107 protein-coding genes and 4 pseudogenes (2 of these 111 running past the window's edge) are annotated in these 115,343 nt (G+C 68.1%); 57 read left to right on the top strand and 54 right to left on the bottom strand.

Going from position 1 to position 115,343, the window contains the following annotated elements:
- The 3 genes and pseudogenes from OG266_RS38925 to OG266_RS38915 form a co-directional block, all read left to right on the top strand.
- A protein-coding gene (locus OG266_RS38925) for a hypothetical protein (protein ID WP_371551547.1) crosses the window boundary here: on the top strand, positions 1-529 show its end. 809 nt of this gene lie to the left of the window's left edge; 529 of the gene's 1,338 nt are visible here — the last part of the coding sequence; its start codon lies off the left edge, out of view; the stop codon is at positions 527-529.
- A 10-nt stretch (positions 530-539) separates the two neighbouring features.
- Complete coding sequence (locus tag OG266_RS38920) at positions 540-1,100, top strand: GNAT family N-acetyltransferase (protein ID WP_371551546.1); 561 nt, start codon at positions 540-542, stop codon at positions 1,098-1,100.
- Positions 1,101-1,457: 357 nt separating this feature from the next.
- Positions 1,458-2,227 (top strand): annotated as a pseudogene (locus tag OG266_RS38915) (transposase family protein).
- A 58-nt stretch (positions 2,228-2,285) separates the two neighbouring features.
- Here the strand turns inward: OG266_RS38915 and OG266_RS38910 are convergent.
- On the bottom strand, positions 2,286-3,095 hold the full coding sequence (locus tag OG266_RS38910) for a helix-turn-helix domain-containing protein (protein ID WP_371551544.1): 810 nt from the start codon (positions 3,093-3,095) through the stop codon (positions 2,286-2,288).
- Positions 3,096-3,422: 327 nt separating this feature from the next.
- Here OG266_RS38910 and fabG point away from each other — a divergent pair, with 327 nt between their 5' ends.
- The 11 genes from fabG to OG266_RS38855 all read left to right on the top strand — a co-directional run bounded on the left by fabG (position 3,423) and on the right by OG266_RS38855 (position 13,392).
- Positions 3,423-4,145: a 3-oxoacyl-ACP reductase FabG gene (fabG, locus tag OG266_RS38905; protein WP_371551542.1), complete on the top strand. Its 723-nt coding sequence runs from the start codon at positions 3,423-3,425 to the stop codon at positions 4,143-4,145.
- Between the two features lie 1,004 nt (positions 4,146-5,149).
- A complete protein-coding gene (locus OG266_RS38900; RefSeq protein ID WP_371551540.1) occupies positions 5,150-6,055 on the top strand; it encodes a helix-turn-helix domain-containing protein in 906 nt (301 codons plus the stop codon).
- A 5-nt stretch (positions 6,056-6,060) separates the two neighbouring features.
- Positions 6,061-6,750: a hypothetical protein gene (locus OG266_RS38895; RefSeq protein ID WP_371551539.1), complete on the top strand. Its 690-nt coding sequence runs from the start codon at positions 6,061-6,063 to the stop codon at positions 6,748-6,750.
- A 140-nt stretch (positions 6,751-6,890) separates the two neighbouring features.
- Entirely contained in the window at positions 6,891-7,526 is a 636-nt protein-coding gene (locus tag OG266_RS38890; protein WP_371551537.1) for a WhiB family transcriptional regulator, read from the top strand.
- Positions 7,523-9,223 carry a hypothetical protein gene (locus OG266_RS38885; protein ID WP_371551535.1) on the top strand — a complete coding sequence of 567 codons (1,701 nt, stop codon included), beginning with the start codon at positions 7,523-7,525 and terminating at the stop codon, positions 9,221-9,223. The genes OG266_RS38890 and OG266_RS38885 overlap by 4 nt, the downstream gene beginning before the upstream one ends.
- Positions 9,220-9,411, top strand: coding sequence for a hypothetical protein (locus OG266_RS38880; RefSeq protein WP_371551533.1), 192 nt, complete (start codon positions 9,220-9,222; stop codon positions 9,409-9,411). The genes OG266_RS38885 and OG266_RS38880 overlap by 4 nt, the downstream gene beginning before the upstream one ends.
- Complete coding sequence (locus tag OG266_RS38875) at positions 9,402-9,743, top strand: hypothetical protein (protein WP_371551531.1); 342 nt, start codon at positions 9,402-9,404, stop codon at positions 9,741-9,743. The genes OG266_RS38880 and OG266_RS38875 overlap by 10 nt, the downstream gene beginning before the upstream one ends.
- Positions 9,744-10,069: 326 nt before the next feature.
- Positions 10,070-10,357 (top strand): mobilization protein, encoded by a 288-nt coding sequence (locus OG266_RS38870; protein ID WP_371551529.1) that lies wholly within the window; start codon positions 10,070-10,072, stop codon positions 10,355-10,357.
- Entirely contained in the window at positions 10,354-12,075 is a 1,722-nt protein-coding gene (locus tag OG266_RS38865; RefSeq protein ID WP_371551528.1) for a relaxase/mobilization nuclease domain-containing protein, read from the top strand. Before OG266_RS38870 ends, OG266_RS38865 begins: the two co-directional genes overlap by 4 nt.
- A gap of 82 nt (positions 12,076-12,157) precedes the next feature.
- A complete protein-coding gene (locus OG266_RS38860; RefSeq protein ID WP_371551526.1) occupies positions 12,158-12,601 on the top strand; it encodes a hypothetical protein in 444 nt (147 codons plus the stop codon).
- Positions 12,602-12,693: 92 nt separating this feature from the next.
- Positions 12,694-13,392, top strand: coding sequence for a hypothetical protein (locus tag OG266_RS38855; RefSeq protein WP_371551524.1), 699 nt, complete (start codon positions 12,694-12,696; stop codon positions 13,390-13,392).
- A gap of 80 nt (positions 13,393-13,472) precedes the next feature.
- Here the strand turns inward: OG266_RS38855 and OG266_RS38850 are convergent, their stop codons facing one another.
- The 4 genes from OG266_RS38850 to OG266_RS38835 form a co-directional block, all read right to left on the bottom strand.
- Positions 13,473-14,546, bottom strand: a complete 1,074-nt coding sequence (locus OG266_RS38850; RefSeq protein ID WP_371551522.1) for a hypothetical protein — start codon at positions 14,544-14,546, stop codon at positions 13,473-13,475.
- 180 nt (positions 14,547-14,726) lie between these two features.
- A complete protein-coding gene (locus OG266_RS38845; RefSeq protein WP_371551520.1) occupies positions 14,727-15,413 on the bottom strand; it encodes a DUF317 domain-containing protein in 687 nt (228 codons plus the stop codon).
- Between the two features lie 78 nt (positions 15,414-15,491).
- A complete protein-coding gene (locus OG266_RS38840; RefSeq protein ID WP_371553117.1) occupies positions 15,492-15,773 on the bottom strand; it encodes a hypothetical protein in 282 nt (93 codons plus the stop codon).
- Between the two features lie 104 nt (positions 15,774-15,877).
- Positions 15,878-16,249: a DUF317 domain-containing protein gene (locus tag OG266_RS38835; protein WP_371551519.1), complete on the bottom strand. Its 372-nt coding sequence runs from the start codon at positions 16,247-16,249 to the stop codon at positions 15,878-15,880.
- A gap of 373 nt (positions 16,250-16,622) precedes the next feature.
- On the opposite strand from OG266_RS38835, the gene OG266_RS38830 reads away from it, so the two are divergent.
- The 6 genes from OG266_RS38830 to OG266_RS38805 all read left to right on the top strand — a co-directional run bounded on the left by OG266_RS38830 (position 16,623) and on the right by OG266_RS38805 (position 22,814).
- Complete coding sequence (locus tag OG266_RS38830) at positions 16,623-18,416, top strand: helix-turn-helix domain-containing protein (protein ID WP_371551517.1); 1,794 nt, start codon at positions 16,623-16,625, stop codon at positions 18,414-18,416.
- 214 nt (positions 18,417-18,630) lie between these two features.
- Complete coding sequence (locus tag OG266_RS38825) at positions 18,631-19,062, top strand: hypothetical protein (protein ID WP_371551515.1); 432 nt, start codon at positions 18,631-18,633, stop codon at positions 19,060-19,062.
- 42 nt (positions 19,063-19,104) lie between these two features.
- The gene (locus tag OG266_RS38820; protein ID WP_371551513.1) at positions 19,105-19,872 is read left to right on the top strand and encodes a transposase; all 768 of its coding nucleotides are present in this window, start codon (positions 19,105-19,107) and stop codon (positions 19,870-19,872) included.
- Between the two features lie 292 nt (positions 19,873-20,164).
- Entirely contained in the window at positions 20,165-20,923 is a 759-nt protein-coding gene (locus OG266_RS38815) for a hypothetical protein (protein WP_371551512.1), read from the top strand.
- A 120-nt stretch (positions 20,924-21,043) separates the two neighbouring features.
- Positions 21,044-22,378, top strand: coding sequence for a hypothetical protein (locus OG266_RS38810; protein ID WP_371551510.1), 1,335 nt, complete (start codon positions 21,044-21,046; stop codon positions 22,376-22,378).
- A gap of 187 nt (positions 22,379-22,565) precedes the next feature.
- Positions 22,566-22,814 (top strand): hypothetical protein, encoded by a 249-nt coding sequence (locus tag OG266_RS38805; protein WP_371551509.1) that lies wholly within the window; start codon positions 22,566-22,568, stop codon positions 22,812-22,814.
- A 185-nt stretch (positions 22,815-22,999) separates the two neighbouring features.
- Here OG266_RS38805 and OG266_RS38800 read toward each other — a convergent pair whose 3' ends face one another.
- Positions 23,000-23,623: a hypothetical protein gene (locus OG266_RS38800; RefSeq protein ID WP_371551508.1), complete on the bottom strand. Its 624-nt coding sequence runs from the start codon at positions 23,621-23,623 to the stop codon at positions 23,000-23,002.
- Positions 23,624-23,874: 251 nt separating this feature from the next.
- Between OG266_RS38800 and OG266_RS38795 the strand changes: the two genes are divergently transcribed.
- Entirely contained in the window at positions 23,875-24,534 is a 660-nt protein-coding gene (locus tag OG266_RS38795; RefSeq protein ID WP_371551506.1) for a hypothetical protein, read from the top strand.
- Positions 24,535-25,009: 475 nt separating this feature from the next.
- Here OG266_RS38795 and OG266_RS38790 read toward each other — a convergent pair whose 3' ends face one another.
- Positions 25,010-28,642, bottom strand: a complete 3,633-nt coding sequence (locus OG266_RS38790; RefSeq protein WP_371551505.1) for a CHAT domain-containing protein — start codon at positions 28,640-28,642, stop codon at positions 25,010-25,012.
- A 194-nt stretch (positions 28,643-28,836) separates the two neighbouring features.
- Positions 28,837-29,043, bottom strand: coding sequence for a hypothetical protein (locus tag OG266_RS38785; protein ID WP_371551503.1), 207 nt, complete (start codon positions 29,041-29,043; stop codon positions 28,837-28,839).
- Positions 29,044-29,202: 159 nt separating this feature from the next.
- Here OG266_RS38785 and OG266_RS38780 point away from each other — a divergent pair, with 159 nt between their 5' ends.
- The 3 genes from OG266_RS38780 to OG266_RS38770 all read left to right on the top strand — a co-directional run bounded on the left by OG266_RS38780 (position 29,203) and on the right by OG266_RS38770 (position 37,027).
- Positions 29,203-30,153, top strand: coding sequence for a hypothetical protein (locus OG266_RS38780; RefSeq protein ID WP_371551501.1), 951 nt, complete (start codon positions 29,203-29,205; stop codon positions 30,151-30,153).
- A gap of 1,433 nt (positions 30,154-31,586) precedes the next feature.
- Positions 31,587-32,477, top strand: a complete 891-nt coding sequence (locus tag OG266_RS38775; protein WP_371551499.1) for an antibiotic ABC transporter ATP-binding protein — start codon at positions 31,587-31,589, stop codon at positions 32,475-32,477.
- Between the two features lie 2 nt (positions 32,478-32,479).
- Positions 32,480-37,027 (top strand): caspase family protein, encoded by a 4,548-nt coding sequence (locus tag OG266_RS38770; RefSeq protein WP_371551498.1) that lies wholly within the window; start codon positions 32,480-32,482, stop codon positions 37,025-37,027.
- 46 nt (positions 37,028-37,073) lie between these two features.
- Here OG266_RS38770 and OG266_RS38765 read toward each other — a convergent pair.
- The 4 genes and pseudogenes from OG266_RS38765 to OG266_RS38750 form a co-directional block, all read right to left on the bottom strand.
- Positions 37,074-37,528, bottom strand: a pseudogene (locus OG266_RS38765) (DUF5990 family protein).
- A complete protein-coding gene (locus OG266_RS38760) occupies positions 37,522-39,447 on the bottom strand; it encodes a hypothetical protein (protein WP_371551496.1) in 1,926 nt (641 codons plus the stop codon). The pseudogene OG266_RS38765 and the gene OG266_RS38760 overlap by 7 nt, the downstream one beginning before the upstream one ends.
- A 146-nt stretch (positions 39,448-39,593) precedes the next feature.
- A complete protein-coding gene (locus tag OG266_RS38755) occupies positions 39,594-39,944 on the bottom strand; it encodes a helix-turn-helix domain-containing protein (RefSeq protein WP_371551494.1) in 351 nt (116 codons plus the stop codon).
- On the bottom strand, positions 39,941-41,038 hold the full coding sequence (locus OG266_RS38750; protein ID WP_371553115.1) for a tyrosine-type recombinase/integrase: 1,098 nt from the start codon (positions 41,036-41,038) through the stop codon (positions 39,941-39,943). Before OG266_RS38750 ends, OG266_RS38755 begins: the two co-directional genes overlap by 4 nt.
- Before the next feature lie 172 nt (positions 41,039-41,210).
- Between OG266_RS38750 and OG266_RS38745 the strand changes: the two genes are divergently transcribed.
- A complete protein-coding gene (locus OG266_RS38745; RefSeq protein WP_371551493.1) occupies positions 41,211-42,731 on the top strand; it encodes a DNA polymerase Y family protein in 1,521 nt (506 codons plus the stop codon).
- Entirely contained in the window at positions 42,724-45,873 is a 3,150-nt protein-coding gene (locus OG266_RS38740; RefSeq protein WP_371551491.1) for an error-prone DNA polymerase, read from the top strand. The genes OG266_RS38745 and OG266_RS38740 overlap by 8 nt, the downstream gene beginning before the upstream one ends.
- 102 nt (positions 45,874-45,975) lie before the next feature.
- Here the strand turns inward: OG266_RS38740 and OG266_RS38735 are convergent, their stop codons facing one another.
- The 25 genes from OG266_RS38735 to OG266_RS38615 all read right to left on the bottom strand — a co-directional run bounded on the left by OG266_RS38735 (position 45,976) and on the right by OG266_RS38615 (position 66,039).
- The gene (locus OG266_RS38735) at positions 45,976-47,523 is read right to left on the bottom strand and encodes a restriction endonuclease (RefSeq protein ID WP_371551489.1); all 1,548 of its coding nucleotides are present in this window, start codon (positions 47,521-47,523) and stop codon (positions 45,976-45,978) included.
- 428 nt (positions 47,524-47,951) lie between these two features.
- Positions 47,952-48,347: a DUF6011 domain-containing protein gene (locus OG266_RS38730; protein WP_371551487.1), complete on the bottom strand. Its 396-nt coding sequence runs from the start codon at positions 48,345-48,347 to the stop codon at positions 47,952-47,954.
- 426 nt (positions 48,348-48,773) lie between these two features.
- The gene (locus tag OG266_RS38725) at positions 48,774-49,772 is read right to left on the bottom strand and encodes a collagen binding domain-containing protein (RefSeq protein WP_371551486.1); all 999 of its coding nucleotides are present in this window, start codon (positions 49,770-49,772) and stop codon (positions 48,774-48,776) included.
- 64 nt (positions 49,773-49,836) lie between these two features.
- Positions 49,837-50,715: a hypothetical protein gene (locus OG266_RS38720; RefSeq protein WP_371551484.1), complete on the bottom strand. Its 879-nt coding sequence runs from the start codon at positions 50,713-50,715 to the stop codon at positions 49,837-49,839.
- Positions 50,716-50,757: 42 nt separating this feature from the next.
- Positions 50,758-51,630, bottom strand: a complete 873-nt coding sequence (locus OG266_RS38715) for a DUF317 domain-containing protein (protein WP_371551483.1) — start codon at positions 51,628-51,630, stop codon at positions 50,758-50,760.
- A 55-nt stretch (positions 51,631-51,685) separates the two neighbouring features.
- Positions 51,686-52,570: a DUF317 domain-containing protein gene (locus tag OG266_RS38710; RefSeq protein WP_371551482.1), complete on the bottom strand. Its 885-nt coding sequence runs from the start codon at positions 52,568-52,570 to the stop codon at positions 51,686-51,688.
- Positions 52,571-52,605: 35 nt separating this feature from the next.
- Entirely contained in the window at positions 52,606-53,259 is a 654-nt protein-coding gene (locus tag OG266_RS38705; protein WP_371551481.1) for an HAD-IA family hydrolase, read from the bottom strand.
- Complete coding sequence (locus tag OG266_RS38700; protein ID WP_371551480.1) at positions 53,256-54,419, bottom strand: MFS transporter; 1,164 nt, start codon at positions 54,417-54,419, stop codon at positions 53,256-53,258. Before OG266_RS38700 ends, OG266_RS38705 begins: the two co-directional genes overlap by 4 nt.
- The gene (locus tag OG266_RS38695; protein WP_371553113.1) at positions 54,416-55,636 is read right to left on the bottom strand and encodes an ATP-grasp domain-containing protein; all 1,221 of its coding nucleotides are present in this window, start codon (positions 55,634-55,636) and stop codon (positions 54,416-54,418) included. Before OG266_RS38695 ends, OG266_RS38700 begins: the two co-directional genes overlap by 4 nt.
- A 93-nt stretch (positions 55,637-55,729) precedes the next feature.
- Positions 55,730-56,068 (bottom strand): hypothetical protein, encoded by a 339-nt coding sequence (locus OG266_RS38690; protein ID WP_371551479.1) that lies wholly within the window; start codon positions 56,066-56,068, stop codon positions 55,730-55,732.
- 41 nt (positions 56,069-56,109) lie between these two features.
- Positions 56,110-57,351: an MFS transporter gene (locus tag OG266_RS38685; RefSeq protein WP_371551477.1), complete on the bottom strand. Its 1,242-nt coding sequence runs from the start codon at positions 57,349-57,351 to the stop codon at positions 56,110-56,112.
- Complete coding sequence (locus tag OG266_RS38680; protein ID WP_371551475.1) at positions 57,348-57,863, bottom strand: hypothetical protein; 516 nt, start codon at positions 57,861-57,863, stop codon at positions 57,348-57,350. Before OG266_RS38680 ends, OG266_RS38685 begins: the two co-directional genes overlap by 4 nt.
- Positions 57,860-58,747 carry a winged helix-turn-helix transcriptional regulator gene (locus OG266_RS38675; RefSeq protein WP_371551473.1) on the bottom strand — a complete coding sequence of 296 codons (888 nt, stop codon included), beginning with the start codon at positions 58,745-58,747 and terminating at the stop codon, positions 57,860-57,862. Before OG266_RS38675 ends, OG266_RS38680 begins: the two co-directional genes overlap by 4 nt.
- Positions 58,748-58,777: 30 nt before the next feature.
- A complete protein-coding gene (locus OG266_RS38670; RefSeq protein ID WP_371551471.1) occupies positions 58,778-59,200 on the bottom strand; it encodes a hypothetical protein in 423 nt (140 codons plus the stop codon).
- 12 nt (positions 59,201-59,212) lie between these two features.
- Positions 59,213-59,656 (bottom strand): hypothetical protein, encoded by a 444-nt coding sequence (locus OG266_RS38665; protein WP_371551469.1) that lies wholly within the window; start codon positions 59,654-59,656, stop codon positions 59,213-59,215.
- Entirely contained in the window at positions 59,653-60,108 is a 456-nt protein-coding gene (locus OG266_RS38660) for a hypothetical protein (protein WP_371551467.1), read from the bottom strand. Before OG266_RS38660 ends, OG266_RS38665 begins: the two co-directional genes overlap by 4 nt.
- 116 nt (positions 60,109-60,224) lie before the next feature.
- The gene (locus OG266_RS38655; protein WP_371551465.1) at positions 60,225-60,551 is read right to left on the bottom strand and encodes an SH3 domain-containing protein; all 327 of its coding nucleotides are present in this window, start codon (positions 60,549-60,551) and stop codon (positions 60,225-60,227) included.
- A 198-nt stretch (positions 60,552-60,749) separates the two neighbouring features.
- Positions 60,750-61,472 carry a hypothetical protein gene (locus tag OG266_RS38650; RefSeq protein WP_371551463.1) on the bottom strand — a complete coding sequence of 241 codons (723 nt, stop codon included), beginning with the start codon at positions 61,470-61,472 and terminating at the stop codon, positions 60,750-60,752.
- Between the two features lie 56 nt (positions 61,473-61,528).
- Entirely contained in the window at positions 61,529-62,218 is a 690-nt protein-coding gene (locus tag OG266_RS38645; RefSeq protein ID WP_371551461.1) for a hypothetical protein, read from the bottom strand.
- Positions 62,215-62,688 carry an N-acetyltransferase family protein gene (locus tag OG266_RS38640; protein ID WP_371551459.1) on the bottom strand — a complete coding sequence of 158 codons (474 nt, stop codon included), beginning with the start codon at positions 62,686-62,688 and terminating at the stop codon, positions 62,215-62,217. The genes OG266_RS38645 and OG266_RS38640 overlap by 4 nt, the downstream gene beginning before the upstream one ends.
- Before the next feature lie 29 nt (positions 62,689-62,717).
- Positions 62,718-63,431 (bottom strand): DUF3631 domain-containing protein, encoded by a 714-nt coding sequence (locus OG266_RS38635; protein WP_371551458.1) that lies wholly within the window; start codon positions 63,429-63,431, stop codon positions 62,718-62,720.
- A complete protein-coding gene (locus OG266_RS38630; protein ID WP_371551456.1) occupies positions 63,428-63,913 on the bottom strand; it encodes a hypothetical protein in 486 nt (161 codons plus the stop codon). The genes OG266_RS38635 and OG266_RS38630 overlap by 4 nt, the downstream gene beginning before the upstream one ends.
- Positions 63,910-64,560: a DUF4913 domain-containing protein gene (locus OG266_RS38625; RefSeq protein WP_371551455.1), complete on the bottom strand. Its 651-nt coding sequence runs from the start codon at positions 64,558-64,560 to the stop codon at positions 63,910-63,912. Before OG266_RS38625 ends, OG266_RS38630 begins: the two co-directional genes overlap by 4 nt.
- A 398-nt stretch (positions 64,561-64,958) precedes the next feature.
- Complete coding sequence (locus OG266_RS38620) at positions 64,959-65,108, bottom strand: hypothetical protein (RefSeq protein WP_371551453.1); 150 nt, start codon at positions 65,106-65,108, stop codon at positions 64,959-64,961.
- Positions 65,109-65,355: 247 nt separating this feature from the next.
- Positions 65,356-66,039, bottom strand: a complete 684-nt coding sequence (locus OG266_RS38615) for an HAD family hydrolase (protein ID WP_371551451.1) — start codon at positions 66,037-66,039, stop codon at positions 65,356-65,358.
- A 260-nt stretch (positions 66,040-66,299) separates the two neighbouring features.
- On the opposite strand from OG266_RS38615, the gene OG266_RS38610 reads away from it, so the two are divergent.
- Positions 66,300-67,049: a hypothetical protein gene (locus OG266_RS38610; protein ID WP_371551449.1), complete on the top strand. Its 750-nt coding sequence runs from the start codon at positions 66,300-66,302 to the stop codon at positions 67,047-67,049.
- 37 nt (positions 67,050-67,086) lie between these two features.
- Positions 67,087-67,815 (top strand): d(CMP) kinase, encoded by a 729-nt coding sequence (locus OG266_RS38605; protein ID WP_371553111.1) that lies wholly within the window; start codon positions 67,087-67,089, stop codon positions 67,813-67,815.
- On the opposite strand, the gene OG266_RS38600 is transcribed toward OG266_RS38605, so the two are convergent.
- The 3 genes from OG266_RS38600 to OG266_RS38590 are packed head-to-tail and all read right to left on the bottom strand — an operon-like array spanning position 67,737 to position 71,430.
- Positions 67,737-68,504, bottom strand: coding sequence for an NTP transferase domain-containing protein (locus tag OG266_RS38600; protein WP_371551447.1), 768 nt, complete (start codon positions 68,502-68,504; stop codon positions 67,737-67,739). The genes OG266_RS38605 and OG266_RS38600 overlap by 79 nt on opposite strands.
- Positions 68,501-69,103 carry a gamma-glutamyl-gamma-aminobutyrate hydrolase family protein gene (locus OG266_RS38595; protein ID WP_371551445.1) on the bottom strand — a complete coding sequence of 201 codons (603 nt, stop codon included), beginning with the start codon at positions 69,101-69,103 and terminating at the stop codon, positions 68,501-68,503. The genes OG266_RS38600 and OG266_RS38595 overlap by 4 nt, the downstream gene beginning before the upstream one ends.
- A complete protein-coding gene (locus OG266_RS38590) occupies positions 69,100-71,430 on the bottom strand; it encodes a PEP-utilizing enzyme (protein ID WP_371551443.1) in 2,331 nt (776 codons plus the stop codon). The genes OG266_RS38595 and OG266_RS38590 overlap by 4 nt, the downstream gene beginning before the upstream one ends.
- A 201-nt stretch (positions 71,431-71,631) precedes the next feature.
- On the opposite strand from OG266_RS38590, the gene OG266_RS38585 reads away from it, so the two are divergent.
- Positions 71,632-72,015, top strand: a complete 384-nt coding sequence (locus OG266_RS38585; protein WP_371551441.1) for a hypothetical protein — start codon at positions 71,632-71,634, stop codon at positions 72,013-72,015.
- A gap of 218 nt (positions 72,016-72,233) precedes the next feature.
- Here OG266_RS38585 and OG266_RS38580 read toward each other — a convergent pair whose 3' ends face one another.
- From OG266_RS38580 to OG266_RS38570, 3 genes are all read right to left on the bottom strand, one after another.
- Positions 72,234-72,413: a hypothetical protein gene (locus tag OG266_RS38580; RefSeq protein ID WP_371551439.1), complete on the bottom strand. Its 180-nt coding sequence runs from the start codon at positions 72,411-72,413 to the stop codon at positions 72,234-72,236.
- 11 nt (positions 72,414-72,424) lie between these two features.
- Positions 72,425-72,550: a hypothetical protein gene (locus OG266_RS38575; RefSeq protein ID WP_371551437.1), complete on the bottom strand. Its 126-nt coding sequence runs from the start codon at positions 72,548-72,550 to the stop codon at positions 72,425-72,427.
- Positions 72,551-72,633: 83 nt separating this feature from the next.
- Complete coding sequence (locus OG266_RS38570; protein ID WP_371551435.1) at positions 72,634-73,398, bottom strand: site-specific DNA-methyltransferase; 765 nt, start codon at positions 73,396-73,398, stop codon at positions 72,634-72,636.
- Positions 73,399-73,919: 521 nt separating this feature from the next.
- Here OG266_RS38570 and OG266_RS38565 point away from each other — a divergent pair.
- From OG266_RS38565 to OG266_RS38495, 15 genes are all read left to right on the top strand, one after another.
- Positions 73,920-75,035: a C40 family peptidase gene (locus OG266_RS38565; RefSeq protein WP_371551433.1), complete on the top strand. Its 1,116-nt coding sequence runs from the start codon at positions 73,920-73,922 to the stop codon at positions 75,033-75,035.
- 211 nt (positions 75,036-75,246) lie between these two features.
- Positions 75,247-75,540, top strand: a complete 294-nt coding sequence (locus OG266_RS38560; RefSeq protein WP_371551431.1) for a hypothetical protein — start codon at positions 75,247-75,249, stop codon at positions 75,538-75,540.
- 256 nt (positions 75,541-75,796) lie between these two features.
- Complete coding sequence (locus OG266_RS38555; protein ID WP_033530972.1) at positions 75,797-76,105, top strand: DUF6112 family protein; 309 nt, start codon at positions 75,797-75,799, stop codon at positions 76,103-76,105.
- Positions 76,105-76,791 carry a hypothetical protein gene (locus tag OG266_RS38550; RefSeq protein ID WP_371551428.1) on the top strand — a complete coding sequence of 229 codons (687 nt, stop codon included), beginning with the start codon at positions 76,105-76,107 and terminating at the stop codon, positions 76,789-76,791. Before OG266_RS38555 ends, OG266_RS38550 begins: the two co-directional genes overlap by 1 nt.
- A 41-nt stretch (positions 76,792-76,832) precedes the next feature.
- The gene (locus OG266_RS38545) at positions 76,833-78,197 is read left to right on the top strand and encodes an ATP-binding protein (RefSeq protein ID WP_371551426.1); all 1,365 of its coding nucleotides are present in this window, start codon (positions 76,833-76,835) and stop codon (positions 78,195-78,197) included.
- A gap of 87 nt (positions 78,198-78,284) precedes the next feature.
- Positions 78,285-79,757 carry an SCO6880 family protein gene (locus OG266_RS38540; protein ID WP_371551424.1) on the top strand — a complete coding sequence of 491 codons (1,473 nt, stop codon included), beginning with the start codon at positions 78,285-78,287 and terminating at the stop codon, positions 79,755-79,757.
- A gap of 56 nt (positions 79,758-79,813) precedes the next feature.
- Positions 79,814-80,284 (top strand): DUF6238 family protein, encoded by a 471-nt coding sequence (locus OG266_RS38535; protein WP_371551422.1) that lies wholly within the window; start codon positions 79,814-79,816, stop codon positions 80,282-80,284.
- A gap of 23 nt (positions 80,285-80,307) precedes the next feature.
- The gene (locus OG266_RS38530) at positions 80,308-80,844 is read left to right on the top strand and encodes a hypothetical protein (protein ID WP_371551420.1); all 537 of its coding nucleotides are present in this window, start codon (positions 80,308-80,310) and stop codon (positions 80,842-80,844) included.
- Positions 80,845-80,889: 45 nt separating this feature from the next.
- Positions 80,890-82,404: an ATP-binding protein gene (locus OG266_RS38525; protein WP_371551418.1), complete on the top strand. Its 1,515-nt coding sequence runs from the start codon at positions 80,890-80,892 to the stop codon at positions 82,402-82,404.
- Positions 82,405-82,449: 45 nt separating this feature from the next.
- Positions 82,450-82,887, top strand: coding sequence for an HAD family hydrolase (locus tag OG266_RS38520; protein WP_371551415.1), 438 nt, complete (start codon positions 82,450-82,452; stop codon positions 82,885-82,887).
- Positions 82,808-83,593, top strand: a complete 786-nt coding sequence (locus OG266_RS38515; RefSeq protein ID WP_371551413.1) for a hypothetical protein — start codon at positions 82,808-82,810, stop codon at positions 83,591-83,593. Before OG266_RS38520 ends, OG266_RS38515 begins: the two co-directional genes overlap by 80 nt.
- Positions 83,594-83,616: 23 nt before the next feature.
- The gene (locus OG266_RS38510) at positions 83,617-84,162 is read left to right on the top strand and encodes a hypothetical protein (RefSeq protein ID WP_371551411.1); all 546 of its coding nucleotides are present in this window, start codon (positions 83,617-83,619) and stop codon (positions 84,160-84,162) included.
- A gap of 163 nt (positions 84,163-84,325) precedes the next feature.
- Positions 84,326-84,523, top strand: a complete 198-nt coding sequence (locus OG266_RS38505) for a hypothetical protein (protein WP_371551410.1) — start codon at positions 84,326-84,328, stop codon at positions 84,521-84,523.
- 123 nt (positions 84,524-84,646) lie between these two features.
- A complete protein-coding gene (locus OG266_RS38500) occupies positions 84,647-84,841 on the top strand; it encodes a hypothetical protein (protein WP_371551408.1) in 195 nt (64 codons plus the stop codon).
- Positions 84,842-84,886: 45 nt separating this feature from the next.
- A complete protein-coding gene (locus OG266_RS38495; protein WP_371551406.1) occupies positions 84,887-85,639 on the top strand; it encodes a TnsA-like heteromeric transposase endonuclease subunit in 753 nt (250 codons plus the stop codon).
- Here the strand turns inward: OG266_RS38495 and OG266_RS38490 are convergent.
- The 5 genes and pseudogenes from OG266_RS38490 to OG266_RS38470 all read right to left on the bottom strand — a co-directional run bounded on the left by OG266_RS38490 (position 85,620) and on the right by OG266_RS38470 (position 92,817).
- Complete coding sequence (locus OG266_RS38490; protein ID WP_371551405.1) at positions 85,620-89,663, bottom strand: CHAT domain-containing protein; 4,044 nt, start codon at positions 89,661-89,663, stop codon at positions 85,620-85,622. The two genes, OG266_RS38495 and OG266_RS38490, sit on opposite strands and share 20 nt — an antisense overlap.
- 52 nt (positions 89,664-89,715) lie before the next feature.
- Positions 89,716-90,516, bottom strand: coding sequence for a hypothetical protein (locus OG266_RS38485; RefSeq protein WP_371551403.1), 801 nt, complete (start codon positions 90,514-90,516; stop codon positions 89,716-89,718).
- Between the two features lie 324 nt (positions 90,517-90,840).
- Positions 90,841-91,062: pseudogene (locus tag OG266_RS38480) on the bottom strand (transposase family protein); the annotation flags it as partial.
- A gap of 459 nt (positions 91,063-91,521) precedes the next feature.
- Positions 91,522-92,463 carry a hypothetical protein gene (locus OG266_RS38475; protein ID WP_371551401.1) on the bottom strand — a complete coding sequence of 314 codons (942 nt, stop codon included), beginning with the start codon at positions 92,461-92,463 and terminating at the stop codon, positions 91,522-91,524.
- A gap of 3 nt (positions 92,464-92,466) precedes the next feature.
- Positions 92,467-92,817, bottom strand: a complete 351-nt coding sequence (locus OG266_RS38470; RefSeq protein ID WP_371551399.1) for a hypothetical protein — start codon at positions 92,815-92,817, stop codon at positions 92,467-92,469.
- 291 nt (positions 92,818-93,108) lie between these two features.
- On the opposite strand from OG266_RS38470, the gene OG266_RS38465 reads away from it, so the two are divergent.
- From OG266_RS38465 to OG266_RS38440, 6 genes are all read left to right on the top strand, one after another.
- On the top strand, positions 93,109-96,789 hold the full coding sequence (locus OG266_RS38465; RefSeq protein ID WP_371551398.1) for a CHAT domain-containing protein: 3,681 nt from the start codon (positions 93,109-93,111) through the stop codon (positions 96,787-96,789).
- A gap of 380 nt (positions 96,790-97,169) precedes the next feature.
- Entirely contained in the window at positions 97,170-97,841 is a 672-nt protein-coding gene (locus tag OG266_RS38460) for a hypothetical protein (protein WP_371551396.1), read from the top strand.
- Positions 97,842-97,875: 34 nt separating this feature from the next.
- Positions 97,876-98,394 carry a hypothetical protein gene (locus OG266_RS38455; RefSeq protein ID WP_371551394.1) on the top strand — a complete coding sequence of 173 codons (519 nt, stop codon included), beginning with the start codon at positions 97,876-97,878 and terminating at the stop codon, positions 98,392-98,394.
- Positions 98,395-99,040: 646 nt separating this feature from the next.
- Positions 99,041-99,433, top strand: coding sequence for a hypothetical protein (locus OG266_RS38450; RefSeq protein ID WP_371551391.1), 393 nt, complete (start codon positions 99,041-99,043; stop codon positions 99,431-99,433).
- 103 nt (positions 99,434-99,536) lie between these two features.
- Positions 99,537-101,381 carry a hypothetical protein gene (locus tag OG266_RS38445; protein WP_371551389.1) on the top strand — a complete coding sequence of 615 codons (1,845 nt, stop codon included), beginning with the start codon at positions 99,537-99,539 and terminating at the stop codon, positions 101,379-101,381.
- On the top strand, positions 101,365-101,868 hold the full coding sequence (locus OG266_RS38440; protein WP_371551387.1) for a hypothetical protein: 504 nt from the start codon (positions 101,365-101,367) through the stop codon (positions 101,866-101,868). Before OG266_RS38445 ends, OG266_RS38440 begins: the two co-directional genes overlap by 17 nt.
- A 205-nt stretch (positions 101,869-102,073) precedes the next feature.
- Here the strand turns inward: OG266_RS38440 and OG266_RS38435 are convergent, their stop codons facing one another.
- Entirely contained in the window at positions 102,074-103,288 is a 1,215-nt protein-coding gene (locus OG266_RS38435; protein WP_371551385.1) for a pentapeptide repeat-containing protein, read from the bottom strand.
- 1,722 nt (positions 103,289-105,010) lie between these two features.
- Here OG266_RS38435 and OG266_RS38430 point away from each other — a divergent pair.
- On the top strand, positions 105,011-105,487 hold the full coding sequence (locus OG266_RS38430) for a helix-turn-helix domain-containing protein (RefSeq protein ID WP_371553109.1): 477 nt from the start codon (positions 105,011-105,013) through the stop codon (positions 105,485-105,487).
- An 82-nt stretch (positions 105,488-105,569) separates the two neighbouring features.
- On the opposite strand, the gene OG266_RS38425 is transcribed toward OG266_RS38430, so the two are convergent.
- A complete protein-coding gene (locus OG266_RS38425; protein WP_371551383.1) occupies positions 105,570-105,998 on the bottom strand; it encodes a hypothetical protein in 429 nt (142 codons plus the stop codon).
- Positions 105,999-106,482: 484 nt separating this feature from the next.
- Here OG266_RS38425 and OG266_RS38420 point away from each other — a divergent pair, with 484 nt between their 5' ends.
- From OG266_RS38420 to OG266_RS38395, 6 genes and pseudogenes are all read left to right on the top strand, one after another.
- On the top strand, positions 106,483-106,659 hold the full coding sequence (locus OG266_RS38420) for a hypothetical protein (protein WP_371551381.1): 177 nt from the start codon (positions 106,483-106,485) through the stop codon (positions 106,657-106,659).
- A gap of 433 nt (positions 106,660-107,092) precedes the next feature.
- Positions 107,093-107,449, top strand: a pseudogene (locus OG266_RS38415) (glycosyltransferase family 2 protein); the annotation flags it as partial.
- 25 nt (positions 107,450-107,474) lie between these two features.
- A complete protein-coding gene (locus OG266_RS38410; RefSeq protein ID WP_371551379.1) occupies positions 107,475-107,870 on the top strand; it encodes a hypothetical protein in 396 nt (131 codons plus the stop codon).
- A complete protein-coding gene (locus tag OG266_RS38405) occupies positions 107,828-108,226 on the top strand; it encodes a glycosyltransferase (RefSeq protein WP_371551377.1) in 399 nt (132 codons plus the stop codon). Before OG266_RS38410 ends, OG266_RS38405 begins: the two co-directional genes overlap by 43 nt.
- 240 nt (positions 108,227-108,466) lie before the next feature.
- Positions 108,467-109,465 carry a hypothetical protein gene (locus OG266_RS38400; protein ID WP_371551376.1) on the top strand — a complete coding sequence of 333 codons (999 nt, stop codon included), beginning with the start codon at positions 108,467-108,469 and terminating at the stop codon, positions 109,463-109,465.
- A gap of 100 nt (positions 109,466-109,565) precedes the next feature.
- A complete protein-coding gene (locus tag OG266_RS38395; protein WP_371551374.1) occupies positions 109,566-111,578 on the top strand; it encodes an FAD-binding protein in 2,013 nt (670 codons plus the stop codon).
- Between the two features lie 238 nt (positions 111,579-111,816).
- Here the strand turns inward: OG266_RS38395 and OG266_RS38390 are convergent, their stop codons facing one another.
- The 4 genes in view from OG266_RS38390 to OG266_RS38375 are tightly spaced (at most 9 nt apart) and all read right to left on the bottom strand, a layout consistent with a single transcriptional unit that may run on beyond the window.
- Positions 111,817-112,140, bottom strand: coding sequence for a hypothetical protein (locus OG266_RS38390; protein WP_371551373.1), 324 nt, complete (start codon positions 112,138-112,140; stop codon positions 111,817-111,819).
- 9 nt (positions 112,141-112,149) lie between these two features.
- Positions 112,150-112,401, bottom strand: a complete 252-nt coding sequence (locus OG266_RS38385; RefSeq protein WP_371551371.1) for a hypothetical protein — start codon at positions 112,399-112,401, stop codon at positions 112,150-112,152.
- On the bottom strand, positions 112,398-114,995 hold the full coding sequence (locus OG266_RS38380; RefSeq protein WP_371551369.1) for a tyrosine-type recombinase/integrase: 2,598 nt from the start codon (positions 114,993-114,995) through the stop codon (positions 112,398-112,400). Before OG266_RS38380 ends, OG266_RS38385 begins: the two co-directional genes overlap by 4 nt.
- Positions 114,992-115,343: the end of a tyrosine-type recombinase/integrase gene (locus OG266_RS38375; protein WP_371551368.1), read on the bottom strand. It continues 764 nt past the right edge of the window; only the last 352 of its 1,116 coding nucleotides appear in the window; its start codon lies off the right edge, out of view; the stop codon is at positions 114,992-114,994. Before OG266_RS38375 ends, OG266_RS38380 begins: the two co-directional genes overlap by 4 nt.

Genomic DNA, 115,343 nt, shown 5'->3' with positions numbered 1-115,343 from the left:
CGGACTTGAGGCACGCGCCGCGGCCGTCCTAGGGGATCAGGAGACCGCTCAACAGGCGAACCGGGCGGCGATCGACCGACGGGAGCACGTCGTATTGGACGACCTCGACCAACTCGGGGGTCTGCTCACCTACTCGCTGGGGAAACAGCTCTACTACACCGTCGAGGCAGAAGCTCTCCTCGGCAACGGCAACGCGGACCTCAACGTGCAGGCGGAACTGGCCGTACAGGGTTTCAGCGACCGCGACAACCCAAACTGGGCATTCGGTGACCTAGCAGGCGCCCGGTGCAATCAGGCCCTCATCCTCCTCCACAGCGGAGACGTGGACGGAGCGGCACAGACCATCCGCCCCGTCCTGGACCTCCCGCCCACATTCCGGAACAACGGCATCATCGTCTCCGCCCAGCGCGTCCGCCAGGAGCTCATGAGGGGCCAGGCGCGGACCGCCGTTGCCGCCCGCGACTTGCGGGAGGAGATCGCGGCATACGGGCCCCGACGGCCGGCCCTTCCCTCCGGAACGCAGCGATAAGGTCCCTGGCATGCACCCGGTCCAGCTTTCCAGCCAGCGACTCAAACTCCGCGAACTCACCGTTGAGGACGTGGACTCAGTGTTCGCGATCTACGGCAGCCGCGAGGCGACAGAGCACCTGTCGTTCGAACCGCGGACCCGCGATGAGGTGGGCCAAATCGTGGCCCGATCGATTGCCTCCGCCACGGCGAACCCCCGCAGCGAGTACGCGCTCGCCCTCACCGAGCGGGATACGAACGAGCTGATCGGGTTCGGCCGGATCGCCATGGATCCGCACCAGCAGCGCGCGGCCACCTTTGGCTTCGCGCTGCGCCCCGACGCCTGGGGTATCGGCTACGGCCTCGAAACTGTGCGCCTTCTGCTCGGACTCGGGTTCGATGACCTTGAGCTGCATCGCATCTGGGGCGCGCGTTCCCCCCTCAATGAGGCCTCTGCGAAGACCATGGGGGCTGGGGGGATGATCGAGGAAGGGAGGATCCGCGAGCACGTCTACAAGGCCGGGCAGTGGCGCGACTCGATCGTGCACGCAATGCTCGATCACGAATGGCGTGCTCTCCAGACCACGGTCTAGCCAAGGTGGTCTGGTCGCGGTCCCAATGCGCGAAGACATCGCAGATGGGAGATCGGCCACTCGGCGGCTTCTTCAACCGTGCGCACGGTGTGGTTCGCCTTGTCGGGGTCACCGTGATTGGTCCAACGGCAGTCGGAGCCGTCAAAGACCTCGACGAAGCTGACGTCGACCTCACGGCTTCTGTTCAGTGTGCCCGTGTTGTACGCCTCCGCGCTCTTGGCGGGCGTTGCCGCCTCTGCCCACGCCCGGACGGGGACGCGCGCCCCGTTGCGGTAGGTGACGTGCGTGAGCGACTGGGCAGGCAGCCCGTCGACTAAAGCGTGTTGCACAAGGCTCTGAGCTGGTCATCTCCCTGGTATGGCTGGGGTGTTAAGGGCTGACCGGGTGTGGGTGGAGACGTTCACTGGGCTGCAAGTGACGCAGTTCGGACACCTCCTAAAGGTGGTGCGGGAGCGGGGCGGCAACGGCACTCTGCGGGGCCGGCCGTGGTCTCTGGCGCTGCCCGAACGGGTGCTGGTGGTCGCGGTATGCTGCCGCACGAACCTGACGATGCGGCAGCTGGCCCGCTGGTTGGCGTCTCCCCATCCACGGTGTGCCGGGTGATCCAACGGCTGGGCCCGCTACTCGCGCTCGAGCCGGTGTCCCGCCCGGCCGATGCCGCAGACCGTTTGTGGATTGTGGACGGCACGCTGATCCCGGTCCGTGACCGGAGTATGGCTGCCTCCAGCCGAAACTACCGGTTCTCGGCGAACATGCAGGTCATCGTGGATGCGGACACGCGGCTGGTGATCGCGGCAGCCCGCCCGGTGCCGGGCACCACCGCGGACGCGCACGCCTGGCGCGCGTCCGGGCTGAGCCGGCACTGCCAGGGCGTGACGGTGCTCGGCGACAGCGCCTATCTCAACTGCGGCATGGCTGTACCCCACCGCAAACGCCCGGGACGGGCTCTCCTCCCGGGCGAGGAGGACGACAACGCGAAGCACCGCAAGGTCCACGCCCGCGTGGAACACGTCATCGGCCGCATGAAGAACTACAAGATCCTCCGCGACTACCGGCAACGCGGCAACGGCCTCCATCACGCAGTCCAGGCCGTCGCCCACATGCACAACCTCGCCCTCGCGTCATGAGCACACAACCCCGCCCGCGAGCTCCGACACGCCCGAACGCAGGCTTGTGCAACACGCTTTAGTCGCTCGATACAGGCGTTGCGGGCGTGACAACCATGAGGCGGTACGAGGGAAGTTCCAGGGGAGCCCCCGCGATGAACCGGACGGAGTATTCCTGGCCTCCTTGCCCTGCCAGGTAGAGACGGCGCGGCCGTTCCGATGCGGGGTGGGTGATGGTGGGCAGGTCAGGTGAATCCCAGAGCTTGCGCGCGACCGGGTCGGCCCGGACTGTTGCGATCACGGCCCTCAGACGCTCGTCGGTGCGCCACTGTTCGGCGTTCACACGCAGCTGAGCCATCATGGGCATGGCCCACTCCTCCTCCCAGTTCACGAGCTGGGTGCGCGCCTCAGGCCAGGTGAGGGCCCATTCCATGACGTTGAGGCCGTACTGCATCCACGGGAAGTACTCCAGGGTCTTGGCGTTGTAGGCCAGAACGTCCCAGCGGTGGTCGCTGAGGTAAACGGCCCAGGTGCGACTCTCCTCGATGAAGGCACGGAACGCGTCGGGGAGCAGAGCGCCGAGGTGGCTGACGGGGGCTGCCGCAGGGGCATGACCGCGGGTGACGCGGTAAACGATGTCCCATTCGTCGTCGTTCAGGTCGAGGATGCGCCGCACAGCGTGGAGAAACGCGTCGCTGTAGTTGGCTGGACGCCCGGCCTCCAGGCTGCCGTACCAGCGGCGACTGACGCCGGCCAGCTGGGCCGTCTGATCCTGCGTGACCCCTGGGGCCCGACGCGTCCCGAAAGCCGCCTCAAAGCCTGGGATGTCCGACGCGTTACGGCGCGCCCGCGCCTGCTGCAGAATGCGGGTGACGATCGGGCTCTGCATCTCACTCTCATTCATAACGTTCACATAACGACAGCCATTGAGACCCAGGTCACATTCCCTGTGTATTCACGACATCCATTTCCCGCCGACCATTCAGCACATCGCTGCCTGCGCGCAAGGGAGTTGACGTCGTGCATCGTGTCCAGCATTCGGAGCACAAAGTACCTTCACCGGGCAGTGGGAACTGTCAGTTCCCACCCCCAGGATAAGCACGACCTTTGCGTTCCTTTGAATCCCACAGCGACGCCCTACTGTCACTGGCACCGCCACGGCGAGGCGATCTCCGCGACGGCGAACTAACTCAGTTGACTCGTGTAAGGGATCTTCATGTCGCGCTCCATTTTGATCATCGGCGGGAACCGCGGAATCGGGCAGGCCACGGTCCGCGCATTCGCCCAGCGCGGCGACTCGGTCGCCTTCACCTACCGCACCGGTGACCCCGATCCCGACCTCCTCTTCCTCGGTGCCATGCCCGTGCGCTGTGACATCACCGACCCCGAACAGGTCGAGAGCGCCTTCAAAGAGGTCGAGGCCGACCAGGGCCCGGTCGAGGTTCTGGTGGCCAACGCCGGTATCACCCGGGACAACCTGCTGCTGCGCATGCCGGAGGAGGACTTCGCCGCCGTTCTGGAGACCAACCTCACCGCCTCCTACCGGCTCACCAAGCGAGCCACCCGCAGCATGCTCAAGGCCAAGCGCGGCGGCCGGATCATCCTCGTGTCCTCGGCCGTTGCCCTCAAGGGCGAAGCCGGGCAGACCAACTACGCGGCATCAAAGGCGGGCCTGATCGGCTTCGGCCGCTCGCTGGCCCGCGAGATCGGCTCACGTGGGATCACCGTGAACATCGTGACCCCTGGCCTGACCGACACCGCCATGGCTGCAGCACTCTCCGACGACCGCGTCAGCGAGATCCTCCGTGACGTCCCGCTGGGCCGGATCGCGAAACCGGAGGAGATCGCCGCCACCGTCGCCTTCCTGGCCAGCGAGGAAGCCGCCTACATCACCGGTGCCGTGGTGCCAGTCGACGGCGGCATCTCCATGGGGCATTAGTCCTCCTCCCCCGACGACCGCGTGCGTCACCTTGCGGTCTCCCTCCGGCGCGAGCAGATCAGGACGCACGATGTGGCGCTCAAAGCTCTTCAGCGGGCGGAGTCCCGCCGCACCCGCCTCCCTGCAAGGCCGGGACTGGGCGGTCATCAGCCGGCGTTCGGTGCGCCGACAGTGCCACGAGGTGATGGCGCAGATGCCCATCCCCCGGCCGTTCAGCTCGCCCGACAGCCGCTCCTTCTCGTCACCGCGCGGCCATGGCGGCAATCTGACTCTTCAGCAGCAGGTTTCCCGCAAGGATCCGCTGGACGCCGGCGTCCCGGAACCAGATGAGCGGCGTGGTGTCTGCGCTTTGGCAAGCGCGCTCAGACCCTCGTCCGGCACGCTCGCCGCCATGCCCGTCCACAGTCGGCACAACAGATCCTCGGTCAGAACACTCCTTGCGGGGCACAGCGAAAGTAATCTCCGAATACATCCAGACGATCAGCCTGCTGCCGGTGTCGCGACCCGCTGCCTCCACCCGTAGGCACAGGTGCCGCCGCTCTCCGCTGCGAATTGTAGAGAGTCCTTTAGCAAGGTCTGGATCTTCCCGCAGGGCCTGCATATGTTCGTCGTCCCCGCAGGGCACCCCGCCCGGCGACAGACGACGCTAGGAGCCATATGCGGAACGCGCGATCCAGCCGCGTGAGATAGCCCGGAAAACAGCGACGGCGCCCCAGGAGCGGTAGCTCCCGGACGCCGAACGCCAAATGGCACTCCTGCCCCGGCAAGGGCGGAGATTTACCCACCTTCACCGCACCGGTCCTTTCCTACAAGGCGCACCGGCGCGGGTTTCACTACGGAGGAGAGTCTTACATGCCGCCTGCCCTGCGCCAAAGGCCGATGTCCCCGGCTCGCGCGGCAGCCGTCCTCGCTTCGCCGCCTGGCTCCCTGACCGCGCACCGGTTGCTCGGCCCCCTCGCGTCGGAGCCGGCCCCCGGCGTCCGCCCCGTTTGGGCGGTGACCCAATGAGCCGGGACACTCGCGAATGGGCGTGGGAGTCCAGCGCCAGCCGCGGAAACGCGCGCCTGGTCCTGCTGTCGATCGCCGACCGGGTCCCCGACGAGCAGTGCGTCGCCTGGGCATCCCTCACCTCGCTGATGAAGCGTACGAACGCCAGCCGCAACGCCGTACGCGGCGCCTTGGCCGCGCTGGCCGACAGCGGCGAGCTGGAGGTGCTCGACGACCTCGACGGCCCGCAGCACAGCACGGTCTACCGGCTGCCGCGCGCCGCCGCGTGGCTGGCCAAGGTCGCGGCGGCCCGGGGGGACGGTCCGGAGGCGTACGTCGAGCCCCTGGCCGAGTCCGATCCGGTGCCCGACCTGGACATCGAGCGGCTGCGCAAGCACGGCATCTGGCCCAGGACCGGGTCGGAATCCGACCCCCGTCGCCAGAACCTGACCGGGTCAGATGCCGACCCCCCTCGTCAGAATGCGACCCCTCCCCGGGTCAGATCCCGACCCCTGCCCGGGTCCGATCCTGACCCCCAGAACCGTAGTGAACCGAAGGTGAACCGTAGGTACAGCAGCAGAAATGCTGCCGACCTCACGTCCGTCGCGGGCTGGCAGATCGACGACGCCAGCCTGTCCTGGGCCCAGCAGCAGGGGCACCTCGCCCGCCTCGGCGAGCACGGCCTCCAGGCCGCCGACGCGAAGTGGCGCCATCACCGCGCTACGTGGGGTCCTCGTCCCGCCTCGACCTGGGCTGCCGACTGGCGGAGCTGGATCGCCCGCGAGCACAGCCCCACACCCCAGCGGCCGAACCTCTACGCCCTGCCCGGCGGCACCCCCGCGCCACAGGCCGGCATGACCCGCGCCGAAGCGCACATGGCCGCTCTGCTCGCCGCCGTCGACAAGCGAACTGGAACGGAGTAACTACCTTGGACCACCGCGAAGTTGCTGCCGTACTCACCTACGCCGGCCGCTTGGATCCCCGTCTCATCCGCACCGACCCGGGCGAGGCCGACAACCAGCTCGACACCTGGCACGAGCTGCTCGGCGACGTCCCCATGACGACCGGCCAGGGCTGGGACGTGCGCGAGATCGTCCGCAAGCGCATCGTGATGTCGCCGTACCCGATCCTGCCGGCCGACGTGGCCCGCGAATGGCACGCGCACCGCCGCGATCGTCTGGCTCGGCACACCGACCCGACCCCGATGGCCGATCCGGACCATCCGCAAGCCTGGAGGGCGGAGCTGCTGGCGGCGCGCGATGCCGTGGCCGCCGGGCAGGCCGCCCCCTCGGCGCACCGCGGGATAACGGCGGGGCGGCACCGGCCGGGTCTCAAGGACCAGCTGGCCGCCGTCGGCTCCTACATCCCGCCCGCCGTACGCGCCGAGTTGGCCCCCTACCGCCCGGCCCGCGCCGCCCGCGAAGCCGCCATCGCCGCCGGAGGTCCCGACGCCCTCGGCGTGCCGTGCGACTGGTGTCACGCCGAGACGGGCGAGCCCTGCCGCCGCCGTCGCATCACCCTCGACGGAAGTGCCCGGGGCAACGCACCACGCGCCACGGCCCACCCCGGCCGCATCGACCGCGCCCTGGCTGCGCAGGCCCAGGCGTCCGCCGCCTGACCGCAGCCCGCTTCTCCACAGAAACGTTCCGCCTGCGGTACGGCCCGGCGCCGTACCCCGAGCCCACCTCGAAGCGCCCCGCCGCACCGCCACCGGTGCCGCGCGGCCCGCACCGACCGAGGCGACTTCCGGAGACTGCCTTGCGCCACATCACCACCAACGACTCCCCCGCCCCGACGATCCGGGGGATCGCCGACCACAGCTGGCAGGAGCGGGGCCGGTGCCACGGCATGCCGGCCAAGGAGATCGACGAGCTGTTCTTCCACGCGGCCCGCGACCGCGCGGCCATCGACGCGGCCAAGGCGATCTGCGGCAGCTGCCCGGTGAAGAAGGCGTGCTTCGACTACGCCCTCGACAACGAAATCAGGCACGGCATGTGGGGCGGGCTCACCGAGGACGAGCGCCGCCCCTGGCACGCCCGGGTCAACAAACGGTTGGACTACAGCCGCGTCAAGGCCGCCTTCGAGGGCCGCGACGTCCACCTCAGCGACACCGAGCGCGAAGCCGTCACCCGCCACGCCTACGTCCGCGGCTGGAGCCCCGAGCGCCTCGCCTACGCGCTGCGGCTCGATCTCGACTGGGCGCGCGACCTGATGCGCAACGCCGCACACGCCGTGGCCGACCGCGACCGCTACTGGGGGCAAGCCGACCCGGGCGAGCCAGCCGACGACGAGTACGTCGGGCCCGACGACGCCGAGGAGGCTGCCTCGCCGGTGCAGGTGCCCCGCCAGGTGCAGACCCACGCCCTGATCGCCGCACTTCGAAAGGCCGCATGACTCACCCCATCGCCATGTCCCTCCCCTCCGGCATCGAGCGCGTCCACCTCGTCGCAGCCGTCGCCGGCGTCGCTGTGCTCGCCATGTTGCTGGCCGGATGGTCGGTCCGGCGTAACCGGGCCTGGGCGGGCGGCCCGCGCGCTGGCACCCCCGCAGTCTGGGTCGCGGCCGTCGCCGCCCTCAACTGCACCGCCTACAGCGCCGATACCAGCTGGCGGTTCGCCGCCGACTACCTCGACATGGCCGGCACGGTGGAGCGGGGCATGATGTTCAGCGCGGCCGAGCTGGCGCTGTTCGCGACCGCGCTGATGGCCCGGCAGAACCTGAAGACCCAGGGAGCCCCCGGCCTGCCGGGCGGCCTGGTCTGGGTGATCACCGGGGTGCAGGTCATCCCGGCGTACGCCGAGTCCGGCACGGTGGGCGGGACCGTGCGGGCCTTCGTCGGCCCAGTCATGGCGGCCGTGCTCTGGCACCTAGCCATGGGCATCGAGCTGCGGCTGCACAAGCCGGACGCCGCCTCCCAGGGGCTCCTGGCCACGCTCGGACGTGAAGTGCGTGAGCGTCTCCTCTCGCGCCTGGGCGTCGCCACCCGCAACCGCGATGCCGCGCAAATCACCAAAGACCGCGCGACTCGACGGGCCGTGGCACTTGCCTCCCTGCTGGCCGGGATACCCGAGAAGGAGCGTGAGAACGGCCGCGGTAGCAAAATCACGCGTCGGCTCCAGTCGTCTCTCGCGCGATCCGGTGTCGGCACCGACCCGCAGCAGCGCCGTGCGCTCCTGGAGCAACTGGCCGCCCGCCGGCACGCCACGGCGCTCGCCACCGTGGCCCTGCCGTCGCCCTGGATTCAGCCCGCGCGCGACCAGGACGCCGATCGCGGGGACCGGTTCCCGCTCGCTGCGTCCGTCGTGACGCGGCCGGCGAACGAGAGGCAGGCGAGTCCGTGGCTGAGCGCGGTCTCCGACGACGGTCCCCGAAGCACCGCACCGATCGGGGACCGGCCGGACGGGGAGCGTACGGAACCGGGGACGGGACACGAGCCCGAGGGGGACCGTCCCCACCCGGACGCCGTCGGCAACGGGGACCGAGCCAATGAGCCCGGCTCGAGCCCGCTGAGCGCGGGCGAAGCAGCAGCGATCGGGGACCAGGACACCGCGCCTCCCGGGACCGAAGACGCTGACGACGGTCCGAGCGGCAAAGCCGCGAGTGTGCACGAAGCCGCAGCTCAGGGGGGCATAGGCCCGTCCCCGGCTGCCATCCCCGGCGGCGACGAGGGTCGGGAGCACCCGGATACCGAACCGGGCGGGGACCGTCCCCACACCGCCCCCAACAACGACGGGGACCGCGAACACCCCGACACCGAAACGGGGACCGAGCCCGACGGGGACCGTCCCCACACCGTCCCCGTACGGCGGAAGCCGAAGGCTAAGTCGCCCCGGAACCAGCCGCGGGGTGGTCAGTCCAAGCGGTCCCGGAAGCAGCCGCAGCTGACCGTCGAGGAGATGGTCGAGCGGGTCCGTCCCCACGTGCCCGCGGTGCTGGAGCGCGACGGAAACGAGTCCCTCACCCGGGTTCAGCTCCGGGGAATTCTCCGCGCCCAGAAGCTCCAGGGCGGCCGTAACGAGCGCCTGACACCGGTTCTGCAGCGGCTCCGCGTCGAGGCGGGCACCACCACGACGAGGAGTACCGCCCGGTGAAGACCTGCCAGCGCTTCGCGCACATCAAGACCGGCTTCGAGCGGGACATCCGCTTCCTGCGCGGTCACGCCGAGCGTCACCAGGGATCCGCGCCGGCGAAGACCAGCGCGAAGAACGCCGTCTCGGTGAAACGGAACATGGCGCGGGCCTTGAACCGGCACCTCGATCGCTGCCCCGAGTGCGGCTGACGCCCGCAAACAAGCAGGTCAAGCGCCTGCTTCCGCCTGCCCTCCAGGTGGCCCGGCCCCGGCCGGGCCACCGCCCCCGCACTGGAGGGATCGCCATTCCTGGCCGTCACCCGCGTACGCACACACCGTCCACCGCCGAGGCCGCCTCCTGGGCGGAGGTGCTCGTACGCCACCAGCTCCTGCACGCAGCCGTGCTGGCCCCCACCGGCCAGTGGCTCTTCCAGCACCGCGCCGAATCCCCCGTCCAACTCCTGGACGACCCGACCGCCGTGGTCGACCTGGCCGCCGAAATCCAGCACGACATCCGCACCAGGAGGAACCACGCCCGATGACGAACCCGACGACAGACCCCACTCCCGCGCACGGTGAGCCGGAAGCCAACTCGGCCTCGGCGCGAGCAAGATGGAGGTTCGGACACTCCCCCGCGGGGGGAGTGTCCGAACCAGACCCCGCCCCAGGGGTGGCGGGGCCCGACCAGCGCCAGGGGGCGCCGGACGGGAAGGCTGCGACCGAGGGCGGATCGCAGCCAAGGCCCACCCGTACGGGGCGGTCCAAGGGGAAGTCGCGCCCGCGTGACAAGACCCAGCGTCGCGCCCACAGTGTCCGCCTCAACGAACCTGAGCACGCTCTCATCCAGGCGGGCGCAGACGCCGTCGGCATGAGCACGGCGGGCTTCCTCGCTTACGCCGGCCTGGCTATGGCCCGCGATCAGTCGCGCACCGCCGTGGCCATTGCCACCGAACGCGATGTGCTCACTGAGCTGTTCGCCATGCGCCGCCAGCTCGGCTGGGCTGGCAGCAACCTCAACCAGGTCGCCAAGGCCCTCAACTCCGGTGGCGAGGTACCTCACCTGACGGCCGTCATCGCCGACATTCAGCGCGTGGCCAAGTCGGTGAAGGATGCGGCTGACCGGGTCGCCAACCGGCAAGAGGGCGGGGCGGCTTGATCCCCCAGGTCCACAAGCAGGGCAGCAAGACCCTCGGCCTGCTCAACTATCTCTACGGCAAGGGCACCCGCGAGGAGCACATCGACCCCCACCTGGTCGCCTCCTTCGACGGCATGGCCCCCGACCCCGGCCGTGACCCGGGCGCGACAAAGAGGGACCTCCAGCAACTCCTCGACCAGCCCTTGCAACTCCTCGAACCAGACCAGCGCCCCGAGAAGCACGTGTGGCATCTGTCGGTACGAAACGCCGCCGAGGACCGCATCCTGACCGACGAGGAATGGAGGCAGATCGCCCACCGCATGGTGGCCGCGACCGGTATCGATCCCGACGACGGAGCTGGCTGCCGCTGGGCGGCCGTCCGCCATGCCGATGACCACATCCACATCATCGCTACCCTCGTGCGCGAGGACGGCCGCCGTCCCAACCACCACCGCTCCGGCAAACGCGCCCAGGCCGAGGCCCGTCTCATCGAGGCCGAATACGACTTGCAGCGGGTCAATCCGGGGGATGGCACCGCCGCCAGGAGGCCCACCAGCGCCGAACGCCACAAGGCCGAACGCCAAGGCCGAGAGCGGCCCGCTCGCGAGGAACTGCGCGAGACCGTGCGCCGCGCCGTCGCCGGCGTCGAAAGCGAAGGGGAGTTCTTCGACCGCCTGGCCGCCACCGGCGTTCTGGTCCACAAGCGCGTCGCGCCCTCCGGCGACCTCCTCGGCTACAAGGTCGCCCTCCCCGAGGACCTCAACAAGGACGGCGAGCCCGTGTTCTTTCCCGGCTCGAAACTCGCCCCTGACCTCTCCTTGCCCCGCATCCGCGAACGGTGGTCAGGTAACGCCGTCGGCCACGGCCCCGACACCGCCACCGACCGCTCCTCCGGCTCGGCGCGTGTCAGCCCGTCGACCGCGCGACGCCAGGCGACGTCGGCGTCCTGGCAGGCCGTACTCATCATCGACCAGGGCGACGATGGGCAGATCGCCGCCCTGATCGCCGCGGGCGGCGAGATGCTCGACGCGCTCGCCAAGACCTCGGCCGCACACACCCGCCGCGAACTACGTGATGCCGCTTGGGCGTTCGAACGGGCCTCCCGCTCTCACATCCAGGCCGAACGAGGCCACGACCGTGGCCTACGACAAGCCGCCCGCGACCTCGTCTACGGAGGGCCGGCACTCGGCCGCGGAGAGGAGGGCGCCACCACCGCCATGTTGATCGACATGGCGATCTTCCTCGTCACCTCCGCCGCCCACTGGCACGGGAAGAAGGAGCACGCCCAGCAGGCCGCTGCTGCCCGCGAGGCCGCCGAGCACCTGCGCGCCGCCTACCAAGCCGCCGCGCCGATGTCCCTGGGCGTCATGCACCAGCGCGGTCGGCGCCTGTCCCAGCCCCTGCAGCGCAAGCAGACCGCCTACCTGCGCCAGGCAGTGCCGGAGCTGGCCGGGCAGATCCTCACCGAGCCGGGCTGGTACGCACTGGCCGCCACCCTCGCCGACGTCGAGAGCGCCGGGCACGACCCAGCGTCGCTCCTGGCCGTGGCCGCCGAGGGACGGGAGTTGGACACCGCCGACTCCACAAGCGACGTGCTCGTGTGGAGGCTGCGACGCATTGCCGATCTGCCCGCCGACGCCTCCGCCATGCCCGAGCACACTGCCACCGCGCCCACCGCCGCCCGCGGTGCTACACAGCGCCCGACCCAGCACACCAGCCTTCCCGCCAAGTCCCGCTGAATTCAATATTCTTAGAGTTGCAGCAGGTCAGGGACTTGCGGCACTCTCCTCATGCAGGCGAGACGACAGAGATGGAGACGGCATGTTCCGACGCAACCGTGCGGACCGAGAGTTCCGTGAAGCCCAGCGTGCCGGCCAGGCGGTGCTGGCGATGCACGCCGAGTGGCCGCTTCCGGACTCGCCCGGCCCGGTCGCTGCGCCGGCTCCGGCCGCGCCGACCGCCACGGTGGTGCCCGACTTCCTGCCGCCGGAGTTCCGGGCGCCATGCCGCCAGGACGTCTCGGGGTTCATGATGCGCTGGGACCTGCCGCTCGTCATCGACGGCGAGGTCCACGAGTGCCACTGCGGTGCGTACCGGAACTGGATCGTCTTCAACATGCGCGACGACTCGGTGTGGCTCCGCTGCCCGGCCGACCACGAAACGGAGGAGACCCGACTGGACACCGCCTGGTACAACCGCAACTCCGGTCCGGTCGACCACTTCCACCCCACTCTCGAAGACGGCCTGCGCCACCTCGGCCACTGAAAGCGCGAGACCCCTTCCCCCACCCCTGCGTTCGTCGGCGCCCGGAGGACCGACCCGGTCAGACCATTCGTCTCGCATCACCAAGGGGTTCAATGTGCCGCTCCACCACGACCGCCCTCTGCCTCAGCGCCGCCTTCACCGTCCTCGCCTTGACCGGCTGCGCCAACCGCACCGAGGCCGCCGACACCTCGGCCGCCGCCTCCTCACCCGCGCACCGGGGCGGCAGCACCCCCTCGGCATCCGCGCCGCCGTCCTCGGCCGAGCTGAATAGGCGCCTGCTGAACGAGAGCGACCTGGGCGAGGGCTACACCCGCAAGGCCGAGACCGCTCGCCGGAACGACGACGTAACCGTCATCGGCTGCCCGGCGCTGGAGAAGCTCGGCACCGACGCGGCCACCGGCTCCGGCCTCGACTTCACCCGCAAGGCGAAGGCGTCCTTCAGCTACACCGGCAGCAGCACCTCCGAGGTGAGCGAGGAGCTCTACAGCGACAGCGCCGCGAAGCTGTCCAAGGGCATCGGGAAGGTCTTCGACGCGATGCTCTCCTGCCCCTCCTACCAGGTGACGTCGGGCAGCACCGTCGTCGACATGGGCACCGAGAAGACGGCCGCGCCGGACCTCGGCGACGAGCAGTGGAGCCAGCTGCTCACCTACTCCGCCGGCGGAGCGCGCAGCGTCGTCAAGCAGACAGCGATCCGCGCCGGCAACATCCTGGTGATCGTCTCCGGCTCGCCGGGCCTCGTGGACACCCACCTGGACAAGGCGCTCGCCAAGGCGCGTACCGCACGCTGACCCGCTCCCTCAGCCTGCCCCGGTGTCCGGGCCTGTCCGTCCGACAGGCCCGGACACCGGGGTTTCGTCGTATGCGGAGATCAGCCGTCGAGACGGAGTTCGCCCGGCTCGTAGCGGAGTTGGAAGGTCTGCGCGTGCTCCCCGTGCATCCAGTACAGGGTCATGGTCGACAGCATGCTGCGCTTGATGTACCGGGTTCGCGAGGGCATTCCTTCGTCCTGTTCGACGATCCAGGCTTCCACCCGCTCCGGCAGCCCGAACCGCAACGCGTATGCCTCTGGGTGCTCCGCGGAGCGCAGTTCCCAAACGGGATGTGACGCTGTCTGATTGATGCGACGCAGGCGCACTGCATGCGTGGGGTGCGCTCTCGCATACTCCACGAAGGCGTACAGATCATCCGAGGCCAGTCCCAAGACGAACGGCGCCGCAGGAAAGGCCAGAACCAGACCCAGCTGAGATCGGCTGTACAGCGCCTGCGCCAGGTAATCGAGCGGCGCGCGAAACGTATCGGGCAGTTCCACATCGTAGTTGGGCATATCCAGCAGCGGGCCGCGAAGGTACGCCCGTATCTCGCGCACCTTCGGCCGCTCGGCCGCCGGAGTCGCTTCGAGCGCTGCGTGAATCGTGTCGGCCGCGGTCCTGACGAGACTCCGCAGTACAGCGAAGTCCGGTGCGGAGAGGTCGATCAGGGATATCTGGTGGGCCAGCGCGTAATCCTGCGCCTCCGGGCTGAAGCCGGACGTAGAGAAGATCGCGTAGCTATAGCGGTATCGCGTCCGCGGCCGGCCGGTCCCTGGGGCGGTGAGGGTGGTGGTCTCGCCCTCGTTCACGTCGTGGATCACACCGTGGCCGTTGCGCACGGTGGGCAGACCAACTGACGTGGTGGTCAGGTACTTTGCCTCGACGAACAAGCGGACCGGCAGGGAGAACGGCGGGACGTACCGGAACTGTCCGAGCGCGTCGACCTGGTGCCATGCTCCACGCCCACGGACCAGCAGACCGTTCTTGTCCTCCTTCAGCACCTTCCACGGCTCTTCGTCCTTGTCGTCTTCGGCCGCGAGGACTTCGAAGCCGCTGGAGCGCAACAGCCAGGCCAGCACCTCCTCCAGGAGATAGCCGCGCAAGGGTCCTTTGCCGATTACTTTGCCTGCCACGACGGCGATCCTATGCACGGCCTGGATCTTGGTTCCAGGGTGCCGTCAGGTTCGCTGATGCCGAAGGCACGGCGAAGGCCCGGTGGTTCCGCTCCCGTGAAGAGAGTGGAACCACCGGGCCTGGAAGAGGGGCATCACCCCGTCGATCCCCCGCCTCGGCCGCGGGCTCTGAGCAGCCCGTCAGCCGCGGCGTACGACGGTGAGACGGTCCTCCGCTCCCTCGGGGAGTATGCGGCGCGGTACCGGGCCGGGCGCGGCGAGCGAGGAGGCGAAGGCCGCGACCAGCTCGTGCGGGGCGCTCGCGCTGAAGCTCGCACACCACAGATACGGCGCCCCGAGCACGGGCTCCGCCCACGCCTGCCACCCCAGAAGGTCATCGCGGGGGTCGGCGTCGTGGATGAGCGGCGGCAGCACCTCCAGCGAGACGTTCGTGGAGAAGCCCGGGTCGGTGGCGGCCGTACGCGGGCGGTCCATGTCGCGCAGCCAGCCCCGGGCGCTGAGCGCGGTGAGCACCGACTCGGCGTTCTCGAGCCCGGCATCGGGGGTCTCGCTGGCATCGAGCGCGAGCAGGAGGTCGGTGAGCGCCTCGTGCGGTACGCCGACGGTGAAGTACGCGTTCCACTCGGTCAGGGCCGAGGCAGGGTGTGGACGGGCCGACAGCTGCCAGGCCACCGGGAAGCCGCCCAGCTCGAACGGGTAGGCGGCGAGGATCCACTCGGCGCCACGCAGGCCATCGGGGCTCACATAGAGCAGGGTGCTGCGGGAGGTCGGCCACATGCGCCAGCCGAGGTCGGTCAGAGTGTCACCGATTCGCTCGGCAAGGACGCCGTCATCACCGGCCAGGTGGCGCGGGGTGACCCAGTACATCGGGTCCGGGGAGCGGGGGTGGGAGGGATCGATGGGGTGGTGCGGGTGCAGGGGCGCCTCCGTCAGTTCGAGGTTGGATCACTGGCCGGCGTTCGGCCCGGTCGCGCCGCGTCGACGGCGCGCGGGTCCCTCGGCCGGCGGCTGCCAGGTCAGAGCGACGGCCACGGCGGGCGGCAGAGCGCCGAACTGCTCGGCTTCCGGGGACTCGGCGATGTAGACCATCGGCCGGCCCTGCTCGTCCCGCGCCTTCTCCACACCGCCGAGGCGGTGGGCCATGGGGAAGAAGGGGTTGATGGCGAGACGGACGGGCGTGTCGCGGTCGCAGGTGGACAGCAGGTCGAGGATGTCGCCGACGGTCATCTCTGGCGAGTGCGGGTCCAAGGCGTTCTCCTAGCGGTAGCGGACGAGGCCGCGAGAGCAGGGGCAGGGTACGCGGCGCGTATGCAGACAAGGGGACGCGCTCGTCACAGGGGCCGGGAGGTTGACAGGATCCGTGCCACGACATCGGCGACGATCTCCGCAGGCGTGTCCGTGCCGAAGGCCATCCGGTAGCCGGGGACCTTCGCGGTGCCGGTGACCGCGATCACCCAGCCCTCACCCGTCACCCAGTCCTCGTCCGCGCCGCCGGGCCGGCCGTTCGGGAAGTAGCCGAGGTAGAACCGGCCGTCGCGCGAGCTGACGTGCACGTCGGCGCGGTCGTCGACGATGTGGGTGAAATCGGCCTCCGAGAACTGGTCAATCACCTCCATCGCATGGCCGGCACCGAGCTTCCAGGAGCGAAGCCGCAGGGCCGCGACCGTGGTGGCGAATCCGGGTTGCGTCGCATCCAATGCCACAGTCTCACCTCTCTGACCTGGGGTTTTTCGGAAGGTCGTTCAGGTTGACATGCCGTTGCAGCGTCTGCCAGTCCTTTGGGCGATCTTCCTTGTCTGCCACCGGCGAACTGCTGTCGCCTGTCATCCAATCGAGGCGTTCTTGACATTGAACTCAGTCGTTCCGTAAGCCTCATTGCATACGGCGAACGCGCTGGGGCGCTGGACCGCTCTTTCAGTTGGGTGGATCTTGCGGTCGCCGCGCACGTCACCCCACAGGACGGACCCTGCCCTGTGACCACTACTCTCGGTGCCCGCCAAGAGTCGGAACGACCGCATGTCCGCGTCTTTCGCTGGTGCTGAGGCTGCGGCCGAATAACAGGAAGAAGATCAGCCATTGAGCTCCAAGGACATGACGGAGGCGCTGGCTGCGCTGCGAGCAGGGAACCCTGGAGCTCTCCTAGGGCAGAGAGAGTGTTCCTGGCTCGACGCGAAGGAAGGCATCTACCAGCTCAATGATCCGATCAAGGCGGAGGAACTGGCCAAGGACGTCGCCTGCATGGCAAACAGGGCCGGAGGGCTGCTCGTTGTCGGTATCCAGACCCGCAAAGAGCACGAGGGCGAAGTTCTCGATCGAGTCAGCCCCGTCCCAAGGGATCTGGTTCACCTGGCACGCCACCACGAAGTCGTCGAGTCCCGCGTCCTGCCACCACCACTCGGTGTGGAAATCGAGTGGCTGGAGCACGACAGCACTACCGGCCTCCTCTACATCCACGTTCCCGAGCAGCCTCCGGGAAGGCTGCTCCATGCGGTCGTCATTCCGCAGAAATACCGCAAAGGCCCTCCCACGATCGCAGTGCCGATCAGAGTCGGGGATCGAACCAGGTGGATGGAACCACACGAGATTCAACAGCTCTTGGTCCAGGGGTTCGCCGCTGCGACCGGATCGGAATCGACCCAAGGTACCCAGACCACCGTACCCAGCCGTTTCCCGATCCCACCCGAGGACAGTGCGAAGTTCGCAGTCGGACACGGTGTTCCGGGCCTCGCAACCCGCTGGAACCTCGCCTATCAAGCCCTGGGCGGAGCACACGTTCTCGGGGAGCCCATCGGCGAGGTCTATCGCGAGGGCCCTGGCCTCGCCCAGCATCTAAGCGGTGCCTCTGACTCCACCTGGGTGCTGTGCGAACCGGAACACGCCGGCCTTGTGGCGGTGCCCGGAGATGTTTGGGAGGCCCTCCGAACCGCCGGCAGCTACGCCACTGGTATGGACGCCTTCACAGCCCTCGGCCTCCCATGGCTCGACGTCACCGTTCCGGCGGAGGAACGCATCATCGACCCCGCCAGCGCTCGGGTCCCGCTGGACGAAGGGGCCTGGGGCCGCGGCACCTTGGTCCGTACACGACCTGACAGTGAATGGACCTGGGAGCCCCGACTCGCCTGCAGTTTCAACATCACTCCGTACTCGCGCTACTGGGAACCGCACCTGCCTGACGAACTTCCAGCGCTCAGGCTGCGCACACTGGTCTCCCTGCCGCTGACTGGGGCCGACGCGTGGGAAATCGGCGAGGAGAACCGACGTTTCGTGACCATGGACGTGATGGGATCCCCGCTCAACGGCTTCATCACCAGTCTCGGAGCAGAGTTCGACGCGGAAAACAACAACCTGTTCTGGTCCCCGGGCCCTCACCGCAATGACCCCTGGCAGCTGAGCATTCATCAGACTCACATGCACAATGATGAGCAGGTCTTCACCACCGAGCTGACCGTGGCACTACCGCGCGGATCTCAGTCCGCCATCGTGGCGTGCGTCGATCTGAAACTGGCCGAGCGTGGGACACACCTGTCGGTGGGTGACCTGGTTCGTTTCTTCACCGTGTCATGGGCAACCGTGGCCGAGCTAGTTCCGGCTACGGTGGATGAGGATGTCGCCGAAACACCGTGGACCGCACCACCCCACGTGGAGTTTCGGGGCTATGCGGAGCAGAACCAGGGGGACACCGTCGACGCGTATGTTGATTTCTCGGCATTCGGCACCCGCCGCAACGACCGGCAGCTGCGTGAGATCGGAGTGACTCTCACCGCACCGCTGCTCATGCCCGAAGACGCTCGCCAGCGTGAAGTCGCCGAGGCGGCGGCGTGGATGGCTCGGGGCTTCGAGTACCCGGAAGCGTCAGCAGACATGCTCTGACCCCCTAGGGTGACTGGCCTCGGTCCCCGTTCGTCAGCTCAAGAAGGCCAACTTCGAGAGCGCCGCTGGATTCCCTGGGATGTGCCGGAAATCGCCTCGTCCAAGGCTTGTCCCGTTACTCGGGTGCCGGATGGGGCACCTGGCATGATTTGGTACGGTTGTCTGCATTTGGATGGCCTGGCTATAGGGCCTCAGATCTCCTGGAGGCCGGTCAGTGCGGTTCGCTTGCCGAAACTTCGGGTTGTCGGATCTGTCGCGGCGTGGTCTCGCGCCGCAGGAGGCTCCCCTGGAGGTCCTTCTCCTCGACATCGAGGCAGAGCTGTCCATCCGGGAAGACGGACGGGTGGTGTGGTCCGAAGAGGCGTTTCCCGTGGCCGAGCTGGCGTACCACCTTTCGCTCTGGCTCCAGTGTCCGGATGCCGGCCGAGCGGACTTCGAGCTCGACTCGATGCAGGCGGATCCGGGACTGATCCGCATCGTGCACTCTGGTGAGGGCTGGCGGATCGGCTCGATCTTCACGCCGAACTTCTGGACCTCACCCATCCCCTGGGACGGTCTCGTGGCAGAGATCGAGCAGTTGGACCGTTCCGTGCGCGAAGGCATTGCCGCGATGGGCATCGATCCCGCCTTCATTCCAAAGCCCTGACGGCTGTTCCGGCGCGGTTGGCCGGAGTGGGATGATCATGCGGTGGCTGGTGTGATCACGGCGTCGGAACCGTCTTGGATAGTCCCGTTCACCGGGCTGAGCCCGCGCCAGTTCACGAAGGTGGTCACGGCGCTGCGTCGTGCGGGGGTCGATGCCACCCGCCGCGGCAGGCCGTGGAGTCTGCCGCTGGAAGACAGGACACTACTGGTCACGGCGTACTGGCGCACCAACTTGACGATGCGTCAACTCGCCCCGCTGTTCGGCATCTCCAAATCCGCTGCCGACCGCATCATCGACCACCTTGGTCCGCTCCTCGCGCTGCAGCCTCGGCGCCGTTTCGCCAGAGATGCCGTGCTCATCGTGGACGGCACCTTGGTACCTACCCGCGACCACACGATCGCCGAGCAGTCCAAGAACTACAGGTACTCCACCAACCACCAGGTCGTCATCGACGCCGATACTCGCCGGGTCGTCGTGGTCGGCCAGCCTCTGCCGAGCAACCGCAACGACTGCAGGGCGTGGGAGCAATCCGGCGCCAAAGCCGCCGTCGGGAGGGCGATGACAATCGCCGACGGCGGCTATCCGGGCACCGGTCTCGTCATGCCCCACCGCCGCCGTGCAGGCGAGGAACTCCCCGACTGGAAACAGGAGCACAACCGCGTCCACAAACAGGTCCGCGCCCGCGTCGAGCACACCTTCGCCCGCATGAAGACCTGGAAGATCCTCCGCGACTGCCGCCTCAAGGGCGACGGCGTCCACCACGCCATGCTCGGCATCGCCCGCCTGCACAACCTCAACCTCGCCGGATGAACGAGCGAGCCCTCAGAGGCCGACCCATCCACCTCGACTCGAAGATCTTTTGCGGGACAAGCCTCAGGAACCGTCACAACGGCGAGTGTCCTTGAACAGTGAATGTGGGATCTCTATCTCCGTGGCCGAATCTCACGACCGATGGCCAAGCGGTGGCCGATCGGCCACGGATCTGAGATTGGTTGGTCAGCCCCTGTCCCGTCTCGCTGCTGGGACATGCCGTCTGTGCCAGGCGAGAGCGGATGGCCCAGGACCTGTGGAAGAGCCACCGCGGTAGCGAGATACTGAGGTCGTGAAGAGCGGACAGGTTCGCACGCTGCACTTCGCGGTCGAGTGGGTCGATCAACACCCGGTGACCTGGCTCGAAGGTGCCTTCCCCGCCTTGTACGAGGTCGAAGGTTGGAAGCTGACACTCACCGAAACGAGGCTCGCCGCCGCGCCAGCCGCGCCGATGACCGAGGACGAGGCCCGCTCGGCTGTCATACCGTTACTGGATACTTGGTCGGCCGAGCTTGAAGTCGATCAGCGCCTCGTCGTGATGCTCTACTACCTCGGCGCGGACGTGGAGCCGGATACAACTGGCACGAAGGGAACAGTTGCCAGCGCGGACTGCGCGACTGCATCGGCCACGGCCTTCGACGCAACCATCGTCATTCAGCGCGACACCCCTCCGCCGCCGGACTGGTCCTGGAGGGAAACAGACGTGACCCAGGCGGCGCGGACGATGTGCCTGCGTCCTCTTCGGAGCGGGACCCGACCAATTGCTGACGCCGCCTACTGGCTCTCGACCCACCTGAAGAAGTGGGCGGCCGACGGGGATCAGACTGCAGCCGAGCGACTCAATGTGTCCTCGGGCTACTTCAACAAGGTCAGTCAGTTGGGTGCAAGAAGCGACGAGCGGAAGGTCTCCCCAGCCTCTCTGACGCTGTCCGCGGAGGACAAGGAATCACTCAGGAGCGCAGTAGAAGAGCTCATCCGGCGGCTGCACTTGGCAGAGAGCGACATCTCCCCGGGCCAGCACCTGGACCTGTCCGACTGGCCAGCTTCGTAGCGGTCCGGACGCACCCGGTGATCGACTCGGAGACGGCCCACGGGGAGCACCTTGGTTCGGGTGGGCAGAGGCGGTCAAAACCGCTGGTGGGTTTGGGGATGTAACCGGGACAATGGCCCGGTGCCTGTGAAGTTGACCGATATGCTGCCTGACCGGCTGGATGCGCTGATCAAGCATCCCTTCCACCGGGAGAACGCCGAGCGGCTGATCGGCTTCATCCGCGATCTGCGGGAGTGTCACGGTCCCGATCACTTCGTGGCCTTTCAGCACGAGCTCCTGAAGGCCACGCTCGAAGCGAGCCATGCCCGTGCCGCGCGGAATCGGGTGATCAAGCGGCTCAAGCGGGGAGAAAAACTCCCCACGGACGCGCCCGAGCTGGTAGCGGGCGACCGGCACGACGTGGACGACTGGCGGCTGGAGTCGGATGTCCTTGAGCGCATAGGCCGACAACTGCGTTCCGTGGGGGATGCCATGGCATGGCGGGCATTTGGCTACGACCGCCGCTACATCCTCACCCTGCGACGGAACGAAGCGCCCGGTCCGATGACCCTTGCTAAGGAAGGCACCGTCCACGAGGTCCAGTTCATGCAGGAGCAGTGGAGCGAGCACCGGCGCTTCGCGATGTTGCATGACCTGACGAACTGCCTGCGCATCGGTGACGCGACTGTCTTCGACACCCCCGACGAGAACAACCTGCAGACCGTCTACCTGCATGAGCTCAAGACAAACCCGAAACGGCGTGAGGGCGCCCAGCTCACGCGGACCCGCATGGCGGCCGAGGCACTGGACGTGAACGGGCCGCTGCCCGGACCCGACAAAGCCCGTCTCATCGAAACCGGCGTGCCTTACGCCAGCCACCTGTCGGCCCTCCGTGACGCCTTCGCCTACGCCCACCGAGAGGGACTGAAGACGATGCGCGTGCCTGGGCAACGCGCACTGCTCGCGCTCGACATCCCGGCGGCCGGCAACCGCTGGGGTCTACAGGAAGCCACGCGGCAGTTCCACGCCGCGTACGCGGCATTGCTGCGCCGCACCCGGCTGACCGGACAGCAAATCTGCTTCGGCAGCGGTGACAACACCGCCCGCAACACGTTGGCCCCGCCATGGGGCATCTATCCCTTGCAGCCTGCGGAGTGCGCCGGCCTGATCGCCGACGTTCTGGTGTTCACCGTGACGATGTCTTCCGACAACTTCATCGAGGAGCTGCATAAAGCCGGCCTGAATGCCGAGTGGGTCCTGGCCGAAGGCGCCGACATGACGCCCCTCCAGCCCATCGTGGCGATCTACGGACATGGCCGCCGCGTCGTGATGGCCCGTGCGGAAGTCGAGCGGCTACTGCTAGAACTCACCGACCTTGGCACGTGGGCACGAGGAGTAGAACGTCTCCTTCAGATGGGCGTTGCAGGCTGGCAGCCGTGGCCTTACTTCACCGACGAACACAACGTCTGGGCATGACTCGGACCGGCCATGCCGTGTGTAACCGAGACTGATCCGTCGCCGGATCGGGTGGGGTGCCGGACCAAGAGCAAATGTCACCCGTCTTGAGACGAGAGCGCCCGGCCGCCCTGAGTTATCCACAGGCATCAGCAGCATTCCGGAACGTCCTCTACCGTGCCGCACCTGTGGATCACAAGGGGGCGTTATGCACAGGTGCGGGACCGTGTTCGAGGAACTTGCGGTCGAGGTCATGGCGGAGCTGCCGACGGACGAGGCACGACGCGAGGTGCTCGGCCTCGTCGGGTTGGTGCGCGCGGACCCGCGTGCATGGCCGGACGTACGAGACCCCGGCAGCATCGAGGAAATCCGAGAGCCGTTCGGGACGCGCTGCTGGATCCAGTACATGCCACACGCCGGGGCCATCGAGGTACGCGAGATCGGGTGGGCCAGCTGACGGCGCTCGACCCTGATGCGGCCATCGGTGGCGCCACAAAGTTTCGAGGCGGCGTGAGGCGGCCCCGCCACGGCCGGACGTGACGTGACGTGAGACAGCAGACGGAAACGGCAGGTCACAGGGCAGCCACACGGCACCGGCCCTGAATGCCTACAGGCTTTCAGGGCCGGCGCGGTCACCCTCGCTCACTCCTGTGACGGTGCGGACGTCGCGCTTTTCCAGGAGGCGCCGAGTTCCGCAAGCCGCCCTCGAAGTACGCCGCGCTGCTCCTCCAGGTCCTGCGAGCTGGGCGAGAGGAGATAGATGTTGTCGCGGTACAGGCGGAATCCGATGCGCTCCCACTCTTGGGCGATCTTGGCGTTCACGCGGTCCCACTCTGATCGGTCCGTCAGACGCTGACTGCTGAGGTCGGTGATACCGGGTGAGCAGGCGATGGCCCGGCAGCCGGGCATGAGCCGGTGGATCGCCTCGATGCCGAGTACGGCCGCTAGGCCGTGCCCGCGCCACTGCGGATCCAGTGTCACCCGATCCATGACGAGGAGTGCGGAACCGACGTTGAGATGCACCCGGTAGGAGGTCATCTCCCCGACGGCGACATCCTCCGTCGTGCACGACGGGGATCCTGCGGTGGCGCAGCCCCTGCCCTGCTCCGGGCTCTGCCCGCCGTCATGCGTACGCCGGCGGTGCAGGACGGCGACGTTCCAACGCTCCAGCGTGTCGGCCTGCGGGGTGTCCCGGAGTTCGTCGTCGTACGAGATGCACAGGTGCAGCTCGGTGGGGTCGCCGGGCAGCGACGGGGACTCGATCACTGCGGCAGCGTAGCGAGGCACGCACGGTTCGCCTGCCCTTACGTCCGCTCCGCGGGAGGTGCCGCCCGCCGGCGAGATGTGCCGGGCGACTTCGGACACGGCGAGGCGGACCGGCCGACGCCCGTCGTGGTCGTCCGAAACCGCTACTGCTCTGGCCGGAGCAGCCGACCGCAGTCGGTCGCGAAGGCTCGTGCGAGTGGCATGGCCCTCACCCGCTTGCATTTCTCGCACAATAAATCGAACATGTGTTCATGCACGTCGTTTCGCCTGGTGAGCGAGGGACTCCGGAGGCGACCGGAGCCAAGTCCGGCACGCTCTCCAGCCTGCTCCCAGGCGGGAAGCTGCCCCACGGCGCGGTGGTGAGCGCCGGGGACGACCTGCCCCTGCTGATCGCGTTGGCCGCGGAGGCCGCCGCCGGAGGCGGGGCCTGGGCAGCGGTCGGTCTGCCGCAGCTCGGTGGGCTGGCTGCGGCGGATGCCGGTCTGGACCTGGCGTGTGGGCTCGCCGTACCCGAGCCGGGAGGGCGGTGGCCCGAGGTGCTGGCGACGGTGTGCGAGGCGGCGCCGGTGGTCTTGCTCGGCCCCGTGGGGCAGGTGGCCTTGCGTACGAGCCGTCGCATTGCGGCCCGCCTGCGGCGCTCCGGCACGACGCTGCTGACCTGGCAGGACTGGCCGGAGGCGCAGCTGCGGCTGCGGGTGACCGAGGCCCGCTGGGACGGGCTCGGGGACGGCTTTGGTCTGCTCGCCGGCCGGCGAGCCCGTCTGGTGGTGGCTGGTCGGGGTGCTGCGACGCAGCCGCGGCATGCCGAGGTGTGGCTGCCGGGGCCGGACGGCTCGGTGCAGCTCATCGCCGAGCCCGCGGCCATCGCCGGCGCGGATGTGGTGCCGCTGCGGCCCGTCACCGCGGGGTGAGGCAGCAACTGGCGGAGTCGATTATTCGAACCGCCGACAGTTCCCGCCCGTGGCTTCGCCAGCAACACAACACTCCGGTCGGCCCGTACGCAGGCCGCGTCGCTTGGCGCGGAGGATTTCGATGGCGGTCTGGTGTGACTCGCGCTACCTGGCCAGCCTGGCCAACTGTCGAGCTAACTGGTCGCCTTGGAGGTGGGCGGCCATGTGGCCGAAGGAACGCACGTGCCAGGAACGTGCTGTCAGTTCGGGGCAGTTGGCAAGGACGGCTTTGAGCTGGAGGCAGTCGACTTCGGGCAGGGTGTCGGGGTGGGTGAGGATCCAGCGTGTGACGGCGCGGGCCGACCGGTTGGGGTTTGCCGCGAAGCGTCCTGCTGGCGTAGTCGCGGACGCTGGCGTAGCCGTGGGGATAGCCCTGTTCCTTGATCTCCTCCCATAGTATCCAGGCGTTGGTGCCCCCGGCTCGAGGTCCTGGTGCTCACGCGCCGGCATGCAGGTAGGCGGCCCACAGTAGGGGGGCTCGTCTCCGGTCGAAGGGGGCTCGCAGGCCGTGACCGTCGCGTACCTTGCGTACGGCGCTATGGAGAGCGTGCGCCGCCTGGGCAGGATCCAGACGGGAGTCGGTCTGCAGGTTGGCGTAGAACAGGTCAGCGATGGTGACGGCGATCTGGTCGTCGATCTCCCACAGGGTGCCGATCACATGGGGGAACCCGGCGAGTTGGAAGGCGGAGGTGAGGTGGATGGCCTCGTCGAGTAGGTCGGACGTGTCAATGGCCGCAGTGCGGCAGGCGGACAGGTAAGCCAGTCTGGCCCGGCCGAGTGCGACGGGTGCGAGGCTGGCAACGGTCAGCGGATCGTCCATGTGGTCGTGGAGCAGCAGATGGCTCTTCGAAGGATCGGTGGGGTCGCTGGCACCGTGGCAGGCAAAGTGCACGATCGCACATTCCGGCATGTGCTCCAGCACATTGGCTTTCGTCGGCATGGACCTAGTTGGATCCAGAAACCCGTCGGTGGGGGCCGGTTCCCGGAGTAGCACTGGGGCGAGCAGGCGGGTCTGCAGCATCGTGGCTTCGGCCTCAACGAAGCGCAACCGGCCGTGGTTGGGTAGCCCGGGTGTGGTCGGCATTGCGACGATCAGACTTCGCACCGCTGCGGGGGACAGGGTGCGCTCGCGGGCGTAGCGCAGCGCGCGCACGGTGGGGGTGTACGAGGAGATGACCCGGTCCATCACGGTACGCCGGTGCGGATCGTCAGCCGAGTCAGTGTGGTAGCCCGCCGCATGTAGTGGCAGCAGGCTCAGCAGTCCGCCTGGTGCCCACCACACCCGCGGCCATTTCTCCTCGCAGTCCCCACCGTCTACCGCGGGCACACTCTCATGTCCCAACTCTTCCAGCACGGGGCCGGCGGCCGCGTCCCACAGCCACTGCAGGACTTCGACGAGCGTGGCCTGCGCTCCCTCCCGCTCGGGCAAGTCAGCCCCGGACACAGCCAGCTGCAACGCCCGCCGGAAAGCGTTCACCTGGCCGATCACCCTATCCGGGATGAGGTGGGGCAGTTCCAGACTGGTGATGCCCTCTGTGGTGAGCAACAGGGCGTCGCTGCGGAGATCGCTGATGTTGAACACCACCACAGGGCCCTTTGATGCCTGAGATAGGAGTTGGTCCGTGGTGGGCGGAAGAGCGAAGGAGGAAAAGCCGTCCAGGTTGCGGATCTCGGTCAGGAGGGCAGTGAACTCATCCGCCGTCTGGTGCCGGTCCCTCACCAGGCGCTCCTGCTGCGGCCTCATGCCGCGGACTTCGATATCGGCTTCCGGGGCCGTGGTGCTCGTGGGCGCATCGAGCCGTTCACGTAGCTCGGCGAATCGGCGCGCGAGCCCAGGATAGTGCTCACGCAGATCGGTTAGATCGCTGCGGATCTCCAGGGCCTGACTGAGCAGCACCGCCCGGCCCGAATCCAGCAACTGCAAAGCCCGCTCCGCCCGGCCTGCAGCGGTTCCACCTGGGTCAGCGAGCGCCAAAGCAGCAGCCGTGGCGGCCAGCCCAGCAAAACTGCCGACCGCATACTCCTGGTCCCCGCGCTCCAGACGGCGTGGGGCCACTTGGGCCAGCAGCCGCACCGCCGCCTCCGCTGTCTCTGCTGCCTGCCCCACATCGCCGGACTGCGTCAGGAGGCCAGCCGCCGCCAGCCCCGCCCGGACACGGACTGAGGGAGCCGCCGCACTCACCTCCGACGCCTCCAGCCAACAAGACGCCGCTTGATCCATATCCTCTGTCGTGCCAGTCCGCCCGAACCGGGCCCGCAGCGAACCGGCGAGGTTGGACAGGGTCACAGCGCGGTCGGGGTGATCGACGGGAGTAGTGGCCACAGCCTCCTGCCCCACGGTGATGGCGGTGTCCAGGTCCCCTTGCGTACCGGTCCGTTCGAACCGCACCCGCAGAACATTCCCGAGGTTGGACAGCCTCCTGGCGCGGTAGGGGTGATCAACCGGTGTAGCGGCCAGCGCCTTCCGGAGGTGGTCGATGGCGGTGTCCAGGTCCCCCGGTGTACCGGTCCGTTCGAACCGCACCCGCAGGACATTCCCAAGGTTGAACAGCCTCCTGGCGCGGTAGGGGTGATCAACCGGTGTAGCGGCCAGCGCCTTCCGGAGGTGGTCGATGGCGGTGTCCAGGTCCCCCGGTGTACCGGTCCGTTCGAACCGGGCCTGCAAGGCACCCCCGAGGTTGGACAGCATCCTGGCGCGGTCAGGGTGATCGACGCGAGCAGCGGCCACCGCGTCCCGTCCCACGGCGATGGCGGTGTCCAAGTCACCCTGCATACCGGTCCGTTCGAACCGCACCCGCAGGACATTCCCAAGGTTGGACAGCCTCCCGGCGCGCTCGGGGTGATCGACGGGGGTAGCGGTCACCGCCTCCTGCCCCACGGCGACGGCGGTGTCCAAGTCACCCTGCGTACCAGTCCGTTCGAACCGGGCCTGCAACGCGCCCCCGAGGTTGGACAGCATCCTGGCGCGCTCGGGGTGATCAACCGGGGTAGCGGCCACTGCCTCCCGCCCCGCGGCGATGGCAGTGTCCAAGTCACCCTGCATTCCGCTCCGTTCGAACCGCACCTGCAACGCACCCCCGAGGTTGGACAGCATCGTGGCGCGCTCGGGGTGATCGACGCGAGCAGCGGCCACCGCGTTCCGGAGGTGGTCGATGGCGGTGTCCAGGTCTTCCTGCGCACCGGTCCGTTCGAACCGCACCCGCAGGACATTCCCAAGGTTGGACAGCATCCTGGCGCGGTAGGGGTGATCAACCGGTGTAGCGGCCACCGCGTTCCGGAGGTGGTCGATGGCGGTGTCCAGGTCCCCCGGTGTACCGGTCCGTTCGAACCGGGCCTGCAACGCGCCCCCGAGGTTGGACAGCATCCTGGCGCGGTCAGGGTGATCGACGGGGATAGCGGTCACCGCCTCCTGCCCCACGGCGATGGCAGTGTCCAAGTCACCCTGCATACCAGTCCGTTCGAACCGGGCCTGCAACGCGCCCCCGAGGTTGGACAGCATCCTGGCGCGGTCAGGGTGATCGACGGGGATAGCGGTCACCGCCTCCCGCCCCACGGCGATGGCAGTGTCCAAGTCACCCTGCACACCAGTCCGTTCGAACCGCACCTGCAACGCGCCCCCGAGGTTAGACAGCCTCCCCGCGCGCTCGGGGTGATCGACGGGCGTGGCCTGCACGATGCGCTGCCACAGGTCTGCCACGGCGGAGAGCCGGTCCATGCTCGGTGAGACCAACGCGTTTTGGAACATGCGCACAGCCAGCGGGGCTGCGGCATCGGCGAGGAGCGGCAGCAGCGGTTCCGGCAAACCAGCGATGCCGGCAGCGAAACACACGGTGAATGCTTCAACGGCAGCCGTCAGGTCTGCTTGGTCTTCGCCTTCTGGTAGCGCGTGGTAGCGATACCAATGGAACCGGCCGAGCGTGAACTGGGCTTCCAGATCGCCCGCGCTGTGATTTTCGGCGAGTTCCTGGGCTTCGCGGTGGGCTTCGGGTTCCAGTACGGGTGACAAATCATGGCTCTGGTCGATCAGCTGCAGTCGTGCCTCTACCGCAGCCAGTCGTTGGTCGCGCACTGCCTCCCCCGATCACCGTCGCGTTGCGATGGTAGTAGCACAATCCGCAGAATAGTGGGGAGTTGCTCTAGAATGCTCATTGTTGTCCGGACGGTCTGCGCAGTGAGCAGTGGTGGCAGGAGCTGGAGCAGGTCAAGTTGGGGGAGCACGTGGCTCATTCTGATGAGACGGCGCAGAGGCTGGCGGCTGTCTGTTCAGGAGTGGAGGACATCCGCAGGCGTCTGCGCGGTCACCCGGCAGGGGACGACACCGTTCTCGAGGAAGTGCTGACCGCGGCGCGCAGCGGCGGGGAGATGGCCGGCCCGGTGGATGCGCTGCATCTCGTACTGCAGGCCCTCGGCGATGTCCAGGGCCTCTACGCCTACAGCAACAGCGGGCGTACGGCGGATCGCGGTGTTCATCCCGCGGGCGTCGACCACGAATGCCCGGCTGAGCCGGTGTACTTGTGCCCGGCCGGGCGGTGCGCACGCTTTTGGTGGCCACAGGGACCCGTCCCCGTGCCCCGCTGCGCGATCAGCGGGGACGCGCTGCGCCGGGACCGGTTGTAGCCGATGGGCGGGATGCTGGCGGAACTCGGCAAGAAGCTCGCCGAACGATGGCTGTCCCTGCTGGTCCTGCCCGGCGCCCTCTACCTGGCCGTCGCCGCCACCGCCCGCGCTCTCGGCCACAGCCACCCCTTCGACCTGCACCGGCTCACCGACCAGATCACCGAGTGGGCCAACGCCCCCGCCGCCGGAAGCGCCGGCGGCCAGGTGGTGCTGCTGGCCTCCGTGCTGGGCGGCGCCGCCGCAGTGGGACTGGTCGCACAAGGTCTCGGTTCCGTGGCCGAACAGCTTCACCTCGCCGCCGACTGGCGCACCTGGCCCGCCGGGGCCCGCAGCCTGGCACGCCAGGCCACCGCACGGCGGCAAACCCGCTGGGGGGCAGCCGCCGAAGCCTGGCGCCGCCACCGGGACGGAGCCGCCCGAGCCCGCACCCGCGGCCCGCGGGTCGACCCCGCTGCACGGCACGCCGCCCGTGCGACTATGATCCACATCTCCCCCGAACGCCCAGACCGCCCCACCTGGAGCGGCGACCGCATCCACGCTGTAGCCGTACGCCTGGAGCGCGACTACCACCTCGATCTGGCCGCCCTGTGGCCGCACCTGTGGCTGGTCATGCCCGACACCGTCCGCACTGAGATCACCGCTGCCCGCCAGGCCCTCACGCGGGCCACGACCCTGACCGCCTGGGCCCTGCTCTACCTCCCTCTAGCCGCATGGTGGTGGCCCGCCATCACCATCACGGCAGTCCTCGCCGTCACCAGCTGGCGCCGCACCCGCTGTGCCGCCGACACCTACGCCACCTTGCTGGAGGCCGCCGCCCGCCTCCACGCCCGCGACCTCGCCGACCACCTCGGCCTGGATCCCGCCGGCCCCTTTACCCACGAGTCCGGCGGCGCCCTTACACGCCACCTGACCCCCAGCCCGCCTCCCCTGCCACCGGATGACACCCCTGTCATCGGCGCCTGAAAACCGGCCGGTTCGTCCTGTGCCGCCGGGAAGGCGGCAGCACTGCGGCCAGGACCGGGATCGTCGGTGACGATGGTGTTGTCACACGCTCCCCTTCCTACGGCTTGGGTCACGGACAGGAGTCGTACGAGGGCCCTGTACCTGTGGGCCACACTGCACACCGGCCGGGCGATTTTCGGGCTATCTCAGCCACCACCACGAGAAGATCGACGGTCACGCCGCGTACGCGACCACACGAAGTGGACCAGAGCCAATTCGCATCGACATCGATCACCCGAATGCGCGTCAGATGACTCCCGAACTCGCGTCGATACGACGTCCGCGAAAAGCGGCACAGCCAGGAGATGCACCTGCCCCGCGTCGTCCTGGGTCACGAAGCCAAAGTTCTTTCTCGGTGCTGTACCAGTCCACCGTGCCAGTTGCCATGCGGTTCCAGGGTGAAGGCGCCACCAGGTCGCAAGCGAAGCCGCCCGCTGATCAGCACACATAACGCAAGGTACGGGTGTGCACACCCAGTGAGATATGTGGAACTCGGCCACCCGGAGCCGGCTGCAGCCGGAAAGCGACGCCCGGCACTCGTCCGTTCGATTTGCGCCGTGCGCCACGCCCTCGACGTGCCCCCTCGCCAACAGCACGCATCAGAAGGTCAGTTGGATCGACCCGTGGCGCTGGCCTGTCGCCGATCAGGTGAATACCGGCTGGTCACCTTGCTCACATCGAACAAATATCCGATTCTTGTGCTGTGAGAACGCGATCGCTGAGACAGGCTGTCCTGCGGCGGCAGGCGGGCGCCCTACGAGTCCGTGCTGTCGCGCCGGTCTGGTCGGTGTGCGTATCAGATGAATAGTCCGGAGAGAACTGGTGGAGCGGATTATTCGAACCGTCGACAGTTCCCGCCCGTGGCTTCGCCAGGAACGCAGCACTCCGGCGGTCAGCCCGTACGCAGACCTCGTGGCTCGGCACGGAGGATTTCGATGACGAGTCGGGCCGCGGACTTGCCCTGCTCGACCAACTGGCCTTGACCTGGGGCACCTTGCTCGCCGAGGAAGGCAAAGCCGTGTGGTTCTCCGTTCCCTTGCCCGACTCCGCTCACCATCAAGAAGCGAACACGTCGGGCAATGCCGACGGGCTCGCCGAAGTAGCCCCTGCGGCATGCCATGGCCTTTCACCGACGTGCGCCGCCGGGTGGCCCGATGAGCGAGCGCCGCACGGGGACAGCCGAGCCGGCAGCTGCCAGTCCCGCGAGCACCGAACCCGCTCCGGGTGCTCCGCTGAGTGCTGCCGCTTGGGGCCACGTCGCATGTCGGCAGGGCACGCGGTCCGTGCTGGAACGCAAAGCTCGTCGAAGGGTGGTGGGCGGTCGATTCGCCTCCAATGGGTTGAACGCACGGTTAGCCTGTGTGGCTCGGGGTTCGCGTTCGGGGGTGGGTGCGATGGCGCGGGTTGTGCTTGTGCATGGGATCGGCCAGCAGTACGAGGGGCCGGAGTTGCTGTCATTGCGGTTGGGGACAGCGCTGCGTGACGGTGTGCGCTTGGCCGCTGGGATTCGGTTGGCGCCCGACGATGTCGTGTGTGCGTTTTACGGGAACGTGTTTGTCGAGTCGGGTACGCGGTCCGATGAGCTGCCGCCCTGGGATGAGCACGATGTCGAGGATGGGCTGGAAGCGGACCTGCTCGACGCGTGGTGGCAGCAGGCTGCGGCGATCGACGACGAGGTTCCTCCCGCCGAGGAGGAGGACACCCGCGGGGCCGTGGCGTTCGGTGCGTCGCGGCTGCTGTTGTCGCAGCGGGTGCGGGCGGCCCTGGACGCGTTGTCGGGGGCACGGTTTTTCAAGCCGGTGACGGAGCGGATGCTGATCGGTGAGCTGAAGCAGGTGCGCCGCTACCTGGACGAGCCACCCGTCTGGCAGGCGGCGCGCGCCGCGGTAGCGGCGGAGATCAGCGCGGATACCAGGGTGGTGGTGGCGCATTCGCTGGGGTCCGTGGTTGCGTACGAGGCGTTGTGCGAGCATCCGCAGTGGCCGGTGACGGACCTGGTGACGGTGGGCTCGCCGCTGGGCCTGCCGGTGATCTTCCGCCGTCTCAGCCCGCTGCCCGCTCAGGGCTGCGGGGTGTGGCCGGGGAGTGTGGTGCGGTGGACGAACATCGCTGATCCTGGCGACGTCGTCGCCCTCGTGAACACTCTGGAACCTCGCTTCGTGCCCGGGCCTGCCGGAGCAGTGGCCGACCGGACGATCACCAACGGGGTGCAGATGCATGATCTCCAGCGGTATCTGACGGCACCGAAGACCGGGTCCGCGATCGCCGCCGGGCTGCAGGAGTAGCGATGGTTTCTGCACTGCAGCCGACCGGCCCGCCGGGCCGGGGGGACGGGCGCCGTTTCCTGATCACTGCCGGGGTGGAGACCTACCAGGACTCTGGGATCACTGATCTGCCCGGTGCGGTGCGGGACGCGAAACGAGTGCGGGAACTGCTGGAGCCCATGGGCTACACCCACGTGCTTCCCAGCCTCGTCCGCAACCCGACACGGGCCATGCTCGCCGAGGACATCGAGAACTGGGCGGAGCAGACGCTGCTCGGCCCGCAAGACATCGTGGTCGTGTACTTCGCCGGCCACGGCATCCGTGGCCAGGACCGTCACTATCTCCAGTGCACCGACAGCCAGGCCGGCCGCCGAGCACGGGCCTTGCCGGCTGAGGACCTGGCACGCCCGCTGGTGATGAGCGGGGTCGGGCATCTGCTGGTCATGCTGGACACCTGCTACGCCGGGGCCGGCACGCAGGACATCAACCGGATGGCCGGGGACCTCGCCCACCTTCACCGGGAGAGGGCGAACCGGTGGCACTTGGCGGCTGCCCGGGCGAAGGACCGCGCCAAGGACCATGCGTTCGTGGATGCGCTCACCGATGCGTTCACCAACCTCCGCCACGGTGCGACCCAGCAGTTCATGAGCGTGCGGGAAGTCACCGACCGCGTCAACGCGTATTTCGCCGAGCACCGCCCGCTCCAGCAGGCCCGTCTGACCACGTCCGAGACCGACGGCAAGGACCCTTTTTTCCCCAGCCGCATCTTCATCCCCGGCTTGCCCGAAGACGGCATCGACCTCGCCGCCCTGGCCCGACTGCGCCGCCGGCACGCGGGGTTCTTCGGTCCGCGCAGCAGGGGCGTGGAGCATGCCGGCGAGCACGGCGACTACTTCACCGGCCGGACCCGCGCGCTGGACGAACTTGAGGCGTTCCTCACCACGCCCGCAGCTGAGCACGACCGCAAGGCCCGCGTCGTCAGCGGGAAGCCCGGCTCCGGCAAGTCGGCCCTGCTGGGCCGCCTGCTGACGCGCTGCGGCCCCGCACACCCGCAACCGGCCGCAGCGCCCCCGCCCGCGGCGCCGCACCGTGCATCATCGGCGAACGGGGGCAGTCAGCTACGCCCTATCTCCCTGCCGGTGATCGTGCTGCACGCGCGTCGTGCGCCGTTGGAGGATCTGACAGCCGACCTCGCCGCGGCCCTGGGCCTGCCCGCCGATGCTGGCCGTGACGACATCCTCACCGTCCTGGGAGCCCGCACCGACCCGGTGGCTGTCGTGGTCGACTCTCTGGACGAGGCCGGAACAGCCGGCGATGCCCGCGAGAGCCTGCGCGTGGCCCGTGAACTCCTCCAGCCCCTGTCCGTGCTGCCGTCCGTGCGGCTCGTGATCGGCACCCGTCACCCGCAAATCCGTGCTCTTGGCCACGCCGTCCATCTCATCGACCTCGACGAGCCGGCCTACCTCACCACAGGCGACATCTCCGCCTACGCCCAGGCCCTCCTCGAAGACGCCCAGGACCCCCACTCCCGCTCGCCCTACCGTGACCGGCACGATCTGGCGGCTACCGTCGCTGAGGGCATCGCCCGGCGCGCCGGTTCGTCCTTCCTGGTGGCACGGATGACCGCGCGTGCTCTCGTCCACGGCCAGATCCACATCGACACCGGCCAGCCCGGCTGGCGCGAACACCTGCCCAGTGACGCCGGGGAGGCATTCGACGCCTACCTCGACCGCTTCGACACCCACCGTCCCAAGGTAGAACGGCTCCTGCGCCCACTCGCCTACGCCCAGGGAGCGGGGCTGCCCTGGTCCACCCTCTGGGCACCGCTCGCCGAAGCCCTTTCCGGCGTGCCGTGCTCCAACGACGACCTCGACTGGCTCCACACCCACGCCGGCGCCTACATCACCGAAACCGCCTCACCGGACGGATCCGCCTACCGCCTCTTCCACGAGACCATGGCCGAACACCTGCGCCGCCCCGGTCGCGAAGCCGACGACCATGCCCTCATAGCCCGCACACTCGCCCGCATGGTCCCCACCGACCCAGCAACCAACCTCACCGACTGGCCCGCGGCCCACCCTTACATCCCCCGCCACCTCGCCACCCATGCCGCCGCCGGAGACATCCTCAACGACTTCGTACGGGACGCCGAGTACCTGATCCACGCTCACCCCGCCCACCTCCTGAACGCGTTCGCCCTGCACACTCCGGCCATGCAAACGGCCGACGCCCGCCTCGCCGCCGCCATCTACCGCGCCTCCGCCAACATCCACAGCACCCTCACCCCCAACCAGCGCCGTGACATCCTCGCCATCGACGCCGCCCGCTACCAGCAACCCCACCTCGCCGCCCGCCTGTCGCGAAGCCGCCCCTGGACACCCCGCTGGGCCACCGGCACCCTCGTCAACCCCGCCCACCACGCCACCCTCACCGGCCACACCGCCCCGGTGCGCGCGGTGGTGGTGGCGCAGGTCGATGGCCGCCCGCACGCTGTCACCGCCAGCAGCGACTCCACGGTGCGGGTGTGGGACCTGGAGGCGGGAACCGAAGGCCCCATCCTCACCGGCCGCACCGCCTCGGTGCGCGCGGTGGTGGCGGTGCAGATCGACGGCCGCCCGCACGCCGTCACCGCCAGCGCCGATCGCACGGTGCGGGTGTGGGACCTGGTCGATGGCCGCCGGCAGGCTGTCACCGCCAGCGCAGACTGCACGGTGTGGGTGTGGGACCTGGAGGCGGGAACCGAACGCGCCACCCTCACCGGCCACACCGACTTGGTGACCGCGGTGGCGGTGGCGCAGATCGACGGCCGCCCGCACGCCGTCACCGCCAGCGAGGACCGCACGGTGCGGGTATGGGACCTGGAGGCGGGAACCGAACACGCCACCCTCACCGGCCACACCGACTCGGTGACCGCGGTGGCGGTGGCGCAGATCGACGGCCGCCCGCACGCCGTCACCACCAGCGAGGACCGCACGGTGCGGGTATGGGACCTGAAGGCGGGAACCGAACACGCCACCCTCACCGGCCACACCGACTCGGTGACCGCGGTGGCGGTGGCGCAGATCGACGGCCGCCCGCACGCCGTCACCACCAGCGACGACTCCACGGCGCGGGTATGGGACTTAGGGGTGGAAGCCGAAGGCGCAATCCTCACCGGCCACACCGACTCGGTGACCGCGGTGGCGGTGGCGCAGATCGACGGCCGCCCGCACGCCGTCACCACCAGCGAGGACCGCACGGTGCGGGTATGGGACCTGGAGGCGGGAACCGAACACGCCACCCTCACCGGCCACACCGACTCGGTGACCGCGGTGGCGGTGGCGCAAATCGACGGCCGCCCGCACGCCGTCACCACCAGCGAGGACCGCACGGTGCGGGTATGGGACCTGAAGGCGGGAACCGAACACGCCACCCTCACCGGCCACACCGACTCGGTGACCGCGGTGGTGGCGGCGCAGATCGACGGCCGCCCGCACGCCGTCACCACCAGCGACGACTCCACGGCGCGGGTATGGGACTTAGGGGTGGAAGCCGAAGGCGCAATCCTCACCGGCCACACCGACTCGGTGACCGCGGTGGCGGTGGCGCAGATCGACGGCCGCCCGCACGCCGTCACCACCGGCGAGGACCGCACGGTGCGGGTGTGGGACCTGGAGGCGGGAACCGAACACGCCACCCTCACCGGCCACACCGACTCGGTGACCGCGGTGGCGGTGGCGCAAATCGACGGCCGCCCCCATGCCGTCACCGCCAGCGAGGACCGCACGGTGCGGGTGTGGGACCTGGAGGCGGGAACCGAACACGCCACCCTCACCGGCCACACCGACTCGGTGACCGCGGTGGTGGCGGCGCAAATCGACGGCCGCCCCCATGCCGTCACTGCCGGCGACGACTGCACGGTGCGGGTATGGGACCTGGAGGCGGGAACCGAACGCGCCACCCTCACCGGCCACACCGGCTGGGTGACCGCGGTGGCGGTGGCGCAGATCGACGGCCGCCCGCACGCCGTCACCGCCAGCGAGGACGACACGGTGCGGGTATGGGACCTGGAGGCGGGAACCGAACACGCAATCCTCACCGGCCACACCGGCTGGGTGACCGCGGTGGCGGTGGCGCAGATCGACGGCCGCCCGCACGCCGTCACCGCCAGCCTCGACTGCACGGTGCGGGTGTGGGACCTGGAGGCGGGAACCGAACGCGCCACCCTCACCGGCCACACCTACTCGGTGAACGCGGTGGCGGTGGCGCAGATCGACGGCCGCCCGCACGCCGTCACCACCAGCGACGACTCCACGGCGCGGGTATGGGACCTGGAGGCGGGAACCGAACACGCCACCCTCACCGGCCACACCGACTCGGTGACCGCGGTGGTGGCGGCGCAGATCGACGGCCGCCCCCATGCCGTCACCGCCAGCGACGACCGCACGGTACGGGTGTGGGATCTGGTTTCAGCCCGTCCCATAGCAGTGACCTACACACCGCTGCTGCTCTACGCGCTTGTTGTGCATGGCAGCGCCACCATTTTAGGGATGACAAGCGAGATTGTGGTCCTTGAGCGAATGCAGGAATAGTGAGAATTTCGGCGCCTGAGCCTGTCCCACACCGGCCTGGCAGGCGTCAGGGGGTGGGCGCCGACCAGTCGATGAGGGGAGGTCGGACGGCCGCGCACAGCGGGTGGCCACGCTGATCGGTCAGGCCGAGTCGGCCGACGAGCAGCCTTGCTCTACTGCGGTGTACAAGACCGCCGGCGTGATGCCGTTGAACCACAGCTTGCCGCGTCGGAACGTCGTGAACACACCGTCGTCCACCGTCCCCCAGGACAGGCAGATGAAACGGCCGCCTGGCCGCCCTTGCACGTACGGGCCACGCAGGTCCCAGCCCGATGCCGTGGCCCTGGCGGTGGCCTCCAGGGCCCGCGTGGCCGCTGCGGCGTCGCCCGGTTGCAGGTCGAGGAATTCCTCGCACCGCTCCCGCCGCTGCACGCCCACATGGATGTTGCGACAACCGGGAAAGCCGGGTGCTTGCCCCCACTCCCGGCCGGGCAGTTGCGATGCCTCGATCCGGATCAGCACACCCCCATCATCCCGCGCGGCTCGCGACTCGCTGCCCGGATCGCTTGGCGGCGAGGCGTCTCACGCACGAGGGCTGATGATGCGGCAGATATCCGCGCCGGTGCACGAGGCCGGCTCGGTGTCGGCGGCTCGTTGCGCCAGCTCGTGCAGGGCTGCGCGGGGTCTGGCGCAGTTCTGCCATACGGCGGTTGATGGAGGCCGCCCGCCGGCCAACAACAACGCTCAGTCCGCGTTCGTTCGATTTGCGCCGTGCACCACTCCCGCGACGCGCCCCCTCGCCAACAGCACGCACCGGAAGGCCAGTTGGATCGACCTCCGGTGCCGGCTTGCTGCCGATCAGGTGAATACCGGCTGGTCACCTTGCCTGGATCGAACAAATATCCGATTCTCGTGCTGTGAGAACACGACCGCCGAGACAGGCTGGCCAGGATCGGCGACGGCAGTTGGGCCGCCAGATGCATCAGGGCGCTGTTGCGTGCGCTGCGGATGCGGGGCATTCCGAGATCGCGAAGGCGCCGGCCCAGGGCGAGATCGGTGAGTGGCCGGCCGGGGGCGCCGCCGGGGAAGAGCCAGGTGCGCTGCTGATCGGGGTAGCTGGAGTGGCCGCGGCGGCCGACCAGGTCGCGGACCAGGTCGGCCAGCGGATCCGGCAGGACGATCATGTCCGTACTGAAGCGGACTTCGACGCGGCGGTCTCCCAGGTGTACGTCCCCGACCGTGAGAGTGCTGATCCGGGACAGCGGCTGGGCGAAGAGCAGGACGAACAGGCCAGCGACGCGCAGCTCGATGGCCGCATACTGGGTGTGCAGCAGCTCGTTCACCAGCGCCCAGCGGTCGTCGTGATCCATCCCCGCGGTCGGCTCGCTCTCCGGCGGCCGGTGCACGGTCACGTCGCCGGTCAGCCGGCGGGAGCGCGCCCAGGTCAGGAACGGCGCTATGTAGTTGCGCCCACCGGGGACCTCGCACAGCCACTGGTCCAGATCTGCCTGCCGCAAGGTGGGCAGATCCTGCCCGCGCTGCTCCAGCCAGGCCAGCAGAGCGGCGGCGCGGCTGATGCAGGAGCGGGCCCGGTGCGCCCGGGCGTAGCTGACGGGCGCGGTAGCGGAGCTGGCGTGCAGCCTTCGCAGAACCTGCCAAGTGGCGTAGGTGCGCACGATGCGAGCCTGCTCAGCCGGCCGGTCGGCGAGCAGACCGTCCAGCCACGGCGCCAGGCGGGCCAGGTGGAGCTGGCGCTCGGGGAGGACACCCACGACGACGAGGAAATCGCGCAGGAAGTCCACCCAGCCAGTGCGCGGCAGGGCGTCCAAGCACTCGTGGCTGATCGCCACGCGTCCGGCGGCCATGTCCCCAAGCAGGACAGCGGCCTTGCTGATCTGCATCCAGTAGATCGTCGACTTGGGCCGCTCCGTGGCCAGGAGCGCATCGAGCGCCGGCCGCAGCCGTGGGTGCACCTCCCCATCCGGGGCGGTGAGCAGCATGGTGGCGCGCTCGGCCAGCACGCACGCCGCGCAGTGGCGCCCGTAGTGGTGCTCCTCGCTGCCGCATCGCCGGCAGGCGAACGGTGAACGGCGCCCGGCGCACCTCGCGCACACCCGCCGCCCCGGTGCCCGCGGGTCGGGGAAGATCACCACGGTGGGCTGCTCGCAGCTCGGGCAGGGGTGCACCGAGCGGCACAGCGCCCCGTAGCAGTGCTTACAGATCGGGCTGTCGGGCAGGTCGACGCGGAAGACCGGGCGCACGTTCCGGCAGCGTGCGCAGCGCACCAGCCGGCGTGGGCTGCAGCTGCCGCACAACGGGCCCTGCGGCGTGCGCGAGTCGGCCCAGCTGCGCCGGCCGCAGCGGATACAGGTCACCTGCACGTCCAGCTCGTGCCGGTAGCAGCGCAGGCACAGCGGCCCCTCGGCCAGGCGCCGGTTCACCGGCCGAAGCCGTCCGCAGCGAATGCACGGCTCCTGGCGCCGCCGCGCGTAGCACGCCTTGCACAACCCGCCGGTCTCGCCGACCAGGCGCAGCTCCAGCCCGTCACGCCGGCACTCTGTGCAGCGCCCGCGGGGCCGCTGGTAGTTCAGCTCGACTCCTCGGGCGGCTTGACGATCCGGGCGCGTACCGGCCGCAGCTCACCGACGCCGGTGCTCCCGGCATGCTGGTCGCCGGCCGCGGCGTCCTGGCGCTGGGACTGCGGGAGTTCGAGCGGCTCGATGAGGTCGTTGGGTGTGCAGGTCAGGATGTCGCACAGGGCAACGAAGACCTCCATGTTCAGCCGCTGGGGCGGCTGGGTGACCAGCCGGTAGACCTGCTCACGGGACAGGTGCACGCCCCGCTCGGCGAGCCGTGGCACCAGATCGGAGGTCTGGAACATGCCCCGGGCGGCCATCAGCTGCCGCAGGTGCCAGTGAAAGGTCATCTTCCGCGTCATCGCGGGCCGCCTCCTTGTGGTGCGTAGACCCGGGCCAGTGCCCGCGCCAGTACCTGGTTTTTGAAGTCGTTGCTCACCGAGGTGTAGATCGCCGTCGCCGACGCACTGCGGTGGCCGACCTGCTCGCGCACGAACTGTTCCGGATAACCGAACTCGATCAAGTGAGTGATGTAGCTGTGGCGCAGGCAATGTGGCACCAGGGCCTTGTCCAGGCCGAGTTCGTCGCGCAGCTCGGCGAACCGCGTGTCCACGTAGTCCACCGACACCCGGCTGGCCCGTTCGGTCAGCCACAACGCCGGATGCCCCGCCCCGCGCATCCGCGGCCGGGCCTCCTCCACCCACTGGGTCAGGCCCTCGATCGCCCAGTCGAACTCCGGCACGCTCAGCACGGTGCGCCGGCGCGGCGGACTGCCGCGCACCGCCTTGCCGTAGCGCACGTGCAGCGACCCGTACCGGCCCCACTCCTGCACGTGTGGATTCGGCCGCAGATCCGGAAGGTCCAGGCGGACCAGCTCCCGACGGCGCAGCCCCCAGGCGTACTTGACCTTGAACAGCATCGCGTCCCGCAACGCCGCCATCGCGCCCTTACGGCCCCTATCCACGATCCGCTGCACCCGGGCATCCGCATGATCGAAGAACGCCTGCAGCTCCTCGTGCGTCATCGGCCGCCGCTCAGGACGGCCCTCGTACTCATTCAGGTGGGCGACGGTGTTGTACTCGTGGCAGATCTGCACCGGGGCCTGGCCGAAGCGTTCCAGGCAAGTCGCCTGCCAGCCGTAGCGGGCATCGACGAGGTAGTCGCAGAACAAGCCCACGTCCATCTGGTAGCCCCGGATCGTCGAGTGAGCTCGCTGCTTGGCGCACAGCGCCACGGTGAAGTCCTCGACATCGCCGGGCCCCCAACTCCACGGGTAGTCGCCACTGAAGTCCCGGAAGCGCCGCAGCAGCGACAACCGCGGATTGATCGTTGCGGGCTGCAGGAACCGGCTCTGCTGCTGCCTCGCCCAGCCCTCCAGCATCGCCTCGAACACCGCTGCGGCCTCGTCGAGGTGGATCACCCCCTCAGCGAGCACCAGGTGCGCCGCGCCCGGCATGTCCACTCGGCGCATACCACCTCCCGCTGTTGCATCAGCCGCAACATTGTTGTGCTAGAGCCAGCGTTGGGGCAACCCCGCAGGTCGTGGCGACAGCACACCGCTCCGCGCCCGACGTCGCGAACCGGACGTTGCAGGAGGGGTGTTGCATCAGATGAATAATCCGGAGAAAGTGCGTGCACTAGCGATCTGGACGATGGACTGGCCCGTGATGGCCGCGGGCGCGGATCACGACGAGCCCGTGGCGATCATCGCGCGGGAGCGGGTGTTGGCCTGTTCGAGGGAGGCCCGCCGGCAGGGCGTAAGGCGCGGGATGCGGGTACGCCAGGCATCCGGACGCTGTCCGCAGCTCAGGCTGCTCGACCGGGACCCCGAGGCGGAGGTGCGGGCGTTCGAGCCGGTGCTGCGTCTACTGGAGAAGCGCGTCGCTCCGCACATGGAAGTCCTGCGGCCCGGCCTGATCGCCGTGCCCGCTCGCGGACCCGCCCGCTATTTCGGCGGCGAGCAGGCCCTGGTGGAGCACATCACATGCGTACTCACCGGCGCCGGGGTCGAATCACGTACCGGCGCGGCGGACACCGTGTTCGCTGCCGCCCTGGCGGTGCGGGCCGGGCAGGTCGGGGACCTGGTGCCAGCCGGGCAGACCGCGGACTTCCTGGCCCCGTATCCGGTGGGGGTGCTGGGCCGCCCACGGCTGTCTCACCTGCTGCCCCGCCTGGGCATCACCACCTTGGGAGCGTTCGCGGCGCTGCCGGGTGACCGGGTGCTGGCCCGGTTCGGACACGACGGCGCCGCGGCACAACGCACCGCCCGCGGCCAGGAGGCCCAGCCGCTCAACACATCCGGGGCGGATAGTGACTACAGCGTGGCCGAGGCGTTCGAACCGCCCGAGGACAATCTCGAGCCGGTCACGTTCATTGCCAAAGCCCTCGCCGAACAGCTTCACGCCCGCCTCGCGCGGGCCGGCGCGGTGTGTGCCAGGCTGCAGGTCGAAGTGGGCCTCACGAGCGGGCTGCGCCTGTCGCGGCTGTGGCGACACGAGGGTCGGCTGTCGGCGCTGGCGGTCGCCGAACGGGTGCGCTGGCAGATCGCCGCCTGGGCCGAGACCGGGCAACTCAACGCCTCCGCGGCGGGGATCACCACACTGCGGCTGGTCCCGGAGGGACTGTCGGCGGCGACCGGGCGGCAGTCGTTGTTGTTCGGGCCGCGGATCGCGCCGGAGGAGCTGGAGCATGCCGCGGGGCAACTGCAGGCGATGCTCGGACACCGCGCGGTGGTACGTCAGGAACTCGCCGGAGGCCGCGGTCCGGGCGAGCGGATCGTGGACATCCCGTACGGCGATGCGCGCTCGCGTCCGTTGGTGGAGGGGACGTGGCCGGGCCGGCTGCCGGCCCCGCACCCGGCCGTCGTCTACCGCACGCCGCGCCCGGCCCAGGTGATCGGGGCAGATGGCGGCCCGGTCGGGGTGAGCGGACGCACCCTGCTCACCCAGGCCCCGGCCGCGCTGTCCATCGACGGCGCCGCGCCGGTGGCTGTGACCGGGTGGACCGGACCGTGGCCGGTGCTGGAGGACTGGTGGATCCCCGCCCAGGCCCGCCGCCTTGCGCGCCTGCAGGTCGCCTGCGCGGACGGCCGCGCCTGGCTGCTGCACATCCGAGACGGCCGATGGGCGGTGGAGGCGCTCTATGGCTGACCCTCGCGGGAAGGTGCTGCACTTCCCCGGCAGGCGCGCCGCGCCGACGCCCGTGGGCGGCGGCTGGGCAGAGTTGCACGTGCACTCCGCCGGCTCGTTCCTCTTCGGCGCCAACCACGTGGAGGCGTTGGTCGCCGAGGCCGTCCGCCTCGGTATCGAGTCCCTGGCGATCACCGACACCAACGGGCTCTACGGCGCGAGACGTCTGGCGGAGGCCGCGGGCGAGTACGGCATCGGCACCATCTACGGCGCCGAACTCACCCTGGACCAGTGCCTCGGGTCGATCGTGGTGATCGCCCGCAGCCTGCTGGGCTTCACTCGGCTGTCCGCGGCGATCAGCGCCGGGCAGCTGGCCGGTGCCAAGGGCGCCCCGGTCTACGACCTCGACGCGCTGTCGGCTGCCGCGCACGAGGGCCAGTGGGCGATCCTCACCGGCTGCCCCGCCGTCGGCGAGGCGGCGTACGACACCGACGCCATCCATGCCCGGATGGACCGGCTGGTGGACCTCTTCGGCCGCACCCACCTGCACGCCGAACTCGTCGATCACCGGCTGCCCGAAGACGGCCCGCGCAACGCCGCCGTGCACGCGGTGGCGCAGCGATGGCGACTGCCCGTGGTGGCCACGAACGCGGTCCGCTACGCGGCCCCGCGTTCTGCGCGGCTGGCGGCGGCGCTGACCGCGCTGCACCGCCGCGAGAACCTCGACACCGCGATCGGGGAGTTGCCGCCGGCCCCGACGGCGCATCTGCGCACCGCCGAGGAGATGCGCATCCTCATGGCCCGCTACCCGCAGGCCATCGCATCCGCCGTCGATCTCGCCCGCAGCAGCGTCATCGACCTGAGCAAACTGCGCCCGCAGCTGCCGGACTTCGAGGTGCCCGCCGGGCACACCCCCGGCAGCTATCTGCGCCACCTCGCGGAGGAAGGCTGCGCCCGCCGGTACGGGCCGCGTACCGCCCCGGCAGCCGGGGCGGCGTGGAAACAGCTCGACTACGAACTGTCCGTGATCACCGACATGGGCATGCAGGGCTACTTCTTGATCTGCTGGGACATCACGCGGTACGCGGCCGAGCAGGGGATCTGGTGCCAGGGGCGCGGCAGCGCCGCCTCCTCGGTGGTCTGCTACGCGCTGGGCATCACCTCGGTCGACGCACTCAAGCACGGCCTGCTCTTTGAGAGATTTCTGCACGCCGAAAAGACCGACCCGGACATCGACATCGATTTCGAGAACGACCGCCGGGAGGAGGTGATCCAGTACCTGTATGCCAAATACGGCCGGTCGCACTGCGCACAGGTGGCGAACCTCATCACCTACCAACCCCGCCTGAGTGTGCGGGATTCAGCACGCGCCCTCGGTTATCCCATGGCACGGATCAATGAGATGACCCGCCATATTCACCACGAACCGCCCGGACCCGAGGTCGACATCCCCGCCGATGTACGCTCCCTCGCAGGACAACTACACACCCTGCCACGGCATTTGGGTATCCATGTCGGAGGGATGGTGCTGACCCGCCAGCCCATCGGGGAAATCATTCCGGTCGAATGGGCCACCCGAGAAGGCCGCTCGGTACTGCAAGGCGATAAAGACGATGTTGCCGCCGCCCATCTTCTGAAAATTGACATCCTAGGATTGGGCATGTTGGCCGCATTGCACACCGCATGCGACCTCATAGCCGAACACCACGGAATCAGACTGGACATGGCCTCGATTCCGCAGGACGACCCGGACGTGTACGCCATGATTGCCGCAGGTCAAACCATAGGCGTGTTCCAGGCCGAGTCAAGGGCGCAGGTCTCGACCCTGCCGCAGCTTCAGCCCCGATGTTTCGAGGACCTCGCAGTGGCCGCCTCAATCATCAGGCCGGGCCCAATTCAGGCCGGCTCAAAACATCCGTATTTGCGGCGACGGGCCGGCCTGGAGCCCGTAACCTATCCGCACCCGCTCGCCGAACCAGCACTTTCCAAAACTCTCGGGGTCGCTTTGTGGCAAGAGCAGGCCATGGCCCTGGCCATCGACTGTGCAGGTTTTACCCCGGGCGAGGCGGACCGTCTCCGTAAGGCGATGGCCGCCAAGCACTCTCCCGAAAAGGTGGCACAGCTGCGCGGACGACTACTTGCCGGGATGACTGCCAAGGGAATCGACCAAGCCGCCTCCGAGCGCATTGTGGGCATGATAGAAGCGTTTTCGGATTATGGATTCCCGCAGTCTCACGCCCAGTCGATGGCGGGCATCATTTATGCCAGCGCCTGGGTGAAGTACCACTTTCCGCACGCCATGCTTGCGGGGATTATGGCGCATCTCCCGATGGGTTTCTACGACTCGCAGACGCTCATCCAGGATGCCAAGCAGCACGGCATCGAGGTCCGGGGTGGCGACATTCAGTGCTCCGGTGTGCACGCCACGCTCGAGCCTCACGCCGATCAGCCGGAGCGACGGCCGGCGATCCGCCGCGGACTGACCTCCGTGACCGGGATCAGCGAGGAGATCGCCGAGCGGATCCTGACCGCGCGCGGCACCGTGGCGTTCCGCTCGGTGGCCGACGTCGCCCGCCGCACGCGGCTGTCGGCGAAGCTGATGGAGCAGCTGGCCACCGCCGGGGCGTTCGATGGCCTCGGCGTGGACCGGCGCACCGCCCTGTGGTCGGCCGGCGCCTATACGGGCGAGATCCAGGACGTCCTTCCGGGGTTGGACGACCTGGCGCCCGCGCCGGAGTTGCCGGTCATGACCACGGCCGAGGCCACTGCCGCCGACCTCGATGCCTCTGGCGCCAGCGCCACCGCCCACCCGGCGCAGCACCTCCGTGCTCTGCTGGCCTCACAGGGGGCGCTGCCCGCACGCGAGGCGCGTGACCTGGCCGACCAGACCCGGGTGCGGGTCGGCGGACTGGCCAAGTACATCCAACGGCCCCCGACGGCCAAGGGGGTGGCGTTCGGTGCCCTGGAGGATGAGACCGGCATGATCAACCTGGTCTTCTCTCCCCCGGTCTGGGAACGCACGCGCGAGGCAGTCCTCGGCGCCCCTGCGGTGCTGCTGGAGGGACACATCGAGCGAGACCGCGGCTCGGTCAACATGATCGTGCACCGCGCGCACGCACTCGCGGGCCTGACCCGGGCTCATCAGCCGGGGCGATTCAGGTGACGATCCGAGGGAATCAAAGCCTCACCCGCGCCCGCGACAGGGCCATCGTGACGCCCGCCGGGCGTCACGCGCGGCGAAGCGGTTCGGCCGCAAGGTCCGGAGCTATCGGAGCCCGACTGCTCGAAGCGCCCGCTCGTCCCCCTCGTACGGGTAGAAGTGGCCGTGGTCGAGGCTCGTCTGGAGCAGCACCCCCTCTTCCTTGTCGGCATGAAACAGCGACAGAGCAGCGCAGTCCTTGCACTTCTCGCAGGTGAGGAACGGGCTCAGCCGATGGAGTCCTTGGTCGCGGTCAGCCAGGTACAGGACGTGGCCGATGCGTTCCGGTCCGGCGTAACACAGGCTCTCTGTGGGAACGACCGGGTGGTCGCCCATCAACCGCCGAAAGGTGACGGTGTCCGACTGCTCGTGGGGATCCCACACCACGTTGGTCACATCGAGCAGCTGCAGGTCAGCGAGGAACCGTGCTCGGTCGAGGAGGAAGCGCAGGCCGTCTTGAGCCTCCTTCAACTTGGCGGCCGAGACAGCGGGAAGGTCTTCACGCCCGTGGGCCCTGCTGTTGCGCTTGGTGCCCAGGCTTCGGCACGCTGCCTCGGCCTCGTCGTCCGCAAGGAAGACTGCGAGCTCATGGAGGGGGTGCTCGGGGGGAAGGCGGGACATTCCCTCCGCTGTTGGAATCTGCTGGAGGATGCGCTGCCAGTCTCCGAAGCCGGGGCCGCCGGGCCCGGTTGCGATCTTCTTGTTGAACGCTCTGATGGCCTTGCAGGTGATGCCGGCCTCATGCGCCAGAGCGGTCGTGAGAAGCGCGCTGTATCCAAGCAGGGTTTCCGCGGCCTTGAGTACGGCCGCGTACTCCTTCGCCTGGGCATCGTCCTGGCCGTCCGCGCTCTTCTGTGCTTCGACGTTCCGCCAGCGCAGGGCGATCGGATAGGGGTATCGCGTGCGGACGATGAAGTCCGGATCGTCGAGTTGGGCAGCAGCTACAGACCGGAGCCGGGTCAGCTGGCCGGTAGTGATAATGCGCCGCCTGGCCTCCTCCGGGCTCCCGTTCCTGTCGAAGACCGACTGCGCAAGCGCGCCGGCTTCGGCCGCCATTTCACCCAGCCGCTGCCCGGCGGCAGCAAGATCTGCCAGAGCTGCGGACAGCGCCTGGTCTTCATTCGGCAGGTCCAGCGCCTTGACCGAGGAGAGCCTGAGGTGCTGTTGCCCGGATGTCCCGGCTTTGAGATCTCCGACGGTATCGGAGCGCAGGAACGCGAGGATTAGACGGGCGTGCTCCGGCGACAAGGATTTGGTCGGGCGGAGCACGAAGAGGCTGCGCACAGCAACGGCCGGTAGATCGGCTTCCTGTACTAGAGCAGCCTTCGGCCGACCGGAAATCACCGATGACAGCAAGATGTCGCCGGCGCGGAGACGAAGCCGCTCCGGCGCATCGTTGCGCCAGTCATCGACTTCCGGATCCGGTTCCGCGATCACACCATCTCGCCCAATGTTTTTCAGCCAGATGAGGCGGACAGCGTCCGAGTCGGCCGGCCCGCAGGCGCCGTCTGCGGCCCGACGGTCAAAAGCCCATCCGTTGAAGACCGTACTGAACACCGATTCGAACGGCAGGCGGTCCGGCGACGACTCTTCGTGCTGCTCTGTGCTGGACAAGGCCCCCCAGGATCGTGATGCCGAGATCTTACGATGTTGGATGAATGCGCCGTCAGGCGTATTGGCCTGGTGCTTGGTTGGCGCATGACCAGCACTCCGCTCCGACACCTTGAGGGTTCTCGATCACCCGGCACCGCCAGCCCCGGTAGTCAACGAAAACTCGCCGGTTCGCTCTGCCCCGGGGCACCCCTCCGCGCCGAGAGGAACGTCAGGAGCGGCCGGATGCCCGCTCCAGAATTGCGCTACGTCTCACGTTCCAGACTTCGGTTCAGCAGCCTCGGTAAGACGGCCCACAGTGGCCGTCCAGGCACCGGCGTCCTTGACTGGTCCACGACGCCCGCTGCCTGCCCGCACCCCTCCACGATCGCGCTCCGAGCGCGAATGAAGCCCCTGCTCGTCGAGCAGGGACTCCCTATGCCGCAACGTACTCAGATGAGCAGATAACGGGCGCAGGTCGGCCCGTACCCGGCCAGACGGGATAGCTCGTCAGTGAGGGGGCGCCCACACTCCCGGCACGACGAGGACAGGCCCCCGCTGGTCGGCTGGCACTGCGGGGACGGCGACGGGCCCCGGCCGGTTGGCCGGCCGTCGTCGCGGACGGAGGAGAACAAGGAGGTGACGGCGACTGCCGCGACGGTGGTGACGATAGGCACAACGTGCGGGCGGGCGACCATGGCGGCCTTCACAGCCTGCTCGCGGACACGGGCGGCGGCGGTCGCCGCGGTAGCCCGGATGCGGACTGCGCGGCCCCGCTTGCCGCCGTCGGCCACATCAGTCGGGGTGGTGCGCGGCGTCCACCGCCGATATCGGGAGGCGTCATCCATGGTGCGGCCCTTCGTGATCTGACGGTTAGTCAAAGCTATTGTGCAGGCACCCCGCACGCGATGTGCGAGGTCCGGAAATCGGACGGGTCTAGCCCTCGCTACCCCCACTTTCGTCCAGACCCTGGACCCGATGATGGATGCCTTCACCACCGGCAAGACCGCGGCGGTCGCCGAGGCATCCACCCGCCTCCTGCTGGACCTGGCTGGCTGGCGTGGCCAGGTCTGCCGGCGGTCATGCAATTCCCCATCAGCAGCGCCGCCTACCCTGGTCACCCGGTCGAGGATTTTGGCCTTTCCGCCCGGAACGTCAGACCAGAGCGTCCAATTGGCGCCTCCATCAGCAGGCCCCACCTAAGCGCCCACGACAAAGCCCCCGGAATCGAACGATCCGATTTCCGGAGGCTTTGCGGAGTGAAGCGGGTGAGGTCAGCTCATGGTGGAGCCGTCGTCGGTGGAGTTGTCCGCGCGCCGGCGACGGGCCGCGAAGAGGGCGCCTCCGCCGGCAGCGATCAGGACTCCGGCCCCGGCGATCAGCCACGGGGTGGCGTCGGCGCCGGTATGCGCGAGAGAGCCCGCAGAGGCGGGGACCGCGGTGCTCGACGCGGTCTCGTCGGAGGCAGGGGTACCCGAGGCGGACGGCGCCGGGTTGTCCTCATCCTTGTCGGTCTTGTCCGGGGTCGGCTGGTTGCTTGGCTTATCGGTCGGCTTCTCCGTGGGCGGCGGGGTGGTGACGGTCTTGGCGTTGGTGACGGTCACGGTCACGGGATCGCCCGGCTTGGCCTTGAATTCCTTCACGGACGTGTAGATCTCGTAGCCAGCGGGCGCCTTCACCTGTTCGACCCAGAAGTCGCTGCCGGTGCGGGAGTTGATAGGTACTTTGCCGCTGGCCGTTCCGTCGGAGCCGGTCGTCAGCGTCCGGATGGTCTTGTCGCCGCTGCCGATGTTGACCGTGGATCCAGCAAGCAGCTTGCCGGTCTTGTCGTCCCTGGCCTTCAGCCGAACTGAGGCGGGCTTGAACGGGTCGATGATGGTCAGCGGGGTGTCGGCACCCGGGGTGACGATGACGTCCTGGTCGTCGACGACCTCGTGCAACGGGCTGCCGCTGGCGACTTCCTTGAGCCGGTAGACACCAGGCGCGAGGTCCTGGAAGGCCAGCTGGCCCTCCGCGTTGGTGGTGCCGCCGGCGGCCTGCTTACCGGTGGAGTCGAGCAGGGTGAACGTGGCGCCGGCGACAACATCGCCGCCCGGGTCCTTCTTCAGGATGGTGACGCCGCCGTTCCCGGCCGCGCTCAGCGGAGTGACGGACGTGGACGGGGTCGGCTCGGGGGTGTTCGCGGAGGCGGCTGGGGCCAAGGCCACCGCGCCGGTCACTGTGGCAACGGTGACGGCCACGGCGGACAGGCGGCGGGCGGAACGGGTAGGCAAGAAGAAACTCTCCTGGAGGGGACGCGGGCAGGGCTGCCCGTCGATGCAAGCGGGATAGTGCCGGTCAGCGGGTACGGGCCAGCGACGGCTGGGGCGGCGGGGTCGGACGGGTTTGCCCTGGATGGTGCGCGGGGGCGTCGATCGTGCTTCCGCGGGCGGCGGCCCGGACGAGGTGGTGTTGGTCCTCGATGGGCAGCGTCGCGATGTGCGATAGGCCCTGCGCGACGGAGGCACCGCGCAGTGTGCCCGCCGGTAGGCCAGCGGCATGCACGATCCGGGCCGCGGCCTCGGCTTCGATCAGGAGGCCGAACGCCGGTGGAATTTCGAGCAGTTGGGCAGCGTGCTCGCGGCTGCCGGTCAGTGCTTGACTGAGGGGAAGTCCGTCGTCGAGGACGCTGTCGACGATGTCCAGCCAGAGGGGGGTGGCCTGGTGGAGGCGGGTGAGGAAGTCGGCGTCTGTGAGCCAGCATCCCCGGGACGGCTCAGGATCCGTATCGAGCTGAGCCGGTCGCCGCCGTGCGCTGTCGGCGCTGCTGGGCGGGGACGGTTTGGGCGTCCAGACCTTCAGGTAGTCCTGGATGGCATGGCTCAGGGGTATGACGGCGGCGCCGATCCAGGGTGAGGTGTCGTCGTCGTGCCAGTCCCGTACGACGCCGTAACCGTCATGTCCGGGCTGTTTGCCGAGGCGGGCATCCCGGACGGCGAACGTGCCCTGGTCGGCGAAGGACAGGTACGCGTGGTCGAGGGCGCCGCGGTCCGGGTGGAGGATGCTCAGGCGCAGTCCGCCGTACTCACGTTCTCGGATGGTCTGGGCGAACTCAATGCGCAGCCGCAGCGGCGAGTCGGGCGCGATGACCGCGTAGCAGGCATCGCCGATCACCCGTCGTTCGTGGACGGGCAGGTCGAGCAAGTCGGTGAAGAAGTGCTGGGCGTGCAGGGACAACGGTGGTGGTACTCCTCGGCAGCGGACGGTTCGGCGGGGCGGCTACCTGGGTCGGCCAGCTGGCGTGGCGGGACGAGCGGACGGCGCGGGCCCGGTGGCCGGGGAGCTGGCCCCGGCGTGTGCGGACGGCAGGGTCGGCGACGAGGGTGCCGACGCTCGGCTCTGTGTCGGGACGCCCTGGTGCGCGGCGGCAACGGTCAGAGCGGAGGGGAGGGCGAGATGGAGGCGGGTGTCGGCCGGAATATTCCACACGGCGCGGGCGAGCGGCACGGGTAAGGCCAGGGAGGAGGCGAACGCCGCGACCAGGGAGGCAGGCACGGCGGAGGAGAACCTGGCCTTCCAGAGCGGGTGGTCCGGTAGCCCGCCCCACGCGGACCAGAGGGGTGCAGCCACGTTCTTGTGCACGTAGGCGTGTTGCAGCACGCCGTAGCCGTCCGGGCTGCAGAAGTACTGGACCCCGTCCGTCTTTACCGTGTGGTGCCAGCTGGCGGTGAGGAGCGGCAGGTATACGTCTTGGGGGCGGACGTCGTCTGGGCGCAGCAGATCTCGTTCGCCCCGCCTATCTGCCTCGCACAGCGCGAGCACTTCGGCGTACAGGTCGCGGACGAGTTCGACAGGGGTGCTGGCGTCGAGCGTTGCCGTCCAGGTCGCCGGCCGGAAGGGGTCCTGGTGCGCGGCGACCAGCCACTCGCCACCGCGCACGTGATCCTCGGACGGTACGTGCCCGGCGAGCAGACGCATGCCGGGACTGATGACGATGGCCGGACCGTCTTCGGAGTGGTGGAGGGTCCAGCCCTGATCGAAGGGGAAGGGCCACACGTCGACGAGGTCGTGGATGCCAGGACCGGCCAGGTGACGGGGCAGGACCTCGACCACGTCATGATCGTCGAGATCGTCCAGCGGGCTGAGCGACACAAGAACCGTTCAACAGGCGGGAATCGCTGGTCGCAGGGCAGCATGTGCTGGTGTGTCAGCGGCGCGCAGCTGTCCGCGGAGCGACGGTTGCGGCGGGCGGCGTGGTGGTGGTGCTCCAGCGCGGCACGCTGCGGGCAGTGAGCGCCGGAGGGCGGTGGCCGACGGCTCGACGCATGTCGAGCGGCGTCGGCACGGGCGGCCCGGGAGGAGCGACCGGCGTCAACCGGGCGGCCTCGCGCAGCCGAGGGAGCATCGAATCCTTCCAGCGCGGCAGGGGCGCCGGGTCGGACACACTCCGGCTGATGGCCTTCACCAAGGCGATGGGGGTGTCGGTCGTGGCGGTGGCATACCAGCGGGCGTAGCCGCTCTTCGGCCCGCCCCACAGGTGCCATCGGGCCTCCAGGGTGGTCAGTTCCTTTCCCGGGTCGAGCCGGCCTGTGGTGTATTCGCAGGTGGCCATCCCGTCGGGGGACTGCAGTTCCATCACGCCCCCACGCGGGTGCTGGAACTGCCAGCCGTTCTTGATCAGCGGGACGACGGCGTCGAAGGCGCCGAGTTCGGGATCCCTGAGGTCGGGCGGGGCAAGATAGGTGTCAGGGCCCGCGGCGCATGCCCGGGCGAGGGCGGTGGTGAAGGCGGTCACGAACTCGGTGGGCGCGGAGTCGCTGAAACTCACGCCCCACGCAGGCGGGCCGAAACGGTCGCGGTAGGCGTTGATCCTCCACAATCCGTCGTCGTCTCCCTCCGGCAGGTACCCGAGTCGGACGCGGTGGTCGGGCGCGGTGACGTAGACGTTGCCAAGGTCGTCGTGACGGAGATCAAAACCGAGCGCAAGCAGCGGCTTCAGCGCGGGGTCGCCGGTGAAAGTGCTGCCGGCGAGAGGGCGGGGCGAGACGTAGACGTCACCGTCGATCTCTTCGGTGTCGGGCACGAAAGTCATGGGGTCGGGGTGATGGAGGCGGCGCGGCCTGTGGATCAAGAACGGGTGCTGTTGGCCGGGACGGGCAGCAACTGCTGTTCCAGATCTACGGGTTGGCCGGTGTAGTGCAGGGTGCGCAGGCCCAGCTCGGCGGCGGCCCGGCAGTTGTCGTCACGGTCGTCGACGAACAGCACGCGTGACGGGTCGGCGATGCCGGTGGCTGCTAGGGCTTGTGCGTACGCGGCCGAATCGGGCTTGCACAGGCCCAGGCGGGCCGAGTAGAGGGCGTCGGTCATCAGCTCGCGCCGCCAGTCGGTGGCGTCCAGGACATTGCTGAGGTGGGCCGGGGCGTTGGAGAGCAGCACCATCGTCAGCCCCGCGGCCCGGGCGCGGTACAGGATGTCGAGGACGCGCGGGTCGGTACGGGTCCACATGGCGGTATCGGCGTCGCGCAGGGTGCGCAGCCAGCGCGGGCCGGGGTGGTGACCGAGCACCTTCGCCCAGTAGGCGAGATCACTCAACTCCCCCGCGTCGTACGCGTTCCGGGGAGCCCAGAAGGCTTCTTGGAAAGAGGGGAGATGCAGGTCGGGCCACTCGGCGAGGTCGGCGAGCCGGGTCCACATGCCGGTGGTGGGCTGTAGGCCCGGAACCCCGTTGTAGTCGAGGATCAAGGCGTCCACGCCGGTCGGGGAGACGGAGGTGTGGGTCAAGGGGTGGGTTTCTCCAGGGCTTTGGGGGCAAGGGCGGCGACGGCAGCGGCGAGGAGGGCGGGCAGCAGCAGCGCGTGTGACAGGGCGGTGACGGTGGTGAGGGCACCGATGAGGGCGGGTCCGACAAGCAGGCCGACGTAGCCGGTGACCGCGACGGTGGCGACCGCACGGGGCCCGCCGATACCGGCGGCGGTAATCAGGCTGGGAACGGTGACGGACAGGCCCAGGCCGAAGGCCGTCCAGCCGAGCAGTGCGAAGGCGATGGTGGAGCCTGTCAGGCCGGCGGCGAGGCCGAGCGCAGCCAGGGCTGCGCCGGCGCGGACGACGGCGGGAGCGCCGAAGCGGGTGGTGAGCCGGTCTCCGGCGAGGCGGCCAGCGGCCATGGCGGCGCTGTAGAAGCCGTACGCCGCAGCGCTGGTCGTGGCCGTCGCGCCGAGGTCGTGCAGGTGGATGGCCGCCCAGTCGGCGGCGGCGCCCTCGCCCAGCAGGGTTGCTGCCGCGAGCGCGCCCAGCAGCCACAGTCGGGGCCGCGACAGACCCTCGCGCTGGTCCATGCCCGGTGCCACGCGGTGGTGGACGGGCTCGAGTTCGGGGCTGGCGAGAGTGCGGGTGAGCCGCGCCGTTGCCCCTGCCGCCACGGTGGCGGTGGCTGCGACGCCGGCGAACAGGACGGTGTGTGAGGTGTGGGCGGTGGCCGCGGCCAGCGCGGCGCCGGTGAGGGCGCCGAGGCTGAAACTCGCGTGCAGTCGGCCCATGATGGGGCGGCCGTGGCCGGCCTGGCAGCGGACCGCTGCGGCATTGGCGGCCACGTCGAGGACGCCGTGCGCGGCGCCGAAGACGAACGCCGCCCCGAGGAGGGTGTGCAGGCTGCGGCAGGCCCCGAGGGCCGCGAGGCAGGCGGCGAGGCCGATGGCGCCGCCGGTGAGCAGCGAGGGCAGGCGGGCCGGGTGGGCGAGGCGTCCGCCGGTCTGGAGTCCGGCGACCATGCCGAGGGCGGCGGCCAGCAGGACCAGGGCGAGCCCAGCGGTGCTCACCTCGGCGGTGTTCTGGACGGCGGGTATGCGCGCGCCCCATACGGCCATCAGCACGCCCAGGCCGGCGAAGTAGCCGGTCAGCAGTCGGCGGCTGCGCGCCAGCTCGGGCGCCGCGCTCTGGTTCACGCGGCGTACTCCCCTGTGGCCGGGGCCGTCTGCGTAGCGGCGGCCACCTGGATGTCGAGGTTGCGGTACGCCTCCTGGGCACGGGTTTGAGCAAGGGTGGCGGTCGGCCCGGTGGTGATCAGGTAGCCGATGCGGGCGGTGAACAGATCGCCGCCGTCCTGTGGCAGCACGAGCTGGTCGCCAGCCTGTCGCTGGAAGCGCACGCACTCCACTCCCCCGACGGGTTCGGTGACATGGCGGACGGTGAGGGTGCCGGAGTAGGCGGGGTAGATGAAGCGGATCGCCGCGGCCTGGTGGCGGGTGGGCGTCAGGTCAGGGGTACGGCCGCAGGCGATGTCGGCGGCGGAGCGAGCCAGGTCGACGCCGGTGGCCAGGTGGACGAGGTGGCTGATCATGTCACCGGCGATCCGGGCATTGACCTCGATGAGGCGGGGGCGGCCGTCGACCACACGGATCTCGACGTGGCTGACCCCGTCGGTGACACCGAGGGCATCGATGGCCGCCACGGCGGCCGGGGCCACGGTGGCAACAAGTGGGTCGTTCGCGTCGACCAGATGCGCCAGTTCCTCGAAGTGGGGCGGCATGCCGACGGTCTTGCGGGTGACGGCGACGACGGTGGTCTGCCCCTGATACGTGGCGCACTCGACGCTCATCTCCGGGCCGTCGAGGTATTCCTCGACCAGGACCTGGGTGCTCTCCACTCCGTGGCTGGCGGTCTTGGCGGCGAAGGCGTACGCGACCGGCAGCTCGTCGGCGGTGTCGACGCGGATGACGCCCATGCTTGCGGCGTGCGCGGCGGGTTTGAGGACGACGGGGAAGCCGATGCGCCGGGCGGCAGCTGCCGCCTCGTGCTCGGTGCGCACGCTGACGAACGTGGTGGAGGGCACCCCGTGGCGGGCGAACAGGCTGCGGCTCGTGTGCTTGTTGCGGCAGCCCTGAAGGGCTTCCGGCGCAGTGGTGGGCAAGCCGAGTTGGCGGGCCAGGCGGGCGACAGGGACGAGGTACCACTCGGTCCACGTCATCACGCCGGCGAGCGTGTGCCGCTCGGCGAGTGCGCGCCCGGCCGCCATCAGCGCCGCCTGATCGGCGGGGTCGGCGACCTCGTAGTCGAGGAGGCGCTCTTTCTCCCAGGTCGGTGCGGCACCGGAGATCAGGACGACGTCGTAGTGAGCGGCGACGTTCTCCAGGCAGGTGCCGCGATATGCCTGGGCCTCCATGTCGGCGGCGGCAACGACCAGGACGACGGGACGAGAGGACAACAAGGCTCCAAACAGTGCGAGGGAACGAAGAGTTGAGGCATGGCGCCTGGATCAGGGGGTGCGACGGCGGCGCAGCTCGAACGCGAACGCCCACTGCGGGTGGTCCTCAATCAACTTGCGGGCGTACAGAGCGCTGAAGGAGTTGTTCAGACCACGCACGCCCGCGGGCAGCTGCCAGCGCAGGTTCTCGAACAACGCCTTCAGCCCGACCCGGGAGGTGCCGGCAGCGAGCCGGTCGGCCGTCAGGCGCTCCAGCGCGCGGTAGACGTACGGGTGCTCGGCGTCGAAGGCCAAGAACCGGTCGGTCAGTGTCGGGCGCGAGCCCGCACGAAACGACGGTCGGGTTACCGGCAGGGCGTAGGGGTCGGCAACGGTGTGGGACGTGGGCATGGCAGCGGTCTCCGGGGGTGAGCGGAAGGGTGACCGGGCGGTCAGGCGAAGGAGGTGCGCAGGGCGGGGGTGGTGCGCAGCCGGGCGAAGGCGGCGAAGAGGCCCAGGGCCTGCAGTGCGGCGCAGATGGTGATCACGTGGCCGAGCTGGGCGGGCGGCACGGTGGCGACGAGGACACCGGCGAGGGGGAAGGGCAGCAGGAGCAGCAGGATGGTCAGCGACAGGGTGGCGCCGAACACCTGGGTGGGGATGAGGCGGGAGCGCAGGGTGCGCAGCACGACGGTCATGCCGCCCTCGCCGGCCATGACGGCGGCGATCAGGGTGAGATAGCTGCCGTAGGTGTCAGTGAAGGAGACGGCCAGGCACGCGGAGGCGGCGATCGTGGCGGACACGGCGCCGACCGGCCACAGGCCGAAGCGGTCCATCGACCGGCGGCACAGGGCGACCGCGATGAGAGAGGCGACGGCGGCGACCGACCAGATGAGGCCAACGTCGGCCGTGGAGTGTCCGAGCTGTTTGACGATGATCACCGGGGTGGCTGCCTGCAGCAGGCCGACGGTCAGGTTGGACACGGTCAGTCCGGTCACCAGCCAGCCGAGGGCCGGCAGGGACCGCAGCGTCGACCAGCCGGTGTGCAGCCCCTTAACGACCGGCTGCGGCTCGGCGGGCCTGGCCCGGAGGTACTGGCGCGGGGCCAGCACGCTGGTGAGCAGCGAGAAGACGGCGATCACCGTCAGCATCCCGGCGGCGCCGACCCACTGCAGCAGGAGCCCGGCGACTGCGGGGCCGAACAAGGTGGCGACCTGGTCGATGCCGAGCAGCACCGACTGAACGCGGTGCGCGTGGGCGTCGGCCTGGCGGGCGGCGACCCCGCCCGCAGTCTCGACCGCGATGTACGAGCATTCGGTGAGGATCCCGGTGGACGCCGCGAGCAGCATGACGGTGACCGTCGCGCCGAGGCCCACTGCTTGCGTGGGCAAGATGAACGCGGCGGCCAGGACGACAAGAGCCCGGCCGGCGGAGGCCAAGCGGAGCACCGCGGTGGTGCCGTGGCGGTCGACCAGGGTCCCGGCGAAGGCGAACGCGCCCACGCGAGGGACCCATTCCAGGGCGAAGGCAAGGCCGGTCAGGGCGGCGGAGTCGGTGGTGGCCAGCACCAGCAGCGGGATGCCGTAGGTGGCCATGGCGAACGCTGCGGCGTCCGTGCCGCGCGGCAGGTAGATGCCGCGCAGCAGAGTGGGGACCGGTCGGCGGGCATGCCAGGGTCCGACACGGGATCTCACGCAGCGCGCCCCGATTCCTGCGCCGCGTGGGAGGAGTAGGCGACGTCCTGGCGCAGTGCGTGGGGGTTCGCCTTAAGCCAGTCGGACAGTGCCTCGTGCGGGGCCGACGGTTCGGACGCTGCGCCGGGGTGTTCCGGGCCGCCGTCCTGCATCTGGAGGGCGTGCTGCACGCGCGCGACGAAGTCACTTGTGCGGCTGGGGAGTTGGCGGGTGCGGGCCCAGCGTGCTGCGGTGTCGTACACCTCGGCGAGGTCCTTGCCGCTCGTGGTGAGCTGGTAGCGGGCCAAGGCGTGTCCTCGGGCGTGGATGAGGCCGAGGTCGCGTGCGGTGTCGATGGCGTGGCGCAGTTGTCCGGTGGTGAGGTCGCCGAGGGCGCCCTGCAGGCTGCCGCGTTGGCGGCTGATGGGTCCGTTGTCGTCGATCTCGGTGACCAGCCGTATCAGGCCCGGCAGGGTCAGGGTCCGGATCGCGCGGCATTCACGCAGGAGGCTGGAGGGCCGGGAGGCGGTCATCGGCGCGGGCCTCCTGCCGGGGTGATGGGGCGGGCGGGTATCTGGTGGGAGAAGAGGTCGTTGGACTTCCATGCCGGGCCGTCCGGCGGCGTGGTGGCCAGGGCGGGGCCGGCAGAGGGTGCAGCTGGAACTGCGGGCGCCGGATGGCGGGTCGGGGTGGTCGCCCACGGGCCGGAGCGGGTCTGGGACGGGGCGGGCCCCCGCCGGCGAAGCGGGTCGGTCTCGGCGGGAGGGAGGGCAGCCCAGGAGGAGATGGCCTGGAAGAGGGGGGCGAGTGCCTGGCCGCTGGCGGACAGCTGGAAGTCGCCGCTGCCGGTGGCCGTGACGAGGCCGTCGGCTACCAGACGGTCGAGGGGCTTGTAGACGGCGGTCAGCCCGTAGCCGGGCATGGCTTCGGTGGCCAGGGTCTTGGCGCTCGCACTGCCCCGGGCCTGCAGGGTCATAAGGATCGGGGTGGCGTGCCGCGGGGCGATCAGGGCGAGAGTGTCGTCGATGTTCTGGGCCGGGGGGATTCGCTCAAGCTCCATGGTGCCGGTGGCCTTGCTGGCGACGAGCTTCTTCTCCAGGTGGGTGTCGCCCCAGGAGGCGATCACGGCCAGGACGGGCATCAGCTCGGCGCCGCGGCCGGTGAGGCCGTAGGTGACGTGGCGCGGGGCGTACTCCGTGCGTTCGACGACGCCGGTGTTGGTGAGGTGGCGCAGCCGGGGGTGGAGCTGGCCGTCGGCGAGCCACGGCAGCCGGGGCTTGATCTCGGCGTAGCGCAACGGCTGGGAGGAGAGGGTCATCAGCACCCACACGCTCCAGCGCGGGGCGAGAAGATCCAGGGTCTTGGTGACGCTGGAGAGGTCGTTCGGGGTGGTGTGGGGCAGAGCGGTGGTGGCCAAGGATGGGGCTCCTCAAGCGGTGCGGGCAGATCAGCGGGTGCGGGAGGTGGCGGTCACCGGGGCGGCGGGTACGGGCACAGCCGGCAGTTGGGTGTCCGGGGCCGATGCGCGGCGCAGTCCTCCCAGGACCGCGCCGACGCTTGTGGCGTAGGCGTCGCGGGTGGCGACGGACTCGGCGACGCGGCGGGCGCAGTCGAGGATGTGGCCGGCGGTGAAGCGGCCGATCTCCCGTTCAGGGGAGGTGAGTTCGCGCAGCCTTTCCATCTGGAAGGCGATGTTGCGTTCGGCGAGCGCCAGGTCGCTGTGACTGCCGGTGAGCGCGGCGAGCAGGGTGGCATCGGGGGCGTCGTCGGCGAGGGCTTCGAGCTCGGCGAGCGGCTGTCCGAACAGCGCCTCGATGCGCTGGGCGATGACTTCGGAGATGGTGCGGGCGGTGGCGTCGGGCTGGGGCAATCGGCGTGGCTTTCAGGGGCGGCGGGTCCGCACCGCCCCGGCACGGCGGGCTGCCGGGGCGGGCGGAGCAGCGGCGGTGATCTTCGGTTGGGCGAACTGCACCGGATGCCCGGGGCGTTGATCGGGAGCGGGCATGGTCAACAGGAGGTCGTCGAGGGCGGCGACGTAGCCGTCACGGCCGGCCAGAGCCGCCTCCAGCCACTGGGCGTCCCAGCGCAGGTCATCGGCGGACAGCTCGCCCAGGTCGCGGGCCGAGGACATGGCGTCGTGGACGCGGTCACGTACGCGGGCGACCTGTTCCCCGGCGACTGCGAGAAAGCTGCGCAGCTCAAGCGCGCGGCGGAGTGCGGCGCAGACCTCGGAGTGTGCTGCCTGCGCATACAGCTCGGCGACACAGGCACCGAACGCCTCCTCCAGCGCGGTGTCGCGGCTGGTGGACTTGTCGATGACGCTCATCGCGTCACACCTCGCGTCGGGATACCCCGCGCGCCGGGCAGCGCGGGCGCCGAGGTGGGCAGCGCCGGAGCACGGCGCGCGGCGGGGCTGGCACCTCGCCAGGCGCCGGGCCCGCGCTTGCCAGGTGCGTGCGGGTCGAGGAGGTAGTTCACGACCATGGCGCGACCGTCACGTGCGGTGACCGCGGAGTTGACCTGGTGCGCCAACTCCATGACGGGGTCGTCGAGTTCACCCGGCTGGGTACCGAGCGCCTCGACGAGCGCGTCTTCCGCGGTTTCGAGTGCGTCCTGGGTTTCGGCGAGCAGGCCGTACCAGTGCACGACACTGGTGGCATCGGGGTTGGCCTGTGGTGCCGCCTTGACTGCCCGGCGCAGATCGGCGAGGGGCATCTGGAAGCGATCCTCGATCCGCTCGGTGACGACGCCCATCACGTCCTCGCTGAACTCAGGCACGGAGAGGCTCCTTTCATTCGCGTTTTCGGGGGCGGGAATGCTGAACTGCGAATCCGGTCGGTGGGGAGCCAGTTCGCGAACTCGGATTCCGGACAGGGGAATTGCGGGCCGGTCTGCTAGTCCAGGCACATGGCGACGTCGCGGTAGACGTACGTTCCGGACACCCACCCCTTTACGCCGGTGGTCTTGTCCGTGATGTAGCGCCAGTTCCCGCTGCTCTTGTGGACGGTGAACTTGTGGCTTCGGTAGAGCATGCCGAGCGCCGTGGACTTGGAGGACGCCTTGGAGCGGATCGTCACAGCCTTCGTGTGCACCGTGTACGGGAGCGGCTTGGCCGAGCAGCTGCTGACGGTGGTTGTGGCACTGGCGGTGGGGATGGAGACGAGCGGGATAGCGAGCGCGCCGAGAACGGCGGCGGAGACGGCTACGCGGGTGGCACGCATGGGGAATTGGCCTCCACAGAACGGGGAAGGGAATGCGGAAACGGACCCTGGCTGGTGCCGTGCGGGCCGAGACAAAGAATCCGGAGAATCCCCGGTTTCGGTAACCGGGGATTGCGTGCTATGTTCCGCGCCATCTCGCCCAGGACAGGTTGTATTTCACCGGTCAGGGAAGGGCGGAGCGGGTGGGTAGCCGCGAATTCAGCGGCTCGGACCGCGCGGTGGAGCGGGGTGCGCGGGCAGCGCGGGGACGCTCTGAGCGGTGGTGTGGCGGGCTGGCGGTGACGCGGCGGGCAGCGGGATCGCCTCGCCGTTCCAGTGCGATTCCCACCACTGGGTGGCTGCCTCGAAGGTAGCGAAAGCGCCCTCGCGCAGGGTGTGCGTCCACGCGTCGGTGTCGACCTCTTCGAGCAGTACCCGGAACGGCAGCGGCGCCTTCTGGGCGATGGCGCGCAGCAGCACGGTGGTCTCCATCGGCTCGGTGTCGTGCGTGTAACTGGTCAGCAGGGCGAAACGGTCGCCGTCGCTGCGCAGTCGCTTTTCCAGGGCGCGGGCGGCCTGGTTGGCGGGGGTAGTGCCCATGCCGTCGGGCAGGAGGATTTTGTCCTCGGGGCAGCCGCGGGCGATCAGCCAGGACTGGGCCATGGACGGCAGCGGCAGTTCCTTGTGCGTGAAGCGGAAGGTGCGCGCCGCCGTGTCGCGCTTGAGGTGCAGGGCGATCAGCTGCGGTTCGCCCGGGATGCCCCAGGTGACGGCGCGGTTGTGCATCACGTAGAAGCTGTGCTCAGCGTCCTTGGTGTGGTGCTCGGCGAGCAGGGTGAGCATGTCCTGCTCGATGGTGATGTGCTGCCAGAACTGGTCGGCGACGTGGTCGTTGAGGGCTTCGTAGCCGTCGAGGCGGAAATCCGGTTCGGAGGTGGGCATCGGTGCTTTCGGTGCGACGACGCCATCGGCGCCGTGGGCAGGGCGTGTTGAGTTGTTCAGCGGCGCATGTGTGCGGGGGCTGGTGATGCCGTCGGCCGGGGCGACGGTGTGGTGCCGGGCGGGCCTGCGGGGCGTGGGGCGGCAAGGACGGCCCGGCCGGCGTCGGTGAGGGTGACGGGCTGGCCGGCGTGCACCGGGTGGGAGGTGTCGCGGTCCACGAGGCCGTTCGCCTGCAGGCGCTGCAGCTGGGCGTAGGAGATGCGGGTGCGGGAGGGGGTCGCCACGGCGAGCCGGTGGGTGAGGAGGTTCTCGTGGAGCTTGGCGCCCTGGGCGATGGCGAGCAGGGCCGCGAAGTCTTGCGTCGGCACCTGCCGTGGCGCCTGCCGCGGGGCGTTGGCTTCGATCGGCTCCAGTGCGGCGGCGGCGTTGGCCTGCTGGGCGTCGCGCTCGTCGATGGCGTGCGCGAGCTGGTCGACCGTGCGCTCGATCCGGGCGAACAGTGCCTGATCGACGGGGAATTCGCCGGAAACCAGGCGGGCGAGACGGGCACGGTGGAAGGTGACGTCCCGCTCGGCCCTAACAAGGTCGCTTTGGGCGTCCGCCAGGGCCGCGTGCGGTGCGTCGAGGAGACCGTCCTCGCGGTGCCGCCACAGCTTCTCGATGCTGCAACCCACGGCCTTCTCGATCCGGTGGTCGAGCACGGTGCGCGGGTGGCGGTCTGGCGAGGGTGCGGGGGGTGCGGTCATCTCGGAGCGGTTCGTGTGGGCGGGAGAGTGTCCGAGGCGTCCGCGTCCAGGGCGATGCGGACCTCGACGTAGGGGCCGTCGCGCGTGCGCCGGGTGGGCCCCAGACGTTCCAGGAGCCGGAGCATCGGGGTGTTGGACGCCTGCGTGAACGCGGTGAGGGTGTGCGCCCCGCGCGTGCGGGCGATCCGGGCAGCTTGCCGGGCCAGGGCCGTTCCGATGCCCTGACGGTGGCGTTCGTCGGCGACTTGCAGTCCGAGGTCGACGACGCCCGGCTCCCGGTTGACGGGCCCGACGCAGACGAGGGCCAGTGGCCGCTCGTCCGCGTTGAGTCCGATCCAGCACTGCGCCTGAGCAAGCAGCCGTGTCAGGTCACGGGGCGTGAGACGGGTACGGCCCCAGCGGCGCAACAGGTTCTGTTCGGAACACTGCGCGTGGAAGGCGGCGACCAGGTCCCAGTCCGCCGCCGTCACCGGGCGGGTACATGCGAGGGCGGGGTGGGTCAGCAGGAGCAGCCCGGGAGGACCGCCAGCAGGTCGCCTCGCCGGTAGGCCCGGTAGCGGCTGCCGTCGGCGGCGCGCGGCTTGCGGGACTGAACTCCGTAGGGACGCAGGAGCAGGGCAAGCCGGATCGGAGTGAGGTCGGCGTAGCGCCAGCGTCCATCGGCCTCGCTGGGCAGCTCGCGCAGGCGCGCGACCAGCTCCGCGGTGCTCACATACTCATCTGCGCCCAGGACGTCGAAGACGTCAAGGCAGGCGTGGACGATCGTCCTCGGCCGGCTCGGGCAGGCCAGGAACTCCTCGCACGTGGCCTCGTGGAGGTCGTCGAGGTCTTCGAAGTCGTCGAAACCCTGGAAGTCGGGATCGAGGTCCGGATCGAAGTCGGGCTCTTCGTCCTCCACCGGCTCGTACTCGCTGGGCGGTGCGGGCTCGTACGCATCCGCGCAGCAGCAGCAGCAGGAGGTGGACAGCAGCGCGCTCAACTCGGCTCCGGATGCCATGCGTTCGATCAGCAGGTCGGTGAGCGTGTCGAGCTGCTCGGTGGCACTGACGCCTTCGGGACGTTCTGCGCCGGACAGGTCGGCGAGCTGCCGGTCGAGGTCCTGGATCTCGACGAACACGTCGAGGATGGCGCGGTGGTGCGGGTTCTCGGTGACCTGGGCCGGCGCCAGTACGGCGGCGGCGAGCTGGTCGATCAAGGTGGGGAACTGCGTCAACGAACGGGGCCCTTCAGGGTCGGTGGCAGTGCGGGGCGGGGAAGGCCGGGCATCACGTAGGGCGGTGGTCCTGGCTTGGGGATGGGCTGGCGCGCGCCCAGCTGAGGCGAGCGGGTGCGGGCCGCGTGGGTGCGCTCGCCCAGGGGCCGTCGGGTGATGCCGAGGCGGCCGCGGGCGGTGTCGTACACGTCGTGCGCCTGGCGCGGGCGGACGGCCACGACGTGGATCTCGGTGGTGTGCGTGGAGTTCGCAGGCGCCGGCCGCTGGGCGTAGACGATGCGCCACGCGTTGCGGTGATCGACGTAGACCTTGCGGCATCCGGCGAGATCGCGGGTGAGTTTGGCGCCGAACAGGCGGGCATTGACGACGTCCTGCAGCTGGGCGAGCGCCAGGTCGCGGATGTCTGCGGGGGCCTGGAGAAGGTCGTTCAGGGCTCGCGGGTCGAAGGAGAGACCGAAGGCCGGCCGGTCGTCGCCGCTCATCCGGCCCCCTGGACAGGTTCGCCGTTCTCCTCGGACTCCTCAGTGGCGGCGGTATTCCGGCTCGACGGTGGTGGGCCGGGCAGCACACGGTGGGCGGGCCGGTCTGGATCGGTCATGCACGCAGACAGCGGCCCGCCGGCAGCCCTGACGGTGGCCATGGCGTGGGTGAGGAAGTCCCGGTGCCAGACGAACAGGCCGGACAGCCCGGCCTCGGGATCCTTGTGCTGCTGGTAGGAAAGCCACAGGGCGTGTAGCCAGGCGACGACGTCGGCGTGTTCCTGCCACTGCTCGCACCACGGGGCGGCCGTGGTGACCTCCGCCCCGTAGACCCGGACGAGGAAGTCATCGACCCAGTCACTCAACGAGTCCAGCTCGTCCTCGTACTCCTCGCCCTCCAACTCCAGGATCGGGCGGGGCTCCGGAGGGGCGGGCTGCGGCGGCAGGCCCGCGAACCCCGGTATGCCGAAGGCGCCGAACGGTGAGTCCGAGGGCGGTGGTGCGGTGGAGAGGCTGTCGAGCTGGCGGGCCTGCTCGGCGGATTGGTCCAGCAGTTTGCGGACGCTCGCCTCAATGCTCTCCAGATCGGACTCCGGCAGCCGGACCGGTTCCGTCTCCCCGTCCTCCGGGGGGTTTATGGATTCAGGCACGAAAAGGGGCCTCCTTGAGCCACAGCCGTTGGGCGTGAATTGCGGCTCAAACCATCCGGAGAATCCCCGGTTTCGGTAACCGGGAATGTGCTGCTCTAATGCCGCGCGCGGCGCGGCCATGGGATGACGGGCCACGCACCACAGGCCGTGCCGCGCTGCACCACAGGGCTCAGGACGTGAGCGTCAAGTCGTCCTGGGACAAGATCTGTTGCAGCGTTTCGGTGAGCCGGTCGGCTACCGGTGGAGTGTGGATATTCCTCTCCGGCGGTATTCCTCTCCGACACGCGACGCAGCGTCGGATCCATGCCGAACAGCGGCTCGAGCGGGCGGAGCGTGAGGCTGATGCGTCTGTCACAGCCACCAGCAGCACCCGGTTCTCCTGTGGCCAGGAACGGCCCTCACTTCCTTTGCACGGTATGGGTCACGCCCGCGACGACAGCCGTCGTCAGCACCCAGCCCAAGGCGATCAGTGCGTAGGCCAGTGCCCGGCGGCTGTCGTCCGTCCAGTGCCAGGCCGTGCGCTGACCCAGACCCCCAATGGGGCTCAAGAGGTCAAGCGTGTGGACGAGGGCCTGGAGCGGGGTGCCTTCGCCCGGCGTCACCAGGGTCAGGGGAGATGAGCGCTGAAGGTCAGTGCGCCGAGCAGGGCCAGGACCAGGAGACATATGCCGGCCAGCCATGAGCGATAGCCATAGCCGACGGTCACGTAGAGCAGCTGCCCCACGCACGCGCACTAGGGGTTGGCCAACTGCGGCCTCACCGTTGTTCCCAGCACTCACGAGCATGCACAGTGGTTTAGACCAGCCCGTGGGCTGCGATGGCAGCGAGCAGTGCACTCGATCGGTCTTTGGGATGCAGCGGGGAAACGATCTTCACGTGGATGCCTAGGGCGGCCGCGCCGCCATCGGACTGCTCATCGTCCCCGACCATCAGTGTGTCCTGCGGAGCGATCGCCATGCGTTCGCAGGCGCTAAGGAACATCTGCGGATCGGGCTTGACTGTCCCCTCCACGTAGGACATGAGAACGCTGGAAATCAGATGGGTCATCGAATGTAGATCGAAGACGGTGCGAATGTCCCAGGCGATGTTGCTGGCAACAACGACCGGGATATCCATATCATTCAGCTTGCGTAGCACCAGGAGGGTGTCCTGGTAAGGCTTCCAGTACAATGGATCGATCAGGCGTTGATATAGGAGTTCAGGCACACCGGGCTCACAGGCTCCTGCAGCCTGCAGTAGAGACAGGTAAGCGGTCTTGTGAAACTCCGGATGCAGATCGCGTTTCTCCCATGCGACTCGCGCTTCCGTCGGCAAGTCTTTGCTCAACCGGGCGGGGGTGGCGAAGCGACTCCGGAAATTCTCCCTTTTCTCCGAGTCCCAGGTATCCGTCGATGCAGGCAGCCCTTCGAGCCACTCTGATTCGCGGTCATGCCGGAACAAGGTTCCGGCGAAATCGAAAATCACACCTTTTACGGTCACATGCACAACGTTACCGGAATGTGAGCTCTCGGCACACCACTCAGGCAGGCGAAAAAGTGGCCGCCGTCTGCGCTATCCGTTGTGCGACACTAGGAGCATCACAACGAGCCGCGAGCGATGCACAAGATACTCCTGGTGCAAGAGTTGCGGAAGTGGGAAGCATGGGCGAACGACAACCTCGAACGGTGATCAGTATGTCCGATAGGCGGGTCACACTGCGTAGCACGAGGAACTCGATCATTGCGGACAATCGCATAGTTGTGGGCGATACATTCATCGTGCTTCCTCCCGCTCTGCGGACGTATCCCGAGGCCAGTGAGGCGGCGCTGCCCAGCGATCTTGGGCTGAGAATCGAGCGCCGCCTGATCTCGGAGGTTAACGAACGAGCCATGGTCAATGTGGACATCCTTGAACGCCTCCTTGCCGTAGGCCGGAACAGCGCGCAACGGTCTACGATCCGACTGGCTGGCCTGTTCACCTCGTTCTCATCGAGTCGTGAGACTTCTGGCGCCAACGACTACGACGCCCTGATGTTGCGTGAACGGGAGCTCATCTCGGAGCTCATCCGGCGTCACTACGATGTGCGCATACTCGCCTCTCTGGACATACCCATGGTGCTCTCGTCGTGGGGGTATGACGAAGGTCGGCTTCAGCACCGCCTGTTCGACCTTATAGAGCAACTCCAGCGCTTCAGTGAAAATTATCAAAATTTGCAGTTCGCGGTCGACACTCATAATCGGCTGGCAGGGCAGTTCATCATAGGGAATTCCCTGCTAATCCACTCACTCGTGACAACGACCGGTGTCGGCTATTCGATGACGGCGTACGAGACGAACCTCGTAGAGATTGAGAACGCCGTGCGGACATTTGACGATGCTTTCGAGGCGTCCCTCAGCCTGTCCTACGGAATACGCAAGGCAATGAGGCTGGAATCAGTCGCCGGATACACGGTGACTCTGTTGCGTTCAAGACTGGAGCACGCGGGAGTGAATTTGGACTTCACAGACTGATATAAGTTGACGAACCTCGGAGAGTGTCGTGCCGCATATGAAAGATGCAGACGTCGTGTCGATAGACGGGCCTATAGGTTCTGGTAAGAGCTCGGTGGCGTTTGAGCTGGCCCGGCTCCTCGGACGCGCGTGCATCAGCACTGGACTCATGTACCGCACGGTAGCGCTCATGGTGAGACATGCCGAGCCGGGCAAACGAGCCGATGCTGCCTGCAGAGTGGCTCGCACGTCTAGCTTCACATTCTCTACCGCGGCTGATTCCCTGCGCATACACGTCGACGGCACCGACTTCACCGACGAGGTCTCCGACCCGTCCATCCTTCCGTTGACCTCTGAGATAGCCCAGGACCCGGCCCTGCGCACTGCCTTACTCGGATGCCAGCAAAAGCTCGCGCTGGAGCAGCCTTCGGTCATCGAAGGACGCGATGCGAATACACTGATCGTTCCCAATGCAAGGTGGAAATTCTATCTGGATGCACCACCTGGAGTTCGGTATCGGCGACTCCATGACGTGCACAAGCTGACCGCAACTTCTCCGCAGGGATACGCCGAGTTTGTGCGCACTATGGAGGTGGTAGATGAGCGGGATCGCGTTCGACTGTCGGAATCGAACCGACGAGCTGACGTCATCTATCATGAGAACTTTGCTCAGCTCTCCGCCTATCAGGATGCGGTGATCCTCTACTATTATATCTCCCGGTCCAAGGAAATCCGACGCAATGCATCAATCTTACGCACAATGTCAGCACCAACCGCCACATCGTGAGGATGGTCGAACTCGCACCAGGGACCCGGGGTCCGGACAGCAGCGATAGGTACACGCCCCGCTTGAGCCACCCGACTCAGCAGACCCGTCATGTCCAGCGTTGCAGCTTCTTCGCCGGGTAATTCGCCTCTGACCCTCTCGATCTCGGCCCAGCCCCACGGCGTCAATTTTAACAATCCCATATATTGTCCGGTCGCTTCGGCTGGCGTCCTGGCTCGCCCACCGATCTCGGCAACTGATCCATCGGCATTCAGGCGAAACCGTTCCGCATCTACGAAGGGGTCTGCGAAACGGCGCTCCCATAGATCCTGCCAGTGAGGATCGTAGGTGATGGCGATCGGTGCCTCAACCCTAGCCAACTGGCAAGCTGCGTCCGGGGTATAGACGATGTCGCCATAGCTGACGAGCACATCGTCACAGCACAGCCACTCTTGTGCGCAGCACAAAGACTGGACCATCGTCGACTGTGCCCAGTCCGCGTTGTGGAAGATGGTGAGTCCGCGGCCTTCGAAGCCGTCTCCGCGCCATCCCGAGACAACGGCGACGGAACTCGCTCCAGCGGCAGAAAGGGCAGCGATCTGCCGGACGAGCAGCGTTTCACCGGCAATCTCGATCAAGCATTTGGGCCGATCCATTGTGTACTCGCCCAGCCGGCGCCCTCGACCGGCCGCGAGGATGACGGCTCTCATGACGAGCCTAGGAAGAGTTCCCGAAACAGGGCAACGTCTTGCGGGCTCGGGGCGCTCTCCCGCTCCGGATGCCACATCACGCCGATGACCGGTGCCGACCTGTGTTGAATCGCCTCGATGACGTGACCATGCCTGGCAAGGATGAACAGCGGTTCTTTGACATCAGTGGCTGCCCATCGGTGATAGCTGTTCACTGTCCTGCTCACCCCCTCACCCTCTACCCTGTGGCGGGTTCCCACGTGACGGCTCACGGGCGAGAGAACGGATCCGAAAGCGTGAAGGATCACCTGCATCCCGCGGCACACCCCCAGGACGGGCACCTCGTGTGCGAGAGCCCATCGCAAAAGCTGCGCTTCGGTTTCGTCACGGTGCGGACAGTTCCCTCCGTAGGCTGCCAAGTCGTCGCCACCGGTGAGGATGATGCCCCTCGGTGTGAAGCAGTCGGCAGTCTTGAGAGCAATTTTGGCCACGTTCGGGAGCGGGATACCCGCCAGGCCGCAAGCGGCCAGAAATACCGGCCATCGGACATCCAGCGCGTCGCGGCTTTCGTCGAACTGGGTTGGTGGAAGCGCGCGCTGAGTGATGCCGACGAGCCTCATGCGATGACTCGCACGGACATATTTGCGGAGTCGATCTCCAAGGTTGAAACACCGACCCAATGGTGAAATCTTGCCTCGCCTGCTCCAATCACGGCGGGCACGTTTAGTTCTTGCGCCCGGACCGCCATATGGGAATTCACTCCTCCGTAGCAGGTGACCAAACCGACAATGCCATGGGTGAAGATCCAGTCGTAGCCAGGGTCGGCGCTCACGAGCAAAGCGATGCGGCCTTCAATGGGATCGCCTTCAGCCACCCGTGCCACTGGGGCAATCACGCGTCGCTGGGACACAAAATTCGGTTGCGTGCGTGGCATCTCAAATCCCCAGACGTCTTCGCATGAAGTGATGAGGGGAGGTAGCGCTATTGATGCCGTTATCTCGTAGGCCGCCCGGCCACGATCTACTGCTGCTCTGACCAGTGCGGCGTTGTGGGCGATATCATCGCTCATCTGCATGATCGCGGGCACATTCACGTATGACAGGTCGTCTGGGCCGATGTTCATCTGCTCGCCCATCAACCTGAGGGAAAGCAGCGCGTCGCTGAGATTGTGCGTGAACTCGAACTTGGCGATCTCACGGGCCTTGATCGCCGTGCCCAGAAAGGATAGAAAGCTCGATGGAGTGATTGAGAAGCCTGCCCCGATCAGCAATTCCGCTATGTCTCTTATCTGCGGAACCGACGGGCGAAACTCTCCCTGCTGCGTCTTCGGCGCTTCGCGTCGTTGCCAGTTGAAGTATACGTCAGGTGTCTCATCGTATCGCGCTGACAGGATATCGTAAGTTCCGGGCCTCAGGTGTCCATATCGCAGAAGGAAATCCTCCTTAGTCAGTTGGTGGAACTCCTCGGACATCTCTCCGGCGACGGTCCGAAGCCCACTGAAGAAGGCTAGGCGATCTGCCGGGGAGAGGACGTCCACATCCACCAGACTCGACAGGAGTTGCGTGGCGATAAAGGCACCTCGCGCGAGTCCTGCGAACGGGACTGTGCCGAAGCGCATGCAGTCATTGAGCAGCCGTTTTATTCGAGACGCCGAGTGGGCTGGTTGACGTGCGGCATCGAGGCGGCGCCGAGCGAGTCTCCTGACGGTTTGCTGGTCATCGTGCCAAGGCCCATAGCCGGACAGGAGGTTCCGGGTCAGTGCATGCAGACTCCGCGACAACGAATGGCAGTCGTTCGCATCGAACCCAGCCGCGCGTAATGACGCGAGTCTCGTGTCGAGGTCGAAGGTATAGCAGGTGAAGGCGATATCGAACTCGACCTTATCGTGCAGGTGCGGAAAGGAGTCGAGACGGTCAACGTAGTAGTCAACGAGCCGGGTGGCGAGTCTTTCGTTGAGGTCTGCGGGAACGAGGGAGGAGAAGCTCACGCGGCAGTCGACGTACGGTGAGCCCGCGAAGTTGATAAGCGCGGGAGCGTCGATGTCGCGATATCCGTAGCGTCTGCGTGCAGCAGACCAGGCCCGGTCCGTAAGGAGAGTGCGGTACAGGGAGAGAGCCAGCGGGCGTGGACGGATCCCGATGATCTCTGCGGGATTCCAATCCGGCATGACGCCGTATAAGTTTCGATGGCCGATAACCCCAGGATGCGAATTACCTAAGGAGGAATCACGGAAGCATTGGTAGACCTTCTTCAGTGCATCGCGATGGCTTTGCACAGATATACTTGTCGACACGTTGGCCAGTTGCCTGACCTGAAAGAGAATAGGGTATCCAGTCTTATCGATGCCGAATTCAACTTGCAGGTGCCGAATCCCGGTGAGCTCCTCCAATTCTGCGACAAGTTCAACGACGTTCTTCAGGAAGGTTTCGGGAGGATCCACAGTGACATTGTGCGAGACCTGGTACCAAGTGCGTAGCGCGGCGTCAGCGCCACCGGTCACAGCAGAGGTCTCAGAACCGTCCGCCCAGTTCACCACGTAATACGGACCTCCAGTGCTGGGATCGCACGAAGCGGCCACTCCGCTGGCAACCAGACCGCTGGCTTCCGGCTGGACGAGAACCTGGTCGTCGTCCGGGCACGTGCCGTAAGAGGCAATCACCGAGTCGATCGCTGCGCCTAGAACTTTCGACCCTTTCACTCCAGCAATGGACAGGAATTTGCCAGCAGCCGAATACCGCGCGGAGTCCTCGCGGCCGGTACTGCTCCGGATAATTAGAGGCTGACCGTGTTCCCCGAAGTCGGTTATCGTGGTGATGATCTGGTCTCGCTTGGCACGCCACTCGGCAACGGTGAAGTACATGAGGGGCAAAACGCGACCGGTGCACAGCAAGGCCGATACTCGGCTGAGACTTTCCGCCTTCGTCCCGAGCGTCACTCGTACAGTCACTGGGAACTCCATGTGGACCATGAAAAGGATTCATGTCATAACGGTTCAATGACTATACGCTCCCGGGAGAACTACGTCAGCCTGGAGTATCGATCATGCGGGGAGAGTTGTCCCCGGCCGGAAATTCCTCCGGCACACAGTGCGCGAAAAGGTACGCGGGGGGCTATTCTGGCGTGGTTGCGGCCCATGAGGGGGATCGTCATGCCATCACCAGGCCCGAAGACGATAGCGATCGGTGGTGTCGTCGCAAGCACAGCGATCGGCATCGTGATCAACATGGTGACCAGCCGCTGGAGTTGGACGCTGGCCGGTGTGTTGGCTGTGCTCGTGACCGCCTCGGCCTGGATTGCGGTCCGAGCCCTCGGGAGTGGCGCGGCCAGCCGGACCCGGGTATTACAAGTGGCGACGCGCCGCGGTCGGATCACGTCCTCCGGCGTGACGGCGCGCGGCGAAGCATTCGTGAGCCAGAAAGCAAGGGCTCGAGGCGACATCGTACGTTCCCCGATTGCGGCGGACGGCGCAGATGTCTGCCAGCGTGCCACTGATAGGGGGAGAATCGAGGACGCGCCGGTCGATGGCGCCTGAGCTGAGTAGACCCACGGGTTCGAGGTGGCTCGCTCCGCTCACCGCTCGCACGGCTCCTGTCTGCCACCGGGTGTAAGCCGAGGCTGGAGAGGGCTTTGAGGGAGTCCGCCAGCAGCTCCTGCCGTGGGTGCTTTGTGTCCCTCTGGAACCTCTCCGTACCTATCCGAATGCACGCGGCCTCATTGGTAGCGGGCGTCGGCCAGGTACGCGCAGAGTATTCATCGCGCGATCTCGTACCAGCAGCAGCCGTGGACACCGCGATCGGCCGCGGACCCGAGCGGAGATCGCTGATGAACGCCTCCGCCAGCGTCCCACTGCCACGGATACAGCCACCATTCGCCGCGCACCAGCGCCAACCGCGGCTCGATGATCACCCACTCGTCGAGGAACGTGCCCACTGCTGGCAGACTCAGCTCTCCAACATCGCCCGGAACACCATCGATTCGGGATCCAGCGGCACCTCACCGTCCGCCAGCACCAACAACGCCGATCCCCGAGCCTCGATCATGCTCACCACACCCTCCGGATGATGCATGCAACGCAACATCGTTGCACCCAACCGTGCAAGCGGCATATCTCCTGATCGAGTGCTCCAGGCTCTCCCCGCTCACGTCTTCGCTAATCCTCCGGACCAGCGAGAACGAAGGCCTCGCGCCCTGCGGTCTGTTGCATCGCCTGCAACAGTCGCTGTTCTGCGATGTCGGCGTAGTGCTTGGTCTTCTCGACGCCGATGAAATCGCGGCCCTCCAGCAGGGCCGCGACCCCCGTCGAGCCCGAGCCGCAGGTGAAGTCGAGCACCGTGCCGCCCGGCGGGGAGATTTGCACCAGCTCACGCATGACGGAGACGGGCTTCTGCGTGATGTGCTGCCGGCTCTTGCCCGACGGCTGCGAGGCGCTGTACAGGCCGGGCAGGTAGACGGGATTGCGGGCAGCGTCGATCGGCCCGTTGCTGGCCCAGACGATGAACTCGCAATTCTGGGTGAAACGCCCCTTCTGGGGCCTGGACTGCGGCTTGTGCCAGGCGAGCACCCCGCGCCAGAGCCAGCCGGCGGCCTGGATGGCATCCGTGGTGGTCGGCAGCTGCCGCCAGTCGGTGAACAGGAGCGCCGTGCCACCGACCTTGGTGAGCCGGTGCGCCTCCGTCATGATCTGGGTCAGCCAGAAGCCGTAGCTCCGCTGATCCATGTTCTCGCCTGTGAAGTCTGGCAGCTCGTGCGCGGCATCGGCGGAGGTGTACTTCTGCTTCGCGCTGCGGGACGTGCGCTCCTTGGCCGTCCGACCGCCGGAGTTGTACGGCGGGTCGGTGATGACGGAGTCGACGCAGTCGTCCGGCAGTCCGGCGAGGACGCCGAGCGCGTCGCCCTGGTGCAGGGAAAAAGGCAAAGAGATACCCCAATTCGGGTCGGGTGAGATGAGGGAGAGGCGCTCCAGCCCGCCCGGATAACCCACGGGACCGAATGCGGGCAGGAAGGCACCACGGTCCGCGCAGCGGGAGGGGCGGGAGGAGGAGCCAAAACTGTAGGGCACGATCCCCGGTTGAGCGCTATCACCGCCGAAAACCCCGAACCAGAGCCTTGATCGGACACGATTTCGGCAACCGGGGATCCGCCCTTACTGTTTTGGAACTGCCCGGCGAACACCGCCGATGGCACATCCCCGCCCCTGCGCTCGTGGAGGTATCCCCATGTCCTGGCACACCTGACCCGACGCCCTGTGCCGCGAGCGGCAACTCGCGCACGTGCACCCGGGCCCCGATTTACCCACCACCCGGCCGTCGCGCCCTTTCCTCAACGACGCACGCGCCGCCGGGACTTCACCAAGGACCTCGTTGTGACATCGCCCTACCCACCCCTGCCCGCACACCGGTCCCCGGCCCGTGACCGCCTGCCGGGAGGCGTCCCCGATTGAAGGGCGCAGTCGCCGGCATCGGCGCCTTCGTCCTCGCCCCTCTCCTCCTCGCCGGCACGGCCATGCTGATGGCCACCAGCAGCGAGGCCGCCCAGACCACCTACTCGTCTTTCAGCTGCGTGGGCGATGTCGACACCGACGCCGTCGTTGAGCAGGTCACCAAGATCCTCAACGGTGCGTCCGCCAAGGACGTCCACGTCGAGGGCCTGTCCCTGCCCGAGGAGCAGATCCCCAACGCCCGCACGATCGTGGCCACCGGGATCAGCCTCCACGTGCCGAAGCAGGGCCAGATCATCGCGCTCGCCACCGCGATGCAGGAATCACGGCTGCGCAACCTCAGCTCCGGTGACCGCGATTCGCTGGGTCTGTTCCAGCAACGGCCGAGCCAGGGCTGGGGCACCGCTACGGAGATCCACAACCCCGTCTACGCGAGCGAGCAGTTCTACAAGGCGCTTCTCGCGGTGGACGGTTGGCAGCAGCTGACCGTCACCCAGGCCGCGCAGAAGGTCCAGCGCTCCGGCTACCCCGACGCCTACGCCGATTGGGAGGAGTTGGCGACCGCACTGCAGAAGGCGATCGCCGCCACGTTCCCCGACGCCGACCAGGACACCACGGAGACGAACACCACCACCAGTACCGCGTCCTGTGCGGCGACCGAGGACGGCTCCGGGTACGGCACCATCCCGGAAGGGTCGGTGCCGAAGGGCTACTCGATCCCGAAGGACGCCGATCCGAGGGCGCGCAAGGCGATCGTCTGGGCGATGGCGCAGCTCGGCACGATGTACCAGTGGGGCGGCACCTGCACCGCGCCGCACGGCCCCGACCCGATGGGCCGCTGCGACTGCAGCTCCCTGACCCAGCAGGCGTACGCGCACGCCGGCGTCCAGCTCACCCGCACCACGTATACGCAGATCAACGAGGGCAAGGCCGTGTCTCCCAAGGCACTCAAGCCCGGTGACCTGATCTTCTCCCGCGGCAGCGCCGCCCGCCCCGAACACGTCGGCATGTACATCGGCTCGGGACTCGCGATCGAGGCGCCCAGAACTGGAAATCCAGTTCGGATCACGCCGCTCGCGGACTGGGCCATCCTCGCTGCCCGCCGCGTCATCTGACCCCCGGTCGAGGCGCGGCAGCCCCCCGCGCACCACCCCTGACCGGGATACCCCCTGGGCCTCTTCCGCACTCCCCGCGAACGGCCCGGCAGGACAGCATCCTGCCCACTCCCCTTCCCCTGACACCACGGAGATCTACTTGATACCCCGCCACCGCGCCAAGCGTGCCCTCACGGCAGCCTCTCTGGGCCTGGCAGTCGCCGCTGGTGGCTTGGCCACCGCCAGCACGGCACAGGCAGCCGACACCGGCACTACCACGATCAGTTGCAGTGCGGTCAAGGTCCGCAAGGCCCCGTCGAAGACGTCCACGGTTGTGGGCATCGGCTACCGGAACGACAAGGTCGTCTACGACCAGTGGGCGTACAAGAAGGCCGAGAAGACCTGGTACACCCGCGGCACCGTCACCCGGAAGTCCGACGGCAAGAAGATTCGCGGCTACATGATCTACGACTGCGCGAACCCCTACAAGAGCAACCCCGCGCCGAAGCCGTCGATCCCGAAGTAAGGCTCCCCGGCAGCCGGTTCGAAGCCTGAGCCCAAGCAGCGTCGACAGCAGCACCGGCCCGGTCTGTGGCCTCGCCCCGGCCTCGGCACGAAGCCTGCGTGTCCTCGTGCGCACCACGCCGCCCCTTCGCGGGCGCCACCCCGGGCCAGTCGTTTCCCGCCTCGCTGTCGGCCCTCCATCTTGAGGCAGTCGCCTCGTCCCTCCCCTCTTTCTGTGATTCCCGCGCGCCGGGTTTCGGCGTGCCCAAGGAGCCTCATTGCATCTGCTCGAAACCGTGCAGTACCTGGCCTACGATCCCGGCATCACGCCCTCGGGCGGTGGCCTGCCCGGCCTCGCCGTGCTGAAGAACGTCGTCAACTCGATCAACCTGTTCGCGATCGTCGCCGTGGTCGGCGCGCTCGCCGTCTCCCTCGGCGTGTGGGCGTGGGGCCACCACACCGGTGGCCACCAGGCCGAGGCCAACGGGAAGAAGGGTGCGGTCGTCGCGGCGGGCGCCGCCCTCGGTCTCGGTGCAGCGAACGGGGTCGTGGCGTTCTTTTCCGCCCTGGGGTCGCAGGTCCACTGATGCCGAATCGATTCCCCTCTCTGTCTGGATACGGCCTCGGCTGGTCGACCCGCCAGCGCATCACGGTCATCGCGACCGGCTTGGCCGTCCTGCTGGCCCTCGCCGTCGTCGTCGCCCTGGTCACCGGCGGCACCACAGCCGGCGACAGCCAGGCTGCCGCTCCGTCCTCTGGGCCGAGCAGCAGTACCTCCGCGTCCGCCGGCCCGACGGCCTCTGCCGGGGCCGGTTCGGTGGCGAAGCCGCCGCCGGTGGCCGATCCGCTCACCTTCGCCCAGGCCGCCGCGGCGATGCTGTGGTCGTACGACACCCGCACCACCAGCCGTGACCAGCAGCTCGCCGGGATGAAGGCATGGCTGACGGCGGAGACGAAGTACGCCGACTGGTCTTCGATCGCCGCGCAAGTCCCGGATCCAGTGCTGTGGTCGCGGATGGCCGACCAGGACCAGTACGCCACCGCAGCCGTGCCCGAGGCTCACTACCCCTCGGCGTTCAAGCAGGCCCTGGCGGACGATCCGTCGGCGATCACGAAGGCGTACATCTACGCCGTCACCGTCACCGGCAAGCAGCAGATCGTCTGGAAGAAGGGCGGGGCCGGCGCCGAGGACCGCTCCATCACCCTCGCCGTGCAATGCCGCCCCAACACGAACTGCTCGCTGGTCTCCATCGCCCCGAACGTCGTGCCCTGACACGACCCCACGCCCACCTGAGAAAGGAGAGGTGACTCCCCTTGGGTTTCTGCGATCTCCCCCTCGCGGACAAACTCTGCGCCGTCGGCGACGCGGTCGACTTCGCCTCCGACCCCGGCGAGGCCATCGGCAACTGGATGGCCAAGAGCGCGGGCGAACTCGCCGCAGCCGCGGCCGACCTGGCCGCCGAGGCGGTCAACACCACCACCAAGGTCGATTTGAATGCCGGGTGGTTCCGCGACAACTACGAGATGATCCTGCCGATCGGCCTGGTCGTCCTCGTCGCCACGTTGTGCGCCCAGCTCGTGCGCGCCGCGATCCGCCGCAACGGCCAAGCGCTCGTCCAGGCATTCACCGGCACCGCCACCGGCGTGCTGTTCGCGTTCACCGCGATCGCCTTCACCACCGTCGCCATCGAAGTGGTCGACGCCCTGTCCGACGGACTGTTCAAAGCCGCCCATCTGGACATCGCCACGGCGGTGCGGCGCATCGTCAAGGTGGACCAGATCGCCTCCCTGTCCGGCCTGGGCTGGCTGGTCACGGTCTTCGTCGGCGTCGGCGCCGCGATCGGCGCCTTCCTCTACTGGTGCGTGATGATGGTCCGCAAGGTCGGCATCCTCGTTATGGTCACCCTCGCGGTTTTCGCTGGAGCCGGTGGAGGTTGGGAGGTCGCCCGGCGCTGGCGCAAGGGCTGGATCGAAGCCACCGCCACCCTCGTGGTCAGCAAATTGCTGATGACCGTGATCTTCGTCCTGGGGATCGCCGCGATGGGCAAGACCGAAGCGAAGGACGGCATCGCCGCCCTCGCCGACGTGATGGCCGGCATCGTCATCCTGGCGTTGGTGATGTTGTGCCCCTACGCCACGTTCAAGTTCGTTCACTGGGCCGCCTCCGAGGGCTCCGACGCCGAGACCCTGCACCGCTCGGGTGGAGCCGGCGCGCAGATGGCCCGTCAGCACGCTGAACGCGCCGGACGCAAGGCCGCCGCCGCGGTCGCCACCGCCGGAAGTGGCGGTGCCGCGGCCGGAGCGGGCGCCGCTCCCCAGGGCCCGGACTCCGTTCCTGACGGCTTCCCCGGAGACATTGCCGCCAACCCCACGCCGGAGACCGGTAAGGAAGGCGGCAGCTCAAGCACCGCGTCGTCCGGGGGCGAGGGGATCAAGAGCGGTCTGGAGAAGGCCGTGCAGCCTCCGCCGACCAGCCTCCGTGACGACACCAGCGGTCAGTTCGGCGGTGCACCCGTACAGGGTGGCGGTTCCGGATCGCCCTCCAGCGGCGGCGGCTTCATGTCGCAGCCCGGCGCAGGCACCTCGACACCACCGCCGCAGGGCGCACCGCCGGCACCGAACTCGGCCGGCACCTCCAGCGGAGCCGGGGCACCGCCGCCCCCGCCCACCGGTCTGTGACCTTGCCCGACTCCGGTGCGGCACGCGCTGCGCATTCCTCGCCGCGTGCCGCCCCGGCCACCGCCCCGCGCACCATCGGAACGGCCCTTGTCTGATCTCACCGTCACACCGCTCACCGTCAAATTCCCCCATCGGTCCAGGCGCGGCATCCTGCTCGGCCTCTCCCTGCCCCAACTCGTCCTCGTGTCCTGTGCGTTGGCACTTTTGCTGGTCACGGTGGTATCCACCGGGCTGCTCGGCGCCATCGCCCTGACGCCGCTGTGGGCCGCGGTCGCCGTCCTGGTCGTCGTCCGCCGGCACGGCCGCTCGCTGATCGGCTGGGCTCCGATCGTCCTGCGCTTCGCGCGGCGGCGGCGCACCGGTCAGACTCTGTGGCTCGCACGACCCGTCACCCGTCCCCGCCAGGACGGCATCCTGCACCTGCCCGGCACCGCCGCCTCGTTGCGCGTCGTCACGCCCGGCGATTCCGCAAATCAGGCCGCCGCCGTGCACGACCCGCACGGCCAGATCCTGACTGCCGTCGCCCGCGTCTCCAGCAGGGCCTTCGCGCTCCTCGATCCGGCGAGTCAGAACCACAACGTCAGCAGCTGGGGGCGGGCCCTGGCGGGCATCGCCCGCACCGGACACGTCGCCACCGTGCAGGTTCTGGAGCGCACCGTCCCCGACAGCGGCGACACCCTCGCCCGCCACTGGAGTCAGCAAGGCCACCCCGAAACCCCGGTCGCCTCACAGGTCTACAGCGAACTGGTCACCTCCGCCGGCCCGGCCGCCGCCCCGCACGAGGCGTACCTGGCGATCTCCCTCGACCTCAAGGCCGCCAAGCGCCTCATCAGCCAGGCTGGCGGAGGACTGCCCGGCTCCTTCACCGTGATGGAACAGACCACCGCGGCCATCGCCCAGTCCGCGCGCAGCGCCGGACTGATGGTGACCGGCTGGCTCAGTGCCCGCGAGATCGCCGCCGTCATCCGCACCGCCTACGACCCTAAGGCGCTGTCCGCGCTGCAGCAGTGGTCGGACTCCGGCCGGGCCGAAGCCGACCCGGCAGCCGCCGGGCCCGTGGTCCAGGTCGAGGAGTACGACCGGCTCGCCACCGACTCCGCCCGGCACGCCACCTACTGGGTCGAAAACTGGCCCCGCACCGAAACCTCGGCGGGCTTCTTGCACGGCCTCATGTTCACCGCCGGGGTCCGGCGCGCCCTGTCCCTTATCTACGTGCCGCAGGGGCTCGAGTCCGCGATGCGCGACGTGCAGCGCAAGAAGGCGGCGATCATCGCCGACGCCAGCGAGCGCTCTCGCCGCGGGCAGGTCGACTCCGAAGTCGACTCCGTCGAATACGCCGACGTCAAGGTCCGCGAGCGGCAGTTGATCGCCGGGCACGCCGATGTGGCGCTGACCGGACTGCTCACCGTGTCTGCCGAGACCGACGCGGCGCTCGATGCCGCGTGCGCGCAGATCGAGACCGCCGCCGTCACCGCACAGGTCGACCTGCGGCGCTTGATCTTCCAGCAGTCCGCTGCCTTCACGCTCGGCGCCCTACCGCTCGCCCGCACGGCCCTGTAACCCCGCCCGACCCCAGCCGACGTCCTGCCTCCGCGGCAGGAAGGAACTCTGCCCCTTTGACCTCTGCCCTTCCCGTCGGCGACGCGTACCCGTACCTGCGGGCCGCCAGCGCCGGTATCCGCCACCACACCCACACCCTCGCCCCACGCACCCAGCACACCGTCTCGCCTGCGGACCGCGTGCACCTCGACGTGCTGCACGCGCATCTGACCGCGCTGCACCAGCTGCTCGACCAGCTCGCCGAGACCACCCGGCCGCCGCATCCCGCCGCCGGACGGCACCTCGCCACCGCGCACACCCGACTGTTCCAGGCCGCCGCCGCCGTGCACGACGCCTTCCACCTCCTGCCCGTCGCCGACGAGACCCCGGCGGACATGGAATGCCACCCCGAGCGGCTGCCCGAGGGACCACCCGTCCTGACCATCTGCCAGCGCCACCTCGCCGCGGGTCACGTCGTGCGCCGCAAGACCACACCGAACGACCTCAACACCCCGCTGCACGGCCACACCACCACCTGCAGCCAGTAACCCCCACCACCGAAAGGCCCTGAATGCGCGCCCTGAAGCGCTCCACCTCCGCCGCCGTCGCCCTCGCCGCGCTCGTCGGCACCGCCATGGCCACCGCCGCCCCGGCATCCGCCGCCAGCTACCACTGCAAGACCAGCAGCCACTCGGTCGACGACCCGAGCTATACCGGACCCGACTCCGACAACTGGGACCTCGACGTGACGCTCTGCGCCATGCGGTCCGGCGGCTACATCTACACCACTGCCACCGTGTACTGGGACGGCCCGTACACGGCCAGGAACCGCAGCACCCTGACCTTCAACAAGGCCAAGTTCCAGCTCCAGACCAAGCGGAGCGTCAGCGGCACGGACCCGGTCGTGAAGACGGCTGCCTACACCGGCCTGGAGTACGCGCTCGAACACAGCAGCAACAACGGCAACGGCTCTTACTCGACCGGAACCCTCAAGTACAAGGCGGGCTCCGGCCGCTACCTCGCCGACGGCTACATCCAGCTGGACTGGAGCGGTGACGGCAAGAGCTACCGCAGCCCGATTCTGATCACCGCTTCGCCGGTCGTCTGACCCCGTACCGCGTCCAGACCGCCGTCACGTGAAAGCCGCCCCGTTATGAGCCACCGGCCCGCGCGCCGTGCCCGCCGCGCCAGCGCCAGCCCCCTGTTCACCCCGCACCACGCCGACCGCGCCTCCCGCAGAGCCGCCCGCCGGCAGCTCGCCGAGGCCGCCGCGAAGGCTCGCGCCGAAGCAGCCGCCCACACCAGCGGCGTCGGCGTAGAGGAACAGGAGATGCCGGCGCCCCTCTTCCCGCCCGCCGGGCGACCCGGCCCCGCGTCTTCCCGCAACAACAGGCTCAGGCTGCCCGCCCATCGCATGACCACCGCCACCGCGAGCGGGGCGTACCCTTTTCTCGCCGAAGGCGGCCTCGGTGCCGAGGGCATCTACATCGGCCGCGACGTACACGCCGAAGCAAGCTTCTGCTTCGACCCGTTCGCGCTGTACGGCAAGGTCGAGGGGTTCACCAACCCCAACGTGCTGCTTGCCGGGGTGATCGGTCAGGGCAAGTCGGCTCTGGCGAAGAGTTTCGCGCTGCGGTCGATCGCCTTCGGGTACCGGGTCTACGTCCCGTGTGACCCGAAGGGGGAATGGACGCCCGTGGCGCAGGCGTTGGGTGGTACCTCCATCGCGCTCGGGCCGGGCCTGCCCGGAAAGCTGAACCCGCTGGACGCGGCGCCGCGGCCCACCGGCGTCTCCGAGGCCGACTGGGCGGGCGAGATCCGCAAGCGCCGCCTGCTGCTGCTCGGCTCGCTGGCCCGCACCGTACTCGGGCGGGACCTGCTGCCGATGGAGCACACCGGCCTCGACGTCGCCCTGGACGCCGTCGTCACCCGCGCCGCCGCCACCGGTCGCACCCCGCTGCTCGGCGACATCGCCGCCACCCTCAACAATCCCGACGAACTCGACGTGGCCGGCGGCATCATGTCAGGCCGCCTCGGCGACGCCTCCCGCGACCTGGCCCACGCCATGCGCAGGCTGGTCCACGGCGACCTGGCCGGGATGTTCGACGCCCCGAGCACGGTGGCCTTCGATCCCAACTCGCCGATGCTCACCATCGACCTGTCCCGCCTGGGCGGATCCGGCGACGACACCGCCCTCGTCCTCGCCATGACCTGCGCGTCCGCGTGGATGGAATCCGCACTGTCCGACCCGCATGGCGGCCGGCGCTGGATCGTCTACGACGAAGCCTGGCGCCTGATGCGCCACCCCGGCCTCCTGCAGCGCATGCAGTCCCAGTGGAAACTGAGCCGCGGCCTCGGCATCGCCAACCTCATGGTCATCCACCGGCTGTCCGACCTACTCACCGCCGGCGACGCCGGATCGCGTGGTCGGGCCCTGGCCGAAGGGCTGCTCGCCGACTGCTCCACCCGCATCATCTACCGGCAGGAGACCGACCAACTCCCAGCCGCAGCAGCTCTGTTGGGCCTGACCTCGGTGGAGACCGACGCGATCTCCCACCTCAACCGAGGCCGAGGCTTGTGGAAAGTCGCGGGGCGCAGCTTCATCGTGCAGCACCTCCTGCACCCCTACGAACTGGCGCTCTTCGACACCGACGCCCGCTTGCGCTGAAAGCCCCCGCACGCCCCTGTGATCTACCGGAGCCACCACCGCACCATGTCCATCCATATTGTCTGGGACTGGAACGGCACCCTCAAAGACGACCGGGCAGACCTGCTCGACGCCGTGAACCACACGCTCAAAGGGCTGCGGGCCGCTCCCATCGACCTCGCGACCTACCAGGCACGACATGTCCTGCCCGTTCGCCGCTTCTACACCCGGCTGGTCAACCGGCCGCTCACCGACAGCGAATGGGCCAGGGCCCAACGGGATTTCGCCGACTTCATGCGCGACCGGCCACCGCGACGCGCTCCTGAAGAAGACCCCTACCCCGCCCGGCCCGCAGCCCGGACCCGGAACACCACGGCGCTGACCGCCCATGGCCCAACCATCCGCCGCAGCACCTCAGGAACCGATGCCCACGCCCCGCACGACCTTCTTGTCCGCCTTCGCTGCCGCGCTCGCCGAACGCCTGCCCGGCACCTGGACGAGTGAGTACCACCGCCACCCCACGTACAAAGACCAGTTCCCCACCGTCGAACGGCTCTGGGACGTCGGCCACGTCGACTACATCGTCAGCCAGTACGTCCTGGGCCATGACGCCGTCCTGAACGGCCCCGACGGAGAGCAGCTCTACGTCACCGACCGGCCCCTGTACCGCCACCAGTTCGTGGTGGCGGCGCTGGAGCCCGAGGGTTTCAAGCCCCACCAGATCTCCCGCGTACGCGAGCCGAACGGCATCGCCGTCCCCAACGATCCGGTCCGCGCCGCCGCGGCAGTCACCCGACGCGTGCTGCCCCGCTACCGAGCGGCCCTGGACGCGGTCCGCGACAACGCCTTCGGCCAGCCCGAGCCGCCGCACCGCCAGCCCGCGCCCGAGGTCGCCCAGACCCTCACGCTGGTCTGGTACCCGGACGGCGTGGTGGGAGCACCGTACGACTCGGTTCCCGAAGAGGCGCGCATGACGCTGTTCGGCTGCAACTTCCAGTACAAGCCTCACGAGTTCGCCTTCGTGTTGCCGGCCTCCTACAGCGCCAAGGAGCGGGCCCTGCTGGTCCAGCTGGCCGCCCAGCGGCTGATGGCCGAGGGCATCGGGGTCAACTTCCGCCGCGCCGCTCCCCTCCCGCCTCCCCCTGCGGCAGCCGCGAGCAAGGTCCTGCCGACGGTCTCCTCCGCCGCGAAATCCACCTCCCGGCGGTAGAACCTGCTCCCCGCTTCAAGGAGTTGCCACTGTACGAGTCCGTTCCCGACCAGCGGATGCTGCTGCACGACGTGGCCGACCGGCTCAACACCGTCGCCGACCACCTTCCGCTCCCCGACCAGATCCACCCGGATCCGGCGCTGAGCGAGATCCTGGACGACGAAGTCCGCTACCTGGCCCGCCTGCTGGGCTTCCTGGCCGGCGAGAGCGCCTTCCGCCACCGGGCCGCCGCCCGCTACCCGGCCCGGACCACGGCCACGGTGCGCCGCACGACCCTCGCGCTCGCCGGCGCCGCCGAACCCACCGGGCTCGCGCTCGCCGCCCTCGGTGCCGCCATTCACCACCTCGGCCAGCTCGCCGACCTCACCCACCAGGCCCCTAGTCCCGCCCGTGCCCGAGCAACCGCTGCCGCACACGAGAGACTCGTGGACTGCATGGCCGCTGTCCGTACGCACCTCGCCTGCGCCGCGAAGCACCTGCGCGCCGCCGCCGACACCCGCAGGGCACCGGCCGCAACCTCCATGCCCTCCACGCCGTCGGCCGCCACAACCCCAACCCGTTCCCGCTGATCCCCTCCCCCGGAGCACCACCATCCCCTCGCACACCCCCGCCCGCCGCGCCGCCCTGCTGCTCACCACGCTCGCGACCGTCACGCTCACCGCGTCCGCCTGTAAGACCTCCGACACCGGCAGCCACGACGCCGCGGCGAAGGCCACCCGCACCGCCTCCCCCATGCTGGCCGCCGTACCGGCGCTGACGAAGAAGGAGGCCCTCGCCGAGATCACCCACTACTCGAAGATCAACAACGAGGCCAACGCCGACAACGACCGCACGCTCCTCGACAGCATCGAGGACGGCCCGCTGTACGCCATGTCCGTCGCGGACTACCAGGAGTGTAGGTTCGCATTTCGCGTGTCCCTTTCCCGTTAGCGATGGCCTTTGTCCGGCCCAAAGGACAGCGCGGTGAGACGAACTTTCGTCTGATCGTTCACTCGTCGTAGTGCGTTCTCGGTCTCGTTCTATGCAGCGGTCCTCTTCGGCTTGATCGTGGAGATGTCGCAGCTGGTCGAGACCAGGGAGCTGTGCTCCCCGGTCCTTGCTGCCCGGGGGTGGGGTATGTCGCGTGTGGTCAGCGAAATCTCGATGAGTTTCCGTCGTACGGACGGGGAGATCGACGAGGACCTGGAATGGTCGGCCACGGGTGTCGACGTCTTCGCACCCTCGATGCCGTGGCGTACGTTCCGTTGACGGTACGGGCAGAAGCATTACTCGGGCACGTATTGGTCTTCCACCATGCGGGCCCACGTCGTCTACGAGTCGCGGCTTGAGCTGACACGGCTGCTCTACGCCGACTTCGACCACGACGTGACGGCGATCTTCGCCCAGCCCTTTCTTCTCTCGGCCGCCGTGGACGGGCACTGGCGGCGCCATGTCCCGGACTTCCTGATGCTGCGGGAGAAGGACGTGCCGCTGGTCGTGGACGTCAAGCCACGGCATCTGCTCACCAGGCCGAAGGTGAACTTCGCACTCGGCTGGGCACGCGAGGTCGTCCTGTCGCGCGGCTGGGACTTCGAGGTGTGGTCCGAGCCGCCGGAAACGGAGCTGGCGAACCTGCGCTTCCTCGCGGGCTATCGCCGTGAAGGTTGCGCGGGGCGTCCTGGATCCCTCCACGAGCATCGAAGTGACCGACGCCTCCGGCCAGGATCGCACCATCTTGGTGGAGTCGAACTGGAAGGTGTGCAGCCAGGATCCCCAGGTGGGAGCCGAACTGACGGGGCAACCAGTGTCTTTGACTGCTGTGAAGTTCGAGGAGTCCTGTCCGTAGCGACGACGCGCGAGGACCACACTTGTCGGCGTAACTCACGGTGGCCACGCGGAGAGTCGGTGACACTCAGCCTGAGATTCGTCCGGCAGTCCCCCCGTGTCGACGGTCATGCAATTGGCTCTGGCCGCGATTCCATGAACGGTCTTCAGAGACGTTGGGAGGCCGGCGCGGGAAGCGCCGCCGGATCTCGGAGCCGGGGTGCTAGGGGGCGTCGCCGATGACTTCCTTGACGACCTCGGGGTGGCGGCCATCCCACCCGCACAGGGCGCGAGCTAGCCGTCCGGCGGAGCCAGAGCTGCCGAGAACGGCGGCCAGCAGGTGCTCGACGGCGACGACGCGATGCCGCGCGATCCGTGCGATGTCTTCCGCCGCCCGGAGAAGCTCCCGCACCTTGAGCCCGGCCTTGGCCGGCCCGGTGGCGCCTGGGCTCCTGCCGCCACCGGGCCGGACGCGAGCCGGTACCGCTGCGCTGAGGAGGACATAGGAGTACGCCGTCGCCAGCACCGCGTTGCGCCGCCAAGGCGGAAGCTCGTCCTGGAAGCCGTAGAGTCCGAGTTCCACGAGCACGTCGCGTACCGTGGTCACCGTCCGTCCGGCCAGGGACGCTCGTGAGTCCGCATCGGCGAGCAGGGCCACCAGGCTTGCGCCAAGATCCGGCTCATGGAGCGCCTTGAGCGGCCTGGGGGTGGGCACGTCCGCGAACACTCCCATGGCGATGTGACCCGCCCAGTGCACCGGACTGCTGCGCGGAGTCTCCTCACCGTCCCACGGAAGGTGACGGGTGGCCCGCCATCGGGCCAGTTCCTCCAGTTGCACGGTGCGGAGCCCGTTGGCGAGGGGCTGCCCGTCCACCAGCAGACGTACGAGTCTCCGGTCAAGGACGTCTTCTCCACCGTGCTCTTCGACTTGGTCGATGATGGGGTAGCTGGTGACGATCAGCCGTTCGGCCCCGGCCCACAGCATCGCCGGTCCCAGCACCAGCCACTCGCCGTCCGCAGCGTTGCTGAGGTCGGCGGTGTCGCACGCTAGCAGCAGGACCTGGTGGGGCATCGGGAAGCGCGTGGGCTCGCCGATGAGCGCCGCGGCGGTGAGCAGTTCGAGTGGTTGTTCCTCGGTCGCGTCCGGGTGCCGAACTTTCGGCCGAAGCCGCAGTCCCCTGCCTGCCGCAGAGGTGTCCGCCATGTCGGTGTGGCATGCGAAGACGGCGCTGGTCTCGGGGTCCAGGGCACGTAGACGCGCGGCGAAGTCCTCGACGTTCACGTCGTCGTCCGGCCCGATGATCTCCACACCACGGGGCAACTGGTCCAGCAGTGCGCGGGCGGTGTCCAGCGGACCGGTGTCGGCGGCGTCATCGGTGACGGTGTGCGGGAGATCGCAGCCGGGGTCGACGACCGCAAGGCCCAGCGGGGCGGGGCTACGGACCGTACGGGGACGGGCTGCGACCGCGGCGAGAAGCCCTGCCGGGGGGACGATCGCCGGAAGGCAGCGATCGATGAGCCGCAGGTCACCTGCGGACCGCGCGGGTACGCGCAGGCATGCCCAGGGCACGAGGGCGAGCTCTGCTGCGGGCGCGATGGCCAGCGGCACTGGCTCGGCAGCGTCCAACAACGCGGAGGCGAGCGGGCCGGGCAGCAGCTTCGCGAGGCGGCCCGTGAGGTCTGCTTCGGCTGTCGGCGGCCCCGCCAGGAGCGGACTGTCCAGGACGCGCTCCTCGAACTGCTCATCCTCCTCCCCGGGGTGCCGGACGGGCAGGGCGTTGCGCAGGTCGGCCAGGGCGGTCCGCAGGGCGCTGCCGGGCCCGAAGGGTAGGACGCCGCCGGACACCGTGCCGGTGGGTGGGACGAGGGACCAGAACAGCTCGGTCCTGGTGGACCAGGTGCTCCACCACCAGGTTCCCTCGCCGAGGACGATGGAGGCCAGGTCCTCAAGCGCGTAGGTGGGCGGTTGCTCGTCCGGTCGGTACCAGTGGCTCTCCTCCAGCCGGGAGACGCCACGAACGCGGATGAACGGGGCGACGGCCTGCGAGGCGTCGAAGGCGTTGCCGTCCCTGTCCGGCCCCAGTTGCAGGCGCGCGGACTCGATAAGCTCGGCGAGGCTCTGCCAGTCCCGCTGCGCGATTGCCTCGCGCATGGCCTGTTCGATGGTGCGTCCGAACAGGCGCCACAAGTGGTGGCGGTCCTCGCTGTCGGTCAGCTGGTGGCGGGTCGCGTTCAGCATCGCCAGCGCCTCGATGCGGCTGCGTATGGCGGTGGGCCGGTACTGCGCGGTGTCCGCCAACCGGTCGGCGAGGGTTATCAGGGTGTTGGCGGCCTCGACCGGCCGGTCCATGCGCATCAGGTATCCGGGAGCGCCCTCATCGGCCTGCATCCTGGTCACGGTGTCGCTATCGGGGCGGCCCTCCCACAGCTTGGTGAGGTCTCCGCAGATGATGCAGCGGAGGTTCTCCAGTGCCAGTGGCCGCACCCTGCCGATCAGCCCGAAGAACCCAGCTCCCTTCAGGTACGGTTCGGGGCCGCTGATCCTGGCGCCCAGGCCGGCCAGCAGAAAAGAGAGTTCGCGTGAGGTGGGCAAGGCGCTTTCGGCGGCGAGCCTCATCAGCGTCACGGTGTGCAGCAGGTTAGCGCGGCGGATGCGGCGGGGGACGCATCTGGCGATGCCATCGGTGAGACTCGGGGTGCCACCCTCGGTGTACAGAGTGAGGCGGACACGGGCGACGAGGGCTTCGCCATAGAGGACTGTGGGAGTGCCATCATCAATGATTTCGCTGATCGGACTCAGCGCCCGGAGCGCGGCTTCGCCGTTGGACAGGTCGAGTTCGGCGAGGCAGGTGACCAGGGCGCGGGTGTGCAGCGGGGTGTCCGGCAAGGCGTGGATGGCGCGCTTGGCTTCGCCCGGGCGGCCCGACTGCAGAAGGGCCCAGCCGCGCAGGGCGGTGAGTGTGAGGTCGGAGTCGGCGGCGTCCAGATACGCCAGGGCGGCGGCCGGGCGGCCAAGACGCAGCAGGCGGCGGGCCTTGAGGTGCCTGCGGCCCTGGCGAGTGAGAGCCGCGCCCGGTCCGGGGCCCGCCACGGGGACGGCGGCGTTGGGCGGCCTGTCAGCCCAGGCGCTCCCGGCACGTGCGGCCAGGCCCCCGGCCCAGGCGGGCAGCAGCAGCCAGGCCGGTCCCACGGCCCCTGTAAGGGCGACGACGGTGGCGAGCAGTGCCCAGACGGTCCAGCGGCGGGCGGCGAAGACTGCGGTCACGACATATAGCGGCCAGGCCCGGCCCCCCTCGACGGCTGCCACGACCCCCGAAGGGACGGCGGCGAGCAGCACGACGATCCCCAGCCGTATGCAGCGCCGACGCACCGCGTACGCCTCCAGCTGGGACAGCAGCCGGGAGACGTGCCTGCTCACTCCAGCCTCGGGCGTGCCCTCGATCCACAAGAAGCGGGCCGTCAGGAGCAGTCCCGCGCAGGAGACCGCGTCCAGGAGGAGGGCGAGTGCGGTGGTCACCGCGGCCGACGCCCATAGCCCGAGCGCGCCCGCGGCCACCGTGAGACACCCCAGCCAGGGCAGAGCGGCGGGCGGTTGGACAGGCGAGACCTCGTCGACGACCAGGGGGCGTGGTTCCCGGGCATCCCGAGTGGAGACCAGGGCCGCGAACGCGACCGGCCAGGCCCAGCCGCTGCCGCCGCCTGCCGCGATGGCGAAGAGCACGGCGGCGGCAGCCACGCGCAGTGCCAGATGGGTGACGCAGGCTGCCCGGTGCAACGCCTGGGCGCGCGGGGTCTCCCCGTGCTTGACCTCCTCCTCACCCGGCAGGGCTTCTCGTTGCCCGCCGTCGGGCGCCTCCTGCAACGTCAGGTGGTGGTTGACGATCTGTGCGGAGTTCTCCAAGGTGCCCAGGCCGAAGACCTCGGCCATGACGTCGATGGCCGTCAGCCCCGCACGGCGGCTGGTCGCCGCCAGGGCGACAGCCACGTGCCCGACTCCAACGGTCTCGAAGCCGTACATGCGTGCCACTGTGGTGGCGACCTCTAGGACATGGGCGAGTTCGTTCGGTGTGAAGAACCCGCCGGGCACGCTCAGGCCCTGCACCTCCTCGTCGGTGAGCGTTATCCGGACGCGGACCCACTCGCTGGTAGCGATGAGTTCGAGCGCCGTGATGACGCGGTCGCGGTCCGGCGTGCGCACGGGCATGCGATCGATGACGCTCAGCAGATGCCGGGCGTGCTCATCGAGGGGCGGGGCGGTGGTGACCACAGGACTTCCGGGGAATGGGTAACTGCAGGTATGGATCCGGGTGGGACGTCGCTCAAGAGGCGGTGACGCTCTCCTCCATGGGCGCGTCCTGCTCAAAGTCTTCCCAGGTGGCGGGAGTCAACTGCCACGGCTGACGCGCCGTTTCCGCACCGCCGCCACTGCCGCGGACCCTGAGTCGGGGTTTCCTGGCGACGGTCTTGCATAGCCTGGCCGCACGGAACAACGGGGTCACCCCACCGCGCGGGGCGAGCACGCTGGCTTCCAGTCCGGAGCCAACGGACAGGCCCGTGCTCGCCGAGGCCCCGCCAAGCACGTCGGTGACGGGCAGTCCGTCCGAGGTGACCCGCAAGCTCACCCGGGCGTTGGCCTCGTTCGCGACCAGGATGAGCGCGGGGCCGGTGCGCACTACCTCGGTCATGACCCAATACTCGCGGCGCCACTGCCCGGACTGGCGCAGTTCTGCCAGGGGCCTCTCCAGAGCAGGCAGGTCGTCGATCGACTCCACCGTGCATTCCACCGCGCGGAAATAGGTCGCGTTGGCGCTCTTGAAGGAGACGGTGAGTGTCGCGAGAGCGGCGCGGCTGCCGCTGAGGGGAGTGACTGCCTCGGCCTGACCGGACAGGGAGCAGTCGACCCCGCCGGTCGATGCGTAACTGTAGTCCACGGGCGTGCCGCGCCTCGTTGTCGTGAACGCCACACCCAGGTTGGCCAAAGAGGTCATCCGGTTGAACCGGCGGCCACGGAGAACCCCCACGTCTCCCAGTGCGCATGGTCCATTGGGCATCCAGGTGGCGAAGTACCCCCATTTGTCGAAGAGTTCACGGGTGTACTGCTCGTGAGCGGCTTGTGGCATTGCGTCCCCCGGTCATGTCCGCTGGAGTGGCGTACGACGGCCACTCGGCGATCCGTTTGCAGGCTATGCGGTGAGTTCGGTGGGGATGGCGGGATGGCTGGTTTCTCAGTCGATCGGGTGAAGGCGGGCCTTGGCCAGGCGTTCACGGTCCATGTGTCGCCAGCTTGATGGGTGCCAACGGCCGAGGTCATCCTGGAGCACTTCCACCAGGTCCACCGCCGTGTCCCGTCCCAGCCACGCCCCGCTGTAGTCGACAGCGTGCGCCTGTCGACGTCGCCACTGGCAGCGAGACCAAAGCCATCGCCTGGGACCGCATCGCCGCCCTCCCGGGAGTGTGGGCGAGATCCACAGCAGCCGTCCGGCCGGATCGGTTACCACCTGCACGTTCACTCCGTGCCGACGGCGCTTGTGGGAGTAGTCAGCGCGGCTGTCGTCGACCTGGTCGCATTCCGCGAGGGTGCCGTCCAGCAAGGACGTAGTCGGGATCGGCCTCGCGCAGGGCACGCCGCAGCCGGGCGCGCGGTCAGCGAGCAGATCGACGACGGCTGTAGGCCACAACAAGGGACAAGATCGTGAGGCAAGCCGCAGTTGGCCCCAACTGAGACACGTCCACTCCTTGCAGGTCAGCCGTGTCCCAAAGGACAGGGGAAATGCGAACCTACAGGCGGCTTGTAGGCTCGCATTTCCGGTGTCCTTTTCTCATTGATGGTGGCCTTTTTCTGGCCCAAGGGACAGGACAGTGAGACGGACTCCAGTCTGATCATTCGCCCGTAGTAGTGCTCATCCCGTTCTCGATCTATGCAGCGGTGTTCTCCGGCATGATCGTGGAGACGTCTCAGCTGAGCGAGGCCGGGGTCTACACTCCTCGTTCTTGCTGCTCGGGGGTGAGCCATGTCGTATGCGGTCGGCGAGGTCTCGATGAGTCTTCGTCGCACGGACGGGGAGATCGACGAGGACCGGCCATGGCTGACAACGGGTGCCTACTGAATGCCGGTGGCGCCGGCACTACCCCGCAGAGGGCGGGGGCGGTGGTGGAGTGGGCCTCAGGTGATCGGTGAGATCGGCGCCGGTGTCAGGGGTGAGATGTCCACCCGGAGGCAGACCGAGGCGTTCGGCGAGGTCTCGGGCGTGGAGGTGAGTGGCGGCTCCCAGCAGCAGCGCGTAGGAGTCGGTTGCGCTGCGGATACGGGCCCGACCAGTGAGGGCGAGGACTGTAGCGATGAGAGCAGCGGGCCACCACCACACCGTAAGGATGATGTAAAGCAGCGCCCATGCAGTCATGGTGGTGGCTCGGGTAAGGGCTTGACGGGCGGCGGCGATCTCTGTGCGAGTGGTGTCGGGCAAGATCAGCCACAGATAGGGCCAGATTACAGCCAGGTCGAGGTGGTGTTCGCGCTCTAGCCGGACGGCCACCGCATGAATTCGGTCCCCGCTCCAAGTGGGTCGGGCAGGCCACTCATGGGCGATACGGGTCATCGCATCCTGGGCGGCGTGTCGTTCAACCGGCTCAGCCCGCCGACCGCGGGCGCGGACGCTGGCGGCTTCATCGCGAAGCCGATCCCAGTTGGTGTAGGCGGTAGTCCAGCGTTGCTGCCGATAGGTGACGCGCCACCGGGTGAGCCGCTTCAACGGGGATGGCCACGCATTCCAGTCGGCGGCCAAGCAGAGCCGCTCAGTCAGGGAACCGAGGGCCTGGGCGACCAGGCCAACACCGGCGGCACCGACCAGCACAGAGGCCAGGAGGACCACTTGGCCGCCGACGGTGGCGGCGGGACTGTGGGTCCACGCGGTGACCTGGTCGGTGAGGCGGGAGATGCTGAAGGGATGGCCCTGGCCGAGGGTGTGAGCCACGACTGCGACGGCCAGGTAAAGGACACCGGGCAGGACGAGCAGGGACAGCCAGCGCTCGGCGAGCTTCTTGCCGAGCTCAGACAGCAGGGCACTCATCCTCTACAGCCGATCCCGGCGCAGGGCTTCGCCGCTGATCTCGCACCGCGGCACCGGGCCGGGGGTTCCGGGCCACCAGTAGCGCACACACCGATCCGCCGGGCACAGGTACACGGTCTCGCCGGGCCGCGCGCGGTCGATCCCCAGCGGGGAGATGCCGCGGACGCACCCGTATAGCCCTCGGGCGTCTTCATTAGCAGCCTGCAAGATGGCATGCAGCCCGTCGAGCGGACCCGCCACATCCCCGTCGGCGCGTGCCGCAGCCAGCAACTCTTCCAGGGACGTGTCGTCCCCGCTCACCCTGCTGCGCAGATCGCTGCGGATCTCCTCGATGTGGGTGCAGACGTAAGCCAAGGCAGCCCTGTGTACCGCTGCCTCATCAGACTCATCAGACTCATCAGCCACCGAGCCCACTCCCCTCGCAATTGTCGCTGCCCCGACGGCCCAAACCGCCATACAGATTCGCCAAGACTCAAATAAGATCCATCCAATTTCAAACATGACCTCATCTCGGGGAATATCTGGCTCATCCTGTCGTTCTCTGTCACTCGCCGGGCGGCCGCGTAGAGATCGGCCGCCCACTCGCGACCGACACGTTGGAATTAGACCTATGCCAGTTGTGCTGTCATGAGGTAAATACCCTATATGGCGGATGAACCATCATTTCCAGGCGCGAGCAATCCGAACGAGGCTCGGGTGCGGGAGGAACGGCTGGCCGTGGTGCTGGCCCGGCTGCAGCGGATCAGCGGCACCGGCGATCTCGCCCTAGCGGTGGACCCGCAGGCGCTCGCCGAGGCGCAAAGCTTGCGCGACCTTCTTCGTGAAGGTGACTTTGAGGCATTGAACGCGCTCGGCTGGCTGCACTGGTTCCGTTTTCAGGCGCTGCCCGACGACGAAGACCGGGCAACCGTCGGCACTTTGATTGAGATGTTCACGCCTTGTTTCGTAGCCGGTGTTGGCGAGCTGCCTGAACCGCTTGTCCCCATACTCGCTGACGGCACTGCCGTGCATGCCACCCGTGTGCTCCAGAAGGCGCTCGTCTCCACCGACCCGGCCCTAGCCTCTGACGCCGCCTACCTATGGCAGCGCATCTTGCAAGCCACCCCCGCCAGAAACCGCGACTGGGCATGGCGTCTGTTCTTCGACCTCGGGCTCGCGCTGCGGACCCGATTCGAACAGGCCGGGGACCAAGAGGGCCTGAACCAAGCCATCAACGCTTTCCAAACTGCCGTGCACGGCACCCGCGCTGGCCACCCCGACCAGGCATGGCGCCTGTACAACCTCTCGCTCGTGCTACAGACCCGATTCGAACGCACCGGGGATCAGGCTGACCTGAGCCGGGCCATCGACGCTCTCCAAACTGCGGTGAATGCCACCCGCGCCGACCACCCCTACCAGGCATGGCGCCTGTCCGACCTCGGGCTCGCGCTGCGGACCCGATTCGAACGGACCGGGGACCAGGCGGACCTGAACCGGGCTATCGACGCTCTCCAAACTGCGGTGGATACCGTCCCCGCCGACCACCCCCACCAGGCGACGATGCTCTCCAACCTCGGGGGGGTGCTAGGCACCCGGTTTAGGCGAGCCGGAAGCCAGGCGGACCTGAACCGGGCTATCGACGCTCTCCAAACTGCGGTGGATACCGTCCCCGCCGACCACCCCCACCAGGCGACGATGCTCTCGAACCTCGGAGTCGTACTGCGGGCCAGGTTTGAACGCACCGGTGATCAGAGGGACTTGGACCGAGCCATCGCCATCGGACGGGACGCGGTGAACGCCGCCCCCGCCGACCATCCCGACCGGGCAGGGCCCCTTTCCAGCCTCGGGCTTGCGCTGCAGGTTCAATTCGAACGCACGGGGGACCAAGAGGATCTGAACCAGGCCATCGACGCTCTCCAGACAGCGGTGGATACCGTCCCCGCCGACCACCCCGACAAGGAGACAATGTTCACCAACCTCGGGGGCGCGCTGCGGGCCCGGTACGAACGCACCGGGGACCAGACTGACCTGAACCAGGCCATCTACGCCCTCCAACTTGCGGTGGATACCGTCCCCGCCGACCACCCCGCCAAGGCGAGGAACCTGACCAACCTCGGGAACGCACTACGAACCCGGTACGAACGGACCAGGAACCAAAAGGACCTGAACCAAGCCATCACCACCGGCCAGGACGCGGTGAATGCCACCCCCGCCGACCACCCCGACAAGGTGATAATGCTCTCCAACCTCGGGGGCGCGCTGCGGGCCCGGTACGAACGCACCGGGGACCAGACTGACCTGAACCAGGCCATCTACACTGTCCAAACAGCGGTGAATGCCACCCCCGCCGACCACCCCGACCAAGCAAGGAACCTGACCAACCTCGGGCTTTTGCTGCAGGACCGGTTCGAACGCACGGGGGACCAAGAGGACCTGAACCAAGCCATCACCACCGGTCAGGACGCGGTGAATGCCACCCCCGCCGACCACCCCGGCAAGGCGATAGTGCTCTCCCACCTCGGGGGCGCGCTGCGGACCCGGTATAGGTGCACCGGAAACCGAACGGACCTGGACCAAGCCGTATCCGCCTTGTCCAGGGCGTCGGAGGTGGTTTCAGCGGTGCCTTCAGTCCGTATCCGGGCAGCCTGGACGGTGGCTCAGCTGGTCGCGGGAACTGACGCGGGGCGAGCGGCGGATGCGGCGGAGGCCGCGGTGCGATTGCTGCCCGAGGTGACCTCTCGCCAGCTGAAACGAGGCGATCAGCAGTATGCGCTCGGTCAGTACACCGGCCTGGCCGGGGAGGCCGCCGCGCTGGCCCTCACCAATCCCAACGGGATGGGTGAGGGGCGTGCAACTCGGGCGCTGCGGCTGCTGGAGGCCGGCAGGGCGGTCTTGCTCAGTCAGGCGCTGGACACCCGTAGCGATCTCACTGACCTGAACCAGCAACATCCCGATCTGGCCGCGCGGTTCGTCCGGCTGCGCGACCGGCTTGATCAGCCCGCAGACACCTTCACCCCCGTCGACAGGAGCGAGGACGTAGACAACCTCACGCGGCGACAGGCAGGCATCGTGCATGAACGGCACCAGCTGGCCCACGACTTTGCCCAGACCCTAGCGGAGATCCGCGCGCTGGACGGATTCGCCTCCTTCGCCCTTCCGCCCACCGCTGAGGAACTCTTGGCCGAGGCGGGACCGGGCCCGGTGGTGGCATTCAACGTCAGCCGCTACCGCAGTGACGCCCTGCTACTCACCAGAGACGGCATCACCCACTGTGAGCTTCCCCAGCTCACAGTGGACGCCGTGACCGACACCATTGCCGCCTTCCACCGGGCTCTGGAAACCGCGACATCGAGCGAGGACAAGACTCGGCGGCGGGACGCCCAAGCCACGCTATCCCGCGTCCTGGAATGGCTCTGGGACACGGCGGCCGGACCCGTCCTGGACGCCTTGGGCTACTACAGCCAACCCTCGAGAGAGGCCGACTGGCCCCGGGTCTGGTGGGCGCCGGGCGGGCTATTGGGACTGCTCCCGCTGCATGCAGCCGGATACCACACCGACCCTGTCGACGATCCAGGGCGGCGTACCCTTGCGGACCGCGTCGTCTCCTCGTACACCCCCACCGTGCGTGCCCTCCGCTACGCCCGGCGGCACCCGCCCGCGCCGAGTGCGCCCGCTCGGGCGCTGATTGTCGCGATGCCCACCACACCCGACCTTCCCAACGACGGCCTGCTGGTCCACGTCAGAGCAGAAGCCGCGATGCTGTGCAGCCGCCTGCCCAATCCCGTGCTCCTCCGTGAGCCCACCCCGAGCGACGACGAGCCCTCCGCCGCCTCCCCTTCCCTGCCTACTAGGGACAACGTCCTCGCCCACCTGCCCGCCTGTCCGATCGCGCACTTCGCCTGTCACGGGGCCAGCAATCCCGACGACCCGTCGAGGAGCATGCTGCTGCTCCACGACCACGTCAGCCAACCGCTCACCGTCGCCAGTCTTGCCCCGGTCCGTCTCGATCAGGTCCAGTTGGCCTATCTCTCGGCCTGCCGTACTGCGGCTCTCGACACCGCCGAACTCATTGACGAGGCCATCCATCTGACCTCCGCCTTCCAGCTCGCCGGATTCCCTCACGTCATCGGCACCCTGTGGGAGATTGACGACCGGATCGCCGTCACCGTCGCCGATGCCTTCTACTCCCATCTACGCACCCCCGCCGGAACCATCGACACCAGTCGGGCGGCCTGGGCTCTGCACCAGGCCGTGCGGAGCGTACGAGACGGCGACGATCTGCCCGGCCGTCTCGACCGGACCCGGATCCCTTTCCTGTGGGCGGCCTACCTCCACGCCGGCGCCTAATGCGAGCTACGGGACCGGGAAATGCTCGGTTCCGTGGCCGCCAGCGGGTGGGCACTTTCGACGCCGGAGCCATCGAGTTCTGAGGTCAGACCGTGCCCCGGCTGGTCGGCCGGGGGGCAGATCGCTGTTGGGGTGGCCGCACGGCGCGAGCAAGTGGCGTCGGCCCTCAAGGGACAAGATCGTGAGACACAAGCGCCGTGTCCCCAAGTGAGACAGCCGAGAAAGCCCAGTTCATCACGCTGGAACAGGACATTCCGATTGAGAGCCTACAAGGAGGACGAGGGCCTGACCCAGGCCGACCGCAAGCCGTACAAGCCGTGGTCGTACGACACCGCCAACGCCAAGCTGTACATCCCGCGGTTCACCGCCGGCCAGGAACGTTGGTTCACCGCCGCGCTCTCCGGCCAGAAGGGGGCAAGGCTCCAAGCCGACTGGCGGTCTTCGCCGAGCAGCCGGAGCACAAGCGGTGGGAGATGGTCTCCGTCGTCGACCTCGACGACAAGGCACTGCCGGACATCGCCCTCGACCAGCACGGCTACGCCACCGCGGTCGTCGCCAACGGCAACAAGCAGCTCGCTGCCGACGCCGACCTGCTGCGCACCGCGGTGATCGACAACTTCGCGACCGGCGGGGTGAACACCGGCACCAAGGTCTTCACCCCGACCACGGCGAGCAAGCAGCAGATCAAGGTCCACGACAAGACGACCAAGAAGTACGGGAAGTTGGGCACCACCGTCTTCGCCGGGGCAGCCAACCGCTACCAGGACCCCTACGCGCTCAAGACCACCGACGGTGGGGCGCTGATCCTGTTCGCCCACACCCACACGCAGACCGACGCCGTCGCGCACTCCGGGCTGCAGATCAACCCCGGCAAGGACGACCGCGCCTGGCTCCACGACATCCCGCGCACCTCGGTCACGTACACGTTCGTCTGCTCCGACGCCGCCACTGTGCCGGCCAAGGCCGCATCGTCCCGCCTCATCGGCTACACGTGCGCCCGCACCGACGCCTCCGGACCGCCCGTCGCCTCCGCACTGACGACCCGCTCGTAGCACCGCGGCCCGGCTCCAGGCCCCGAGGAGTTCCTTGCCCCTGTCCCACGCCGACTCCGAGCCGTACGACAACGTCGGTCGTACCAGCGAGCAGATCAGCGCCCACCGCGGCAACCGGCCCACCACCGACGACCTGCACCGCTGGGCCGCCCACGACGCCCAGCAGTTCACCGACGCCCTCACGATCGAGGACGCCGGGCACAGCGTCATCGCCTGGACCCGCCAGCTGTACCGGGTGCGCACGACCCCCGAGTTCCAGGCCGTCGCCACCGCAGTTCTCGGCGACGGGCACAGCGCCCTGAGCGAGCTGCACCAGTTCCTGGAGTCTGCCGCCGAGTGGTGCGAGCGCAACCACGAGCCGAAGATCGCCGAACGGTACCGCCGGCACGCCCAGCAGCTGTCCGAACTCGCAGACCAGCTCAGCTATTTGACCGACGACCACCTCGCCGGCATCTACCGGCGCACACACCAGTCAGCACCGGCACAGCCCACGAGCGGCCCCACAGCGGCACCCGCTCCACCGGCCACGCCCGCACGCCGCCCCTCCCGCTGACTCGTCGCGCCGCAGGAAGATCATCTGTCCACTCGTTCTGTCATCGCCCGCCCCACCGCCACCGTCTACGCCGGGACGTACATCCACTGGGACGGCTACCCCAGCCATCACCTGCCGCTGCTGCTCGCCGCGCACCAGCACCGGTTCGCCGGCGACACCGAGGCCCTGGCCGCGTACCTCATCGACGACGCACCGGAAGGCTGGTCCTGCCTCGGCACCGACCTCCTCGACAGGACACCCGACGCCCTGCGCCAGCACCTCGCCGGAGGACGCGACAAGCCCGGCAAGCGCTACCCGGCCCGGCCGACCGGGCCACCGCTGATCTACACGGAACGGACGGCGTCCCGCCTGAACTGTGGATACGTCCTGCACCCGCACGGCATCGAAGTGATCAGCTCGCCCGGCGTGGAACGCGGTCCCTCGTCGCGTGGAGCACCGACCTCCGCGTACGCCTCCGGCCGATGGAAGCCCGGCCAGCCGATCCCGGCCACCACACCGCCCCAGAGCGCTGCGCGAACCACCGCACCGGCCCCCGCCTCGGCTCCGGCGCCGCGCTCCCGCTCGCACTTACCCGCCCCAGCCTCAGGAGACACCTCTGTCCACCCGTGCGGTCATCGCCCGCCCCACCGCCGACGGCTATGCCGGCATGTACGTCCACTTCGACGGCTACCCCGACAGCAAACTCCCGCTGCTCCTGGCCGCCTACCAGCACCGGTTCGCCGGTGACGTGGAGGCGATGGCCCGTCACCTGATCGACGAGGTGCACCACGGCTGGGAGGAACTGGGCACGGACCTCCTCGACGGCTTCCCCGCTGCCCTGCGCCGCTCCGTGACAGGAGGTCAGGAGTACCCCAGTCGCCAGCTCACCAACGTGTACAGCACCGACCGCACCCCGGCCGAGCGTGAACTGATCACGCAGGACGGCACCGACGACCTGGACTGGGCCTACGTCCTGCACCCACGCGGTTGTCTGCGCACAACTGCCGTGTCTCATAAGGGGTATGGGCTAGTGCTCGAACACGCTTGTGGGGTGTGGTGAGCTGTGTCTCGTCCGTACGGTCGGGGGCATGGAGCTGACGTTCTACTCCAGTGAGGGCTGGGAGTCCTGGGGGCTGTCGGGGAAGCCGACGATTCCCGAGGGAATGGCCTTCCTCGTCGACGATGACCTTCTGTTCGAGGACGGCCGAGGGGTGCGCGCGACGGCGGTGGCCAATGAGTGGTTGCGGCTACGGCCGACGGAGAACTGTCCGGCACCGTCGTCGTGGGGCACGTACGCGCGGATCCTGCGGGACTGGATCGTGGCGGCCCAGATGCACGGGGTCGAGGTCTTCGATACGCGAGACCGGCTGAAGGCTCTGCTGAGCACGTACGCGGTGGACCGGGCAACGGGAGACCCCAGGCAGCGACTGGGGGCGGTCACGTGGAACCAGCACGTGAGCGTGCTGGGGATGTTCTACCGGTGGGCGATGGCTGAGCAGTACGCCACGGCGGTGCCGTTCACCTCCCAGCAGGCAGTGATGCTCTACGCCGAGACCGTCCGGGAAGTCCTGGTCAATCAGGCCCGGCGTCGGGTCCCGAAGGCCCACGTGACGATCAAGTACCTGGAAGACGACTTCGCTGCCACGTTCATCAACGGCCTGGCGGGGCTGCGGCCGGACGGGAGCGAGGACGAGGGGCCGGGCCGGTATCGCGGACGTCATCTGGCGCGCAATGGCGCGGTGGGCGAGCTGGTGATGTCATCCGGTACACGACTGCAGGAGTTCTCCTATCTGCTGGCCTGCGAGATTCCGCCGCTTCCGCCGGCGCCACGGCTGATGCCGATCGCGTTCCCGCTGCCGGAGGCGATCACCAAGGGCAGCAAGTTCCGTGTCACCTGGACTTCGTACAGTGCGCTGGCCCGCGTGCACTCCTACCTCTCCTTGGAGCGCATGCTGGCCTGCGAAGGCTCCGTTTGGCGGCCGCCAAAGCGCTGGGGTGCCCCGCTCTTCGTGAGCGAGATGGACAGCCGAGGTGGCCGGGCCAACGGGCGGCGCGTGCACTGGCATACGCTGCGGCCCGCCGAGCGCCGCCGCCTGGTGGCCCCTGATGGCGGCTCGATGTTGCTGGCCGTCCGGTCCGACGGCGGCCCGTTCACCGCCTGGTCCACGGTGTTCGAGCGGACGGCGCAGAGGATCCGCGAGCGGTTCGAGCCGCGGTTCCCGCACGTGCATCCGCACTGCTGCCGGCACACCTTCGCGATGGCCACGATGGAACGGCTGGTGGCCGGGTTCTACGAGCAGGCCGCGCGGCTCTCCGCCGCGGGCGGCGACGCCGATGCAGCCCTGTCGAACTACCTGACGACGACCGAACCGCTGCTGGTCCTACGGGACTTGCTCGGGCATTCCTCGGTTCTCACTACGGAGAAATACCTGAACCGTCCCGGCGGAGCACAGGCCATCTTCCTGGCCGAGGTCGGCAAGGAAGAAGAGTCCCGCAACCAGACCCTGACGCTACAGGCGTTCCGCGACTACCAGGCCGGCCGTCGCCCCTCCGGGCCCGGCGCCCGAGACCTGCTGGCGTTCTTCGCCAGCGTCGAGTGCCAGCTGAAGGAGCTAGACGTGACGGCGCCGACGGTGAAACGAAGCGGCCAGGAACTGATCAACCTGCTGGCCAGACGGGTTGGCGCCCTGCACCTGGGGCTGGCGAACTACTGCTGGTTCCTCGATCCCGGCAAAGCACTGTGCCTCAACCTCGCCCGCAGCTCCGACCGCAGCAAGCCACTGGTCGGGATGTGCGACTCGGCCCGATGCCCGCAGGCCACCCACCACTCCTGCCACCGCAACGTGTGGGCGACATCCGCCGCCACCAGCCGAGCCTTCATCAGCAAGATCGGACGGGGGCAGAGTACCGAGCGAGCACGACTCACGGTCGAGGCCGAACGCGCCGAACGCATCGTCGCCGGAATCGACGCCGCAGATCACGGAGAGTCCTATGGGCCAGATCAGTAGCATCGAACGCCGACGCAACGAGGAAGCGATCCGGGCGGCCATGGACCGCCTCCTTCGCGGAGAACTCCCGCCCGGCGGCCGATGCGACCTCAAGACACTGGCCGCGGAGGCCGGGATCAACCGCACCGGGTTCTATCCGAAGAAGGACCCCAACGGCACCTTACGGGACGGTCCTTACCAGCACCTCGCCGACGAATTCGTACGCCGGCTGAAGGCACTGCACGAAGCGGGCACACTCCGGGACCCTCGGGACGCGCAGATCGTTCGCCTGAAGGCCGAGAACGACACCCTCCGGAACCGCATCTCCCGCCAGAACGCAACACTCGAGAACCTGACCGAGTTCAAGATCCTTGCGCTGTCCCGCATCGCAGCCCAGCACGAGGAGATCACCCGGCTGCGCAGCCCTCAGCCCGCCACCGGTACGCCACCCGCGGCCCGCCTGACGGCTGTTTCCGGCGGCAGTCAGACCATCGGTTCCTGCAGCTGAGGCATGGAGGAAGGCTCACTGCGTGGCAAGGAGCTCGGCGAGCAGGCCGCGGATGCGGGTTTCGATCGCGTCGCGGATCGGCCTGTGATACTGGTGGGCTCGCGTATTCAACTGTCGCGGGTTCATAAGTCGAGAGGGCGCTTCCGCTGAGAGTCGTCCCGGAAGTGCGATGCCACAACGAACGGCTCCCGCTGGGCATCACGATTCAGGAACCCGCTGGCCGTGGCAGGGGCCCCCAGGTAAAAACTGTGCCCCGGAACGTCGCATGGTCGAAGGGGATCGAGCCGCCGCTGAACGTCGCGGTGTCGAAGGAGACCGAGCCGCCACTGAACTCCGCCGATCTGAAGGTGACCTCACTTCCGCTGAACCTTGCGCGGTCAAATCTGACCGTGCCGCCGAGGAACTGCGTGCGGCGGAAGGAGACCCTGCCACTGCTGAACTCTGCGTCGTCGAAGGGGACCGAGCCGCTGATGGCCGTGCCGCTGAAGATGACCGTGCCACCATTGAACTTCGCGCCGACGAAGGAAGCCCAACCTTTGATCCTCGCGTCGTTGAAGGTGACCGTGCTGCCGCTGAACTCTGCGTGGTCGAAGGGGACCGAGCCGCTGAACTCTGCGTCGTTGAAGCGGACCGTGCCGCCGCTGAACGTAGCCCCGGAGAAGGTGACCTGAACCTGGCCGCCGTGGAATTTCGCGCGGCGGAAGGAAACGGTGTCGCCGCTGAATGTTGCGTCGTCGAAGGAGACCGAGCCGCCGCTGAATGTTGCGTCGTCGAAGGAGACCGAGCCGCCACTGAACGTCGTCCCAGAGAAGCTCATCCTGCCGCAGAAGGTGCTTTCTGAAAAGTCGCCGCCGTCGAAGGTCGCGCGAGTGAAGTCAAGGACACACGCACACCAGCAGGTAGGGACATCTGGATCGCGCAGATGGTCGCGGATGACGCTGATGATGGCCAGGCGGACCTCGCGCTCGCCCGCTTTGTGCCCCTCCTCAGCTGGGTCGGGTTGATAGGGCATGCGCAGGTAGGCACACAGGACGTCGATGCAGACCTGCCGCTGTTCCGGCCAGTCGTCGGCGAGCCGGGCAAGGGCGTAGACGCCGGCGAGACGTACAGCGGGTGTGTCGTGGCCGAGTTGTCCAGCAGCGGTGGTGTACCGGTCAGCGAGCTGATTGGCGTCGGCGCGGTGGGCGTCACCTTCGGCAAGGAGCTGCTTTCGGTAGGCGTACAGACCAGCGAGGGCGGCACCGATCAGGGTGAGCACTGTTGCCGTCGTTTTGATGACGTCGTTGATGTTGACCGGCTTGCGCGGCTTCTGGCTGGCGGCCGCATCCGAGAGCAGGGCATGGACGCCAAAATAGAGCCCGACGCTGAGGACAACGACGACGGTGAGGACCAGCGGGACAACGCGCCTGAAGGGCAACATGTCGGGGGTGTACCGGCCGCGCGGAGTACTGCGAGGCCGCCGAGGTATCAGCGCCACACCAGGAGCATGCCGCCGAGCGGCCGCATGCGACAGGCACTTTGCGCAGGAATCCACTCAGGGCCGTTCCACCTGGGTCGATTGATCGCGTCGACAGTCTCAGAATGGCGCGGCAGGGTAGGAGCAGTTAGCGAAATGTGGCGAGGCGCCAGGAATCGCCCTGGCCCAACTTTCGAGGAATCCTCTTGGGTCAGCACAAAGGCAGGCGTGGCTGATGGCTGGGTGACGCCACCCAAATGGGCCAGACCCGCCGCCTGTTCGGGCTCCTTGGCGAGCGAGCCGATCAGAGCAAGGTGCTCGGCGATATCGACGATGCCCCGGCTCAACTAGTGCGTTGCCAGGAGGTGTTGAGCTGGCGGCAGCCCGAACTGATCCAGCAGGTAAGCGATGCCCTCGCTTGCCGGGCGGACCAGCCGGCCAGTCGGCTCGTGCCCATTCGATCGCGGTCGGCATGCCTTCCGCCATCATTCGCGCCATGATCATTATCTAGGGGTCGCAGCCTCTTCACCCAGGTCAGACCGCTGATCGCCAGTGCAGGCACGTAAGGCATATACGACTTGGCATGTCCTCTGAAGGTGTTTCGACCGAAACGCTTCCTGCACTCGCGTTCGGGGCGGGTGAGCGTGTCCACGAAGTGGTTCGGTCGAACCGGTTCCTGTACTCCCCTTCGGGACGACGTACCGCATCACAGGGGCCACCACGGGCCAGAAGCAACGGGCGTGAGTAGTTGAGGTGCAGGAAGTAGGGGTGCCGGTAAGAACCGTGTCACCAGCCGCAAACGACCGCGACCTTGTGAGGGCATCCCATGCGAGGGTGAGCCCGATGCCGTGCGGGGCCGGTCCCTGGGCATCACCGACGTTCGGGTCGGCCGGATCATCCGCGAGGACCATCAGCGCCGCACTGCACTCACCAAACCCCACGATGCGCACTTCCGCCCAACCACGATCCGCACCTAATCCAACATTCATAGAGACGGTCATAGCACCGCTCTATACACCTGCTTTGATCTTCGGGCGAGACGGCCGAGTTGTAACATAGCCAGAGGCATTCTTCATAATTGTCAAGGCACTTGTTGCACGAGATTGTTTCTTCCCTGAGCCGGGCAGGGGGTCGCGTACCTATCGGAAATCGGCGGCTTGGGCGGCCAAGGCTGGTTGGTGGTACTGAATTTGTCAGGGATTGATTTTTCGAGGCCCTAGCGCTCGCCTCACTCAACTGCCGGAAGATGTCTGCGACAGTCTCGTTGACGAAGGCGACTTCCACGACTAGCAGTCTTTCGCCACAGCAGTCGTGGGTGTCACCAGTAGGGACAACGCCCTCGATGGCTGCTTTGTCGACAGTGACTGCGTAGGGGCAGGAGCATCCCAGTCCGGCGGTTACTGGAGTGACTTTGACCCGATCGTCGGAATCGGTTTTGACGGTGGCGCGAAAGCCGGGCTGTAGTCCGTTCTGCTGGCTGAGCAGGTCGTCGACGCTGATCGTCTTCTTATCCATCGCGCTTCGTCCCCGTCCAAAAAAGTCCGCATCAGAAACTGGCATAGTTAAACCGCAGTACCGTGTTCTACTCGGTGCATCCCTGCCGTTAAGGGAGACGCCGAACTGGCATTTCGCGATTCGACTCAGCGCCTCTCCGCCGCGACCACTGCTAATCGATAATAATCGAATCTGATACCGTGCGCATCCGCCACTGACAACGGCTCAGCCGGCCCGGCCCGGGCGCGGCCCGCGTGCTTTCTGCCGTGCTGCTCCTCAAGGGCCGCAGGCCGCGCCTACGAGGCGGCACAGCGGGCAGGAACTGCGACCCGGGGCGCGATACGCAGCCGCGCTCTGTCCCAACATCACGGTCTCTGCGGGGAGGATCAGCAGCCCCGCTCCCCCGTCGGCCCCGATACGCCGCACCTGGACGGCCGCTCCCCCGCCCGCGCCCGCGGCGTCCGCCTCGGCCGCCCGCCGGCCATGACGCCGGAGCAAGTACGTCACGCCCGCGACCTGCTCAACCGCCCCGAGAACGCCGTGACCTCAATCGCGAAGCTGCTCGGCGTCTCCCGCAACACCATCTACAACTACGTGCCCGAGCTGAAGGGCGGTCGCCTGGCGACCGACACGGCCGAGCTGCCGCGGCCGACCAAGCCCAAGGACTGATCACCGCCGTTTGCGGCTGGTGACACGGTTCTTACCGGCACCCCAAGTAGCGCTGAGACTGATCATGGTTGTACGCCGGGGGTCAGCTCTCCGTATCCACGTCGGCCTGGATCTTCTCGATGAGGGCCCGAAGTGGATCACCGTGCAGCGGGAGCTGGGCGTCCCTCAGTTTCAACAATTCACCTCTCAGCGGGCCTTCTGCGACGACCAGTGCCCGTGCGACATGCTTCGACCAGTCGCTTGGGACGCCAGAGGCAGAGCCCTGAGACGCCGCCTGCCCTGCTTCCAGCAAGGCGCTGTATACGGCGCGCTTGTGCATCTGGAAAGCGGCGAAGCGCTCCCTTCGGTCAGCCTCATGCTGGCGGTTCGACGTTTCCTTCAGCTGTTTCAGCTCTGCCTCGGCTCGCTGCCTGGCTTGATCCTTCGCCGTTCGGCTGGTGCTGAACGTACCGAAACCGCCCACTGCTCCTGTGATGAGAGCTGTGGCGGCGACCACCCAGTCCGAAGCCATGACATTCCCGTCGTTGAGCGACTGGTCCGTTCCCTCGTGGAGGATGTGGGTTGGCAGCCCGCCGCCACTGCCCCACGATTGCCCGCGCCGGAATTGGGCGCATGCCGAAGCGCTTCGAGCGGAGTAACTGCCACCCGGTCGGCTGACGTCAGCAGTAGAGGGCGGGGTCCGGACGGGTGCGCCAAAGGGGTCGCGCCCGGACGGCGAGTTCCCCAGCGCTCAACCATGATCAGTCTCAGCGCTACTTCCTGTACCTCGACTACTCGCAACCCAGAAACGAGAGGCGCGAGTGGGCGCTGCGGTACCTCGTCGGCCGCCGGTCCGCCCTTGGCGCACGACCTTGTTTCGGTCGAAACGAAGTCCGTCCGCCCGCTCGACTTCGGTTCGACCGAACCGAAGTCGGCACCAGCTGGACATGACCAATGTTGCCTGACGACCCCTTGGATATCGGTGAGGCATGTTCTGAACAGTGCACTCGCCTCACATGCCTGACGCTCATTTCTCACCCGAGATAATCAAGCCCACCACTAGTCACAAGGCTGACGAGAGCGCGACCAGCGATTCCTGCTGCGGCCTCAACGCCTGCTGCACGCCGGCCGAACAGGCCGACGCCCCGATCAACACCGTCGCCGAAGCCAAGCGCGCCTCCGGCCGCAACTGATAGCAGGCCGGTTTGATGCACCACTCCGAGAGGTGACATCCAGCAACCCAGCAGAGCGACACGACCGCCCGTTTCGGCGGGACATTGAGTCCCGCACTGATCCAGTTGAAGGAGACGTGACCAGGGCGGGACACACTCACTGCGCAAACAAGCAAGGCATCGAAGTGATCGCCCTGCGGGCGTACGACCGCGGCCCCGTCGTCGCATGGGACACCGACCCGCGCAGCGTCATCCGTGCCGATCCGGGCGCCTGGCATCCGGATTCCCGGGCCCCGATCGTCCCGCCGCGTTTCATGCCCCACTTGTCCACCACCGTGCCCGTCACGGCACCGGCGCCCAATAGGGCCGCCCGCCGATAGCCCCAGCCGCTCTGCATCGATCCGCCGCCTGCCCGGAGAACCCTCTGTCCCCGCATCCCCGCCCGAAGATCACCGTGGTCATTGCCACCCAACTCCGCCCGGACCGGCTGGCGTTCCTCGTGTCCATGCATGCCAGCCTGTGCCGGCAGAGTGTCCCGTGGGAGGCCGTCGTCGCTATCGACGGCGCCGACCCCGCCCGTCTTCCCGGCGTCCTCGCCGCCGACCCCCGCGTCCATGTCCTCGCCCTGCCGCGCCCTGTCGGCGCGGCCTGCGCCCGCAATCTGGCGCTCAACGAGGTGCGCACCGAGTACGTCAACTGGGCCGACGACGATGACGAGTTCACCGACAATGCCATGGCGCTACGGCTGCACGTCCTGGAGGAAGCGGGGGTGGGCTGGAGCGCCGGATACAGCCAGGACTTGCACGCGGACGTTTTCCGGCCGACAGAGGTGCTCCGTGGCCAGTGACCTGGGGTTGAACGTAACGGACATGTACGTGACGGCGCGCCTAATCGGTCCCCATTCCACTCAATCGGGTGCTGTGGAAGACCCGACGCCCGACGCCGCGCAAACCGTCTCGGCTCTCGAAGGTAGATCACCCGTACGCTCCGTACCTGATACCGAAGTCGCCGTCGTCACGCCCACGCGACTGCGTCCGGACCGAATGGCGTACCTGCTGAAGTTCTACGCGAGCCTGCGCGATCAGGACGTGAGCTGGGAATGCGTATTGGCCCTCGACGGCGTGCCCGAGGCGGGCATGCCCGAAGTCCTACGCACGGACGCACGTGTGAAGGTCGCCGACAGCGACCGGTGGGAGCCGGCGCCGCGCGTAACCTCGCTGCGAACGAGGTGACCGCGGACTGGCTCACCACGTCGGATGATGACGACGTACTCCCCGCGCAGTCGTTTTCTGTGCTCCTCCGCTACGCGCAGACACACGACCCGGGCTGGTGTGCAGGCTGGTCTGCACACCTTCACCCCGACCGCTCGATCACCGCTTGGCGCTGCTCAACTCCGAACGGATTCCATGCACCTGGTGATGCCTGTGGGTCAAGCGCCTTGAAATGGGGCAGCAGCAGGGAGGTCCTTGAAGCAGTCACAGCCGGGCAGGGCCACTCAAGGCATGGCGGGCTTCTGGAGTCGGCCGGACGCTGTCCGTCGTCGAGCACTGGGGTGGATGCGAGCGCGGGAAGTCAATTCGTGGACTAGATGCGGGCGGTGACGAAACTCTCTCGTTGCCATCTCCGCGTTCCGACTGTTCCACGCTAAAAGGCCGATATTCAGGTACAGCGAAATGCGTACTCGAAGGGCCCTGCTAGGCGTAGAAAAATATTAAGTTGCCCTCCTGAGCCAGGGAAGAACGCTCTATAGCCTTGCGGGATTTTCAGAAAGAGGTGATGATTTAGTGGGCATGGCATTTAACCTTGCTTCGACCCCCGGGGGAGTAAAATGGGTGAAATTGCTAAGATTTTATGGGAGGTCGCCAAGGAGCGATTTCAACTGTCCGTGGTGACACTAAACATAGTAGGCGCATCTCCTTCATACTGGGGCATCGATCTCCCCTGGCGTGACCGCTACCAGCGGATAGCCGACGGCTTCAAGGCGAACGCTATTGCGCCAGATGTTATTGCGCTTCAAGAGGTGGCCGCTCGCAAGGAATGGTTCCTAAGGCGCGACCCGCACGATCATGAATCGCTTCACTTTCTGATATCGAAGATCGAAGATGCGGTCAACGTTCGGTACAGGATTGCCTATCTAGGTGCTGCACCGTCAAACGAACCAGGACTAGTCCAAGGGCAGGCTGTTCTATATAATCCGGTACGGTTGAAGAATGTGACTAAGGCTCCAAGTGCCTCAATACTGCCCGGAGATTCACGTCCGGAAGTCACAGGTGTAAACCCAAGGAAGAGTTATCCATGCGCCACCCCTGCCAAAGAGTTTGAAGCCTCACGGTCGCTGCTAGATGGGGAGGGAGTGTTTTGGACGTCGATTTTTGCTGGCAATAGGAACTACAACGTCTTTCAGGCAGGATGCGTGCGCTTCGCATTCGCCGAGGATGAAGATGAGCAGTTCAATTTCTACAATGTCCACCTCGATCCGGATCTTCCTGGATCTTACGAGGCGGCTAATGAGCTGATCGATTTCATGGAGACTAGGAGGTACAGTAGGCGTGCCATCTATCCGCCCATGATTGCTGGTGACTTCAATGGCGGATACGAGAAGTTTCCGAAGTTTGACGAGCTAGCTGGTGTGGATATCGATTACATAATCGGAGGGAAGCGAGCAGCGCACGAGTCGACTTACGGCTTCTCTGTTATTAAGAGGTCAATTTTGCCTGGCAAGACTCCCAACCCTGATGGGAATTGCACGACAAGGGATGTTGCTTGGTCTGACCACTGCGCGCTATTGGCCCAGATTGAGCCCGCTGGCGATTTCTCGACGGGATGAAGGGTGACACCGTGATCTGCCCGCCGAGGTCTGGCCGAAACCGCTCCGAAAGTGGCATGAGGTGAGCTGCGGGGCGAGTAAGTTCGATGGAGTCCACGAGGTGAACTGGGTCCGGCGGAACTGGAACAGCGATATTGAGTTCCGCTCCGATCAATACTTCGAGCCCGCGCACTCGGCAGACGCCACCGACGGCCTTGCTCAGCTCGTACACGTGGCCGAGAAGGCCACCCGCGAGCAGGCAGGGTTAAAGGCCATCGGCGCCGGCTGGGCGTTCGAGGACATAGCCCAGTCAGACGACTGGACCGTCTCGCTGGCGAAGCTGAACCGGCAGCTGCACGGTGTGGTTGACGGCCCCGCCCCGGCGCTGACCGGCGACTGGGTCACCGTGCTGGCAGACCCGGCGTCCCCCCGGCGGCTGGTGCACGTCGAGGCGGGGATCAGCGTCCTCGATCTCTGCGAGCTCCTCGACGGTCTCGGTCTCGCGATGCCCACCCTCGGTGGCAACAGCGGCCAGTCGCTGGCTGGCGTGATTTCAACGTCCACGCACGGCGGGGAGTGGCAGCAGCCACCGTTCCCCGACCTGGTCCGCGCCCTGCACCTCGTCACTGATGCAGGCCGCGAGGTCTGGATCGAGCGGGAGACCGAGCCGCTCACCACCGACGACCGTCTCCGGCCGCAGCTGTCCTGCCCGGACACCGAGATCCGCCGGAACGACGACCTGTTCGACGCGGTAATCGTCGCCTGCGGGCGGTTCGGAGTGATCTACTCCGTCGTGCTCGAAGTACGGCCGCAGTTCCGGGTGGTCGAGGCTATCGCCCAGCCGCAGCGAGCCGCCGTGCTGCAGGCCCTGCGTGACGGTCTAGGCCAGGCAACACCCTTCGCACCGCTGTTTGACCTGGTCGCAGCCGAGCCTGTGCCGGCCGGCCTCACTGACGCCACCGGAACGCCGTACTACGTCCGGATAGTGTTCAACTCGCAGAACCCCGAAGACGTGTGGATGCACCGGCGCTGGGAGACCACGGACACCACGGATTTGCCGGACCCGAACGGCCCCGCCGTCGGCGAATTGGAGCCTACCGCGCTCGGCGCACTCATCGTGGCTGGCGCTAACGCCGCGCTCGCTATCGCTGCCGCCGCCGCGAGCGCGACTCTCGTGGGGGTCCCCTACGCTATCTACCTGACCGGCCTGATCGTCTACCTCAACACCATCCTCGCGAAACGGCAGTTCACGCTGGGGTCCGCAGTCGCCGCCGCACTCGACACTCTATGGAAAGCAGGACTCGGCTTCGCCGTCCCGGACCAAAATCGCGCCGCCATCCAGGGTGAGTTCGACCGTTACGGAGCCTCGGTGGCCGGCCGCCGAGGCAAGCACTTCCGGATCACCGCTGGTAGCCGGGCCGACAACGATCAGAACGACTTCCGGTCGGACTCAATCGAAGTGGTATTCGATGCGACGACTGGCGGCTACCTCGACTTCCTAGACGACGTACACGCCGCCTCACCCGGATTCCAGCAAGCCGGAATCATCGGGTGCCGGTTCTCCCGCGCATCCCGCGGGCTTCTCTCAATGCACCACATCGCCGGAGCGTATGCGGTGTCGATCGAGCTCGCGGCGCTCAAAAATCTGCCAGGCAACCTCGACTGGATGCGATACGTGCAGCATGCGGCGGTCAGCCGCGGCGGGCGACCGCACTGGGGCCAGTACAACAAGCTGACCGAAGCCCAGACGACCAGACTCTACGGCGCGGACCTCGACCGCTGGCGGGAAGCACTGCTCGCCCTGTCCGGAACGTCAACAACCTTCAGTAACGGGTTCACCCGGCGCCGTGGGCTGGAACCGATGGGCATCGCCCGCCAAGTAACCGCCGTCCGGAAGACCAGAACTGGTGTGGTCACACACCTGTGCAACGCGGATGCGGAGTGGTCGCCGGTCCCGGTATCAACGGCAATCGAGGAGATCACGTCCGGCCGCACGGTCTACTTCACGTTGGTCGCTGAGTCGGGCACGCCGACCGTGATTCACGTGGTCCGGACCGGGCCAAGCAACGGCTATCTGCGGACCGCCGCCGACGGCACTCACGACAACAACCTCGACGAACTGCCACCCTGCTGATGTGTCCCCGGACACGCCCCCCCAGGCCGTTAGGCATGTCGCTGTGAGAGTCGGCCCTCCTGGCAATGACGTCCCCGGCCTGAGTCAAGTGGTTGAAGGGGCTGGCGGAGCGGGAGTTGCTGGCCGAACGCTCGGTTCTAGGATCCGCGGTTTCGTTCGCAGGATTTCCTACTCATGAAGGCGCGCTCCCTACAGTGCACATGCACGTCAGTCGGCGGACCACGTGGGCGTATCACCGTCAGGAGGATGGGGAGGTGAGCTGTTCGGCGATCTGAGCTTCGAGTGCGGCGATGCGCTTGTCGGCGAACCGCGCGTTGTCCCTGGCGGCAGCCAGACGCTTGGTGAGGCGCTCCCGCTCGGCCGTCAGGGCCCTGACCTCGCGTTGCAGGGCGACGTTGGCGGTGGTGACGCGCACGACGTCGGCGTCGGTCCATTCGCCCTGCAGTGCAGCGATCTGGCCGAGGAGTTCAGCGATGCGTTCTCGCTGGTTGACGACCTCCGCGTTGGTGTTCTTGAGGGCCTCCTCGGTGTTGAGCGCGCGTTCACGCCAGGAAGCCTCCACCGCGTCGCGCTAAGTTTGATCACTCTGAGCTCGCAGTCCGCGAGCCCGGAGGGCGGCCTTGGCGACGATGTCCCGGGCCTCGGACTGCTCGTAAAGGAAGGTCCGCGAGACGTCCGCCTGCCGGGCGACCGCGGCCACCGTGATCGGGCCGCCGCTCTTGGCGAGCTGGTCGACGACGCTCTTGATGCGGACGAGGCTGGCTTCGATCTTCCAGCTGCGCGCCTGGAGAGCCTGGGCGGTGCGGTGCGATGAGGGGGTCACGCGGTTTCCTCGTAGGAGTCGGTGTCGTCGGGGTCGATCGCGGCAAGGTCGCTGGCCTTGAAGGCAAGCGTCCACATGCGGTCGAAGTAGTCCTGGGGCCGCCGCAGGTCCAGGGCGAGGGCGTCCTTCAGCATGCCGAGGCCGGCCAGCGCCTTCTCCAGGCCGCCGATGGCGCGGGCGGTGGGCTCGAAGACGGTGTGGAGGTAGTCGGCCGTCCGGTCGTCCGGGGCGCGTTCGGCCAGCGAGGCCCACTGCTCGGCCTTGCGGCGCCAGTACAGGAGGTCGGCGCCGGACATCACGAACTTGTCGCAGTTGTGGCAGTCCAGGTCCCACGGGCAGGCATCCCCTCGCACCACGGGCTGGTAGGTGCAGAATCCGCCCTCGGCCGGGGTGCTGCGGCGCGCGAGGTCGATGGCCATGGCCTGGGCTTCAGCCCGGGTCATGTGCTCGGACGGCGAGGCGAGCAGCATGCCCGGCTCGGCCGATCCCGGACCGCTGACCCAGACCCGCTCGAGTGCGTCGTCAACCTCCGAGGAGGCAACCTTCGCGTAGTGCTCGGCCATCCGTACGGAGATCTGGCCGAGGTACTGCTTGATGCGGTGGAGGCCGGCGCCGTTCTTCAGCAGATTCGTCGCCAGCGTGTGCCGGGCCTGATGCGGCACCCAGGTGCCGATGTCCAGAGCCGCCAGCCAGTCCCGGAAAGCGTCACCGAAGATGCTGTAGGTGATCGCGACCGTGCCGTCCGGATTCTTGTGGGGCGAGGGAAACAGAGCGAGGGTCTTGCGCTCCTTCGGACCGGGCGTACGCCCGTAGAGGTCCTCGAAGCGTTCGACGGTGCGCTGTTTGCGCAGCTCCAGCCGCTCGTAGAGGCGTTGCGGGACACGGATGGCCTCGTCGAGGTTGCCCACCTTCGTCTGGTCGTGCCAGAGGAAGGGGACCTTGCGGTGAATCGAAGTGCATTCCAGCCGCAGTTCGATGATCTCCGAGGCCCGGCGGCCGGTGAACACCAGGGCCTCCCAGATATCGCGATAGCCCATGTCGTTCGGGTCGAAGCGGTCATGGAGCAGCTGCAGGTTCGACTCGTCGGCCAGCGCCCGCGCCACCGGATCGGGGAACGGGTTGCGGGTGCGGTCGGCACGACGGGCGGTCGGCAGGGCGATGATGAACTCCCGTGGCAGGCCCATGCGTTCAGCCTCTCCGGTCTCCAGGGCGTCGCGCAGGATCGACCGGGCCTCGTTGAAGGTCTGGCGGCGGGTGTAGCCGGTGACCTTCATGGGCCGTCCGTCACGGCTGATCGCCAGCGACGGCAGCCCCTCACGTGCACGCTTGTTGTGATCGGCGACGAAGCGCTGCATGTGGTCCCCGGTGAGCGCGGCCGGATGGTGGCCGCCGTCGGGAGCAACGGCGGTCAGGAACACCCCGAGCTCGACGCATGCCCGGCGGCCCATCTCGATGTGCTGCGGGCTTCGAGGAGCTTGCGCAGAGCGCAGGCGACGGGTGACGCGTTCCCAGAGCAGATCACGCAGCCACCGCTGCGGCACGTCGGTGAAGTCGAAGTGGCTGGAGCGGCGTTTGTAGCGGATGCCGTAGTGCTCGGTCTCCACGAAGCCGGCCTCCTTGGCCTGCTGCGGGGTGACGTAGACGATCCGCAACTCGTCCGCGGTCTCCCGCAGGATCCTCCGCTCGTGCTCGGCGAGCGCCGCCGGGTCGGACAGGAGGTCGAGCACGGAATGCACGCCGCGCAAGCGGGCCAGGTTCGCCACCGCCTGGATGTGCCACAGCGGCCAGGCCGTGCGCTGGGCCTTCTGAGCATGGGCCAGCATCCCGAAGCGGATCTCGGCCTGGACCAGCGGCGCCAGCCCAAGGAGATTGACGGTGCCGGCGCGCGAAGCCGGGCGGGCCGTACGGCACCAGTGCCGGAAGGCATCGGCATCGGTACAGGTGATCTCGACGGGCTCACGTCCCACGACCCGATCAACACCCCACCCTGCCGGTCGCTGGGCTCCACCGGGCCGTCCGTCATTGCGATAGCGCTCGTCGTGGACGTAGCACAGCCGCAGGGGACTGTCCGCCCGGCCGACGCAGGAAGCAACCAGACAGTCGCCGTAGCCGGGCAGGGCTTCGGTCTGCAGCGCGACGAATTCGTCATAGGTGAGGTCCCTCTTCCTGAACAGGACCTTGTTCCACCGGCTGAAGTGGGTCAGGCAGAGCCGCAGCCCGAGATGACGGGACGGGCGCTCAGGGCAGAACCGGCAGTCCGGCGGCTCCATGAGCCGAAGGTCGAGGACCTTGGGTCGGGACGTGCGCAGGAACTCCCGCCGCGTAGCGCCGGGTTCCAGCTTCGCGGTTCGCCACTCCGCCCGGTGCGGATGGCACAGGTCGACGGTGTTAGTGCGGGTGCTGCGGCAGCCGTTGACCCGGCAGAACCATCCGTAGGCCGGGTGGTCACCGGGCCAGCGCAACACGGACTCGCGATAGACCGGCTCGACGCCCGGTGCCGCCAGAAGGGCCGTGAGGATCTCCAGCCGATCGCGTCGATCCCGCGCCGACGTGCCAGCCAGGGGCTGCAAAAGGGCGCGCTTCGCCTCGCTCATCGCAGCTCACCCCACGTCGTCAGGAGGGCGCCATGAAACACCGGGTCGTTCACGTCGACGTGCGCGTAGATCTCATCGACGACCTCGGTAGAGGCCCATCCGCCCGCATCCCGGACGATCGCCAGGTTCCCGTCGGCAGCGTCCAGGACTGCACTGGCCCAGGTGTGCCGGAACATGTGCGGCTTGATCAGCCCCAGCCCCGCCCGACGGCCGGCCCGCTTGAGCATCTTGCGGGCACCCTCCGGGGCCCACGGCAGACCACGCCCGGGGCCGTGCTGCTGAACTAGCAGCACGCCGTGGGCAGCACCGCGCGGGTACTCCTGGGTCAGGTACTCGAAGTACGCGTGG

Origin of the sequence: Streptomyces sp. NBC_00554 (assembly GCF_041431135.1) — a bacterium.
GTDB lineage: Bacteria > Actinomycetota > Actinomycetes > Streptomycetales > Streptomycetaceae > Streptomyces.
This window is presented reverse-complemented; position numbering and strand designations above follow the sequence as displayed.

Excerpts from the sequence above, each read along its gene's own strand:
- OG266_RS38740 (WP_371551491.1), top strand. The coding sequence starts at position 42,724 with ATGGCTGACCCTCGCGGGAAGGTGCTGCACTTCCCCGGCAGGCGCGCC.
- OG266_RS38550 (WP_371551428.1), top strand. The coding sequence starts at position 76,105 with ATGCCGAATCGATTCCCCTCTCTGTCTGGATACGGCCTCGGCTGGTCG.
- OG266_RS38485 (WP_371551403.1), bottom strand. The coding sequence starts at position 90,516 with ATGCCACAAGCCGCTCACGAGCAGTACACCCGTGAACTCTTCGACAAA.
- OG266_RS38780 (WP_371551501.1), top strand. The coding sequence starts at position 29,203 with ATGCTGGCGGAACTCGGCAAGAAGCTCGCCGAACGATGGCTGTCCCTG.
- OG266_RS38845 (WP_371551520.1), bottom strand. The coding sequence starts at position 15,413 with ATGTACTGGGTCACCCCGCGCCACCTGGCCGGTGATGACGGCGTCCTT.
- OG266_RS38585 (WP_371551441.1), top strand. The coding sequence starts at position 71,632 with ATGCCATCACCAGGCCCGAAGACGATAGCGATCGGTGGTGTCGTCGCA.
- OG266_RS38645 (WP_371551461.1), bottom strand. The coding sequence starts at position 62,218 with ATGACCGCACCCCCCGCACCCTCGCCAGACCGCCACCCGCGCACCGTG.
- OG266_RS38795 (WP_371551506.1), top strand. The coding sequence starts at position 23,875 with ATGCACGTCGTTTCGCCTGGTGAGCGAGGGACTCCGGAGGCGACCGGA.
- OG266_RS38525 (WP_371551418.1), top strand. The coding sequence starts at position 80,890 with ATGAGCCACCGGCCCGCGCGCCGTGCCCGCCGCGCCAGCGCCAGCCCC.
- OG266_RS38665 (WP_371551469.1), bottom strand. The coding sequence starts at position 59,656 with ATGAGCGTCATCGACAAGTCCACCAGCCGCGACACCGCGCTGGAGGAG.
- OG266_RS38695 (WP_371553113.1), bottom strand. The coding sequence starts at position 55,636 with ATGGAGGCCCAGGCATATCGCGGCACCTGCCTGGAGAACGTCGCCGCT.
- OG266_RS38400 (WP_371551376.1), top strand. The coding sequence starts at position 108,467 with ATGGGTGAAATTGCTAAGATTTTATGGGAGGTCGCCAAGGAGCGATTT.
- OG266_RS38465 (WP_371551398.1), top strand. The coding sequence starts at position 93,109 with ATGGCGGATGAACCATCATTTCCAGGCGCGAGCAATCCGAACGAGGCT.
- OG266_RS38770 (WP_371551498.1), top strand. The coding sequence starts at position 32,480 with ATGGTTTCTGCACTGCAGCCGACCGGCCCGCCGGGCCGGGGGGACGGG.
- OG266_RS38595 (WP_371551445.1), bottom strand. The coding sequence starts at position 69,103 with ATGAGGCTCGTCGGCATCACTCAGCGCGCGCTTCCACCAACCCAGTTC.
- OG266_RS38750 (WP_371553115.1), bottom strand. The coding sequence starts at position 41,038 with ATGCCGGGCGCGGCGCACCTGGTGCTCGCTGAGGGGGTGATCCACCTC.
- OG266_RS38910 (WP_371551544.1), bottom strand. The coding sequence starts at position 3,095 with ATGCAGAGCCCGATCGTCACCCGCATTCTGCAGCAGGCGCGGGCGCGC.
- OG266_RS38380 (WP_371551369.1), bottom strand. The coding sequence starts at position 114,995 with ATGAGCGAGGCGAAGCGCGCCCTTTTGCAGCCCCTGGCTGGCACGTCG.
- OG266_RS38920 (WP_371551546.1), top strand. The coding sequence starts at position 540 with ATGCACCCGGTCCAGCTTTCCAGCCAGCGACTCAAACTCCGCGAACTC.
- OG266_RS38870 (WP_371551529.1), top strand. The coding sequence starts at position 10,070 with ATGAGCACGGCGGGCTTCCTCGCTTACGCCGGCCTGGCTATGGCCCGC.
- OG266_RS38755 (WP_371551494.1), bottom strand. The coding sequence starts at position 39,944 with ATGACGCGGAAGATGACCTTTCACTGGCACCTGCGGCAGCTGATGGCC.
- OG266_RS38435 (WP_371551385.1), bottom strand. The coding sequence starts at position 103,288 with ATGTTGCCCTTCAGGCGCGTTGTCCCGCTGGTCCTCACCGTCGTCGTT.
- OG266_RS38475 (WP_371551401.1), bottom strand. The coding sequence starts at position 92,463 with ATGAGTGCCCTGCTGTCTGAGCTCGGCAAGAAGCTCGCCGAGCGCTGG.
- OG266_RS38605 (WP_371553111.1), top strand. The coding sequence starts at position 67,087 with ATGAAAGATGCAGACGTCGTGTCGATAGACGGGCCTATAGGTTCTGGT.
- OG266_RS38785 (WP_371551503.1), bottom strand. The coding sequence starts at position 29,043 with ATGAACACCGCGATCCGCCGTACGCCCGCTGTTGCTGTAGGCGTAGAG.
- OG266_RS38505 (WP_371551410.1), top strand. The coding sequence starts at position 84,326 with ATGCTGGCCGCCGTACCGGCGCTGACGAAGAAGGAGGCCCTCGCCGAG.
- OG266_RS38500 (WP_371551408.1), top strand. The coding sequence starts at position 84,647 with ATGTCGCAGCTGGTCGAGACCAGGGAGCTGTGCTCCCCGGTCCTTGCT.
- OG266_RS38805 (WP_371551509.1), top strand. The coding sequence starts at position 22,566 with ATGCACAGGTGCGGGACCGTGTTCGAGGAACTTGCGGTCGAGGTCATG.
- OG266_RS38885 (WP_371551535.1), top strand. The coding sequence starts at position 7,523 with ATGACTCACCCCATCGCCATGTCCCTCCCCTCCGGCATCGAGCGCGTC.
- OG266_RS38520 (WP_371551415.1), top strand. The coding sequence starts at position 82,450 with ATGTCCATCCATATTGTCTGGGACTGGAACGGCACCCTCAAAGACGAC.
- OG266_RS38775 (WP_371551499.1), top strand. The coding sequence starts at position 31,587 with ATGGCGCGGGTTGTGCTTGTGCATGGGATCGGCCAGCAGTACGAGGGG.
- OG266_RS38630 (WP_371551456.1), bottom strand. The coding sequence starts at position 63,913 with ATGAGCGGCGACGACCGGCCGGCCTTCGGTCTCTCCTTCGACCCGCGA.
- OG266_RS38425 (WP_371551383.1), bottom strand. The coding sequence starts at position 105,998 with ATGGCTTCGGACTGGGTGGTCGCCGCCACAGCTCTCATCACAGGAGCA.
- OG266_RS38450 (WP_371551391.1), top strand. The coding sequence starts at position 99,041 with ATGTACGTCCACTTCGACGGCTACCCCGACAGCAAACTCCCGCTGCTC.
- OG266_RS38730 (WP_371551487.1), bottom strand. The coding sequence starts at position 48,347 with ATGGATGACGCCTCCCGATATCGGCGGTGGACGCCGCGCACCACCCCG.
- OG266_RS38860 (WP_371551526.1), top strand. The coding sequence starts at position 12,158 with ATGTTCCGACGCAACCGTGCGGACCGAGAGTTCCGTGAAGCCCAGCGT.
- fabG (WP_371551542.1), top strand. The coding sequence starts at position 3,423 with ATGTCGCGCTCCATTTTGATCATCGGCGGGAACCGCGGAATCGGGCAG.
- OG266_RS38655 (WP_371551465.1), bottom strand. The coding sequence starts at position 60,551 with ATGCGTGCCACCCGCGTAGCCGTCTCCGCCGCCGTTCTCGGCGCGCTC.
- OG266_RS38710 (WP_371551482.1), bottom strand. The coding sequence starts at position 52,570 with ATGACTTTCGTGCCCGACACCGAAGAGATCGACGGTGACGTCTACGTC.
- OG266_RS38515 (WP_371551413.1), top strand. The coding sequence starts at position 82,808 with ATGCCCACGCCCCGCACGACCTTCTTGTCCGCCTTCGCTGCCGCGCTC.
- OG266_RS38650 (WP_371551463.1), bottom strand. The coding sequence starts at position 61,472 with ATGCCCACCTCCGAACCGGATTTCCGCCTCGACGGCTACGAAGCCCTC.
- OG266_RS38600 (WP_371551447.1), bottom strand. The coding sequence starts at position 68,504 with ATGAGAGCCGTCATCCTCGCGGCCGGTCGAGGGCGCCGGCTGGGCGAG.
- OG266_RS38855 (WP_371551524.1), top strand. The coding sequence starts at position 12,694 with ATGTGCCGCTCCACCACGACCGCCCTCTGCCTCAGCGCCGCCTTCACC.
- OG266_RS38680 (WP_371551475.1), bottom strand. The coding sequence starts at position 57,863 with ATGACCGCCTCCCGGCCCTCCAGCCTCCTGCGTGAATGCCGCGCGATC.
- OG266_RS38420 (WP_371551381.1), top strand. The coding sequence starts at position 106,483 with ATGCCTGACGCTCATTTCTCACCCGAGATAATCAAGCCCACCACTAGT.
- OG266_RS38445 (WP_371551389.1), top strand. The coding sequence starts at position 99,537 with ATGGCCTTCCTCGTCGACGATGACCTTCTGTTCGAGGACGGCCGAGGG.
- OG266_RS38575 (WP_371551437.1), bottom strand. The coding sequence starts at position 72,550 with ATGCATCATCCGGAGGGTGTGGTGAGCATGATCGAGGCTCGGGGATCG.
- OG266_RS38440 (WP_371551387.1), top strand. The coding sequence starts at position 101,365 with ATGGGCCAGATCAGTAGCATCGAACGCCGACGCAACGAGGAAGCGATC.
- OG266_RS38495 (WP_371551406.1), top strand. The coding sequence starts at position 84,887 with ATGCGGGCCCACGTCGTCTACGAGTCGCGGCTTGAGCTGACACGGCTG.
- OG266_RS38840 (WP_371553117.1), bottom strand. The coding sequence starts at position 15,773 with ATGACCGTCGGCGACATCCTCGACCTGCTGTCCACCTGCGACCGCGAC.
- OG266_RS38690 (WP_371551479.1), bottom strand. The coding sequence starts at position 56,068 with ATGCCCACGTCCCACACCGTTGCCGACCCCTACGCCCTGCCGGTAACC.
- OG266_RS38900 (WP_371551540.1), top strand. The coding sequence starts at position 5,150 with ATGAGCCGGGACACTCGCGAATGGGCGTGGGAGTCCAGCGCCAGCCGC.
- OG266_RS38530 (WP_371551420.1), top strand. The coding sequence starts at position 80,308 with ATGCGCGCCCTGAAGCGCTCCACCTCCGCCGCCGTCGCCCTCGCCGCG.